The organism is Bacillus sp. FSL M7-1345, assembly GCF_038006985.1.
Classification (GTDB): domain Bacteria; phylum Bacillota; class Bacilli; order Bacillales; family Bacillaceae_G; genus Bacillus_A; species Bacillus_A cereus_U.
On sequence record NZ_JBBOWG010000001.1, the window covers coordinates 651,201 to 766,543 of the forward strand.

Genomic DNA, 115,343 nt, shown 5'->3' on the forward strand with positions numbered 1-115,343 from the left:
GCAATGCATCTTTGTGTTTAGCATCATTTGGACTTTAACTGCAGTTTTTGTTTTACGATTATATGAAGAGAAAGATGAGCCATTACCTTTTATATTTAAATTAATTGGCATTATCCCAACTTTTCCGTTATATTACGGATTATATCAATATGCATTTTAAAAAAAAGACAATGATGGGCTACCCCATCATTGTCTTTTTCACTTTGCTTCTTACATAAATCATGCCAGCAAATGTTAATAAGAATGCAGTTCCGATAACAAAGCTAGCGCTAGGTGATGCCCCGATTGCTCCGACTGTAAAGGAGCCAGCAACAACTCCTAACGAGAAGAATGCATAAAACAATCCGAATGCTTTCCCTCGGTTACCATCTGTTGTATTTTCAACAAGTAAAGCATTAATTGCTGGGAAGAGGATAGCGAATCCAATTCCATAAATCATCATAACGATAAAGAGCATGCCTTTTGTTGCAAATAATCCGAGTAAAGATAACGCTAGTGCCATTACTGCAATCCCGATTAGCATTAGTTTTGAACGATTAAATCGATCGTAAATGCGATTTGTTGGCAGTAAGAAGAAGAGGATAGCGGTAATTCCGAATACACTTAACATCATGCCTGTTGTAGATGCTTTAAGTGCTAACGCCTCAACTTTTACTGGTAACATATAAGTGACAATCCCTTGTGAAAACATGAGTGTGAAAGCACCAATATATGCTTGTAATAACGGTTCAGATCTCAATAGTTCAATCATATCTTCTTTGTTCATCATTTGTGTTCTTGATGTATCTTTCCTTGATACGTTATTTGGTAAGAAGAATAGAGATACGATTGTACCAAGGACCATTAAAATCGAAATGGTAATGAACACCCACTCTATACCAGCTGTTGCTTTCATAATGCCGCTGAAAGCAGGTCCTACGATTGCCGCTGTTCCAACAGCAGCACCAGATAGAGCCATTGCCTTACCTTGCCTTGCTGAATTTGTTTGTTTTGATAAAAACGTAAAGGCAGCAGGAATTAAAAATCCGTCACTAAAACCGTGCATAAAGCGCACAACTAATAGTTGTTCACCACTTTGAACAACGGTGTATAACAAGACTATGAAACTCGTAATTCCCATGCTTATATAAAGGATTTTTTTTGCACCAAATTTATCAACAGCGGCTCCAGCAATAATATTACCGATCATATTAGCGAATGAGTACATACCGACAACTAGCCCGATAACAAGAGGGGTTCCTCCAAGGCTTTGAGCGAAAGTACTCATAATAGGTAATTGTGAAAATGTATCTAAAAACGCTACGATAACAATAAAGTAAATAAAATATTTCAAGCGATATTCACCTCTCCTATGCTATTATGGCATAATGCTAATTTCAACCGCAATGAAATTGAATTAACAGATGTGGAAAAAAGTACAAAGTGACAAAATATTGAACGTTATTTGTTAAAAATTAGTGAAAATGAGATTGTTTTTTGAAATATATGGATAAAAGTATTATAATAGATTTGTAAACTTCACCAGGTTAAGTATATACATAGAGAGGGATGTATAAAATGAAAGCATTACTTTGGCATAATCAACATGATGTACGAGTAGAAGAAGTACCAGAACCAACTGTAAGACCAGGAGCAGTGAAAATTAAAGTTAAATGGTGTGGTATCTGCGGGACAGACCTGCATGAATATTTAGCAGGTCCTATTTTTATTCCAACAGAAGAACATCCATTAACACACGTAAAAGCACCGGTTATTTTAGGTCATGAGTTTAGTGGTGAGGTAGTAGAAATTGGTGAAGGAGTTACATCTCATAAAGTGGGAGACCGCATTGTTGTAGAACCAATTTATTCTTGTGGTAAATGTGAAGCTTGTAAACATGGACATTACAATGTTTGTGAACAACTTGTTTTCCACGGTCTTGGTGGAGACGGCGGTGGTTTCTCTGAATATACAGTAGTACCAGAAGATATGGTTCATCATATTCCAGATGAAATGACGTATGAACAAGGTGCGCTTGTAGAACCAGCAGCAGTAGCAGTTCATGCAGTACGTCAAAGTAAATTAAAAGAAGGGGAAGCTGTAGCAGTATTTGGTTGTGGTCCAATTGGACTTCTTGTTATCCAAGCAGCTAAAGCAGCAGGAGCAACTCCTGTTATCGCAGTGGAACTTTCTAAAGAACGTCAAGAGCTAGCTAAATTAGCAGGTGCTGATTACGTATTAAATCCAGTAACTCAAGATGTACTAGCAGAAATTCGTAACTTAACAAATGGTTTAGGTGTAAATGTTAGCTTTGAAGTAACAGGTGTTGAAGTTGTACTTCGTCAAGCAATTGAAAGTACAAGTTTTGAAGGCCAAACTGTAATTGTTAGTGTGTGGGAAAAAGATGCGACAATTACTCCGAACAACCTTGTATTAAAAGAAAAAGAAGTTATCGGTATTCTTGGATATCGTCATATATTCCCAGCTGTTATTAAATTAATTAGCTCTGGCCAAATTCAAGCAGAGAAATTAATTACGAAAAAAATTACAGTGGACCAAGTTGTTGAAGAAGGCTTTGAAGCACTTGTAAAAGATAAAAAACAAGTGAAAATTCTTGTTTCACCTAAATAATATACAATAGAAAAGGGCTACTTTTTTTCTATACTGAAAGGTGATAGACTTTCCTTTAACTAAAGGTATTTTTGTTTGGAAGGGGAAGTCCAATGCTTTCATTTATGTTGACATTGAAACGGATGTTAAGAGCCTGTTTACGAGCATGGAAAGATAAAGAGTTTCAAGTGTTATTCGTATTAACAATTTTGACATTAACATCGGGGACGATTTTTTATAGTACAGTTGAAGGATTACGTCCTCTTGACGCTTTATATTTTAGTGTGGTCACGTTGACGACTGTCGGTGATGGGAATTTTAGTCCGCAAACTGATTTTGGAAAGGTATTTACGATCTTATACATATTTATCGGGATTGGATTAGTGTTTGGATTTATTCATAAATTGGCAGTTAATGTGCAACTGCCAAGTATATTATCGAAAAGAAAAAAAGAGTAAAGCAGTTAATCGCTTTACTCTTTTTTTACATTAGTTTAGAAAATTATTTGCAGTAGCTTAACAATACTTTATTACAATGTAAGTGTATTCATTCATTACGTTCACTATGTATAAAGTTATAGTAATATGAACATTTGCATATTTTAATTTATTGATAGAAATTTTGTGAAAGGTGGGATATTCTAGTCATAGGTTAACCGGAAGACATCATAGGATCCTAAAAAAATATGAACAATAATTCAATTATAAAATGGAGGATTTCAGATGAAAAAGAAAGTTCTTGCTTTAGCAGCAGCTATTACGTTAGTAGCGCCATTACAAAGCGTTGCATTTGCTCATGAAAACGATGGAGGACAGAGAGTTGGAGTTATTCCGCGCTGGTCTGCTGAAGATAAGCATAAAGAAGGCGTAAACTCTCATTTATGGATTGTAAACCGTGCAATGGATATTATGTCTCGTAATACAACACTTGTAAAACAAGATCAAGTTGCACTATTAAATGAATGGCGTACGGAGTTAGAGAACGGTATTTATGCTGCTGACTATGAAAATCCTTATTATGATAATAGCACATTTGCTTCACACTTCTATGACCCTGACAATGGAAAAACTTATATTCCATTTGCAAAGCAGGCAAAGGAAACTGGAGCTAAATATTTCAAATTAGCAGGTGAGTCATACAAAAATAAAGATATGAAACAAGCATTCTTCTATTTGGGGTTATCTCTTCATTATTTAGGGGATGTAAATCAACCGATGCATGCAGCAAACTTTACAAATCTTTCGTATCCACAAGGGTTCCATTCTAAATATGAAAACTTTGTAGATACGATAAAAGATAATTATAAAGTAACGGATGGAAATGGATATTGGAACTGGAAAGGTACAAATCCAGAAGATTGGATTCATGGAGCGGCAGTAGTTGCGAAACAAGATTACTCTGGCATTGTAAATGATAATACGAAAGATTGGTTCGTGAAAGCAGCTGTATCACAAGAATATGCAGATAAATGGCGCGCTGAAGTTACACCAATGACAGGTACGCGATTAATGGATGCACAACGTGTTACTGCTGGATACATCCAGCTTTGGTTTGATACGTACGGAAATCGTTAAATATTTGAAAAAGGTCAAATCTCAGAATAGAGTATTTGGCCTTTTTATCACTACACAGTACATGGAGGTATGAAACGTGAAAGGTAAATTGCTAAAAGGTGTACTTAGCTTTGGTATTGGTTTAGGAGCTTTATATAGTGGATCTTCAGCTCAAGCAGAAATGTCTACAAATCAAAATGATACGTTAAAAGTAATGACCCATAATGTATATATGTTATCAACGAATTTATATCCAAACTGGGGACAAAATGAGCGTGCGGATTTAATTGGGGCAGCGGATTATATGAAAAATCAAGATGTTGTTATATTAAATGAAGTGTTTGATAATAGTGCTTCAAATCGCTTATTAGGAAATTTGAAGAAAGAATATCCAAATCAAACGGCAGTATTAGGTCGTAGTAGTGGAAGCGAGTGGGATAAGACGTTAGGCAACTATTCATCTTCGACTCCTGAAGATGGAGGTGTAGCGATTGTGAGTAAATGGCCAATTGTTGAAAAGATTCAATATGTATTCGAAAAAGGCTGTGGACCAGATAACTTATCAAATAAAGGATTTGTATACACAAAAGTTAAGAAAAATGATCGTTTTGTGCATGTAATTGGGACTCATTTACAAGCTGAAGATAGTATGTGTGGAAAAACTTCGCCGGCATCTGTACGTACAAAACAGCTACAAGAAATTCAAGAGTTTATTAAAAATAAAAATATACCAAATAACGATTATGTGTTAATTGGTGGTGATATGAATGTGAATAAAATAAATGCTGAGAACAATAGTGACTCAGAGTACGCATCCATGTTCAAAACATTGCACGCTTCTATTCCATCTTATACTGGACATACTGCAACTTGGGATGCGACGACAAACAGTATTGCGAAATATAACTTCCCCGATAGTCCTGCCGAGTATTTAGATTATATTATTACAAGTAAGGACCATGCTAATCCATCGTATATAGAGAATAAGGTGTTACAGTCGAAATCGCCACAATGGACTGTTACGTCATGGCTCAAAAAATATACATATAATGATTACTCGGATCATTATCCAGTAGAGGCGACTATTTCTATGAAGTAGAGTAGCCTAAAAAAAGTTTCTTCGTAAAGAAGAAACTTTTTTTATTTGAAAACAGGAAAATCATTCTTTCTTTCCAATATGTATAAGACATATATAGAAGAGGAGAGAAAAATGTGGATAGAGGAATTTTTAAGGAAGTCCCATTACCGTGTGCATTTTTAGATGAAGTGGCTTTAGAGAGGAATATTCAATCGATTATAGAGTTAAGTGGAGATAAGAAGATTCGTATAGCGAGTAAATCATTACGCTCTGTTCCAATTATGAAAAAGATTTTAGCTGCAAATAATCGCTTTCAAGGTATTATGTGTTTTTCTCCTAGAGAAGCTTTGTTTTTAATTGAACAAGGATTTAATGATCTACTGCTCGGATATCCTGCTTATGATGAAAGAGCTTTATATGAAATTAGTTTGCTAACAAAGCAAGGGCTCATTATAACTTGTATGGTGGATTGTGAAGACCATATTGTTTATTTAGAAAAAATTGCTGAGAAGTCTAAAGGGTGTTTTCGCGTTTGTTTGGATATTGATATGAGTAGCCGTTTTTTAAAATTTCATTTTGGTGTAAAAAGATCCCCGGTAAAAGATGTGCAGAGCGCTTTGAAAATAGTAGAAAAGGTGAAGGGCTCATCATATTTAATACTAGATGGTGTAATGGGATATGAAGCTCAAATTGCCGGGGTGGGGGATCATATACCGAATCAATGGATGAAAAGTAAAGTGGTTTCGTATTTAAAGAAGAAATCAGTGTTAGAGGTTAAAGAAAGAAGAGGACGTATCGTAAAAGAAATACAAAACCTTGGTAGTGAACTAAGATTTGTAAATGGGGGAGGAACGGGAAGTATAAAAACAACCGAGCAAGATAACTCAGTTACGGAGATTACTGTAGGATCCGCCTTTTACTCTCCTAAACTGTTTGATTATTATAAAGAAGTAAAATTTCAGCCAGCCGTTGGATTTACTTTACCAGTTGTACGTAAACCGGCTCCTTTTATTTATACTTGCCTAGGTGGCGGATATATTGCTTCAGGTGCAGTTGGTAAAGATAAAGAGCCTGAGGTTTGGCGACCGGGTGGTGCAAAACTATTAGCTTTAGAAGGTGCTGGTGAAGTGCAAACGCCAATTTTTTATAACGGTGAGGAACGAGTAGCGATAGGAGATTCTATCTTGTTTCGTCATAGTAAAGCTGGAGAGTTATGTGAGCGTTTTCCTGTTTTGTATCGCATTAAACAAGGGGAAATTGTTGGAGAGTATTCAACATATCGGGGGGATGGACAATGCTTTCTATAAAGGGACAAAAATGGAGAAATTGGACAGGGAATGTAGAAGGAACACCGCATTATACGATGTATCCAAAAAGTATACAAGATGTAGTAGAAGTTGCGGGGCTTGCACGAAAAAAAGGAAAGAAAATTCGTGTTGTCGGTTCAGGGCATTCTTTTACACCTCTCGTGCAAACGGAAGAAATTTTAGTTTCTTTAGATGAATTGAAGGGCATTATGAATATTGATGCAGATAAGATGACTGTTGAAGTGTGGGCGGGAACAAAGTTACATGATTTAGGGAAGTTACTTCAGGAAAAAGGTTATGCGCAAGAAAATTTAGGGGATATTGATTCACAATCTATTGCAGGAGCGATTAGTACGGGAACTCATGGGACGGGTGTTACATTTGGGAGTTTATCAACACAAGTTATAGAGATTACGGCAGTTTTATCAACAGGTGAGAGTATAGTTTGTTCAGAAACCGAAAACGCCGAATATTGGAAAGCATTTCAGTTGTCGCTTGGAATGCTAGGTATTATTGTAAAGATAAAATTGAAGGTTATCCCAGCGTATTCTCTCGTTTATGAAAGCGAAAAACAGTCATTAACTACTGTAATGAACAAACTAGAAGAATATAAGAAGAATCGTCATTTTGAATTTTTCGTTTTTCCTTATTCAGATGAAGTGCAAGTGAAATTTACAAACGAAACAACGAGTAAAGAAAGTGATTTGAAATGGCATAAACTAAAGGTGGAGTTACTTGAAAATAGGATGTTCTCTTTGTTATCTAAAGGGTGTAAATGGTTTCCTTCTATAAGTAAAGGAGTAAGCCGATTATCAGCTAAGGCTGTACCAAACACGAAAATAATTGGCGTAAGCTATGAAGTGTTCGCTACATCACGTACAGTTCCATTTTATGAAATGGAGTATAGTGTTCCTTCAAAGTATATGAGGACTGTTGTAGAAGAAATTTCAAATCTTATTGAAAAGAAAAAGTATAAGGTACACTTCCCTATTGAATGCCGTTATGTGAAAGGTGATGATATATGGCTCAGTCCAGCGTACGGAAGAGATTCAGCGTATATTGCTGTTCATATGTATAAAGGTATGAAGTATGCCGCTTATTTTGGTGAAGTGGAGAAAATTTTTCTAAAGTATGAAGGGCGCCCACATTGGGGGAAAATGCATACGTTAACGTACGAAAAATTACAAAATATATATCCAGAATTGCATTCGTTTCTAAAAATGAGGAAGTCACTAGATGAAACAGGAATGTTTTTAAGCCCTTATACAGAAAAGTTATTTACGAGTATGAAAAAAAGCTGACAAATTATTATTTGTCAGCTTTTTTAAGTGTAATTGCATTTCTTGTATGACTAATACGCTCGTAAAATAGTAATTTATCACTGCTAAATACATGTAATAAAACATGAATAATAAATAGCCCGTTAATTACGAATTGGAATAACAATATAACCAGTAATACTAAAGGCTCTGTATGATTTAAAATAGAGCTACTAGAAAGGATATAATTGATTCCACCTAAAATAAAGTAGAATATACCGTAACGAATGAATAATTCCTTCATTGTAATATGTTCGGATTTTCCTTTAACGTAAATACGAAGCAATGCTTTCCCAATTGTTTTTCCGTTCGTAAAGTATGGAATGATAATAAAGTAAATTAAGATTGAACATGCAATGAAAAGGAGTTCGTATACATTTGTATAAGATTGGATGTTAGAAATAAATAGTGAGTTCCCTTTGTTTTTAATGAAAGGTACAACGATAGATAAGAAAATCCAATCAATTTGCATAGCAATGAGACGACGAACGAATCCAACTGGTTTCGTTTCTAAATCAATATGACTATCTAACTCGCTCGCTTTCGGAAGGAAGTACGTAAATATTGGTGCGATAATAAAACCAATGATTCCTCCTAATGTATTTAAAAACAAATCGTCTATATCGAATAGGCGATAGGCACAATTATATATACCATATAATCCAGTCACCTGTGTTAGCTCGAAAAATAGTGAAAGACAAAAAGAAATACAAATAGTCTGTAAGAAACTACGTCGGAAATAATAACGTAAGTAAATACCGAATGGAACGGTTAATAGAACGTTAAAAGCAACTTGTAAAAATGCAGATTCTTTTAATAACAAGAAATAAGTAGTTGGTTTCGTTAAAATTGCCGATGTATGGTTACTAATCTCTTGTATGAAATAAAATGGTGAGAGTTGCATATGCTGTGTATTAGCGGGTTGTAGGCTACAAGTATCATACGTTTGTGGTAACGGCAAAATAACAAGAAAATAGGCATTTAATAAGTAAAGTAATAATGAGTATAAAATAAATGAGCGCCATTTATTTAAATAACCGTATTTTCGATAATTAAATATTAAAAAAGGAATTAATAGAAACATTGCTAAAATAGGAAATAAAATAAAAGCTGTTTTTACTGGAAATAAATATGCAGTCAAAATGAAGCTCCTTTCAATGAAATTTCGTTTATCATTATAGCGCTTAAAAGAATTTAAAACAAAGTTGAAATAGCTCGAAATAGAAAAAATTACAAATTTTAAATAGATTAAGTTATAATAAGTTTAATATAAAGATATTGTGATTATACAAGTTGAAAGAGGGTACATGATATGCAATATGAGCTTTTTTCGGTAAGCGGGGATCATATTACAACTTTTGAAAGCGCATGGCGTTTTCAGGAGGGAGAACAGATTTTTGTTCATGATGATAATACAAAACGAAATTTTATTATTATTCGCTTAACACATGATTTATTTCAAAAAAATACACATGTTATTCGCTTGTATTGTCAGGAAAAGAAAGTTTATGCATAAGGAAAAACCTCTTACTATACGGGGGCAGTAAGAGGTTTTTTATCCCGCTATTTGTGGGCAGTAAAACTCCCACCTCAAAATTCGGCCCGAGCAAAGAAGTTAGGTGGGAGATCAACTGCCCGTAAAAGCCCGATTGGTGAAGGCTAATAATCAGTGGGGGATGAACAAAACCCTCACTGATTAAAGTTTCACTTTATAAGAAAATGATAGTTAGCACACCTACGATAATACAGTAGAAAGAGAAATATTTTAAATTTCCTTTTGCCATAATGTTCATAAACCATTTTAATGAAATATATGTCATGACAAATGTTGCGATGAAAGCAACAATATAAGGTACAAGTAATGTATCTAAATTTGGATCGTTTGCAATGTCTGTAATACTTAACAATAAACCACCTAAGCTAACAGGAATGTATAGTAAGAAGGAGAAGCGAAGAGCTGTTTCTTGCTTCATACCAAGTAACATTGCTGCTACGATTGTAGCACCTGATCTGCTTATACCAGGAATTAGTGCGCAAGCTTGTGCTAGACCAATAATGATTGCATCTTTCATAGAAAGGTCGCCATCATTTTTACGCCCACGCAAGTTTCGAATAATCCAAAGACCGATAGCAGTAATAAGAAGGGAAATTCCAACCATTTTCACACCTTTTAAATAGTGGTCGATATAATCTTTAAATAAAACTCCAATAACACCTGCTGGAATGGTTGCAATAACAAGGTAAATAATAAAGAAGAAATCTGATTTTGCGTCTTCTGCTCTTGTAAATATATAAGATAGACCATTCTTCTTTAGACGAATTAAATCATTTCTATAAATAAGTAATACAGCTAATAATGAAGCTGAATTAACAAGTAGTTCGAAGCTAAACCCTTCTATTTTTAGTCCTAGCAAATGCTGTGCTAAAACGAGGTGACCGCTTGAAGAAATCGGAATTGGCTCTGTTAGCCCTTGGAACAGACCAAGAATTAAATATTTTAAAATGTAGTAAAATTGTTCCATAATAACCTCCTTGTTTATTAGTCGAAAGAAACAACTTTTCCATTATAGCAAAAGAGAGGATGAATATTGAGAAGAAATAAATATTCGAAATATAATAAAAATCCCTTATACCGGTATAAGGGATTTTTATTATTAATGAGAAGCTACTGTTTCTTGAAGACTTTTAGTTAATTGAACATCGACTTTTTCAGCATCATGAATGTGATTCATAATAGTAGTATTTAATTTTTGGAACATTTGCTGTGTATTTGCAAATTCTCGTAATATATCATCATTACAAGATTTTTGGTTTTCGATAGCTTTAATAACATTTGTAGCGCCACTTTGTAATGTTTGAATCATTATTAAAATATTTTCAATTCTAGCGTTAGTATCGGCGCTCATTTCTACACCTTCATCAACTAAATGTAAATTATCTTTTGTATTTTCGTACGCTTTTTCAATTTCCTCTTGGATTTTTTTCGTTAAATTGCCAATGTTTTTTGTACTCTCCGCTGTGCTTTCTGCTAGTTTTCTTACTTCATTGGCAACAACAGCGAATCCTTTTCCATGCTCTCCAGCACGTGCAGCTTCAATACTTGCATTTAACGCTAATAAATTTGTTTGCGCAGCAATGTTTTGAATTACTTCTACAATTTGCTCGATTTCTTTTGAGCGTTCACTTAAATGATTCATACTATTAGACGTGCGCTGAGATTGTTCACCTAATTTATTAATTACAATGAGTAAACGGTGAACAGATTCTTTTCCTTCATTAGAGCAATCGATAATTTCTTCAATAGACTGAATTAAGCTTTGTTCTTTTTGTAACATTTCACTATTTAATTCATTGGAATGTGTCGTACGTGTTGAAACATTTTCAAAACATGAGTTTAATTGTTGAATTAAATTTTGGAGTGTATGGTGCTGGTTATTTACAAGTTGATGCTCTTGAACAACGCTTTGTACACGGTCGTGGATAGAAGAAATAGTCTCTTGGTTTTCAATATCTTTTTGTTTTAATTCTGTTTCTAGCTCATGTATACGATTTTCTAATTGATCAATTTTATGTTGGAGTGCTTTCTTTTGAGTAAACATGTATTTATCTCAACCGCCTTTAGAAGTTATATTTTCTCTATATTTGGATTTTAGCATCTTTTATAATTTTTAAATATAGGAATTGTTAAATATTTAAGAATCTATTACATTTTATTCATAATTCCCTTTTTTTTGTCATGAAAAATAAACTGTATTTAATGGTTCTGTAAACAAACTGTAAAATAAATCATGTATAACTGTATAAGAAGGGAGTCGGATTATGAACTATTTTAAGCGAATCAGTAGTCTAGTAGTAGCAGGAATTATCGTTCTTTCTAGTACAGTCGCTGTAAAAGCAGAGTCAAACGACGAGAAACTTAACAACATGCAACAGCAATTGCAGCAAAACGATGCAGATATGCAGAAGAAAGAGCAAGAGAAGCAAGCTGTTAGTAAAGAAATTCAAGGTATCGAAAATGAACTACATAATTTAAATAATACAATTGCAAAAAATAAAGAGGATCAAGCTGCTATTCAACATAAAATCGATGAAACACATAAGCAGATTGAACAAAAAAAAGCAGATATTATCGTTTTAGAAGATAAAGTCCTTGCTCGTAAGGATATTATGAAAAAACGTATGGTTTCTGTTCAAAATAGCTCAAATACGAGTTTAGTAGTAGAAGTTGTTGTAGAATCAAAAAACTTTGCAGATTTCATACAACGTATGAACGCAGTTACTACTATTCTAGAAGCAGATAAAGAAATTTTACGTCTACAAGAACAAGATCTTCGTCAAATTGAAGAAGATAAAAAAGCAATTGACGAAAAAGAAGCATCTTTAGTAGTAGATAAGCAAAAATTAGCAAAAGCACAAGCAGATTTGCAAGATAACTTGAAAAAACGTCAAGATAACTTACAAACGGTTCAAGCTAAATATAATCAGATTGCAAGCCAACTTAATTTAGCAGCGGAAGAGAAAGCAAAAGTTGAAGCAAATATGAAAGCAGTACAAGAAACAATTGCTCGTGAACAAGAAGCAGCAAGAATTGCAGCAGAAGAGCGCGCAAAAGCTGAAGCAGCTGCAAAGGCTGAGCAAGAAGAGTTGGCAAAAGCGAAGGCAGCAGCAGCTAAGCAAAAAGAAGAACAGGCAGCTAAGCCGGCAGAGCCTGTAGCTAAAGATACAACACCAGCTAAGCCGGATCCAAAACCAGCTCAAGGTGGAAAAGAATTTTATGTAACAGCAACTGCTTATACAGCTGATCCATCTGAAAATGGCTATAAACCGGGTGAAATTGTAAAGTCTAAGTTAGGACATAATTTGACTGCAAATCCAAACATGAAACTAATTGCTGTAGATCCAGCTGTGATTCCATTAGGTTCTACTGTATATGTGGAAAATTACGGTACGGCGATTGCTGGAGATACTGGTAGTGCGATTAAAGGTCATATAATTGATTTATTAATGCCAGATTCAGCTACAGCTAATAATTGGGGCAGAAGAAGTGTTAAAGTTACAATTTTAAACTAAAACGTAATCCAACTTTACAATACGTAAAGTTGGATTTTTTTGTAAAAATAATGTTAAGTTAAGTGTACATTTTGTTAAGAGTAGCATACAATAATGGTAAGAGGTGGTAAAAATGACCATTTTAAACAGGGTGAAGGAATTAAGAGCTCGCTTTAATTTTTCGCAAAGTGTATTAGCAGAAAAGGTTGGGGTGACGAGACAAACGATCGCTGCAATTGAAAAAGGGGATTACGTTCCTTCATTGTTACTAGCGTTAACGATTTGTGATGTGTTCCAGTTAAAGATGGAAGATGTGTTTGTTTTAAATAAGGAGGGGGAAGAGAATGAATAGACTTGTTGCTTCATATATCATAAATGTATTTTATAGCGCACTAGCATGCTGGACATTTGTTGAACTTTATAATGTGGTCACAGAGCTCGCAGATATAATTAAAAACGAGAAATTCCCATTTGAAGTATGGTTTAATGGAGTACCATTCGTTTTATTATTTATTGGGGCTATTATAGTTACAATTTTTTATAGAATGCAAAAGAAAAAATACAAGAATTTATCTTTTTGGATTTATCCATTATTGTTTCCGTTAGAAGATGAACGTGAAAAAGCAATTACGGAGAAAGCTTGTCGAACAACTTTTGTTTCGTTATGGTATGTGTTACCTTGTGCAGTTGGATTTTTAACTCTTTCGCCTCTTATTAATGAATATCTTCCTGGATACCCGCTGTATATTCTATTTTCTATTTTCTTTATTCAAATGACAGTCTTCCACGTATCCCTATACAGAAATAAATTGGCTTAAAAAGAAACCTTCTTGCATATGCAAGAAGGTTTCTTTTTAAGCTTACACTTGTACATATAGCAATATTGTCTTATCATTTTATATAGAGTAAGATTTTGTAACGGAAAGGAATTGTATATGAATAAGCAAAGAATTTATAGTATAATAGCAATCCTTCTATTTGTTGTAGGTGGTGTATTAATCGGAAAGCCATTTTATGATGGATATAAGGCAGAGACGAAACAGACAGCGAATGTACAAGCTGTTCAAAAGATGGAATATGAAAAGCACGACACGGAATTTGTAGATGCTTCAAAAATTAATCAACCAGACTTGGCAGAAGTAGCGAGTGCATCGTTAGATAAAAAACAAGTAATCGGTCGTATTTCAATTCCGAGCATCTCATTAGAACTTCCTGTTTTAAAAGCGTCGACTGAAAAGAATTTATTATCAGGTGCGGCAACTGTAAGAGAAAATCAAGTAATGGGACAGGGGAATTATGCGCTTGCAGGGCATAATATGTCAAAAAAAGGTGTTTTATTTAGTGATGTATCAACTTTAAAGAAGAACGATAAAATTTATTTGTATGACAATGCAAATGAGTATGAGTATACTGTTACCGGTGTATCTGAAGTGACTCCTGATAAATGGGAAGTTGTAGAGGATCATGGGAAAGATGAGATAACACTTATTACATGTGTATCTGTTAAGGATAATTCTAAGCGTTTTGTTATTACGGGTGATCTAGTAGGAACAAAGGCGAAGAAATAAAGAAAAAAGAAGGTTCACTCTTTAAAGAGTGAACCTTCTTTTTTTATCTAACATTTAGAAATAAAAGAATATTTTAGTTGGTATTTAAGTATTTTTCTATTTTTATATAATAAAGTAATGAATCTAGATTTTGGGAGGAACAAAAGTGAAACAGCAAGTAAAAAGACTTCTTTTAACAACAAGCGTAGCGTTATTGGTAGCGCCAATTTCTGCTTATGCACATCCAGGACGTACAGATGCTAATGGTGGACATACGTGTCGTACAAATTGTGAAAAATGGGGATTGCAGTACGGGGAATATCATTATCACAATAAACCAGCTTCTAGTAGTGGTGCAACGAGTCCAGCTCCTAGCCAAAATAATAATGGTGCTGTAGAAGCTGAAAGACAAGCAGAAGTGCAGCGTAAAGCTGAGGCAGAAAAACAACGTGCTGCAGAAGCACAGCGTAAAGCAGAGGAAGAGAGACAGCGCGCTGCAGAAGAACAGCGCAAAGTAGAGGAAGAGAGACAGCGTGCTGCAGAAGAACAACGCAAAGCAGAAGAAGCACGTAAGGAAGAGGAAGCGCAGCGTAAAGCTGAGGCTGAAAAGGGACAAGCTGAAGGGCAAAAAAACGGTGAGACAGATTTTAAAGCAGGAAAAAACAATGCAGAAGGACATGTAGCTGGAAAGTCAGATGCATATAAACAAGCATTTACAACTACTTATGCTGTAGCATGGTCTTTAGAAGAACAGAAAAAAGCGCATTTTGAAAAAGGTAAAGAGCGAGGGTTAGCACAAGAAGCAATGGACGATAGTCAAATTACTCCTGAGTTTAAGGTGAACTTTGCAGAAGGTTTCCAAGTAGGTAATAAAGAGAGAACCGAAAAGATTGAAAAAGAACAAGCGGAACTTGGTGAAAAGGCTGGTAAAGAATTAGCTGAAAAGAAACCTGGAAATACTGAAAAGGATACATATGTGAAAGCATATGAAACCGCGTATGAAACAGGATATAAGTTTGCTCAAAAAATGGCGAAAAAAGCTGGATATACATATGCATTTGAAAATTATGATTTGAAAGTTCCTGCTAAGTATGAAAAACACGAATCATTAAAGAAATGGTTTACGGAAGGATTTAAATCAAATAAAAAGGCAGCAGAAATCCGAGAAGAAGGATATAAAAAAGGAGATAGCTGGCTTTCATTTTTCTATAAAAACTTCGTGCCAAGTGAATATAAAGAGCACAAAAATCTGTATGAACAAGCAATAGAAAAAGGTAAAAAAGCATAAAAAAAAGATGAGGAATTTTTCCTCATCTTTTTTAATCCATCCATTTCACTAATTTCTTAGAAATTAATAATAAAACACAACCTAAAATAATTGCTGCAGCTCCGATTACTGTAAATACTTCAGCATATCCAAGTGAAGTTGTGAAGCTTGCAAGCTGTCCGCCTATAATGTTGGCGATTCCTGAGCTTGCTAGCCATACTCCCATTAATAAAGAAGCAAGTTTTACTGGAGCAAGTGCGCTAACCATTGATAGTCCAACAGGTGATAAGAATAACTCACCTAACGTATGGAAAAGATACGTAAAGACGATAAATAGTAAGTTTGCTTTTTCTGTAATGTTATGTTCATCACTACCTGTTTTTAATGTAGCGATAACAAGAATGATATAACCGATACCGAGTAGGATCATACCAAGTCCCATTTTTGTTGGGATTTTTAAATCCCCATTTTTTCTAGTTGCAAGTTTTGCCCATAATGTTGAAATGACTGGAGCAAGTAAAATAATAAATAACGGATTGACCGATTGGAACCAAGATGTTGGAACTTCCCATCCGAACACAGAGCGGTCTACAAATTTGTTTGTATATAATGTTAACGAACTACCAGCTTGTTCAAATCCAGCCCAGAAGAAGACAACAAAGCATGTTAAAATGACGATAACTGTTGTACGTTGTTTTTCTTTTTTTGTTAACGGTGTATTTCCTACTGTTTGTTGTCCAGCAGCCGTTTGCAAATCGCGAGTTGGTTTTTTACCGATATCACCAAGGAAGCGATTTGATAGTGTTGTAAATAAAATTTGTCCAATGATCATTCCGATTGAAGCGGCTAAGAAACCGTAACGGAATCCGTAATGAACAACACCGTCCACTGTTGTTTTAAATAAATTTTCTGATAAAAATCCGCAAACGAGTGGAGCTAAAAATGAACCGACGTTAATACCCATATAGAATATTGTAAATGCACTATCACGTTTTGGATCGTGCTCTTCGTATAATTCTCCAACAAGTGTAGAGATATTCGGTTTGAAGAATCCATTACCGATAATAATAAGCGCTAATCCGAGGTATAGACCGGCTTGGTTTTGCAAGGCAAATAGTGTAAGGTTACCGATTGCCATTGTTATACCACCAATTGTGATGGCTTTTCGTTTACCTAGAAAACGGTCTGTTAAGTATCCACCGATCAATGGTGTGAAATAACAAGCACCAGTATAAAATCCGTAAATAGAGAGTGCCCAAGCGGGACTAAACCCAAGACCACCACTTACTAAAGCTGTTGTTAAATATAATGTTAATAATCCTCGTAATCCATAGTAACTAAACCTTTCCCACATTTCTGTAAAGAAGAGTAAGTATAAACCGGGAGGATGTTTCTTTTTTCTTTGTTGTTCTCTTTCTAGTTGCATCGTTGATTCCATGTGATTTTTCCTCCTGACACAAACAAAAAACAAAGTTAATAGTTTTGTATATTTAATATTTTACTTTATTAACTATTAAAAGTCAATAAAGGTTGATTTTTCAGAAGAAATTGGAAAAGGGAAGTAGATATAGAATGGGTGTTTCTTTTGTGGTAGACTATGGACTATGTTTTCTTTGTAAGGAAGCGGATTATCGCGTTTTTCCTACGTGTGGAATAGATCTCATGCGAGATGAAATTGAAGAAGGAGAAAGAAATGAAATTGTTACAGAAAAAAGAAATTTTGCTTATTAGTCTTATGTTATTCTCTATGTTCTTTGGAGCGGGAAATCTTATATTCCCACCTTTCCTTGGATACGAAGCGGAAGAGCATGTGTGGATTGCATTGCTAGGTTTTATTATGTCAGCAACAGGGCTTCCGATATTAGGTGTTATCGCTATTGCGAAAGCAGGGAGCTTTCAAACGTTAGCGGGCAGGGTTCATTCTTCATTTGCAATTATTTTTCCATGTATTGTGTACTTATTTATTGGACCAGGTCTTGGTATACCACGTGCAGGAAGTTTAGCTTTTGAAATGGGACCAGGTCAGTTGTTCCCAGAAGCGGGTAGCGTAGTTTTGTTATTGTACACGGCTATTTTCTTTAGCATTGTTTACTGGTTAAGTTTATCTCCGTCCAAATTAATGGGCTTGTTTGGAAAGGTGTTAACGCCTTTATTATTATGTATGATTGCCATTATATTTATAAAAAGTATGTTTACATCAGTAGGCGGTGTGAAAGAGCCTACAGGAAATTATGGACAAGCTCCTATGTTTCAAGGATTTTTAGATGGTTATTTAACGATGGATGCATTAGCGGCTTTAATCTTTGGGATTGTTATTGCAAATGCTCTGCGTGCAAAAGGTGTAGAGGATGATAAAGGTTTAGCGAAATATATGAGTATTGCTGGTATTGGAGCAGGGCTTTTATTATCTATTATTTATGTCATTCTTGGATATGTTGGTTCAATTAGTGGTTCATTGGGTACATTTGATAACGGTGCGAAAGTGTTAGCACAAGTTATGACGACATTATTTGGACAAGGTGGGTTAGTTTTATTAGGCCTTATTTTTACTGTCGCTTGTCTATGCGTTTCAATCGGACTTGTTACGTCGTGTAGTCAATTTTTCGCAAGTGTATTTCCGAAAGTATCTTATAAAGCTTGGGCATTTATATTAAGTTTTGTTAGTATGGTTTTAGCTAATTTAGGATTAACGCAAATTTTAAAAGTATCGGTACCGATTCTTGGATTTATTTATCCAGTTGCACTAACGCTTATTATTTTAGGGTTATTCCATAAGTATATTGGGAAGTATGTATACGTATATTCGGTAACGATTGGGCTCGTAGCGGCATTTAGTGCGATTGATGTTTTAAACAAAAGTGTACTGATGAATAAATGGACACCACTACTAAAAATTCTTCCGTTTTATACAGAAGGTGTAGGATGGATTGTTCCGGCATTTGTAGGTGTCTGCCTCGGTGTAATTGTTAGTATTGCTATAAATAAGAAGAAATAAGTAAGAGGTGTTTTCCTATTTGGGAAAACACCTTTCTTTTTTGGGAAAAATAGTATTGAAAATGAATAGACTAAGAGTATGATAAAGGTAATTGGTAATATATAGGTCAAGTGAAAAATCGATGATGAGGGGGGATTGTATGAAGGAGGATTTAAATAAGAAAATAGAAGCGCTCGAAACGGCAATTGAAACGATGCAAGAGACACTTTATGAATTGAAAGCGAAACAAAGAAAAATAGAAGTAGATAAAGTTCAACAAAATGTTAATAAGGAAAAGAAAGAATATATTGAAGCAGTAAGTAATGAAAAGTTACAAGAAGATGTTGTTAAGAAGAGGAAGTCCATGCAAGAGCCAGAGGTGAAACAAGTAGATATATCTGCATTTAAACCAGAACCATTTAATATTATAAAGTTTTGTCAAACATGGTTACCACGCATATTTGTCGGTATTATGCTACTTGGCGTTATTTGGTTATTTAAAGCAGGGGTAAATGCCGGATTGTTAACACCAGCGATACGGGTTCTGTTTGGCATCGTACTATCTGCCGGTTTGTATTATGTAGGAGATATACAAATTAAAAGAGAGCGGCAAGCGTTAGGGTTAGTATTAGCTGGAGGAAGTATTACGGGAATTGTTTTAACAACGTTTGCGGCACATTATTTATATGAATTTATTCCTGCAAGTATTGCGTTTATTTGCAACATTATATGGGTTATTTCAGGGATTTATTTAGCGAAAAGATATAGATCGGAATATCTCGCTATTTTCGTGGCGGTAGGAGCATTTTTTGTTCCTTTCTTGTTAAATAGTACGACTCCTAATACGTATATTTTCTTTAGTTATGAGACGATATTAACAATTAGTCTATTATGGTATGCATTGAGAAACCGTTATAAGTACTTGTATATGATTTCTTATGTTGTGGCGGCAATTGTCCTATTTGTCTTCTTTGCTGTTATGTCAATATTAGTAGAGAATGTGCAAGTACAGTTAACAGTTGTATACGGCGCAATTCATTTACTATTATTTTGGCATATGTTTTCGGAGAGAAGTTTTATACAAGAAGCAAGATTGGCGATATTTAGTGCGAATGCAGTTTTCTTTATTTTAGCCATTTCTCAAATTCCTGAATTTACAACGTGGGGATTAGTTATAAGTGCATTCGTGCATGTTGTTATGTTCGCACTTGAATATAGGAAGAATAAACATTCTGTATTTACAAATCTAATATTTGGCTTTGCAATGGGGTCATTTAGTTTAGCGATTTTATACGAGTACAGTTTGGTGAATGCAGCAATCGTATTATTGTTACAAGGTTTCCTTGGTATGGTTACTGCTATTAAAGTAAAGCAAAATATTAAATTGTATGTAAGTGTAACGATTTATGCCATTGGAATGGTGCAGACGATTTTTAGTCCGTTTGATGAGTTCATTTCGGCAGGATTTGTCGCTCATGTTATTTTGATAGGAACGTTCTATTATTGCATGAGACAAGCGAAAGAAGTGTTAGCGAGTTTTGGTAAATATGTTTATTCCATAGCGCTCTACTCGTTAATGGTCATTGTATTTATTACAATTACTAGGATCGGTGAAGTTCTTTCTACAGATGGAAGTATAATTAGCGTATCTGTATCGTTATTATGGATGGTATATGCGTTATTTGCAGTTTGGTTTGGCCGTTATAGACAGATGAACGAAATATTATATGCTGGCTTAGTCGTATTAGTAGTAACAGTAGGGAAGTTATTCCTTCTCGACCTACCAGAGGTGTCGATGATGATCAGGGCGGTGTTATTCTTAATCGTTGGTAGTATAGGTATCGTTATTTCAAGAATGTTTTTCTCAAAAGAAGAGAAGTGAAAAGAAGGCAATCCATATCCGGATTGCCTTTTTCATTATTTTTTATTAATCGTTACAGTTTCACTATATTTCGCTGTCGTATTTTGACGTAGACGAAGTGTTGCTTGTCCAGTTGTATTTGGATCAAGTTGTACATTCACAATTTTTTCAGCAGATCCTTGGTTATTTGTGATGAAAGAGAATGCACTGCTATATCCGAAAGAAGATGGCCAAGTGCCATTTGTATTTTGAACTTTTGCCACCTGTGTTCCGCCAGTTGTGAAGATACCTAAAGAATAATTATTGTACGTTGTATTTGGTAATAAGTTATTTACTTGAATCTTCATTTGGAACACTTCATTGTTTGGTAGAATGCTAGGGTGCGTAATTACGTAATCACTCGTTGTCACTGCACCGTTATAGCCGTATGAACCTGGTTTGAAAGTATTTGTATTGAACCACTGGTAACCTTGACTTGGTGCGCTCCAAGGTTCTGGTTGTGGTTCTGTTGATAAACTTGGTTGTTCAAATGTTTGTAGAGCTGTAGGTGCATCAAGCTGTAAACCACTCACTTGATCTAAGCTTGTAAATGTTTCTTGCTTCGCTAACCAATTCACGATGTTTTCTAATAGAACAGCATCGTTTTCTTCTTTATAACCATCATAAGTTTTCTTTGATTGACCTGAATCTTCACGAACATATTTTGGCGTAGCATCTTCAACAGGAGAAGAATCACCAATAAAGGCTGCTTTTCCAAGGCCAACTTTCGAAATGGCAGCATAAGGACCCTCTGCAACGCCACCACCGTTATAAACGCCGCTATCAACAGCGTTATTCCATTTTGATGGATTTTCTGGAAGATATACAAGGCCTTTCGCTAGTTTTGGATTTGTAATCGCAAGAGTAGAGCCGGCATGCATTGCTACAGATGAAACGCCAGTTGTAATTCCGAATGATTGTGCAGGTGAGACAATATTTTTAGCTGAAACATCACCAAGTGCATTGTAACGGAAGCGAATACCGAAATTATCGGATAGCCAATCAGAGCTTTCTACTCCTTGCATAGCTTGTGAAGTTGTTTCTTCATTAGACATTCCCTTTGCTGGATTATCCCATGCCCCGCGTCTATATCCATTGAACACTTCTGAGGAGTCCCAGCGGTTTTTATTACGATCTGCATTATAATGATCGGCAATGAAGAAAATACTGCCGCCATTTTTCACGTATTGTAACATTGCGTCTTGCTCAGATTTTTTATAAGGAATATTTGCTTCGGGAACGATAAATACATTGTAATTTTTTAAATCGTCGTATGTAATAGATGTTGATTTACGAAGTTCTTTTACATGATATCCGTTTTGGGCAATGCCGTTTCCGAAATCAGAAAAACCGCCATCAATAACCCAATCAGCTGTCCCGGCCGTTTGACCGTGTGTATTATCGAATAATACTTTCTTCCCATTGTTTTGATTTACAACTTTTGCAGCAATTTCAGGAGCTGGATCTACAGAGCTTTCGGCATAAGTAGATGGAACATAAGCGCTTCCTAAACTGATTGTAATTGCTGTTGCTAAAGAAAATTGAACCCATTTTTTATTCTTCATAGAAGAATCCCCCTAATAATAAATATATGTGCTTTAATAATGTAATTTATTTTTCTGTAAAAATAAAGATAGAAAATATTAAATAGTGTAAAGATAACGTTAATTAGATTGAGAAATATTTGCGCGAATAATGAAAAAATCTCTCCCTAGTAAAGTAGGAAGAGATCGTGGACTTAACTAATTTTTGAATTAGATGATTCATCAAGTTTATGGAACCCTTTCATGTAATACACGATAGCCAAGCCGATAAGCCAAATTGGACCGACGATTAATGCGATTCGTGTATCTTCTGAATAAGCCATTATACCTAGTACAAGTACAAGGAAGCCGAGTGAGAAATATGAACTTAATGGGTGTAAAGGCATTTTATATGTTAGTTTTTCCTTTTTATTAGATTGTAATCCTTTACGGAATTTAATTTGAGCGACTAATATTATACCCCAAGTCCAAATTGCGCCGAAAGTTGAAATACTAGTTAACCATGTAAACACTTTTGCAGGAACAAGATAGTTTAATATAACGCCAACGAGTAACACGATTGCTGTTGCGATAATTCCTTGACTCGGAATACCGTTTTTATTTAAACGACCGAATCTTTCGGGTGCTTTCTTTTGTTGTGCTAATGTAAATAGCATACGGCCTGTACTAAACAAACCACCGTTACAAGAAGAAAGAGCTGCTGTTAAAACAACAAAGTTAATAATGCCCGCTGCCTTTGCGATACCAATTTGCTGGAATGTTAGCACGAAGGGACTTCCTTTTTCGCCAAGTTCGTTCCAAGGGTAAATTGCCATCATAACGAATAGAGCTCCAACGTAGAATATTAAAATTCTCCAAAATACATTATCAATTGCTTTTGCGAGTGTCTTTTTCGGATTTTGAGCCTCACCAGCTGTAACTCCGATAAGTTCGACTCCTAAATAAGCGAATAATACCATTTGTAAGGAAAGTAATAATCCAGAGAAGCCATTTGGGAACCAGCCCCCATGTTCCCAAAGATTTGAAATACCAGTTGCAACGCCGCCATTTCCAAATCCGAATAGAATAATACCAAAGCCAATCACTATCATACAGATAATTGTGACAATTTTGATGAGAGCAAACCAAAACTCAAGTTCTCCAAATACTTTCACAGATAAGAAGTTGAAAGCACTCATTAATAAAAGAGCTAGTAATGCCCAAGTCCAGCGCGGGATATCAGGGAACCAGTACTGCATGTAAATGCCTGCTGCTGTAATTTCCGCCATACAAGTAACAACCCATAAAAACCAGTAATTCCAGCCTGTAATATACCCAGCTAGTGGGCTGATGTAATCATTTGCATATTTACTAAAAGAGCCAGCAACCGGTTGTTCAATTGCCATTTCTCCGAGTGCGCGCATAATGAAGAAAATAACGAGTCCGGCAATCATATAGCCTAGTAAAATAGATGGGCCAGCTAGTTTAATAGCGGAAGCTGATCCTAAAAATAGTCCAACGCCAATAGCTGAACCGAGAGACATTAAAGTAATATGCCTTTGTTTTAAGCCACGGTTTAAATTTTCAGATTTGTTTGTTTGCTGCATAAGAAGAATACCCCCTGTAGAGTGAACAATATTTGAATGAATCCACTAAATATTTAACTATTTCAAATTATAAAACATTTCTATCTGTTATGCTACAAAAATAATCATAATAAACTGTACTACATCTGTATTTGTCAGACTTAAACTTAAAATTCTAACTATTAGAGAATATATTGACTCTTCTTTTTATTGATTGTTAAGATTAAGTATTACATTTTCTCACATACTAATAAGAAAAGAATGTGTGATAATAATTCAGGTGTAGGAAGGGTACATAAGTATGTTTCAATTACAAAAGTATAACACTTCTGTGAAGCAAGAAATTTTAGCTGGCATCACAACTTTTTTTACATTTGCGTATATTCTTGTCATCAATCCGAAAATATTATCTGATGCAGGTGTACCATTTGATCAAGCATTTACAGCAACTATTATTGCGACAGTTGTTGGAACGCTATGTATGGCGTTTTTAGCTAACTATCCAATTGTTATTGCTCCAGCTATGGGAATGAATGCATATTTTGCTTATTCTGTTGTTCAACAGGCAGAGGGGATTACATATGTCATTGCGTTTTCGGCAGTATTTGTAACAGGTATTATTTTTCTTTTATTATCTTTCACCTCGTTTAGGCAAAAGCTAATTGTCGCAATTCCTGACAGTTTAAAACATGCAATTGCAGGTGGAATCGGATTATTTATTGCTTTTATTGGATTGCGACTTTCGGGTATTATCGTTGAACATCCATCTAACTTAGTTACAATCGGAGACTTTCATTCACCGGCTGTTATTTTAACAATAGTTGGTTTAGTGTTAGCGGCGGTATTAATGGTATTACGTGTTAGTGGTGCATTGTTTATTAGTATGATTGTGACAGGGATTATTGCTTTCTTTACAGGGCAATTAAAGTTTGAAAATAACATTGTCGCAATGCCACATTTACCAGAAGGAATTATTGTTTCAAACCCTATCAATGCATTTTCAGATGTAATTCAATACGGTTTATATGGGGTTATTTTTTCATTCTTACTTGTACTTTTATTTGATACAACAGGTGCGTTACTTGGTTTAATTAAACAAGCAGGTTTAAATACAGATAACACTGAAAAGCGCTTTGGTAAGGCGTTCATTGCAGATGCAATTGGCGGGACGACAGGTTCTATCTTTGGGACAAGCCCGACAGCAGCGACAATTGAATCGTCAGCTGGAATTGCGGCAGGTGGTAAAACTGGATTGACAGGTATTGTAGTAGTTTGTTTAACGATTATAACGGCATTCTTTAGCCCTGTTATTGCTTCTTTATCAAATGTAGCGGCTATTACAGCCCCATCACTAATTATAGTAGGGAGTTTAATGGCACAAAGCATTCGTGATATTAATTGGGATGAGTTTGAAGATGCATTACCAGCATTTTTAATTTTCGTTGGTATTCCGTTAACATCTAGTATTGCGAATGGAATTGCAATCGGATTTTTAGTGTATCCAATCTTAAAAATTGTGAAGGGGAAAGGAATGGAAGTACATCCGTTACTATACTTATTTACCATTTTATTTGGATGTCATTTATTCTTATAATATAGATATAGAAAGGGGCTTCTTATGAGAGGCCCCTTTTTTGTGTATAATAAAGTGAAACTATAATCAGTGGGGATTTTGTTCATCCCCATTGATTATCAGCCCTCACCAATCGGGCGTTTACGGGCAGCCCGACTCTCACCTAACTTCTTTGCTCCTGCCGACTTTTGAGGTGGGAGTTTTACTGCCCACAAATAGCGGGATAAGGTGAAAATTAAACCGAATTTGTAAAGTATAAATTACTTAATGACATATATATGTTACAATAAAGATAGAGGAGGAACATGAATGGCTGTAAGTAAAATAAAAGTCGCGCGTGTTCAGTTAGATTTAACACAGCAACAATTAGCAGAAAAAGTAGGCGTTACAAGGCAAACGATTAGTTTAATTGAGAAGGGGAAATACAATCCATCTTTAGATTTATGTTTGAAAATTTGTTATGCGGTAGATAAAACATTGAATGATTTGTTTTGGGAGGAAAAGGAGTGATAGGGTGAAAATCGTGAAAGATGAACGTTTAATGATCGAGGGGTTAAAGCATATTAGACTAGCTTTCATCTTACAAAATATTGTCATACTAAGTATCGTGTTTTACCGTTATGTTTTGCAAGGGGCAGGATATGAAAGTGTTTCGGATTTATTAATGGTATTTATGGGCGGGATAATAGTTATTAACTTTTTAAACTTAAAAAATTCGGTGGAAGTGTATGAGCATACAGGGGGAGTATCTCGTAGTTATTTCATGAAGCTATTATTCATTCCAGTAGGTATTGTTATTGGTATTTTAGCTATTTGTATCATTGTAACACCAGATATTTCGATAAAGGAAATTAGTATAACAGGACTTATTATGTTTGCTTGCTTTTTAATTCCTAGTTTGTTTATATACATATATATGAAAAAAATAAAAAGTGAAAATGAAATATAAGAAAAGCTTTCTGCAATATGCAGAAAGCTTTTCTTATATTTCATTATACATTACTTTATGTAGTCCTATTGGATCAATCTCGAAGATTTCACCATGCTCATGGAAACCTAATCGTTTGTAATAATCGGCTACGGTAATTCGGGCATTACACCATAGAATATTTGCTTCGCGTTCTTGGAGGACTTGTTCAGCTTTACGAATTAAGGAGCTGCCAGCATGCTGGTTTCGGAAATTAGGTAATGTTGCCATTCCTCGTAGACGATAGTGGGTACCAGCTTGTAAATCAGGATGTATTTCTTTAGAGAAGGAGGCGATGCTAACAAGTTCATCATGTAGAAATGCACCTAAATGAAAGGCGTCTGTTTCGTAATCTGAATCGTATTTACAATCTGCTAATGATTGATTGGGACGCAAAACCTTTTGGCGTAATAAGTATGTTTCAGATGCATCAATATGTTTCACTGTAATCATAATATCATCCTTTCTTATAAGCCTTTTTCTATAAGTTGTAAGAAGAAATATGCGGGTGCAACGAGAAGTCCTAGTATGCTAGCGGTTCCGAGAAGGAGTGAAAATAAGAGACAAAAGTACTTAATTCCATTTGATTTTTTCCATCCGTAGCTACAAATTTCAATGCTAATACCGATGAGAATAATGGCGACGAGTACTTCTGCTAATAATAAGAGAGCTAAAGTTGAAATAGACATAATGTTATTCATCCCCATAATACGTGATAGTAACATTTTACCATATGAAAATGAAAAAATGCCCCTCATTTATGTGAGGGGCATTTTCTACTCTAATATATTTTTCATTGTATCAATATGTTCTTTTGAACCCGTTACAAGTAAAGTATCGCCATACTGTAACTTCGTATCACCATGTGGTATTAACGCTTTATTACCACGGTAAATTTGAATGACAAGTACATCACCTAAAAACGGAAGGCGACGAAGTGCTAAGCCGTTATATTTATTACTTCGTAGTGCAACCTCACGCACCGTTTCATTTGCTGTTGTAATTAAGCGAACGAGACTTGGTTTATCAATAAGTGCACGTAATAAAATACGTGTAGAGTTAATAGTCGAGAATACAGCGATATGTTCTTGAGTCGCCTTTTCTTGTAGAAGGGGATCTTCTACACTTGCGATGACGTGTTCAACACCTAATTCTTTTGCGTGTTCTGCTAATAATAAGTTTTGTTCATCATCACTTGTCGCAACAACAACACGGTCTGCTTCGAAAGCTTTTTGTTCCATTAAAGATTGAATAGTAATCTCATCTAATTTTACAATAGGGAAGTCATGAGATTTCGCTTCCTCATCATTTATTTTATTATGACGTATCATATATAGTGTTACGTCATAATCTTCACGTTTTAAATCAAGTGATAGCGGAAGGGTAATTCTGCTTGCACCAATAATAGATACTTTCGGTTTTGGTGTTTCCACTTTTGGAAACATCTTGTTAAATAATATAGGTGCAAAAATACAAGTAATAACTGCGCTTAAAATAAGAGATGCTGATAAACTTGGGCTAATGATGCCTAGCTTTTCACCGATTTGTGCAGCCGCAATAACTAAAGAAAGTGTTGATGTTAACAAAATGGCACTTCCGAGTACGATATTGCGTGGGTACCATTTTCGTAAGACGAGTGATGGCAACAGTTTTGAAATAAAGAGTCCCACAATTAGAATTGGGATCATTAGCATACTAGAAGGCTCTTTAAAAATAGACCATACTTCTAGATTTACACCAACCATTACGAAGAAAATAGGGATGAAGAAACCATATCCGATGGAATCAAGCTTTTCAACCATATCTTCATTTGGTGATAATAAAGATACGAGTACACCTGCTAAAAAGGCTCCCAAAATATTTTCTGCCCCAACAGATTCAGATAATCCAACTAATATTAAGATGAGTGCAAAAACAGCTCGTGTATCAATTTGTACACTACCGGCTTTTAGGCTTTCTAGGTATGGAATATTTTTAAAACGTCTTGCGACAAAGTAAATTACAATACCAGCACCGAATAGAAGAAGTAGAAGCCACATACTTTGGCCACTTTCGGAATTTAATCCGACGAATACCGCGAGTAAAATCATTGTAACTAAGTCTGCAATAACAGCGACTAATAAAATGATTTGCCCGATTGCGGTTTTTCCTAAGTTATTTTCTTTTAATGTGGGCACAACGACACCTAAAGAAATAGTTGAAATAATTAAAGTCATGAACATTGCATTGTCTACGAATCCTAGCCATACGAATAGTAATGATAGGGCATAAGATAAAATGAAAATAAATAAGAAGATAATGCTTGCTGCTTGGAATGTGTTTGGTTCGTTTGTCGTATTCTTTTTCCCTTTTTGCTTAAAGATCGAAAAGTCAATTTCTAAACCACTTAAAAACATTAGGAAGATAAACCCTAGTGTTGATAAGACTTGAAGCCACATATCTGGCTCAATGATGTTAAATCCACTTTTACCTACAAAGATTCCTGCGATAATTTCTGCAACAACGACAGGAAGTGCTTTTAATTTAAAGCGCTGTAACAAAAGGGGAACGAAAAACGTGATTGCGACAACAACCATCAGTGATAGAACAGAAGAATGATGTTCCACTGCGTTCTCTCCCTTCAAATAAATATAGTACCTATTTAGCCATATAATAGGTAGAAAAGCAACGCATATGGATTCGATTTCATAAAGAAAGAGTTTTCTTAACATTTGTCATAATAAGTATATTTTCCGTGATTTTGTTGTTAATTCCGTAATGTGGATGTAATAGGGGAGAGAATAAAAAAAGACTGCTGAGGAATCCCAGCAGTCTTTTCATGCAAATTACATTGAGAAGAAAATCCATACAGTAAGACCAACTGTTGCAATTGCAACGAAGAAACTGTATATCATTGTAAGAATTTGAATGCTTCCTTCTCCTTCTTTTAAGTGCATGAACATAATTAATTGTAATAACGCTTGCGCAACTGCCATGATGATGATAGTTGTTAATATCGTTGAAAGTGGCAGGTTTGTGTAAAGTGCCACGTATAACGCTAGAAACGTTAGTGCAAGCGATAAAATAAATCCGAAAACGTGTGACCATGGGAATCCGCTATGCGCATTTGCTTGATTGTTATTTTGATCCATTTACGCCACCATCCCGTTCAAGTAAACTAGTGTGTAAATAAAGACCCAAACAAGATCAAGGAAATGCCAGTATAAGCTGATAATAAATACTTTACGAGCTGTAACTGGTGTTAAACCTCGTTTTAAAATTTGGATAATAACACAAGTTGCCCAAATGATACCACCTGTTACGTGGGCACCATGCGTTCCAAGAAGAACGAAGAATGCAGATAAGAAAGCACTTGTTTGAATAGTTGCGCCTTCACCAACGTACAAAATGAATTCTTCAATTTCAAAGAATAGGAAGCCTGCACCTAAAAGTAAAGTCAGGATAAACCAAGCTAACATTCCTTTTTGATTGTGTTTACGCATTTCGTGAATTGCGATACCACATGTAAAACTACTTGTTAAAAGTAACAGTGTTTGAATTAAAAGTGTTTTAACTTCAAACAATTGCGCTGGTGTTGGGCCATCAGCCGTACGACCAGCAAGGACTAGATAAGAGGCGAAAAGTGTTGCGAACAGCATAATTTCAGCCCCAAGAAAAATCCAGAATCCTAGGATATTCAATCTGCTTTGTTCAGATTGATATTCCAAAGGTAAGCTTTTATCTAAAGCCGCCATGTCATTTCACCTCTCATGCTATATGTTCTGTTTCTTTAATTTCTTCAATGCTTACGTAGTAGCCATCATCATAATCGAATGAACGATAGATTAAGCAACCTAAAATACCAATACCACCGATTGCTGCAATCCAGAACCAGCTAAATACTAATGCAAAACCTGCAAGACCGAAGAATGCAGACATAATAATAGGCACACCAGAATTACTTGGCATGTGAATTGGTTTTAATTCATCTGCTGTTGGTGTAATTGTTTCTCCGCGTTTTTTCATGAACCAGAAAGCATCAGCTTCTTTAATTTCAGGAAGTTTCGCGAAGTTGTAATGTTGTACAGGAGAGTGAGTTGCCCATTCAAGTGTACGGCCATCCCATGGATCTCCAGTTGTGTCACGTTCACCGTGACGTGCACTCCAAATTACGTTGTAACAAAGAATTACGAATCCGATACCCATCATTACTGCGCCGACAGATGCGATTTGGTTCAACCAACCCCATCCAAGGCTTTCAGAGTAAGTGTACATACGACGAGTCATACCATCTAAACCTAGGAAGTACATTGGGAAGAAACAGATGTTAAATCCGCTCATAAAGATCCAGAATGTCCATTTACCAAGGCGTTCATTTAGCATATGACCTGTCATTTTTGGATACCAGAATGTGAATCCAGCAAGCATAGCGAATACTGTACCTGCGATTAATACGTAGTGGAAATGAGCGACTAGGAAGTAGCTGTTATGGTATTGATAATCAGCTGCTGCCATTCCAAGCATAACCCCTGTAACTCCACCAACTACGAAGTTTGGAATAAATGCCAATGACCAAAGCATTGGAACTGTAAAACGAATACGTCCTTTATACAGCGTAAACAACCAGTTAAATATTTTAACACCGGTTGGAATCGAAATCGCCATTGTCGAAATCGAGAAGAACGAGTTAACCGCTGGACCTGCACCCATCGTGAAGAAGTGATGAAGCCATACGACGAAACTTAGTAAAGAAATTGCAACCATTGAGTATACCATCGCACTGTAACCGAATAGACGTTTACGTGAGAATGTACTAATGATTTCAGAGAAAATACCGAATGCCGGTAAAATAACGATATATACTTCAGGGTGACCCCATACCCAGAACAAGTTGGCCCAGAGCATTGGCATACCGCCGCTCGCCATCGTAAAGAAGTGAGCATCAAATAGACGGTCAAATGTCATTAATGCAAGAGCTACTGTTAATACTGGGAAAGCGAAAATAATGATTACACATGTAATTAAAATAGACCATGTAAACATTGGCATTTTCATTAATTTCATTCCAGGTGTACGCATTTTTAAAATAGTAACTAGGAAGTTAATACCTGTCATTAACGTACCAAGACCTGAAATCTGTAAGGCGATTGCGTAGAAGTTATTTCCTACACCAGGAGTAAACTCTGTACCCGCCATTGGGAAGTAAGAAGTCCACCCAGCGTCTGGAGAACCACCGATTACGAAAGCGATGTTGAATAACATTGCTCCAATAAAGAATAACCAGAAACTTAAAGCATTTAAGAACGGATATGCAACGTCACGAGCACCAATTTGTAATGGTACAACGACGTTCATTAATCCTAGAACGAAGGGCATCGCCATGAAAAGAATCATAACTGTACCATGTGTTGTAAAGATTCCGTTATAGTGTTCAGCGTTTAAATATGTTGTATCTGGGAATGTTAACTGGGCACGAATCATTAAACCGTCCATACCACCACGGAATAACATTATAACGGCAGAGATAATATACATGGTTCCTATTTTTTTATGGTCAACAGTTGTTAACCATTCATCCCAAAGCCATCTCCATTTTTTGTACTTTGTTAGTACGAAAAGAATCGCTAATGTCACAAGAACGATAGATGCGTCAGCTCCGTAAATAATCGGGTCACCTGTGACAAAAAATTCATCAAGCTTCACTGTGTTCACTCCAATCTGTTGGAATAATAGCTATTATTTTTTGTTTTTGTAGTAGTTGTAATCACAATATTCAAGTGATTTTGGATCTACATAACTTAAGTGATGACTAGAGAATGTCATACGACCAACTACACCAGGTTTAACAATATCGTTGTACTTATCTTCTGTTAGTTTAGGAGCAGTTTCTTGTACTTCTTTTACCCACTTGTCATACTTTTCTTTTGTTTTTGCTTCAACTTCGAACTCCATGTGAGTGAATCCTTCACCAGAGAAGTTCGAACTACGACCTAGGTAAGAACCTGGTTTGTCAGCTTGTAAATATAAGTCCATGATCATGCCATCCATTGTATACTTCATACCACCAAGTTCTGGTACCCAGAAAGCATTCATTGGACCTACAGAAGTCAGTTTAAATTGAATTGGTACACCAGCTGGGATGTTTAAATAGTTAACGGTTTCAATTTTTTCCTCCGGGTAACTAAATAACCATTTCCAGTTTGCAGATGTAACATAAATTTCAACTGGTTTAATATGTTTGGACTCTTGCGGAACCTCTTCCGAAGCATAAGTTGCTTTAACTGTTGGAATCGATAATGCGATAACGATAATAACAGGAATAATCGTCCAAATGATTTCTAATAATGTGTTACCGTGTTGATCAGGTGGCTCATAGTCCATATTCTCTGGTTTTTCACGATAACGAATCAAGATGACTGTAAACAAGATGAATACAATTGCGATAATTAATGACATAAGCAAGAATGACCAAACAATTAAATCATACTGTGCCTTTGCAACAGGTCCTTGCGGGTTTAATACTGCTAGTTTTTTATCACAGCCACCGAGGAACAGAACTAATGATAACGGAAGAAGCGAAGCCAACTTCCAAAATGCTTTCTTTAGTTGCACGATTGAAAATCTCCTTTCTCCTTGGATTGAAACTATGCCAATAAAACAATATAAACCTATTAATTTATAGTTGGCAATAGTTTTTATTATATTGTTAAAAAATAGACACAAATGCACGCTTTTTAAGGTGAATATCATTTGTAACTTGATAACATTGTAAACTATTTTCCAGATAAAAACGTTATTGTGAGAATTTTAAGATAAATAAAGTTATACCAACATATCCAATAAATAGAAAAAAATTATCTTATCATAAGAAAGATTACTGAATTTTTAGTATATTCAACCTGTTACCTAGGTTATATTTCTTTTTTGTTCAAATGTGACAACTTTCCGAATGTTTAATTTGGTATAAAATGTAGCAAATGATTATAAATGGAATCCCGCAAGACAGAGAAATTCTCTGATCTGGAATAAAGGCTAAACTAACAAATGTAAGGAAATTGAATGAGAAAGCTACGATTGGAACTATTGGATAAAGTGGTGTACGGTATTTTAAATCTGCTTGTTCTACTTGTTGATTCATATGCCCCTCCCCCCATATTTTTTTGTATGTGTTAATTAGATTTCATTCGGTACTTTTAATCATTAGCGGGGTGAAAAACATACTCGGTTTATTTTGTTGTGAAATGAGTATGTAAAGGAAAAACTAACTATGACTAAATACCTTAGAATGTTTATTAACATAGTGAAGGAAACGCGATTCTTTCACTATGTTAATAATTTTGTTGTTAGTAAAACGTTCTGAAAAAGCATATCATTTTTTCTTTTTATCGAAAAAATTAGAATTTTACGATGATATTTGTGAATAATAATTCACAGAATCTTTCTAGCAAACTAGTAAGAAGAAAGGTACAATGATAGAAGTTGCGCCTTTAAATAATTGATATAATGGAGTTTGGTTTATGATGAAAAAGTTAAAATATATTTTTATTTTCGGTATTATATTTGCTGTCGTGTTTTTTTTCGAGAAAGATAAAATTATGAGAAAGGCACAAGAATTACGGTTAGACCTTTTCTCTGAGATGAAAGAAAGTGCAATGATTACAGAGGTTCCGTTTATTAGACAGTTACCTGAATTACCTAGAGGTTGTGAAGTGACAAGTTTAGCTATGCTACTGCAACATAAAGGTGTACAAGTAGATAAGATGCAACTTGCTAGTGAGATTCATCGCGTCCCATTTGAACAAAATGGTTTGCATGGAAATCCTTATGAGGGATTCGTTGGAAATATTTATACGAAAGCTGAGCGAGGATACGGTGTATATAATCAACCAATTTTTAATTTAGCAGAAAAGTATGTTCCTGAAAAAGTAATTAATTTAACGGGCAGAGACGTGCAAGATCTATATAAAGTAATTAGTTCTGGTTCTCCGGTATGGGTAATTATTAATACAACGTTTAAACCATTAGCTGAAAGTAGTTTTGAAACATGGAATACGAGTTCAGGTGAAGTGAAAATTACATATTATGAGCATAGTGTTGTAGTAATTGGATATGATCAAAACTTTGTATACGTAAATGATCCTCTTGCAAACAATCCACGAAAAGCTGTTCCTCGTGCTGAATTTGAAAAGGCGTGGGAGCAAATGGGGAAACAAGCGATTACTATTTTATAAAATGAAAAGTCATCTTGAGATGGCTTTTTATTTTTGAATATTTATTATAGAAAATTCTGAAGATTCTTTTAAAAGTTAACAGTTCACGCTATAATAACATTTAACTTGGTGAAGAAGGGGAGAAGAGAAATGGATGTCGCAAAGGAACTTGTTTTATCAAAGGATCAGTTGATTGAGTGGAGAAGGCATTTTCATAAGTATCCAGAGTTATCTTTTCAAGAGGAGAAAACATCTCAATTTGTATTCGACATACTTCGGGAAATCCCGTATTTAGAAGTCTCAAGGCCTACTAAATATAGTGTAATGGCAAGGTTAATTGGTAAGCAGCCTGGTAAAACTATCGCGGTTCGTGCTGATATGGATGCTCTTCCTATTCATGAAGAAAATAAGTTTGATTTTATTTCTACATATCCAGGTGTGATGCATGCGTGTGGTCACGATGGTCACATGGCAATATTGCTTGGTGTAGTACATAAGTTGGTAGAGAGAAGAGAGAAAGTTAAAGGAGAGATTCGCTTTTTATTTCAACATGCAGAAGAAAACTTTCCGGGCGGTGCAGAGGAAATGGTCGCAGCAGGAGTGATGGCAGGTGTGGATTACATTATTGGTGCTCATCTTTGGGCGTCATTAGAGGTTGGAAAAGTAGGTGTAATTTATGGTCCTGCGATGGCGGCGCCGGACGTTTTTAAAATTACGATAGAGGGAAAAGGTGGGCATGCTGGAATTCCGCATGAAACAGTTGATAGTATCGCCATTGGTGCACAAGTTGTTTCGCAAATTCAGCAAATTGTATCTCGCCTCACGAATCCGTTAGATTCTCTCGTAGTATCTGTTACACAATTTCATTCTGGGACAACTCATAATGTTATCCCGGAACAAGCGGAGATTGAAGGGACAGTGAGAAGTTTAAGGCATGAATTAAGAGAAGAAACAAAGAAGAAGCTTGAAAGGATTGTAAAACATATTACAGAATCCTACGGTGCTAAGTATACATTTTCTTATGAGTATGGATATCGACCAGTTGTGAACGATTATGAAGTTACAGAGCTTATTGAACATACGGCATTACAGCTGTATGGAAGAGAAAAGGTTGTTCGTTTACAACCAACGATGGCAGGAGAAGATTTTTCAGCATTTTTACAAAAGGCACCAGGGACATTCTTTTTTATTGGGGCAGGCAATGAAGAGAAGGGAATTATATATCCGCATCACCATCCTCGTTTTACAATTGACGAAGACGCATTACCAATTGGAGTGGAAGTCTTTGTATCATCCATTATGAATTTTATAAGTAAAGGAGAATGAGATGAAGAAAATACACGTGCTAGTACTTATTCCAGTTTTTTGTTTAGTGATTGGACCAGTATTTGCAAATTCGGTCACTCCTTACGTGCTTGGGATGCCATTTCTATTATTTTGGGTACTATTATCAGTGCTCATTACGTCTCTTTGTATGGGTCTTGTGTACGTATTCGACCCTGCTAATAAGGGGGATGTAAAATGATAGCATTACTTATCATTATTTTCTTCTTATTTCTAGCACTATTTTTAGGGATTCGAGCACAACGTGGGAAAGATATGAATTTAGAGCAATGGTCAGTTGGAGGAAGAGGGTTTGGAACTATTTTCGTTTTTCTCCTTATGGCAGGCGAAATTTATACGACATTCACATTTTTAGGAGGAAGTGGCTGGGCGTATAGTAAAGGAGCTCCTACTTTTTATATTTTAGGGTATGGTGCATTAGCTTATATTTTATCGTATTTCTTATTGCCTCCAATTTGGAAATATGCAAAAGAGCATAACCTCGTTTCGCAGTCCGATTTTTTTGCGAAGAAATATAGAAGTAAGACGCTTGGGATAATTGTTTCAATTATTGGTGTTATTTCTATCATCCCATATCTCGTTTTACAGCTAAAGGGGTTAGGGATCATCGTTTCGGAAGCTTCCTATGGAAGAGTGTCACCTGTTATTGCGGTATGGATTGGCGCTATTGTTATAACTATATATGTAATGGTTTCAGGTATACATGGTTCGGCTTGGACAGCTGCTTTGAAGGATATTATGATACTATTCATCGTTATGTTTTTAGGTATATATTTACCGTATCATTATTATGGAGGATTTCAGCCGATGTTCGAAGCTGTAGAAGCTGCGAAACCAGGGTTTTTATCTTTACCTGAAGAAGGAATGAGTATTTCTTGGTTTGTTTCTACTATTATATTAACGGCCCTCGGTTTCTACATGTGGCCTCATACATTTGCCTCTGCTTTCTCTGCAAAAAATGAAAAAGTATTTCGTAAAAATGCGGCAATCATGCCACTGTATTCTTTAGTTTTGCTTTTCGTATTCTTTGCAGGGTTTGCTGCTATATTACAAGTTCCAGGATTAAAGGGAGCGGATGTAGACCTTTCGTTATTCCGTCTTGCTCTTCAAACTTTTAATCCTTGGTTTATTGGGATTATTGGTAGTGCGGGGGTATTAACGGCGTTAGTTCCAGGTTCCATGCTTGTTATGGCCGCTTCCACACTATTGGCAAAAAATATTTATCGAACAATGGTGCCATCTGCTTCAGATAGACAAGTTGCTAAAGCTGCAAAATTATTTGTGCCTGTAGTAACGCTCGTAGCAGTATTGTTTACATTTAAAGGAGGAGAAACGATAGGTGCTCTTCTTTTAATGGGATACAGTATAGTTACGCAACTTTTCCCTGCACTTGTATGTAGTTTGTTTCCACGGCAGATTATTACGAAGCAAGGAGCGATTGCAGGAATGGGGATTGGGTTGTTAATTGTCGCATATATTACCTTATCTGGTTCAACTATAGCTACGATGTTTCCGAGTTTTCCGCAATATATAAAAGATTTAAATGTAGGTATAGTCGCATTGTTAATGAATATGATTGTGATGTTTATCGTTAGTGGATTCACGAAAAGTGTATCTATAAAGAAAGACAATATAATAGTAGAAAAGTAACCCGCGTGTTAGAGCTATCTTCGAAAAGAGATAGCTCTTTTTTGTATATATTTTCTTCTATTAGCGGAATCTAACTAAAAACTTGTTGAAAAGGAAGTTAGGTGGGGAAATTGTTAGAGCTAAAAGGTAACTTGTTTGAAGTTATGAAGGAAATTAGAGATGAGTTAGGTTCACCTAATGATTTAACAATTAGAGAAGTTGCTCTTGCTGGTAGCATTACACGTTGTGCGGTTGTTTTTTTATGTGGATTGACAGATAAGGATAATGTTTATAAATACGTAGTTCGTACACTTCAATATGAAGAAATACCAAATGAAGCAGCTGTGGTTCAGACATTGTTGGATCGTTTTATTTCTATTGCAGAAGTCGGTATGAAGACAACTTTTCCAGACATTATAAATGCGGTTTTAGCAGGAGATACAGTCATATTAATTGATAATATTCAAACGGCTATTGTTGTTAACAGTAGGGCTTGGGAGAAAAGAAGTCTAGAACCGCCAGTGACAGAAGATTTAATACGTGGACCGAGAGTTGGATTAAATGAAGATATTAATGTGAATAAAATGTTAATTCGCCGTGGTTTACGTGATCCGAAGTTACGGTTTCAATCTTATATTATGGGGAAGCGATCGCAGAAAGAAGTAACCCTAGTATATATAGAAGATATTATTAACCCTTACATCGTAAAAGAGCTAGATCGGCGTCTTCAATCAATAGTGACAGATGTCATTTTTGAGACAGGAACGATTGAGCAATTAATTCAAGATAATAATTTGTCTCCATTTCCGCAGTTTTTAAATACAGAAAGACCAGATAATATAGTGGCTGCATTGGCGAAAGGAAAAGCGGCCATTTTAGTAGATGGGTCACCATTTGCTCTTATAGCTCCACTAGTGTTTGTTGATATTTTTCAATCTGTAGAAGATCATTATGAGCGTTGGATAATTGGAACGTTATTAAGAATTTTACGTATGGGATCAGGTATCGCTGCTGTTTTATTACCTGCCATGTACGTAGCGCTTGTATCGTATCATCAAGGGCTCATCCCATCTAAACTAGCTTATTCTATTGCGGGAGCGAGAGAAGGGGTGCCATTTCCTGCTTATATTGAAACCCTAATGATGGCATTAACGATGGAATTAATACGAGAAGCCGGGATTAGGCTTCCGAAACCGATGGGGCAAACAATTGGTATCGTAGGTGGTCTTGTAATTGGAGAAGCGGCAGTAAATGCGGGGATTGTAAATCCGTTTTTAGTAATTATTATTGCGGTTACCGCAATTGCTACATTTTCACTTCCTGTATATAGCATTACGATTACATTTCGAATTTTACTTTTCGTCTTCGTGTTAGCTGCAACTGCTTTTGGGTTGTACGGAATCATTTTAGCTCTTATTGCACTTGCGGTTCATATTACAAATTTAAAGAGTGTTGGGGTTCCGTATACAACACCTATTGCTCCTGCTTTTTATAAAGATTGGGAAGAAGAATTGGTTCGCCTACCAAAATCAATGTTAAAAGAGAGACCGGAATATTTACAAACAAAAGATTCTACAATACGTCCAAAGGAGCGAAAATAATTGAAACCATTTGAGTATGGCGATGAAGAGATTGGATCTCGGGAAATTGGCTTTGCGGTATCGTCAACCATTATTGGTATAGGGGCATTGTCTATGCCGAGAGATATTGCCGATCAAACTTTATTTTCGGACGGTTGGATTATTTTACTTTTGGGTGGATTGATATGTGCGGTTTTAGGTTGGTTTGTAACGAGGGTAGCTATTTTATTCCCAAAACAAAACTTTGTTCAATATACAAGTGCGCATTTGACGAAACCTGTTGCGTACACAATTAGTAGTATTTTAGTATTAACGTTTGCAGCTTTGACAGCATATGAATCGCGAATGATTGCGGTTATTTCACAAACATATTTATTTAGTGATACACCAATACAGCTATTGTCTTTCTTCTTCTTATTAGTTGTTATTTATGGAGTAGCAGGATCGAGAGCGGCTTTATTAAGGTTAAATGTTCTATTCTTACCAATTGTTTTAATTGCGATAGTGCTTCTTTCTTTATTGAATGTGAACTTAATGGAAATAGATAATTTACTACCGGCTTTTCAAACGAATGTCAGTCAGTATGCTGTAGGAGTTAAGAATTCTATTTTTACATTCATCGGATTTGAGGTAGCTCTGTTTTATGCTGTGTTGTTGAACGATAAGACAGCGAAAAAAGCGCCAATGGCAGTTGCAAAAGCGGTGATAGTAAACGTGTTGTCATACATTTTAATTTATGTAACTTGTATTAGTGTTTTTACGTATATGACAACACGTGGATTGACATATCCAACAATTGAATTAGGGAAAGAAATTGAAATTGGTGGAGGGTTTTTAGAAAGATTTGATGCGATTTTTTTTACTACTTGGATTATTACTATTTATAACACTACAGCAATGTATTATGACGTCGCATCTTTATTATTTTGTGCTATGTTTCCGAAAGTGAAGAAACATATTTTCATTTTTGTAAGTGCCCCGATTATTTTTATGGTGAATATGATACCTAGTAATTCGAAAGAATTGTCAAATTACGGGACTTATTTAGCTTGGATAGATATGGGGTTTGTCGTGCTAGCGCCTTTGTTAGTTTTTATTGTATATAAAATAAAAAGAAGGAATGGTAGAAATGAAACACCTTCTTAAAATTATAATGGTTATGGTTTTAGCTGGATCTATAAGTGGGTGCTCTGAGTTAGAAGAAATAGAAGAAAGAGGATTTGTAGTAGGTGCAGCTTACGATATTGTAAAGGAAAAGAAAGCAAATCCAATTATGAAAGGGACGTATCAGATGGTACTTCCCAGTAAGTTAGCGCAGCAAGGTGGACAAGGTGATGGAGATGGCGAAAATTATATTAATGTTAGTGCGAAAGCAGATAGTGTGTTTGAACAAATAAGAATTATTGCTAAAAAGATTAGTCGTACATTATTTTTTCCGCATATACAAGTAATTATTTTCTCTGAAGAATTACTATCGAAACCGTATATTTTACAAAATACGTTGGATGTATATATTCGTGATCATGAGATGAGAAGAAATATTCGTTTGTTTGTTTCTAAGAAAAATGCAGAAGCTATTTTAAAACAAAGTGCAAAACCTGAAAATTTACCAGCGCAATACATTGATATGTTAGCTGAGCATCCTCCGAAAAATGCTCAAATGATCGAGGCTGCAAGAATTGGTGAGGTACAGCAAAAAATGATTGCTAACCAAAGTTTCGTATTACCTATTCTCGAACTAACAAAACAAGGGGTACAAATGAATGGGGCAGCGCTGTTTCGTGGGAAGGATAATAAGTGTGTAGGCAGTTTAAGTGGAGAACAAACATTAGGAATGAATTATATAATAGGTAAAAAAATTGGAGGTTTTTTTACTATCCGCAAAAAAGACCAGCTTATTACATATGAAATTCATAAGATGCACCGAAAGATTAAAGTATCTACGGAAAATGCTACAAAACCAAAGTTTAATATTCACTTATCTCTGGAAGGTACATTGGCTGAGTTGCACTTTAGTGATCATAAAAAGGTTTTGAATGAAAAGCGTTTAGAGAAGGATATTTCAGAGGAAATGGAGAAACGCATCCAAAAATCGATTAAGCTTGTTCAAAAAAAATATAAGGTAGATGTATTAGCATTAGGGGAAGTATATAAGCGACATAATTATAAAGAGTGGAAAAAGATAAGTAAGAATTGGGATCAAGGCGAAAATTACTTTAGTAATGCTGAAATTACTGTTCATGTTCATCCAACAATTGCACATTCAGGTTCAGCTTTACCGAAGAGAGTGAAATAAGGTGGTGGAAGTTGTTTACTGGATTGGGAATTAGTTGCACGATATTAATGGCGGTTCTTCCAGGGACTATATATTTTATTCATAAAAAACTTACAACGTATGGTGCCCAGCCGTGGAAAAAGGATGCGCAAAAAAAGAAACCTGAATAAGTTTCAGGTTTCTTTTTTTGCACAAAGCATATGTTGAAGGGGGATACCTTCTATGTATACTTTGCTTATACAAGCCCTAACCAATGTACCAATTGTGTAGAGAGGAATGTAACAACAATTGCAATAACAGTAGGGATTGCGAACGATAAGAATGTCCATTTTGCACTTTTTGTTTCTTTATATATGTTAACTAGTGTTGTTCCACACGGGAAATGAAGGAGTGAGAACAACATTGTGTTTAACGCTGTCAACCAAGTCCAACCATTTTCTAAGAATAGATTTTTAATTTGATTAAAATCATCTATTTCAGTTAAAGCACCAGTTGATAAGTAAGACATTAATAAAATCGGGATGACAATTTCATTAGCTGGTAGCCCAAGAATGAATGCAGCTAGAATAAAACCGTCAAGTCCTAGTAATTTAGCAAATGGATCTAGGAAGTTTACGAAATGCATAAGTAAGCTTGTGTCACCGACGAAAATATTAGCAAGTATCCAAGTTAATACAGCGGCAGGTGCAGCTACAATTACAGCTCGTTTTAAAACATATATTGATTTATCAAGCGTTGAACGTACAATTGTATTCCAAATTTTTGGTTTACGGTATGGTGGTAACTCTAACGTATAGTGAGTTGGAACGCCTTTTAGAGCAGTTTTTGATAAAACCCAAGAAACAGTTAAAGTTACAATAACGCCAATTACAACCATTCCAACGACAACGCCGGCAGTAACAAGTGTTTGCATGCTGCCTGTATATCCAGCAGCCATAAATAATGAAGCCATTAAGATTAATGTAGGCCAGCGTCCATTACATGGGACGAAGTTGTTTGTTAAAATGGCAAGCATACGCTCACGTGGTGATTCGATAATACGTGTTGACATAATAGCGGCAGCGTTACATCCGAACCCCATTGCCATAGTTAAAGATTGTTTCCCATGCGCGCCAGAGCGTTTAAATAAACGATCCATGTTAAACGCAACGCGTGGTAGATATCCATAGTTTTCTAATAGGGCAAACATAGGGAAGAAGATTGCCATAGGTGGTAACATAACGCTAATAACGGCTCCGGTACCACGGAATAAACCAAGTATTAAAACACCATGTAGCCATTCGGGTGCATGCATTGCTTGGAACCAAGATGTTAAATATCCTTCGACCCAGCCAAAAAATTCAGCAATCATCTCGGATGGCACGTTAGCACCGGCGATTGTAAGATAAAAAATAATAGATAAAATACCGAGCATAATTGGAAATCCCCAAATAGGAGAAGTGAAAATCTTATCTAATCTTTCTGAACGATATAATTTGTCAGTATTCGTATATTGGACAGCTTCTTTACATATACTTGCGGAGGTTCGATAAATATCTCCGACAATGTCATCTCGTATGTCCTCTTTTGAAAGTGTTTGTGCATGTTGAACAATATAGTCCAGCGGAAGAGCTTTACTGGCTGAGTGAGATTCCATTTATTATGACCTCCCTTACAAGTGGTTCGTTATGATGTTTTTGAAGTGCAGTTAAGAAATTTTTATCTCCATCTAAAATACGTAGCGCAATCCAACGTGCTGGATACGTATTGCCGAACACTTTATAAATTTGTGGTTCTAATTCTTGAATCATATTTTCGATTTTTTCATTATAAGTAATTTTAATTGGTGTTGGAATGATTTTTTTATTTGCTACTTTAGCAACGACGCTTAGTAAATGTCCGATACCAACTCGGTTTCGGGCTGAAATTTTAACTACCGGTACACCGAGTGATTTTGCTAATTTCTTTTCGTCAATAATGATTCCTTTTTTCTCCGCTTCATCAATTAAGTTAATACAAATGACCACATCGTTTGTCATTTCCATCACTTGGAGTGCTAAATTTAAATTTCTTTCCATTGCAGTTGCGTCTATAACAACTACAGTTACTTCTGGTTTTTCAAATATAATATAATCTCGTGCGACTTCTTCATCTGCCGAATTTGAATACAGTGAGTAAGTTCCAGGTAAATCTATTATTGTATATATATTTCCGCCATGCTTATATTCCCCTTCAGCCTTTAAAACAGTTTTCCCCGTCCAGTTTCCAGTATGTTGTTTTAAGCCTGTTAAAGTATTAAATAATGTACTTTTCCCGGTATTCGGGTTACCAGCTAACGCAATGCGATGGTTAATCATCTGAAATCATCTCCTATTAATACCCCGAAAATAAGGGAGCTTTCTTCACTACGCAGTGCAATAGTTGTGTTGCTTACTTGATAAGCGACTGGGTCTCCAAGTGGGCTGCGTTGTAATACTTTAATTGTCGCTCCAGGAAAAAAGCCTAAATCTAATAAACGTCGTTTCATAGTTCCTTCTAATTGTATCTTCTCAATTTGTACAAATTCCCCTGTTCTGAATTCGGAAAGGGGTTTAGTATTAGCCGATACCATAAAAGTTACCTCATCTCTATATTTTTAGTTTTAGTTTAAAAAGTTTCCTTAGGTAAACTTTTTGATACTAATATAGTAGACTACATTTAATGATGCTGTCAATTAGTACTTTAAAAATATTCAAATATTTTTAGAATTGTTCCAATTTATTGAGTTGTACCGAAAAATATTACTGAAATTCTTCTTAATGTAAATAAAGTAAGCGTGTAAACTTTTAAAAATATAGTGGATTTGTAAATATAGCTTTAACTTAAAGGGCAAAATAAAGAAAAATATTTACATTGGATTTACATTGTTAAGAATAAATTTACAATACTGCGTGTTTAGTGTGGGTTTTGTTGGCTTTTTTAACTCTAAATGTTGGGATGTCTAGCTTTTATGGGATGTTATCTCTATTTACTTAAACTTAAAAATTGCTTAACACTCACATAATATTGTTGTCCTACAATGAATTTGTGTTCGAAAGAAGATGAATTCGAAAAGTGATAATCCAAATGGGGGTACAAGACATGATTATGAAAAAGGGTATTAAATTTTCTTTAGCGGCTTTAGTTGTTGCAGGTGCATTAGTTGGATGTGGAAAAGCAGAAAGTACGGATAATAAGGAAGCTGCTAAAGGTAGGGATGCAAAACAAGAATTATCAGGTACGATTGCAGCGGCTGGCTCTACAGCTCTTCAACCTCTTGCGGAGGAAGCTGGAAAGAAATTCATGGAGAAAAATTCAAAGGTTTCTATTCAAGTTCAAGGTGGCGGTAGTGGAACTGGGATTAACCAAGTAGCATCTGGTGCAGTACAAATTGGTAATTCGGATGTTCCGGCTTCAGATAAAATAAAAGATGCTGAAAAAGCGAAAGAATTAGTAGATAACAAGGTAGCGGGTATCGCATTCGCGCTTGTCGTAAATAAAGATGTAAAAGTTGATAACTTAACAGCAAAACAAGTACAAGATATCTTCACTGGAAAAGTGACGAACTGGAAAGAGTTAGGCGGAAAAGATGAGAAAATCAATGTAATTAATCGTCCAGCTTCATCTGGTACACGTGCTACATTTGAAAAAACAGTTATGAAAGAAGCTAAAATTAATGATGGAACTGGTACAACACAAGATTCTAACGGTGCAGTAGAGCAAGCAATTAACTCTACTCCAGGTTCAATCAGCTATTTAGCAATGTCTTACATGGTTGGCGATAAAAAAGGTGCATTGCAAACTGTGAAAATTGATGGTGCTGAACCGAAAGTTGAAAACATCTCTGCTGGTAAATATCCATTCTGGTCTTACGAGTACATGGTAACTAAAGGTGAGGCAAAAGAAGCGACAAAAGCTTACATTGACTATGTAAAAGGTAAAGATTTCGAAAAACAAGTAGAAGATATGGGTTACATCCCAATGTCTAAATTAAATAAGTAATAAAATTTTATGGGGCTGGCTGCAAGGCCAGTCCTGTTCATTTCAATCTATGAAGTGGGGTCTGTCCTGTGATGAAGGGGAAAAAACAAATTAATTACGTAAAGAGTGAATATATAGGTAGATCACTTGTTACGTTTTGCGGTATCTTTATTGTTTTAATTACATTAGCTATTATTGCATTTATTTGCGGCAAAGGAATTCAATCTTTCACGCAAAGTGGTATCTCATTTTCTGAGGTGTTAACTTCGACAAAATGGAATCCAAATGCTGATCAAGGTACGTATGGTGCTGTAATCTTTATTGTCGGTTCGACGCTTGTGTCGCTAGGTGCTGTTGTCATTAGTGCACCAATTGCTATAGCTCTTGCTATATTCATGAATTTAATTTCGCCGAAGTTTGGGAATAAAGTATTAAAGCCTGTTTTAGAATTATTAGTTGGTATTCCATCAGTTGTATACGGATTATTAGGGGTTACGATCTTGGTTCCTCTATTACGTGATTCGTTTGGTGGAGTGGGCTTTAGTTTAATTGCGGGTATTATTGTCCTGAGTATTATGATTTTACCTACTATTGCTAGTATTGCCTCTGATGCAATACGCTCTGTTCCGTTTGATTACTTGGAAGCTTCTTACGGTCTAGGATCGACGAAATGGCAAGCGATTAGCCGAGTTATTGTTCCTGCTGCAAAACAAGGGATTTTAACAGGTATAGTTTTAGGGTTAGCGCGTGCTTTTGGTGAAGCGTTAGCGGTTCAAATGGTAATCGGGAACACGATTAAATTACCGGAAGGAATATATAGTCCGACAGCAACGTTAACTGGTATTCTGACAATGGATATGACGAATACATTGAACGGAACAGCTTGGAACAATGCGCTATGGACGTTAGCAATGATTTTACTTGTTATTTCATTCCTGTTTATTTTAGTAATTCGAGCGATTGGTCAAAGAGGTGAGCGATAATAATGAATGCAAGAACGGTAAATAAAGTTTGGACAGGTATCTTTTATGCGGTTGCAGCTTTAGTTGTAGCTTTGCTGGCTTTTTTAATGTACGAAATTCTGCAAAAGGGATGGGGATTTTGGGATCCTAGTTTCTTATTCGGAGAACCAAGCAATACAAGAGCTGGTGGGGGAATTGGTCCACAGTTATTCAATTCTTTCTACATGCTTGTTATAACACTTATTATATCTATTCCTCTTGGATTAGGGGCTGGAATATATTTAGCGGAGTATGCAAAACAAGGTCGTTTTTTAAGTTTTGTTCGTTTATGTATTGAAACAATGGCGTCTTTACCTTCTATTGTTGTTGGACTATTTGGCTTATTAGTATTTGTTACAATGACAGGCTGGGGATATACAGTAATGGGTGGAGCTCTTGCTTTAACTATTTTGAATTTACCTGGTTTAACACGTGTTTGTGAAAATGCGATTTCTGAAGTTCCTCATAATGTAAAAGAGGCGAGTCTTGGACTAGGTGCAACGAAATGGCAAACAATTGCCCGTATCATTATTCCGTCGTCGTTACCACAAATCATTACAGGTATTATTTTAGCGGCAGGCCGTATATTCGGTGAAGCTGCGGCGTTAATTTATACAGCGGGTTTAACATCACCTATTTTAAATTCAGCAGCGGACTTCTCGAGCCCCTCGCATCCTTTAAATCCATTTAGACCAGCTGAAACGTTAGCTGTTCACATTTGGAAATTAAACTCTGAAGGGATTATCCCAGATGCGAAGTTAATTGCAACAAAATCTGCAGCTGTATTAATTATTATGGTATTACTCTTTAATATCATTTCTCGTTTCGTAGCATCTGTATTACACAAGCGTTTTACAGGAACGAAAAGAAAAAGTAAAACGACAAAGAAGGTAAAAGCGGCATAAATTGAAGGTAAGAACTCTCTGTTTATAAACAGGGAGTTTTTTTACGGCCATTTTGATGTTAGCAGGAAAAGAAGGAGAGTTGGTGAATAGGCAACTTGATATACGGATGTTGGGATGAAAGTGTTCTTTCTGCAAATGTCGGGATTTCCTGGATCAGGTAAATCGACACTTTCTAAGTATAGCGCTAAGTTAACAGGTGCAGTTATTGTAGGTCATGACCTCGTGAAATCAGCATTATTAAAATCATTAACGGCAAAAGGAAGTGAATCAACAGTTGTTGTGGGGAGTCTCCTATTATATTGAGTGGGAACTGATAGGTTTTTTGTTAGAACAAGAACATAGTGTTATATTAGATAGTCCATGTCTCTATGATGGGATGGTTGAAAAGGGAATAGGTTTATATCGGAAGTATGGTGCTACATATAAATATATTGAATGTTATCTTAATAATATAGAAGAAATTAATCGTAGGTTACAAACACGTGAATATAAGATAAGTCAGTAGAATCAGAAGTAGCGTTTGAAAAAAGTGGCTAGATGGCAGTAAGAGACCCTCGAATGATGAATATCTTCTTGTAGATTCTGGTAAGCTACTAGAGCAATATGCCCCGAAAATAATGAGTTATATCGGTAGATAAATAAAAAGGCGTTATCTTCATTCGAGAAGATAACGCCTTTTAGTTTAAATATCAGGTGTTTCTGTAGAAGTACTTATTTTTCTGCGGGAGCGTCTTTTTCGCCCGATTTTATCTAATAGTTCATACATAACGGGAACGACTACTAATGTAAGAACGGTTGAGACTGCCAAACCACCGATTACAACGACGGCCAGACTTTTGGATACCATACTTCCTGCTTGAGATTGACCGAATAGGAGTGGTAGCATAGCGACGATTGTTGTTATAGCTGTCATAATAATTGGGCGTAATCTAGTAGATCCTGCTTCTAGTAAGGCTTCTCTTGTTTCCATACCGTTTTCCCGATTTTGTTGTACTCTTTCTATTAATACAATAGCATTTGTAACGACAATCCCGATTAACATTAATGCGCCGATTAATGAATTTACGTCAACAGGTGTTCTTGAAATGATTAATCCTAAAATACCGCCGACAGCAGCTAATGGTAAAGAGAATAAAATCGCGAAAGGAGCACGTGCTTGCCCGAAGGTGATAACCATAATTAAATATACAATCCCAATTGCAATCCCCATAATTTTGAATAAATCTGTGAAGTTCTCTTGCATAGACTCGGTAGCACCTGCGATATTTACTTTTGCTCCGTTAGGTAAATCTAAGTCGGTTATAGCCTTATTTACTTCTGCGCTTACTTTACTTAAATCTTCACTTGAAGCTTCTGCAGTAATTTGTATCGTTTCTTTCCCATCTTTATGGAAGATTTCTGTTTGAAGTTGCTTTTCTGAAATAGTTGCAATGTCTTTTAAAGGAATAGGTCCGTTAATAGGTGAGAGTATGTTTGTGTTTAAAATATCTTCTTGTTTGTTAATGGATGCCTTTTTATGTTCTATCATAATAGTTGTTTTTTCATTATTGATTGAAATTTCCCCGATAGGAGATTTCTTCATAAGGAATGATACTTGTTGTGCTACTAATTCTGGTGTTAAACCGAGTTGTTCCGCCTTTGTTTGATCGATATGAATTTGCCATTCTGTTTTAGAGTCTTCTATATTTGTTTTTACTTTAGAGAGAGCGTCCATACTTTTTAGTTTTGTTTCGACGATGTTAGCGGCCTTTTTTAAATTTGTCTCGTTAGTAGCGGTTACGTTAAATTGTAAGTTGTTTCCGCCTCCGGAGTCAGAGTAACTAGTTTTTATATAATCAAGTTCAGCTGGTTCAAAAGCATTATGCTCTTTTTTTAATTCTTTAATATATTGGTCGATATCAGATCCCTTTTTAAAGACTACAAATATAGTTGCAAGATTGTTTTTAGTTGTCTGTCCCCATTGTGCATCTTCTGCGCTAGATCCCATTCGCAAAATAACATCTGTTACATCAGAATTAGAGAGTAGTTTCTTTTCGAAATCAAAGGCTTTTTGTTTTTTAGCTTCAGAATCATAATCGGTTGGAAATGTCATGTTAATGGATAGCATTGTATCGTCCTCAGACTTTATGTTCGCTTTCGGTAGTAATATGTAGGCTGCAATGGATCCTGCAAACAATAAAAAAGAAGTGAGTAGAATGATAAACTTATGAGAAAGAGCCCACTTTAATGTAGCGACATATCGCGGTGAAGAATGAGAATTGCGACGTTTTGTTTTTTTGAGTAGTAAAAAAGCCATAAGTGGAACAACTGTTAACGCAACGATTAAAGAAGAAAGGATAGAATATACAACTGCTAATACCATAGGTAACATTAGTTTTCCGATTACTCCCGATACGAGACCGATAGGTAAAAAAACGGCGACTGTTGTTAAAGTAGAAGAGGTAATTGCGACTGCGACTTCTTTCGTTGCTTCAAGAATAATATTTTTAGAGAAGGTTTCTTTTTGTAAACGACGGAAAATGTTCTCGATGACAACGATACTATCATCGACGAGACGTCCCACAGCAACGGCTAAGCCACCAAGAGTTAGAATGTTAAGTGTGATGTTGGATTGATGGAGTAAAAATAGTGTTAATAAAATAGATAGCGGAATACTAACGACAGCAATGAGTGTTGTTCGGAAGCTGCGTAAAAAGATTAAGATAATGAGAGTTGCAGCAATTGCCCCAAGGATTACTTCTTTGCCCATACTAGTAACAGCATTTTCAACTTGCTCATGAGTTGAAGCTAGAAGTTTAATAGAAAACTGATCTTTATATTGCTTGCTTATATCTTTAATCTTTTTATCAATCTCTTTTCCAATTGCAACCGCGTTTTTACTCGGCTCTTTCATGATGACTAATCCTGTTCCTTCTTCTCCGTTTATGTGCGAGATTGTATCATGATGTTGTTTTAGTTCAATTTGAGCGACATCTTGTAACTTTACTTGAGGTGTAACGGTAATATTTTTAATGTCATTTACATTTTTTATATCTCCGATGACCCGAAGGTTGTATTCTTCCTTATTAACGGTAATTGCTCCGGCCGGAGTGGAAGTTTCTTTTCCTTGTAAAACTTTTAATACTTGCTCTGATGTTACGTTTTTATCTTTTAGTTGGTTAGGGTCAAGTACGATGGATAATTCGGAAGTTGATTTTCCGAAAAACATAACATTGGCAACACCATCAATACTTTCGAGTTGTGGTACGATTTCTTTCTCGATTTGTTTTTCGTCAGCTTTTGAAAATCCGTTCTGCTTTTGGATGGTAATTTGAGCGAGTGGAATCATAGAAGTATTTAATTGGCTAACTACAGGCTTAGTTACATCTTTAGGTAATTTAATTGTATTAATTGTTTTTTCGACTTCGCGTGCCGCGTCTTTCATATTTGCCTTTGATGTATATGCAATGTCGATGCGTGATAATCCCTCGTTTGTGGAAGAAGTGATGCCATCGATATGTTCTAAACTACGAAATTGTTTTTCAAGGGGATCAGTTACGTCCTTGGTCATCGTTTCAGCATCGAGCCCTTGAGATAATGTCGTGACAGTTATTGCGGGGTTATCGATGCTTGGTAAAAATTCCATAGGTAATTTAGAGCCGGAATAAACGCCAAGTATGGAAATGAGAAAAACCATGATAATAATAGCGGCTCGGTTTTTTAATGAAAATTTTGTTAACCTATCCATAAGATAATTCCTCCATTAGTTTATTTATAGTTTTGTGGGCACTTTCTTACTATATAACAAAAATTGGATATCTTTCATTAATTAAATGTAAAAAAATTCTAACAATAATCTTAAGTTAATATTTCGAGGGGAAGTTCGTTATTTGTGGAAGTAAAGTTCCTGATTGGCGAGAAAAAGCATTAATTAAAGTTTTGCTTTAGTATAGTGGTCTCGTTTTTTGTTACTCTACATTTAAATGGTTATTTGTCCTTCTTAAGTAGAACTGTGGTAATTGTAAAATTTAAAAAGGAGAGGACTAAAGGTTAGGAACTTATTGTGAAATACCGCCTGGTTGATGATAGTGTATAGTAACTTGTATACAATCAAAATGAATGTTTTCAGTAGAAAGGATAATGGTTCTTTCTATAGAAGAAAGTAGGATAGATAACTTTTTGTATTTTTTTTATAAAAAATACTTGTTATTTAAAAACCATGATGGTATATTAATAAACGTCGCTGATGCGGAAACGCAGAAAACGACAAAAAAGAAATTAAAAAACATAGTTGACATCGAAAAATGAAGATGTTAATATGATGAAGTCGCTTCTGAAGAGGCGGACAAGTTCTTTGAAAACTGAACGAAACAAACAACGTAAACGTCAATTTTTATTTTTAGATGCTAGACAAACTAACTTTATTGGAGAGTTTGATCCTGGCTCAGGATGAACGCTGGCGGCGTGCCTAATACATGCAAGTCGAGCGAATGGATTAAGAGCTTGCTCTTATGAAGTTAGCGGCGGACGGGTGAGTAACACGTGGGTAACCTACCCATAAGACTGGGATAACTCCGGGAAACCGGGGCTAATACCGGATAATATTTTGAACTGCATAGTTCGAAATTGAAAGGCGGCTTCGGCTGTCACTTATGGATGGACCCGCGTCGCATTAGCTAGTTGGTGAGGTAACGGCTCACCAAGGCAACGATGCGTAGCCGACCTGAGAGGGTGATCGGCCACACTGGGACTGAGACACGGCCCAGACTCCTACGGGAGGCAGCAGTAGGGAATCTTCCGCAATGGACGAAAGTCTGACGGAGCAACGCCGCGTGAGTGATGAAGGCTTTCGGGTCGTAAAACTCTGTTGTTAGGGAAGAACAAGTGCTAGTTGAATAAGCTGGCACCTTGACGGTACCTAACCAGAAAGCCACGGCTAACTACGTGCCAGCAGCCGCGGTAATACGTAGGTGGCAAGCGTTATCCGGAATTATTGGGCGTAAAGCGCGCGCAGGTGGTTTCTTAAGTCTGATGTGAAAGCCCACGGCTCAACCGTGGAGGGTCATTGGAAACTGGGAGACTTGAGTGCAGAAGAGGAAAGTGGAATTCCATGTGTAGCGGTGAAATGCGTAGAGATATGGAGGAACACCAGTGGCGAAGGCGACTTTCTGGTCTGTAACTGACACTGAGGCGCGAAAGCGTGGGGAGCAAACAGGATTAGATACCCTGGTAGTCCACGCCGTAAACGATGAGTGCTAAGTGTTAGAGGGTTTCCGCCCTTTAGTGCTGAAGTTAACGCATTAAGCACTCCGCCTGGGGAGTACGGCCGCAAGGCTGAAACTCAAAGGAATTGACGGGGGCCCGCACAAGCGGTGGAGCATGTGGTTTAATTCGAAGCAACGCGAAGAACCTTACCAGGTCTTGACATCCTCTGAAAACTCTAGAGATAGAGCTTCTCCTTCGGGAGCAGAGTGACAGGTGGTGCATGGTTGTCGTCAGCTCGTGTCGTGAGATGTTGGGTTAAGTCCCGCAACGAGCGCAACCCTTGATCTTAGTTGCCATCATTAAGTTGGGCACTCTAAGGTGACTGCCGGTGACAAACCGGAGGAAGGTGGGGATGACGTCAAATCATCATGCCCCTTATGACCTGGGCTACACACGTGCTACAATGGACGGTACAAAGAGCTGCAAGACCGCGAGGTGGAGCTAATCTCATAAAACCGTTCTCAGTTCGGATTGTAGGCTGCAACTCGCCTACATGAAGCTGGAATCGCTAGTAATCGCGGATCAGCATGCCGCGGTGAATACGTTCCCGGGCCTTGTACACACCGCCCGTCACACCACGAGAGTTTGTAACACCCGAAGTCGGTGGGGTAACCTTTATGGAGCCAGCCGCCTAAGGTGGGACAGATGATTGGGGTGAAGTCGTAACAAGGTAGCCGTATCGGAAGGTGCGGCTGGATCACCTCCTTTCTATGGAGAATTGATGAACGCAGTTCATCAATAAACGTTGACTTGTTTTGTTTCGTTCAGTTTTGAGAGAACTATCTCTCAAGTTTAAATGTATGTTCTTTGAAAACTAGATAACAGTGTAGCTCATATTTTTTTAATTTTATTTTGGTTAAGTTAGAAAGGGCGCACGGTGGATGCCTTGACACTAGGAGTCGATGAAGGACGGGACTAACGCCGATATGCTTCGGGGAGCTGTAAGTAAGCTTTGATCCGAAGATTTCCGAATGGGGAAACCCACTATACGTAATGGTATGGTATCCTTACCTGAATACATAGGGTATGGAAGACAGACCCAGGGAACTGAAACATCTAAGTACCTGGAGGAAGAGAAAGCAAATGCGATTTCCTGAGTAGCGGCGAGCGAAACGGAATCTAGCCCAAACCAAGAGGCTTGCCTCTTGGGGTTGTAGGACATTCTATACGGAGTTACAAAGGAACGAGGTAGACGAAGCGACCTGGAAAGGTCCGTCACAGAGGGTAACAACCCCGTAGTCGAAACTTCGTTCTCTCTTGAATGTATCCTGAGTACGGCGGAACACGTGAAATTCCGTCGGAATCTGGGAGGACCATCTCCCAAGGCTAAATACTCCCTAGTGATCGATAGTGAACCAGTACCGTGAGGGAAAGGTGAAAAGCACCCCGGAAGGGGAGTGAAAGAGATCCTGAAACCGTGTGCCTACAAATAGTCAGAGCCCGTTAATGGGTGATGGCGTGCCTTTTGTAGAATGAACCGGCGAGTTACGATCCCGTGCAAGGTTAAGCTGAAGAGGCGGAGCCGCAGCGAAAGCGAGTCTGAATAGGGCGTTTAGTACGTGGTCGTAGACCCGAAACCAGGTGATCTACCCATGTCCAGGGTGAAGTTCAGGTAACACTGAATGGAGGCCCGAACCCACGCACGTTGAAAAGTGCGGGGATGAGGTGTGGGTAGCGGAGAAATTCCAATCGAACCTGGAGATAGCTGGTTCTCCCCGAAATAGCTTTAGGGCTAGCCTTAAGTGTAAGAGTCTTGGAGGTAGAGCACTGATTGAACTAGGGGTCCTCATCGGATTACCGAATTCAGTCAAACTCCGAATGCCAATGACTTATCCTTAGGAGTCAGACTGCGAGTGATAAGATCCGTAGTCAAGAGGGAAACAGCCCAGATCGCCAGCTAAGGTCCCAAAGTGTGTATTAAGTGGAAAAGGATGTGGAGTTGCTTAGACAACTAGGATGTTGGCTCAGAAGCAGCCACCATTTAAAGAGTGCGTAATAGCTCACTAGTCGAGTGACTCTGCGCCGAAAATGTACCGGGGCTAAATACACCACCGAAGCTGCGAATTGATACCAATGGTATCAGTGGTAGGGGAGCGTTCTAAGTGCAGTGAAGTCAGACCGGAAGGACTGGTGGAGCGCTTAGAAGTGAGAATGCCGGTATGAGTAGCGAAAGACGGGTGAGAATCCCGTCCACCGAATGCCTAAGGTTTCCTGAGGAAGGCTCGTCCGCTCAGGGTTAGTCAGGACCTAAGCCGAGGCCGACAGGCGTAGGCGATGGACAACAGGTTGATATTCCTGTACCACCTCTTTATCGTTTGAGCAATGGAGGGACGCAGAAGGATAGAAGAAGCGTGCGATTGGTTGTGCACGTCCAAGCAGTTAGGCTGATAAGTAGGCAAATCCGCTTATCGTGAAGGCTGAGCTGTGATGGGGAAGCTCCTTATGGAGCGAAGTCTTTGATTCCCCGCTGCCAAGAAAAGCTTCTAGCGAGATAAAAGGTGCCTGTACCGCAAACCGACACAGGTAGGCGAGGAGAGAATCCTAAGGTGTGCGAGAGAACTCTGGTTAAGGAACTCGGCAAAATGACCCCGTAACTTCGGGAGAAGGGGTGCTTTCTTAACGGAAAGCCGCAGTGAATAGGCCCAAGCGACTGTTTAGCAAAAACACAGGTCTCTGCGAAGCCGTAAGGCGAAGTATAGGGGCTGACACCTGCCCGGTGCTGGAAGGTTAAGGAGAGGGGTTAGCGTAAGCGAAGCTCTGAACTGAAGCCCCAGTAAACGGCGGCCGTAACTATAACGGTCCTAAGGTAGCGAAATTCCTTGTCGGGTAAGTTCCGACCCGCACGAAAGGTGTAACGATTTGGGCACTGTCTCAACCAGAGACTCGGTGAAATTATAGTACCTGTGAAGATGCAGGTTACCCGCGACAGGACGGAAAGACCCCGTGGAGCTTTACTGTAGCCTGATATTGAATTTTGGTACAGTTTGTACAGGATAGGCGGGAGCCATTGAAACCGGAGCGCTAGCTTCGGTGGAGGCGCTGGTGGGATACCGCCCTGACTGTATTGAAATTCTAACCTACGGGTCTTATCGACCCGGGAGACAGTGTCAGGTGGGCAGTTTGACTGGGGCGGTCGCCTCCTAAAGTGTAACGGAGGCGCCCAAAGGTTCCCTCAGAATGGTTGGAAATCATTCGTAGAGTGCAAAGGCATAAGGGAGCTTGACTGCGAGACCTACAAGTCGAGCAGGGACGAAAGTCGGGCTTAGTGATCCGGTGGTTCCGCATGGAAGGGCCATCGCTCAACGGATAAAAGCTACCCCGGGGATAACAGGCTTATCTCCCCCAAGAGTCCACATCGACGGGGAGGTTTGGCACCTCGATGTCGGCTCATCGCATCCTGGGGCTGTAGTCGGTCCCAAGGGTTGGGCTGTTCGCCCATTAAAGCGGTACGCGAGCTGGGTTCAGAACGTCGTGAGACAGTTCGGTCCCTATCCGTCGTGGGCGCAGGAAATTTGAGAGGAGCTGTCCTTAGTACGAGAGGACCGGGATGGACGCACCGCTGGTGTACCAGTTGTTCTGCCAAGGGCATAGCTGGGTAGCTATGTGCGGAAGGGATAAGTGCTGAAAGCATCTAAGCATGAAGCCCCCCTCAAGATGAGATTTCCCATAGCGTAAGCTAGTAAGATCCCTGAAAGATGATCAGGTTGATAGGTTCGAGGTGGAAGCATGGTGACATGTGGAGCTGACGAATACTAATAGATCGAGGACTTAACCATATAATATGAAGCTAATGTTATCTAGTTTTGAAGGAATATGCCTTCAATAGTTTGGTGATGATGGCAGAGAGGTCACACCCGTTCCCATACCGAACACGGAAGTTAAGCTCTCTAGCGCCGATGGTAGTTGGGACCTTGTCCCTGTGAGAGTAGGACGTCGCCAAGCAAAAACGAGAGAATATAAAAAACTTATTGACTTTTTAAGTGAATCAAGTATAATAATGTTTGTCTCAAATAAATATAGTCTGGTAATGATGGCAGAGAGGTCACACCCGTTCCCATACCGAACACGGAAGTTAAGCTCTCTAGCGCCGATGGTAGTTGGGACCTTGTCCCTGTGAGAGTAGGACGTTGCCAGGCAAAATGGAGGATTAGCTCAGCTGGGAGAGCACCTGCCTTACAAGCAGGGGGTCGGCGGTTCGATCCCGTCATCCTCCACCATATATGTCGGAGGGGTAGCGAAGTGGCTAAACGCGGCGGACTGTAAATCCGCTCCTTTGGGTTCGGCAGTTCGAATCTGCCCCCCTCCACCATTTCTTAATTATTGGGCTATAGCCAAGCGGTAAGGCAACGGACTTTGACTCCGTCATGCGCTGGTTCGAATCCAGCTAGCCCAGCCATTAAGAGCCATTAGCTCAGTTGGTAGAGCATCTGACTTTTAATCAGAGGGTCGAAGGTTCGAATCCTTCATGGCTCACCATTTTCTTAAAAAAATATGCGGGTGTGGCGGAATTGGCAGACGCACCAGACTTAGGATCTGGCGCCTTTGGCGTGGGGGTTCGACTCCCTTCACCCGCACTTTTAATAAAATATCTCATACATGTCTTGCGGAAGTAGTTCAGTGGTAGAATACAACCTTGCCAAGGTTGGGGTCGCGGGTTCGAATCCCGTCTTCCGCTCCAATTTTCAATATGACATGCCGGGGTGGCGGAACAGGCAGACGCACAGGACTTAAAATCCTGCGGTGGGTGACCACCGTGCGGGTTCGACCCCCGCCCTCGGCACCATATGCGCCCGTAGCTCAATTGGATAGAGCGTTTGACTACGGATCAAGAGGTTAGGGGTTCGACTCCTCTCGGGCGCGCTTTTATTAACGGGAAGTGGCTCAGCTTGGTAGAGCACCTGGTTTGGGACCAGGGGGTCGCAGGTTCAAATCCTGTCTTCCCGATTTTCCCAAAAACATGGGGCCTTAGCTCAGCTGGGAGAGCGCCTGCCTTGCACGCAGGAGGTCAGCGGTTCGATCCCGCTAGGCTCCACTTTATTTTTTATATGTCGGAGGTATACCCAAGTTCGGCTGAAGGGATCGGTCTTGAAAACCGACAGGCGGCGAGAGTCGCGCGGGGGTTCGAATCCCTCTACCTCCTCCATTTTTTTAAAAAAGTGGTTTAGTTACATATAAAAATGAATAAGATATTAATTTTTTTCCTTCATGGAGGTATACCCAAGTTCGGCTGAAGGGATCGGTCTTGAAAACCGACAGGCGGCGAGAGTCGCGCGGGGGTTCGAATCCCTCTACCTCCTCCATTTATTTTTAAAACATAATATCGTCGCGGGGTGGAGCAGTACGGTAGCTCGTCGGGCTCATAACCCGAAGGTCGCAGGTTCAAATCCTGTCCCCGCAACCAATGGTCCCGTGGTGTAGTGGTTAACATGCCTGCCTGTCACGCAGGAGATCGCCGGTTCGACCCCGGTCGGGACCGCCATTTTATGTTGGCTCGGTAGCTCAGTCGGTAGAGCAGAGGACTGAAAATCCTCGTGTCGGCGGTTCGATTCCGTCCCGAGCCACCATTTTTTTATTTTTTTATTTTTTTATTTTTTTATTTTTTTTATTTATGCCGGCTTAGCTCAATTGGTAGAGCAACTGACTTGTAATCAGTAGGTTGGGGGTTCAAGTCCTCTAGCCGGCATCATTTAGGGGCATAGTTTAAAGGTAGAACTGAGGTCTCCAAAACCTCCAGTGTGGGTTCAATTCCTACTGCCCCTGTAAATTATATGGGCCTATAGCTCAGCTGGTTAGAGCGCACGCCTGATAAGCGTGAGGTCGATGGTTCGAGTCCATTTAGGCCCACCATATATTCCGCAGTAGCTCAGTGGTAGAGCTATCGGCTGTTAACCGATCGGTCGTAGGTTCGAGTCCTACCTGCGGAGCCATGGCCCGTTGGTCAAGTGGTTAAGACACCGCCCTTTCACGGCGGTAACACGGGTTCGAATCCCGTACGGGTCATAAAAAAAGAGTCAGCATATTGCTGACTCTTTTTTATTATGTATAAGCCTCTTTTTATCACCTTGTTTTCCTGAAATAAATAAAGGGATTTAGGAAAAGCTATGGTATGTATTAAAAGGAGGAGATGAAAAATGACACAAGTTAGAGAACTTATGAGTACTCATATCGTACATTGTACACCATTAGATAATGTATATGAGGCGGCTGTAAAAATGAAGGAAGAATCGGTTGGATTGATTCCTGTTATTGAAAATAAACAAGTTGTTGGGCTTGTTACTGATCGAGACTTAGTTGTTCGTGGGATTGCTGAAAAACATCCTGGATCTAATCAAATTACAAATGTAATGACAACAAACATTGTTTCAGTTTCTCCAGATGATTCCATTGAAAAAGCTACAGAGTTAATGGCACAATATCAAATTAGACGATTACCGGTAGTTGAGAGCGGTCAACTTGTTGGGATGCTAGCACTAGGTGATTTAGCTATAAGACAATCAGCAGATGATCAAGCAGGGTTTGCTTTAAGTGAAATCTCGGAGCATACGGAATAAATTATGTATAAAGATCAGATACATTATTCTAGTATATATGGATTAAACTAATATGTTAGCGTGATGTATCTGAGACATTATATAATAAGTATAGAGTCAATATTTTTGACAGTTTTTTTAAATTTGTCATTCCTAATTTTTAATAAGAGAAAAAATGATATACTGAGAGATATAAGTATTATGAGAGATTTTGAATATAACAATATTTATCATTAATGATGTAATAATGAATTAATATTTCCTACATAGATAAAAAGGGAAGGGGAATTATATGAGGGCTGTACAGGGCGATCCAAATTGGAATTTGGTTACAGATACATATATAGAACCAAATAATTTCGCTGAGTTATTTTCTTTGCTTGTACCTTGTCATCCAAAAGGTGAAGGGAAAGAGCGAACTATATTAGTATGGAAAGAAAAAGAATTTTATAAAGAAGAAAATTTAGCGGCATTTATCGTATATGGCATGAATAAAGTAAAGAATTTACCGCAGTTTCATAAAGATGAAATTCCAACTCTAGTACGTATTCTTCGTTTATGTCAAGAGATTGGTTGGTATGAAGAGGCAAATGCTTTTATGATAGCCCAAGGACTAGATGAATTTGTCCAAACTTCATTGGAGTATGAAACATGGGATCTTTTGACGAAAGCAGTTGCTTTAAACTATTTAATTATTAAATATCGTATTGGTGAATTAACAGCTGAGGATGTAGAAATTTGGGATCGAGTTAAATTTAATGAGAAATGTATAACAAATTGTAAACATCTATTATCTCATAAAGAAGTATTGGAATTTACATTCTTTTATATGTGTAAGCGAGCGAAAACACTATCAAAAGAGCAATTAAATAGTGATATGATGAGTCTAGCAATGTATTGTAATACTTTTGTGTATGATTTATATACACATGACTTATTACGAAAGTATCGTAAGTGTACAGACTTCCTATCATATTATGGACCTAGTCAGGCAGTTTTAGCTTGTCAAAGAGCTGTACTTTCTCAAATTTCCGATCGATTAGACCCTTTAAAGACAACTCATGTAGATGATTATTTATATGTGATGAAAGAAATGATGGAGCATATGACGATAGGGGTAATGGATCGGTATGGTCATTTTATTGGAAAGTTACTATCATATGTACCATTTTTCGAAATGATCCAAGTTCCACAGCATGCATATTATTGTGAAGAATTACTGTATATTTGTAAGGGAATTGAATACAAAGAAGAAATACTACGCAATTATATATTTATACAATTACATGATTGTTTACCATCATTCTTTAAACTATTTCTTAAAAATAAGCGTTATGCAACGATTCATGATATTCTTTTCTATTGGTGCGACGATGAACAAAGAATGAGCTTAGAGAAAAAATATAATCTTAGTTTTATTTATGAAAAATATGCTTGTGGATAAACCATATTTTACATATTAAAAATTAATATAAATTAAAAAGGATCTCAAGTTTATGTGAGATCCTTTTTTGTTAGTAAAGCAAGGAGAAAGTAACTAAGATAAGAAATAACATTCCATAAAGGAGAAGTTGTGCAGTATAACTTCTTTGTATACCAAAAAAAGTATTCATTTTTTCATATAAGTTCAATATATATTTCATTGGATTATCTTTGAAAGATGGGTACACAGTGTCTCCTCTTTCTAAGCTTCTTGTTCATGTTTTTGGTTATTAGGAACATGAACGTATCTAGCTATGAATAATAAAACACCTATAAAGAATACAGGAAGTACGGTGGATAAATAAAAACCATTATTAATTATATTTGTTATAAGAGCACTCAAAAGAAAAATTGCATTATAAATATGGGCAATTTTTTGTTTTAGCCGCATTTGTAATGCTTCCATAATGATTTCTAAAGCAACAAAAGCAATAATAATAGATAAGAATACAGTGTTCGTATTATAAATGATTAAACAACAGATTAAACCTAAAAAGGCCAGGTATTCAATAAAGAGAGGTATATTGCGTGGCATATAATTTACCTAACTAAATATGGCAGTGGGTTTACTGCATTTGTTTTTTCAAAATTCCATTCCCCATTATGTAATTCAAAATGGAGATGTTGCCCATATGAATGACCTGTGTTTCCCATATGACCTACTAATTGTCCAGTTTGTACTTGATCACCAGCTTGTACAGTGCGATCCTTCATATGAGCATAAACTGTTGTATATAATTTCCCATTTATTTGATGGGCGATGAACACGACATTGCCGTAGCTAGCCGAATAATAAGATTTCACAACCTTACCCGCAGCAGCAGCTTGAATAGAGACATTTCCTTGTGCTGCTATATCTATACCATAATGCATTTGCTCCCAGCGCATATCAAAAGTGGAGCTGATTTTCCCTTGAGTAGGGAATTTGAAAACTGCTGGAATTGATGCAGGTTGAGCTGTTTTAGCTTGTGCTTGACTTTGATTTTGCACTACATAGTGTTTCGCTACATATCCGTATCCTGTGCCAAAACGAATTTTATACCAAGTACCTACCGTTTCTACTACTTGTACTTGTGTACCATTTTGTAATGAGCCAAGTAGAGTGCTACTTGTACTAGCATTGCTACGTACATTTAATTTTGGTGTTGCAACAGTATAAGAAGGAGAACCTTGTACAGTTACACCTTTTACTAGAGGTGTGGATCCATTAGATACAAATGTTTTTTGTACGTATCCAATTTGACCGTTATGTAATATTTTGTACCAATCCCCTTGTTCACCTTGAATGGTAATGAATTGACCATTTGGTAATATATCTAGAATAGAAGACTCTGTATTAGGTTCAGAACGAACGTTTAATGCGTTTGCATTTACGATATATTGATTTTTTGATTGAACATTTTTTTTGAATAGAATTGCATCCTTTTTCATATAGCCTGTTTTGTTGTTAACAGATACTTTATACCAATCTTGAGTTGTCTCAAGAATAGTAACAGGGCTATTAAATCGAATGTTATCAATTATTGCACTGTCTGCATGGTTATTTTGATGTAGTGCAACGTTGTCAATTTTTACATATCCAGTTTTTACTGTAGATGGTTGCTTAGCAGCCGCTGTTTGTATATCGGATTCTCCCATAGAAGGAAGTAAAGAAGCAATTGCGATAGTAGTTGCTGTTAAAGCTGTAGCTTTCATATTCATGTAATAAAGACCTCCTCTAGTTGTATAGTTGTAATTTTATTATAGTATAAAGATATAATATATTGGTCGTATTCACATAAATGTAATATGAAATCAATAAAAATAATGTTAGAAGAGAGATTCGTATATAAATATTGTATATATCATTTGTGGGGTCGCATTTATATTTGTTTAACACGTTAAGATTTAATTCGCAATTAAGAAAATTAAAACAGTTGATGATGTCTTATGGCGGTGTTATACTGACAGTGATAATTTTATAGTTTGCTAGGAGGGCTGGTGTTGCCAGCTGAGAGTAGGGCCGTAAGCCTTTGATCCTTTTTATTACCTGATCTAGATTATGCTAGCGTAGGGAAGCAATTCGGACACTAACAATGAGTCCCCGTTTCTTTGCGTATAGAAACGGGGCTTTTTTATTTGAAAATTTCATATTAACACCACTAGGGGTGCTTTTCGTGCTGAGAGAGGAATAATCCTTAACCCTTACAACACCTGATCTAGATAATACTAGCGAAGGGAAGTGGAACAACGAATAAATTATAATTTTATTTGCTGTAACCACTTCTTATATACAGAAGTGGTTTTTTTATTGAGATAAATAGATATATAGGAAGGGGAATTATTAATGAAATTTTGTGAAAGATTATTTGATACGGTGCAGCCTGTTTGGGAGAAAAGTCATAATCATCCGTTTGTAGTAGGTATGGGGGATGGTACGTTGGAAAAAGACAAATTCCAGTACTATATTATTCAAGATTATTTATATTTGTTAGATTATGCAAAGCTATATGCAATTGGGGTTGTAAAGGCAACGAATCCGCAAGTGATGGCAAAATTTGCAGAGCAAATTGATGGGATTTTAAATGGTGAAATGACGATTCATAAACAATATGCAAAAAGACTTGGCATTTCTGCACAAGAGATGGAATCTGCGAAACCATCTGCTAAAAATTTAGCCTATACAAATTACATGATGTCTGTATCTCAAAATGGCACACTTGCAGAATTAATATCAGCTTTACTTCCATGTATGTGGAGCTATTGGGAGATTGGAAAGCGTTTAAATGATATTCCTGGAGCAAGAGATCATGAGTTCTTTGGAGAGTGGATTCAAGGATATAGTTCTGAAGAATACGGTAACCTTTGTATTTGGTTAATAGATTTATTAAATGAAATGGCAGTTGGAAAGTCAGAGAAAGAGCTAGATCGATTAGAGGAGATTTTCTTATATTCCAGCCGATTTGAATATTTATTCTGGGATATGGCTTATCGTAAGGAGATGTGGGGTTTTGAGGAGCAAGAACATACTACAGTTTCATAATGTTTCCTTTCATTATGATGAGAAACCAATCATCGATGAATTAAATGCTTCTATACAAGATAAAGAGTTTGTAAGTATTATCGGACCGAGTGGGTGCGGGAAAAGTACTTTGTTTCGCCTTATTACAGGCTTAGAAGAGGCAAGTACTGGACAGATAGAGCTGACAGAAACAAAGAGTCATTCTGTAGGGTATATGCCCCAAAAAGATATGCTCTTGCCGTGGAGGACGATTATTGAGAATGCGGCTTTACCGCTAGAGTGCCAAGGTGTGGAGAAGAAAGAAGCACAAGTAAAAGCGAAAGAACTGTTACATAAATTTGGTTTACAAGGGTACGAGAAAAAATATCCGAAAGATTTATCTGGTGGTATGAGGCAACGCGTATCTTTTATCCGAACTTTATTAACAGGCGGGGAGATATTATTGTTAGATGAACCTTTTAGTGCATTGGACGCTTTAACGAAGGCATCTTTGCAAGAATGGTTGTTTGAACAATGGAAAGAGTGGGAAAAAACAATTTTATTTATCACTCATGATGTTGAAGAAGCATTGTTTCTTTCTAATCGAATTTTGGTTGTAGAAAATCAACCGATAGCAACTTTAACTGAGCGAATTGTGCCGCTTGATCGTAACCGAACAAGAAAAGATTTATATAAGCCTGAAGTGTTAGCGCTTAAAGAAGAGATCCTTAGTATGTTACAAAGGCAGGTACTCGTATGATGAATCGCTTGAAGGAGTTATTACCTGCCCTCATATTAAGTGGGATTTTACTTACTCTATGGGAAGTAGGCGCAAGAATTGTAGATGAGATGTACATTTTGCCATCACCTTCTGCAATTGTAATGAAGATATGGGCGCTGAAAGATATATTATTTACCGTTCATTTACCTGCAACGTTGTACGTCGTTTTAATAGGCGTTGTTATTTCTATCGTACTGGGCGTAGGGCTAGCAATGTTAATGAATGCGAGTACGTGGATGGAAAGAGCATTTTATCCATTATTAGTAGCTTCTCAAACAATCCCGATTACAGCACTTGCGCCACTATTTGTTTTATGGTTTGGATATACCATTTGGAGTAAGGTTGTTGTCACTGTCTTAATTACGTTTTTCCCAATTGCGGTAAATACGTATGATGGACTGCGTAGTACGAAGAAAGAATGGGAGGAGCTCTTAGTTACGTATGGTGCAACAAAAAAAGATATTTTTCTAAAGCTAAAGTTGCCATCTGCTCTTCCTTACTTTTTCTCAGCGTTAAAAATTGCAGTTCCGCTTAGTGTTATCGGGGCAGCAATTGGAGAATGGCTCGGTGCACAAGCTGGGCTTGGATATTTCAGTAAAAGAATGATGACGCAGTTAGACGGAGCTGGTGTATTTGCACCAATTGTATTGTTATCATTATTAGCTATTTTTTTCGTCATACTTATTTCTATATTAGAAAAGAAATTCATTAGTTGGAGGAAATATTCATGAAATTATTAAAACGCATCTTTGTGTTTACATTATTAGTTGCAATGATTGCAGGGTGCTCGAGTAATTCAGCATCAGATAAGAGTAAAAAAGAGAAAGAAATAACGGTCATGCTTGATTGGTATCCAAATGCGGTGCATAGCTTTATTTATGCAGCCATTGAAAAAGGCTACTTTAAAGAAGAAGGAGTAAAGGTAAATATTAAATTCCCTTCTAATCCGACTGATCCATTAACGTTAGCTGCAGCAGGAAAAGTGACAGTTGGCTTGTATTATCAGCCAGATGTTGTTATGGCTAGAGCAAATGAACAAATTCCAGTGAAATCAATTGGAGCTGTCGTGCGTTCACCGTTAAATCATGTCGTATCGCTGAAATCAGCAGGCATTCAATCACCGAAAGATTTAGAAGGAAAAACAGTTGGATATTCTGGAACACCTTTAAGTGAGATGTATTTAAAAACGATGGTAAAAGAAGCTGGTGGTAATCCAGATACAGTGAAAGTAGTTGATGTAGGCTTTGATTTAGTGCCAGCGTTAATTACGAGAAAAGTAGATGCTGTAACAGGAGCATACATTAACCATGAAGTACCTGTTATGCGTCATGAGGGTCATGAGCCGGCGTACTTTAATCCAGCTGATTACGGTGTACCGAATTATCATGAACTTGTATTTGTAACAGGTGATAAAACTTTGAAAAAGGATCAAGAAGCATTACAGGCCTTTTTACGTGGTGCGAAAAAAGGATATGATTTCATGAAGAAAAATCCGGATGAAGCATTAAATATTTTATTAAATCACCAAGAAAAAGAAAACTTCCCGCTTGTGCCAGAAGTTGAAAAAGAAAGTATGAAAATTTTATTAGAGAAGATGGAAAAGAAAGATGAGCCATTCTTATCAGATTCAAAAGAGTCTTGGGAGAAACAAAATAAATGGCTGAAAGACAAAGGAATGACGAAAGAAAGTGTTCCAGCTGATGAGTTATTCGAAAATATTTTAAAGTAGGCGAATGAATATGAAAAATGAGCTCCACGTAATCTCAAATGGCCATATGCCGTTCGAAGAGTTAGTGAATGTAGCGATGCAAATTGAGAGTGAGATTGATTATTTGCATATTCGTGAGCGTGAGAAAAGTACGAAGGAATTATATGAAGGGGTGGAAAGCCTTTTAAAAAAAGGCTTTCCGGCATCTAAACTTGTTATAAATGACCGAATTGATATTGCTGTTTTATTAAATGTCCCGCGTGTACAGCTAGGGTATCGAAGTACAGATGTAAGGTCAGTGAAAGAAAAGTTTTCGTATTTGCATGTTGGTTATTCCGTACATTCTTTAGAAGAAGCGATAGAGGCTTTTAAGAATGGGGCTGATTCGCTCGTTTATGGTCATGTATTCCCAACAGAGTGCAAAAAAGGTGTGCCGGCGAGAGGGTTAGAGGAAATTTCGGACATTGCAAAGAGCTTATCGATACCGATTATAGCTATTGGAGGAATTACTCCTGAAAATACAATGGATGTTCTTGCAAGTGAAGTAAGTGGAATTGCTGTTATGTCTGGAATTGTAAGTAGTAGTAACCCGTATAGCAGAGCAAAATCTTATAAGGAATCAATAAGAAAGTGGGCGGAAAAACATGTGTAAGAAGTATGATGTAGCGATTATTGGCGGAGGTGTAATTGGTAGCTCAGTTGCACACTTTCTAGCAGAAAGAGGGCATAAAGTAGCGATTATAGAGAAACAAAGAATCGCATCTGAAGCTTCGAAAGCAGCTGCTGGTTTGCTCGGTGTGCAGGCAGAATGGGATGAATATGATCCGCTGTTTGAGCTTGCTAGAGAAAGCCGTGCTATATTTCCACAACTTGCAGAAGTTTTACGTGAAAAGACAGGCATCGATATTGGGTATGAGGAAAAAGGCATTTATCGCATTGCCCAAAATGAAGATGAGAAGGAAAGAATTCTTCATATTATGGATTGGCAACAGAAAACAGGTGAAGATTCCTATTTTCTAACGGGGGACCATTTACGGGAAAAAGAGCCGTTTCTATCCGAGTCAATTATAGGAGCGGTATATTATCCGAAAGATGGTCACGTTATTGCACCAGAGCTTACGAAAGCATTCGCGCATTCCGCGGCATTTTCTGGAGCTGACATATATGAACAAACAGAAGTGTTTGATATTCGTATTGAGAATAATAAAGTGACTGGGATTGTTACGAGTGAAGGTGTAATCACATGCGAAAAAGTCGTTATCGCTGGAGGGTCATGGAGTACGAAATTACTACATTATTTCCATAGTGATTGGGGTACATATCCTGTTAAGGGAGAGGTTGTTGCAGTAAGAAGCAGGAAATCTCTCTTGAAAGTTCCTATTTTCCAAGAGCGGTTTTATATTACGCCGAAGCGCGGTGGCCGTTATGTGATTGGGGCAACGATGAAGCCTCATACGTTCAATAAATCTGTACAACCAGAAAGTATTACTTCCATATTAGAGCGTGCTTATACGATATTGCCTGCTTTAAAAGAAGCAGAGTGGGAAAGTACATGGGCAGGATTAAGGCCACAATCGAATCATGAAGCTCCTTATATGGGAGAGCATGAAGAAATAAAAGGTTTATATGCTTGTACTGGACATTATCGAAACGGTATTTTATTAAGTCCTGTTTCGGGTCAGTATATGGCTGATTTAATAGAAGGAAAGCAGGAGAATCATCTGCTAGATTCATTGCTTTCTAAATCGGTTTAGAAAGGGGATGGAAGTTTGAATTTAAAAATTAATGGTAATCAAATTGAAGTACCAGTGAGTGTGGAAACAGTAGCTGAGCTACTTACACATTTAGAATTAGATAACAGAATTGTTGTAGTAGAGCGTAATAAAGATATTTTACAAAAAGATGATCATAAAGATACATCAGTTTTTGATGGAGACCAAATTGAGATTGTAACTTTCGTAGGGGGCGGTTGATTATGTTAAACATTGGACCATTTTCATTTCATTCTAGACTTTTATTAGGAACAGGGAAATTCTCTGATTTTGATGTACAGCAAAAAGCAATTGACGTTTCTGAGGCTGAAATTTTAACGTTCGCAGTACGTCGCATGGATATATTTGATGCGAAGCAACCTAATTTATTAGAGAAACTTGATGTGAAAAAATATACGTTATTACCAAATACAGCAGGAGCAAAAAATGCTGAAGAAGCTGTTCGAATTGCGAAATTAGCAAAAGCTTCTGGACTTTGTGACATGATAAAAGTAGAAGTTATTGGTGATGATAGAACGTTATTACCTGATCCGGTAGAAACGTTAAAAGCATCTGAAATGTTACTTGAAGAAGGATTTATCGTTCTACCGTACACATCTGATGATGTTGTATTAGCGCGTAAATTACAAGAACTTGGCGTGCATGCCATTATGCCAGGTGCATCACCGATTGGTTCAGGACTTGGTATTGTAAATCCATTAAATTTAAGTTTCATTATTGAACAAGCGACAGTACCAGTTATCGTGGATGCTGGTATTGGTAGCCCAGCTGATGCGGCATTTGCGATGGAATTAGGAGCAGATGGTGTGTTATTAAATACGGCTGTGTCGGGGGCAAAAGATCCTATTAAAATGGCATACGCAATGAAATTAGGTATTGAGGCAGGGCGGATAGGCTTTGAAGCAGGCCGTATTGCACGTAAACGTTGTGCAACGGCAAGTAGTCCTTTAGAAGGAATGAGCGTAGTTGAATAATCGATATTCTCGCCAAGAACTATTTTCTCCAATTGGGGGAGAAGGACAACAAAAGATAAGAGAAAAGCATGTACTTATTATCGGTGCAGGTGCATTAGGTAGTGCAAATGCAGAGATGTTTGTAAGAGCTGGCGTTGGTAAGGTGACAATTGTTGACCGCGATTATGTGGATTGGAGTAATTTACAAAGACAGCAATTGTATGCAGAGAGTGATGTAGAGAATAACCTTCCGAAGGCTGTGGCGGCAAAAAAACGTCTAGAAGAGATTAATAGTGAAGTAAGAGTAGAAGCTCTCGTTCAAGATGTAACGGCTGAAGAGTTAGAAGAACTCGTTACAAATGTTGATGTAATTATCGATGCGACTGATAATTTCGAAACGCGTTTCATTGTGAATGATATATCGCAAAAATATTCTATTCCATGGGTTTACGGGGCATGTGTAGGAAGTTACGGTCTTTCTTATACTATTATTCCAGGCAAAACGCCATGTTTATCTTGTTTATTACAATCGATTCCGCTTGGCGGAGCGACATGTGATACAGCGGGGATTATATCACCTGCTGTATCTCTTGTCGTTTCTCATCAAGTAACGGAAACACTTAAACTGTTAGTAGAAGATTATGACTCGCTTCGAGAGGGGCTTGTATCATTTGATGTATGGAAAAATGAATATTCATGTATGAATGTGCAAAAGCTCCGTAAGCATAATTGTCCTTCGTGCGGGGAGAATGCACTATATCCGTATTTAAATAAAGAAAACACTTCAAAGACCGCGGTGTTATGCGGGAGAAATACAGTTCAAATTAGACCACCTCATAAAGAGGAAATGGATTTTGAACAATATAAAAAATTGCTGAATGATCGCGTGAATGATTTGAATGTAAATCCATATTTACTATCATTTTCTGTTGAAGAAAAGAGATTAGTTGCGTTCAAAGATGGTCGTGTACTTGTGCATGGAACGAAAGATATAAGTGAAGCGAAAACAATTTATCATCGCTATTTTGGATAGAAGAGGATGAGTGGGATGAAAGTGAATAAAGCTTTAACAATTGCAGGATCTGATAGCGGAGGCGGCGCTGGAATTCAAGCAGATTTAAAAACATTCCAAGAGCTTGGTGTGTATGGAATGACGGCTATTACAGCAATTACTGCTCAAAATACGCTTGGCGTTCAAGGGGTATATCCTGTTTCTTTAGAAGGAATTACGGAACAGTTGAATTCAATTGGTACAGATTTAACACCAGATGCTGTGAAACTAGGGATGCTATTTAGTAGTGAAATTATTCAAATCGTTGCAGAACATATTAAGAAATTTGGCTGGAATAATATTGTACTAGATCCTGTTATGATTGCAAAAGGCGGAGCATCATTATTACAACAAGAAGCAGTACAAGCATTAAAGGAATATTTATTACCAGTAGCAACTGTTGTAACACCGAATGTTCCGGAAGCAGAAGTGTTAACTGGGATGGAGATTCAAAATATAGAAGATAGTAAAGAAGCTGCGAAAGTATTGCACGAATTAGGTGCTAAATATGTGCTTATGAAGGGCGGACATGCAGAATATCAAGGTAATGAAGTAATTGATTTACTCTTTGATGGAGAAGAGTTTATTGAATTTAGAAGTGAACGAATTCCTTCGAAGCAAACGCATGGAAGCGGATGTACATTCGCGTCTGCAGTTACAGCAGGACTTGCTAAAGGGTATTCAATTGAAGAGGCAGTTCAAGAGGCAAAACGATTTATTAGTATAGCGATTGAAGAGCCGTTGAATATTGGAAGTGGTCATGGGCCGACGAATCATTTTGCGTACAAATTGAATAAAGCATAAGCATAAAGAATGGAAAAGCCAGTTTTACAACTGGCTTTTTTCTGTTTACTTTTTCCAAACACAGGAGTAATATATCAGCCAGAATACATTTTTGTAATATGCTGAGTCCAAATTTATGGAGCGGAGGAACCAATTTGTGCGTTGTCACTAGGGGTGAATCTTTCAATTTTGAAAGTAGGGCTACTCTCAAAGTCCGAATCCGACAGCTAACTTCGTAAGCGTCTTGAGAGAGGGCGGTGCCATGATGGATATATCACTTCGTCGGTCTGATTAGTATAGGAGAATATCAATCTATGTTTGAGTTCTTTTATGCTAAGGAGGATGAGGTACATGGAATTAACGCTTATTTGTGTTGGAGAAGAAAATAAGATAAAGAGTTTAAGAGAGCTAGTAGCATTTCAGCATGAGTTAATTATTTTTACAGCAAATGAAGAGATAGCAGCTGAAGTTAGGAATTGTGGATTTGATTCGACTTATAGCTGTAATAAGGAGCAGGATTTTACTAGTATTTGCGAGCGGATTAAGAAAGTAATTTTATTAGGAGATGAGCTTCCGATAGTTAGCTTTTTCACAGAACGCATTCGTTTCTCTTTTCAAGCGCCTATTACTGTTGTTACAAAGAATAAACGCTATCCAGCCAGGCTCTATGAAACAATTGGAGCTAAATTTGTAGTGTTTACGAACTGTGATAATATTTCTTTTTTATTTTTTGAATAGAGCGGGGGAAACGAAGATGAAGGTATTGTTACTAGGAGATATAGCGAATCGTTGGGTGGCATCGGTAGAGCGAGTTCAAGAATTGGTGGCGCTCGATCCTATTTTTCCAAGGCCATATATAATATTGCCATCGAAAGATGCCTTATATTTAAAAACAGATATTATCGAATATGAGCAGCTACATGCAGAACTGTCGCAAGTTTATATTCGGGGAAGAAATTTACGTGCATTTTTACGAGGAGAATAAAGGTTGAATGAAAAAAGAGCGAATACTGAGTGCAACAAGCTATGCACTTCATGTAATTCGCTCTTTTTATTTCATATTTAAAGGATCATTTTTATGAAAAAGAAAGAAAAGACAAGAAAACAGATGAAAGAATATTAATAACACGTAATGTAAACGCTTAAACGACGGAATATTTTCTTTTTTTTAGTAATTTGCCTCTTTACAAGTTAAATATAGAGGAGTATATTTACTCTCATAAATCATTTATGAAATTTCCAAAAAAACCTAAAATCGCTGAGTTCCAGAAATGGAGCGGGGGAACCAATTTTGTGCATCGTCACTTGGGGTGAATCTTTCAATTTTGAAAGTAGGGCTACTCTTTAGGCTCGAATCCGACAGCTAACCTCGTAAGCGTTTAGAGAGGAGGTTTACTTTGTGTTGTTCGTTTCGAACACTAAGTGGAGCTTAGTGTTCTTTTTTTGATAACTATATGGTAAATTTTAACAAAAAGCGAGGGGTAGTTATGTTAGATGTTGTAATGATCGGGATTTTTGTTGGGTTAGTCGCATCGATGGCAAGTCTTGCAAGTTGGTCAGATAAAGTTGTGAAAGAAGGGAAGCAATCATGATGATTGCCTTATCGGTTATTGTTGCAGCGATTACGGTGTACTTAGTGTACGCATTATTAAATCCAGAAAAGTTTTAATTAGGGGGAATCATTCATTATGATTTGGGTTGCAGTCGTTATTACAATGCTCTTGTTTATTTTAGTAGCAAAGCCAACGGGGATTTATTTAGAGAAAGCCTTTCAAGGTAGCAAAACGCTAGATAAAGTATTCGGGCCTTTTGAAAAACTTATTTTTAAAATTACGGGTGTAAAAGCATACAATCAAACGTGGAAACAGTACGCATTATCATTAGTTTTACTCAATGGATTCATGATTGTTGTCGTATATTTCATTTTCAGATTACAAGGTGTGCTGCCGCTAAATCCAGCACATATTGAAGGAATGGAGCCTACGCTCGCTTTTAATACAGCGATTAGTTTTATGGCTGATACAAACTTACAGCATTATAGCGGTGAAAATGGTTTATCTTATTTATCACAATTAATCGGGATTACATTTTTAATGTTTGCGGCACCAGCAACGACGTTAGCACTTGTTATGGCTTTTATTAGAGGACTCGCTGGAAAAGAACTCGGTAACTTTTTCGTTGATTTTACGAGAGCATTAACGAGAGTTTTTCTTCCTATCGCATTTATTGCAGCGCTAGTCTTTGTCGCACTTGGTGTACCACAAACGTTAGACGGGGCAGTTACAGCACAAACAATTGATGGTGCGAAGCAAAGTATTTTGCGTGGTCCAGTTGCATCATTCGTTTCCATTAAGGAACTTGGAAATAACGGCGGTGGATTTTTCGGGGCAAATTCTACACATCCTTTCGAAAATCCAGGACAAATGAGTAATATTTTACAAATGATGCTTATGATGTTATTGCCAACAGCACTACCATTTACGTACGGACGAATGGTAGGAAATAAAAAACAAGGACGTATCCTTTTCGTTTCACTATTTATGGTGTTTTTACTAGGGTTTATAACGATTACTACAGCGGAATTAAATGGGAATCCAGCGTTAAATGGAATGGGTATTGAACATGTACAAGGAAGTACAGAAGGAAAAGAAGTACGATTTGGAACAGTATTTTCTTCACTATACGCAACAGTAACGACAGCTGCTGAAACAGGAGCAGTTAATACGATGCATGATACATTAACACCAATTGGTGGTTTAGTACCACTCGTAAATATGATGTTAAATACAGTATACGGTGGTGTTGGAGCAGGCTTTGTTAACATTATTATGTATGCAATTATTGCAGTCTTCATATCTGGGTTAATGGTTGGACGGACACCAGAGTTTTTAGGTAAGAAAATTGAAGGGAAGGAAATGAAATTAATTGCGGTAACGATTTTATTTCATCCATTGCTTATTTTAGGATTTTCAGCATTAGCTCTTTCAACAAGTTTAGGAACGGATGCAATTTCTCATTCAGGTTTCCACGGTTTAACGCAAGTTGTATATGAGTATACATCGTCAGCTGCGAATAACGGATCTGGATTTGAAGGATTAGCAGATAATACACCGTTTTGGAATATTACGACTGGTTTAGTTATGTTTTTAGGACGCTATTTCAGTTTAATTACGATGCTAGCTGTGGCAGCTTCGTTGAAAGAGAAGACGGTCGTACCAGAAACAGTCGGAACGTTCCGTACAGATAATGGTTTATTTGGAGGGATTTTTATCGGAACGATTGTAATTGTTGGTGCGTTAACATTTTTCCCGATGTTAGTACTCGGCCCAATTGCAGAATTTCTTACATTGAAGTAATGGAGGGTAAATGATGAGACCGGTAGTAGTAAAAGAAAAACAAGTAAATCAGTCACAAATACATGCTGTAGAAGATGAGGTTAGACAAGCGAAAACGTTGGATCGTGATATCGTGACGCATGCGATGAAACAATCCTTTGCGAAATTGAATCCGAAAGTAATGATAAAGAATCCGATTATGTTCATTGTGGAAATTGGCTTTATAATTACGTTCATTTTATCCTTTCTTCCAAGTAGTTCTAATAGTGTACCAGGATGGTTTAATATAACAGTTTCTCTCATTCTATTATTTACAGTTTTATTTGCTAACTTTGCAGAAGCGTTAGCTGAAGGTCGTGGTAAAGCACAAGCAGATTCTTTAAAACAATCGAAGAAAGATGTGTTTGCAAATGTTGTAAAAGAAAATGGAGATATTGTTCAAGTTTCAGCAACTGATCTGAGAAAAGGTGACGTTGTTATTGTAAAACAAGGAGAAATGATTCCGAATGATGGTGAAGTAATTAAAGGATTAGCGTCTGTAGATGAATCTGCAATTACAGGGGAATCAGCTCCTGTAATAAAAGAGGCGGGCGGTGATTTTTGTTCCGTAACAGGCGGAACGATGGTCGTAAGTGATGAGATTACAATTATAATTACGAGCAATCCTGGTGAATCATTTATTGATAAAATGATTTCTTTAGTAGAAGGAGCTGCTCGCCAAAAAACGCCGAATGAGATTGCTTTAAATACAGTATTAACGAGTTTAACTCTTATTTTCTTAATCGTTGTTGTGACGTTGCCGATTTTCACAAATTATCTAGGGTTTCAAATTGATACTGCTGTACTTGTAGCGTTGTTAGTTTGTTTAATTCCAACGACAATTGGTGGGTTATTATCAGCGATTGGTATTGCCGGGATGGACCGCGTGACAAAGTTTAATGTGCTAGCAATGTCAGGGAAAGCAGTAGAAGCTGCGGGTGATATTAATACAATTATTTTAGATAAAACGGGCACGATTACTTTCGGGAACCGAATGGCTCATACACTACTCCCTGTAGGAAATGAAACGATTGAACAAGTAGGAAAATGGGCCGCGATTAGCTCAGTTTTAGACGAAACGCCAGAAGGTCGATCAGTTATAGAATATGTACAAACGAAATCTATATCATATAATAGAGAACTTGCAGAACAAGGTGAATTTGTTCCGTTTAAAGCAGAAACGAGAATGAGTGGTGTTGATTTACAGGACGGAACGAAAGTGAGAAAAGGTGCTGTAGGTAGCGTGATTGAATGGGTTCAATCACAAGGCGGAACGATTCCGAAAGATGTGAATCAAAAAGCAGATTTAATTTCAAAAGAGGGCGGGACACCGCTTGTAGTTGCAGTAGATGATCGTATTTACGGTTTGATTTATTTAAAGGATACAGTAAAACCTGGTATGCGTGAACGTTTTGAACAATTGCGCCAAATGGGAATTAAAACGGTTATGTGTACAGGTGATAATCCATTAACAGCAGCAACAATTGCGAAAGAAGCAGGGGTAGATGAATTCATTGCTGAGTGTAAACCAGAAGATAAAATTGCGGTTATTAAAGCAGAGCAAGATAAAGGGAAACTTGTAGCAATGACAGGTGATGGTACAAATGATGCCCCGGCGTTAGCGCAAGCTGATGTTGGATTGGCGATGAATAGTGGTACCACAGCTGCGAAAGAAGCGGCCAATATGATCGATTTAGATTCGAACCCAACGAAAATTATTGAGGTTGTAGGAATCGGTAAGCAATTGTTAATGACACGTGGTGCGTTAACGACGTTTAGTATTGCGAATGATATTGCAAAATATTTTGCAATCATTCCAGCAATGTTTACACTTGCAATTCCGCAAATGGAAGCATTAAACATTATGAAATTAACATCACCGCTTTCAGCAATCTTATCAGCATTAATATTTAATGCGGTTATTATTCCGTTACTCATTCCGCTAGCGATGAAAGGTATTGCATATAAGCCGATGAGTTCGAATGCGCTGCTTAGCCGAAACTTACTCATTTACGGGCTTGGCGGGGTTATCGTTCCGTTCATTGGAATTAAAGTAATTGATATGATCGTCGGCTTGTTCATATAAGGAAGAGGGGAAAAAGATGGCGAAGAAACAAAGTATACTATCACCAATTATTCGTATTACTTTTACATTTTTAGTTTTGTGTGGCCTCGTATACCCGCTTATTGTAACTGGTATTGCGCAAGCGGTAATGAAGGATAATGCGGATGGAAGTCTTATATATAATGATAAGGATGAAATAGTTGGTTCAAAATTAATCGGTCAAAATTTCACAGATCCACGTTATTTTCATGGACGCGTCTCTAGTATAGAATATAAAGCAGAGGCATCTGGTTCAAATAACTATGCACCGTCTAATCCAGATTTAGAGAAACGAGTAGAGAAAAGTATTGAAGACTGGAAGAAACAAAATCCAACCGTTCCAGTTACAGAAGTACCGATAGATTTAGTGACGAATTCAGGTTCAGGGCTTGATCCTGACATTAGTCCAAAGGCGGCTTCTGTACAGGTAGATCGTATATCGAAATTAACGAATATTCCGAAAGAAAAGCTAGATCAATTGATTAAGGATCAAACGGAAGGCGCTGCACTCGGCTTGTTTGGAGAAGATCGCGTGAATGTCTTAAAGTTAAATTTAGAATTACAGAAACTAATGAAATAAAAACAACGCTACCTCAATCTAAAGGATTGAGGTAGCGTTGTTTCAAAAGAAAGGGTGTGAGTATTTTGTATGCGGATGATTATAAACCGACGTTTCAAAGGCGGACGCCAGAAGAGTATCTAGAATATATTCGTCAGCAAAATCGCGGGAAGTTAAAGCTATACGTAGGGGCTGCACCAGGGGTAGGGAAAAGTTATAAGATGCTCTATGATGCTAGAGAAATGAAAAAGGATGGTATTGATATTGTAATTGGTTTAATTGAAACACATGGGAGGGAAGAGACAGAAGAAGCGATTGCTGATTTAGAAAAAGTCCCTTTAAAAGAAATAGATTATAAAGGAAAGGGATTTTATGAGCTTGATGTGGAAGGAATTATAAAGCGTGCACCGCAAGTAGTTGTAGTGGATGAACTCGCGCATAGTAATATACCAGGTTCCAAACATAAAAAACGTTATATGGATGTACAAGAATTGCTAGAGGCTGGTATATCAGTGTTATCAGCGTTTAATATTCAACATTTAGAAAGTGTTCATGATATTGTAGCTCAAATTACGAATGTAAAAGTAAGAGAGCGTATTCCAGATTTTATTTTGCAAAAAGCAAATGAAATTCAGCTTGTTGATGCAACACCTGAGGTATTAAGGAAGAGATTAATAGATGGAAAGATATATAAGGAAGAAAAAATTCAACAAAGCTTACAAAATTTCTTTACGCTTAATAATTTAGGAGCACTCAGAGAATTATCGCTTCGCGAAGTCGCAGATGATATGGATGAGAAAATTAGTCAAACCGTTATAGAACCGATTGGTGTAAAGGAAAAAATTCTCGTTTGTGTGCAATATAGTTCGACAGCGGAGAAATTAATACGGCGAGGTTGGCGCATGGCTGATCGGTTAAACGCTGAATTGTATGTCTTAAATGTAGAAAGGGAAAATATAGATTCCCTTTCAGCAGGGAAAAAGCAAACAATTGAAGAGTGGAAATCGCTAACGAATCAATTTGAGGCGAGCTTTGTATTAGAAGAAGCGAAAGGAAAAAAGCCAGCTGACGTTATTATTGAAGTTGCGAAAAGACTACAGGTGACACAAGTTTTACTTGGGCAATCGGCGAGAACACGGTGGGAAGAAATACGAAAAGGTTCTATTGTAAATGAAATTATGAGACAAACGAAGTATATTGATATTCATATCGTTGCTGATCAAAGAGCTTAAAATAGAGACTGGATTGTTGAGGGGTCTCTATTTTTCTTTTTTCAAGCCTTTTGAATATAATTTCTGAAAGAACTCATATATAATAGAAAAAGATACTTAACATAGTGAATAATTAAAGAGTCAATATATATAGAGGAGAGAGTAACATGCTTGAAAATACGGGGTTAGTATTAGAAGGAGGCGGTATGCGTGGTGTATATACTGGTGGGATACTAGAATACTTTATGGAACAAGATTTATATTTTCCATATGTAGTCGGTGTATCAGCTGGTGCTTGTCATGCAGCGTCGTATCTTTCCAGACAAAGAAATAGAAACAAAACGGTCAATATTGATTATGTATCACATCCGAAGTATTTATCGTATAAAAACTTATGGAGAAAACGTCAGTTATTTGATATGGAATTCATTTTTCATGAAATTCCAGAAAAGCATGTGCCGTTTGATTTTGAAACATACTTTAATAGTCCCGAACGCTTTCTTGTAGGAACAACGGATTGTGAAACAGGACAGTCTGTTTATTTTGAAAAAGAGGGAACGAATGATGATGCGCTAAATTTATTACAAGCATCTAGTTCATTACCTTTCATTGCACCAGTAGTAAATTACCGAGGTAAGCAGTTGTTAGATGGCGGGATTTCTGATCCGATTCCAGTTCGTAAAGCACAGGAAGATGGATTTGAAAAATCAGTCGTTATTTTGACGAGAAATCATGGTTACGCAAAGAAAAAATCAAAATTTGGCTGGGTTGCAGCGAAGGCTTATAAAAAGTATCCAAACCTTGTTAATACGATGCTAACTCGTTATGAAGTGTATAATGAAACACTTCACTACATTGAAAAAGAAGAGCAAGCGGGTAATTTATTTGTTATTCGCCCGGAAGTGCCGCTTCAAGTAGATCGTATGGAAAAAGATTCGGCAAAACTACAAAGTTTATATGAGCAAGGCTATGAAGATGCGAAGAGACAGTTTGCAGATTTACAGTCGTTTTTGCAAAAATAATAATTAGGCTGTGGAGAAGGAGTTCTCTGCAGCCTTTTTTGTATTGCTACTTATACGTTACTTTTTAAAAATGTATTAATGTTTAAGTGTTTAAAGAGTTTGTAAAACATATGGGTTTATTATTGAGAAAAATTGGCTTGAAGGGTATTATGACGATGTAGCGCTACTAAACTATTTAATTTATGAGGTGATTGTTAATGAAAGGAAAGGTTTTTTCAATTACGACTTTAGTATTATTAGCAACATCAATCTCAACAAGTGCATTCTATCCAACTTTAAGTGGTCACAAAAGCGGTAATCTACTATCTTACAGAGCTCAAACGACTACGAATCAAAATGCATCTCGCTGTTCAGTAGCAATTTCTTTTATTAATTCAAATGGAAATAATTCATATATTGAAAGCGCTTCGGATAAATTAGGATCCCATGAATCTGGAAGAGCATTAAATGCTACTGTGAGTAATGGTGCATATAACGCCTTTGGTGCAAAAGGACTATACTCTGAGCATTATGCTAATGAGGATAATGACTATCAAGAAGAGATTCGCAAAGGTAATTTTGATAGTAATGGAAACTTACGATTACAAAGGTACCTTTAATAGTAATAGGAACTTACGATTACAGTAATAAAAAATATTAAATAGTTGTCTTTATAAATATTTGGATAAGGAGAAGGGGATGTTCATCGTCTCCTTCTTATCTAAAAGGAGCAGAGACATGTATTTAGCTTTTAAAAATATAAAAAGCAACAAACTATTTTCAGTAATTCTTCTTATGGCATTTTTTATTTCTTTTCTTTCTATATCAGTTGCCGCGCTTTTAACAGAGTCTAAACGAAATTTTATATCTGCTTTTCAAATCGGTTTCCCAGAAAAAAATCAAATTTTAACTGTTCCGATAGCGAATGCAACTGAATTGGAAGCGATAATTCCTTTCATACAAGATACTTTTGTGAAAAGTGATATTTACGTAGCGCATTTAAAAGCATTAAATAGTTCAGGGGCAACAAAGATCATAGCTGTGAACTTAAAAGATGAGTATTATTGGACGCCATATATTTCTGAAGGGCAATATTTTCATCGTGAAAATGTAAATGATATGGTTGTTGGTGATCAAACGAATGTAGAGGAATTATATGAATTTGATGATACATATAAAAAAATAGGAACTATATCGAGAAAAGACAGTGACGTCGGCGTAGCAGGCATATACGTTCCACTTCAAAACTTACCTACTATATCTAAAAAAGGTATTATCACGAGTAAACAATTACAATTAACAGTTGTTAACCCTACATCATCTATCCATAACGAAATAAAAACTTTTATGAATAAGAGCAAAGAAGTAATTTCGGGTGAGGTTCAAATACTGAATGAAAGAGATCTTCAGGAACTAAATGTAACATATATAGATCCAGCAAATAAGTATTATTATAAATTCATTCTTGTTGCAATTGCTTCTGGCATTTCTGCGGTTTTATTTTGGATTTATAAAAAAGAAAGAGAGATTGCATTAAAAAAAGCAGTAGGTGCTTCTAATATGTCTATTTACTGCGAACTATATATTCAAATTTTGTTTATTTCTCTAGCAGCGATGTTGTTGGTTTTTCTTACGTTAGAAATATTTTCTGGAACAATTCATACGTATTTTCAGACATACTTATTAAAACCATTAACACTATATGTATTGATATGTAATGTTGTTTTTATAATTTTTCTTACAATGTTTGTTACTATAATTCCAATCAAGCACATTATAAATATATATCCCGGAAAACATTTAAGAACGTAGGAGGTCGTCATGTTTTTTATATTTGATTCTATACGGTCTGTGAAAAAACGGTTGTTACCAAGTTTGATTATAGTAATTTCTTTAATTATTGCATTTTCTTCAGCAATAGAATTTATTAGTAATCTTTCGGGATATCGAAAAATGATGACAGTAGCAAATAATTTATCGACTCATAAAAATTTCTATGAACTTTATGCGACGCAAGATATAATGTTGTTTAGCGAAGAAAAAGCGAAAAGTGATTATCAACATTTCATTCAAGCGTTATCTAATACGATATCAATAACAAATACAACAAATTATTTGTTCCGTAACTATTCACTTAGCTTAAAAAAAGAAAATGGAACGATAAAGACTCTTATTATTGATAAAGATATTAATAAATACTTTCATATACGACTTTCACAAGGAAGATATTTTGAGGAATCGGAATTTCATAAATCAGTATTTGATATTAGACCTGTTATATTAGGTGCTAATTATAAAGAAAAGGTATCTATTGGTGATGTCATACCATCTGGAAAAATGAAGCTAAAAGTAATCGGTTTTTTAGAAAAAAATTCACCATTTACATATCCTCGAAGCGGTGAAATATCGGATAATCGTATTACATTATTAGATGACATGGCTATTTTACCAATTGGAACAGAAGAAATAGAATTTTATAGTGTAGAACTTTTATACAATGGGCTGATTATAGAAACAAATGGAAAAGTGGATATAAATGAATTTCAAAAGAAAGTATTAAAGGTAACAGAAGGCAAGGGGTATTCGTATTATATTACAAATCCGAATAAATTGTTAGAAAATGAAAAGCAAGGCATTGATAATATGTCATACCCCTTATTATTAAGCGGTACAGTTTTATTTTTTTCATTTATATCTATTTTATTAACATCAATGGCAGCGCTTTATATGGAGCGTAAAAATATTTCTATTAAATCAGCATTAGGAGCAAGTACTTTTCAACTATGTCTTACGTTTGTTATTGAGTATATGTTGTTATTCATTTTATCTATATGTATAGGAATTATGTATTTTCAATGGGAGAATAGCGGAGTAATTGAAATTCAGAAAGGGCTAGAAAATAGTACAGTATCTTTCTTTGGAACGTTACAAGTCTCTATAGAATCATTGATTGTTATAGGTGCTCTATCAATTGTAATGATCCTCATTATATATGCAATCATTTACTTCAATGTACTAAAAATAAAAAATACATATATGAAAGAGGTGTTATAGATGATTCAGCTCGCAAATGTGGCTAAGGGATACGGAAAGAGTAATTTTAGTGCTTTAAAAGATATTAATCTTACAATAGAAAAAGGCGAAATGATAGCTATTATGGGGCCATCTGGTTCGGGGAAATCAACCTTACTTAACATTATTGGCTTAATTGATAGCCCCTCTACTGGAAAGTATTTTTTAGATGGCATGGATACGAGTACATTAAAGTCAAACTATCATAAGTATAGAAATAAGGAAGTTGGATTTGTGTTTCAGAACTTTTCGCTACTAGATGATTATACAGTTATTGAAAATGTAATGCTTCCACTTATATATAGAAGAATTTCTCATAAGAAACGTATACAAATATCAAAAGAAATGCTGGAAATGGTAGGGCTTGAGAGGCATATTAACAAATATCCTTACGAGTTATCAGGTGGAGAACAGCACAGAACAGCAATAGCAAGGGCTTTAGCACAAGATACAAAAATTATACTTGCTGATGAACCGACTGGTGCTCTCGATCAAGAAAACGGGGAAAAAATTATGAGCATTTTAAAAGAAATTAATAAACAAGGAAAAACGGTACTAGTTGTAACACACGATCAAAAGGTGGCTGAATATTGCCAGAGGACGATACGTTTACTTGATGGCAATATTCAATAAACGTTATGGTGTAATGTGGATAAAAGTATGTGATGATACATATGGAAAATGTATATAAAGGGCTTAGACATACTGGATTTACTGCAATGCTTATTTTTGGCGGTGCATTTCTGCTGCGCTGGTTGATTTATGATGAAATGCTACTAAATCAGCTTATTGGGTTTAGTGTAGGAATGATGATGGTTATTTCATCAGTTTTCATTCAAAAGTATAGTAAAGAATTACAGGTAGCTGAGAGGTATTAGAAATTGTGAGCTCCCTTTATATTTGGAGGGGGTTTTTATAGTTAAGTAGTTTGGCTGAAGAGGAGGCGTTTGTATGATTTTCTTATTTGCCGTATATTTTGTTTTCATTATGACATTAGTAATTACATTTCTTCTTTCTAAAAAATCATATAAGAAGCCTTTTATTAAATACATACCAACGTTAATACTGTTTGCTTTAGCTTTTATGTCTTTCGTTATGTTTTTAGTAAATAACGGAATGGGAGAGCTGATGATAGCAGTCTTCTTAGGACTTGTAGCAGTAGCAAACTTGCTCTTACTGCTTGCGCTAAAAGTGGTTCGTGTGATTGTTGCAAAAGAAAAGTAGAGCATCGGAATTCGATGCTCTACTTTTTTATTTATGAAAAAAATCCCTCTTTATGAGGGATTTTAATGTGGTAAGAAAACTAATTGATAAGCGAACAAGATCCCGAATAAATACACAAGCGGGTGAACAGCACGGAATTGTCCTTTTGCCACTTTCATAAGTGGGTATGAAATAAATCCAAGTGCGATACCTGTTGAGATACTTGATGTAAGTGGCATGCTTAAGATTACTAAAAATGCTGGGAATGCTTCATCGAACGTATCCCAATCGATATATCGAACTGAACCCATCATAAGACTACCAACGATAATTAATGATGGTGCTGTAATAGCTGAAACGCCAGAAACAGCGCTCACTAACGGTCCGAAGAATGCTGCTAATGCAAATAGAACAGCTACTGTAACAGTTGTTAAACCAGTACGACCACCAGCTGCGACACCAGCAGATGATTCAATGTAAGCTGTTGATGGTGTTGTTCCGAACATAGCTCCAATTGTTGCTGAGAATGAGTCAGATAGAAGAGCTCGTCCTGCTTTTGGAAGCTTTCCGTCTTTCATAAATCCACCTTGTTGTGCTACACCAAGTAATGTTCCGGTTGTATCAAATAGTGTAACAAGGAAGAATGAGAACACAACGCCGTATAATCCGTAGTTAATTACATCAGATACAGCAGTAATTGGATTTGAAACGATAATTCCTTCTGGTAATCCAGGCATTGATGTAACGCCGTTTGAGAATGTTAATTGACCTGTGAAGTAAGCGATAATACCAGTTAATAACATTCCGATAAATAGTGCCCCGTTTATATTTAAAGACATAAGGATAATTGTAATTCCAAGGCCAGCTAATGCTAGTAGAACTGGAGGAGAGTGAAGATCGCCAAGCCCAACTAAGTTTGCATCATTTTTTGTAACAATTCCTGTTAAACGCAAACCGATAAAAGCAATAAAAAGACCGATACCAGCAGTCAGTGCATGTTTTAAGTTTTCAGGAATTACTTCCATTAATTTCGTACGGAAAGATGTGAATGATAACAAAATCAAAATCATACCTGCTACGAATACAGCAGAGAATGCAATCGCGAAAGTCATGCCTTCATGAGCTTTTACAACAGAATAAGAGAAGTAAGCATTTAATCCCATACCCGGTGCAATTGCGATTGGTAAGTTTGTAAAGATTGCCATAAATAATGTTCCGACAACAGCTGCAATGATTGTCGCTGTAAATGCTTGTTCAAATGGAACGCCTGCATCCCCAAGGATGACAGGGTTTACGACAATGATATATGCCATTGTTAAAAAGGTAATAATACCTGCCATAATTTCAGTTTTAATAGAAGTTTTATGTTTTGAAAGGTTAAACATATAAACATCCTTTCTTTTTACGAATAATTTTCACAACAGTTATATATAATATTCGCTTTTTAACTATTTTGCAATAGTTTTGCATAAAAACTTTAGAACAATTCATATTTTATGTCTTAAATTCGAATATTAACCGTGAAAATGAGCATGAATTGCGGTTTTTTATGTGTAAGTAGTTTTTAATATTGTGCACATTATAAGGGAAAAGGAGTTGAAGGAAGTTATGCCACAGCAAAAAAAATTTTTAACGATGCCAGCGCAACATCAAAATAAACAGCCTGGTATTGAATCATTAATGAATCCTCGTCCAAAGTTTGAAGATCCTAATTATAAAGGAAGCGAAAAGTTAAAAGGAAAGAATGTATTAATTACAGGGGGAGATAGTGGGATTGGGAGAGCTGTGTCCATCGCTTTTGCAAAAGAGGGAGCAAATATTGCGATTGCTTATTTAGATGAGGACGAAGATGCAAGTGAGACGAAACAACTTGTTGAAAAAGAAGGCGTGAATTGTGTATTACTGCCGGGGGATTTGAGTAGTGAACAACATTGTAAAGATATTGTGGAAGAGACCGCCCGGCAACTGGGGAGTTTAAATGTTCTTGTGAATAACGTCGCACAGCAATATCCGCAGCAAGGGCTAGAGTATATTACAGCGGAACAGTTAGAAAAAACGTTCCGTATTAATATTTTTTCTTATTTTCATGTTACAAAAGCAGCGCTCTCTCATTTAAAGCAAGGGGATGTAATTATAAACACGGCATCTATCGTTGCGTATGAAGGAAATGAAACGTTGATTGATTATTCTGCAACGAAAGGAGCGATTGTCGCTTTTACAAGATCGCTATCTCAGTCGTTAGTACAAAAGGGAATTCGTGTAAATGGTGTTGCACCAGGCCCAATTTGGACACCACTTATTCCATCCAGTTTTGATGAGAAAAAAGTATCACAGTTTGGGAGTAATGTTCCTATGAAAAGGCCTGGTCATCCGTATGAATTAGCGCCTGCATATGTATATTTAGCGTCTAGTGATTCGGCATATGTAACGGGACAGATGATGCATGTAAATGGTGGAGTAATTGTGAATGGATAGTTTTCATTTATAAGAGCAAAGTAAAGTTAATTGCATTTATCCCGCATTAACGGGCAGTAAAATTCCACCTCAAAATTCAGGTGGAGCACAGAAGTTAGGTGGGAGATAACAGCCCGCAAATAGCGGGAGTGGTGAAGGCTAATACTTAGTGGGGGATGGACAAAACCCCCCACCGAGTAAAGTTTCACTTTATTATGATGTTAGTGCTAGGGAGGATTTAAATGAAGAAAGTATGGTTTATCGTAATCCTATTTTTCTGCCTGCCAGCTAGCGTTTTTGCTAATACAGATCATTTAATATTAGTTAACCTTACGACGAATCAGCTGTCTTTTTTTGAAGAGGGAAACTATACTAGAACATTTCCGATAACGACAGGAAGAGATAGCACCCCGACGCCTGAAGGGAATTTTTGTATTATAACTAAATATAAAAATAAAGAATACCATCGTAAAAAAATACCTGGGGGTGCACCGAATAATCCTCTCGGTACGAGATGGCTAGGTCTGGATAAAAAGGAATATGCCATTCACGGGACAAATCGTGAAGGAACGATTGGAAGCCGGGAATCGAATGGTTGTATTCGCATGCACGATCGGGACATACAATGGTTATACGACCGGGTACAATTACAGACAAAAGTAATTATTTCTCGTTTTCATACGAGTCCCGAATATGAAGCTTATAAGCTTGGTTATCGTGTTGTGAGTTGGAATGGTCGTAAAGTAGAAGAAGAACAAATTGGAATGCTTACGTTAGTAGATCGTGTAAATATATATTGGCAAGAACCAAATGGACAATTGACGAAAGTAAAAACGGTATTGCCAAATGAAAAATACGCAGTGTATTCCAAACGAAAAGATGGAACCTATTATATAGGAAACAATTTGTATATTGTAGAGGAAACGGGAGAAAAAATTCGTTATGAGCAATTACCTTATTCGATTTTAAGTAACATATATAAAAGGAAATATAATGTTCCATAATAGCTACCGTGTATAGGCGGTAGCTTATTTGTGATGAAGTTTAGTTGGTTTTAATGATTTCATACCAATCGTGTGCCTACAAATAGTGAGATGAAAAAATTGAAACAGCAACTATTATGTTTTGCTGAATATAATACAGTACAGACTGGGGGGCGGTCACATTATGAAAAGTGAATTTGCATTTAAAATTTTCTTAATCACGACTTGTTTATTTATCGTGTATGTATATGCTTTACTCGTCTTCTCCTTTTATGTTCCATATGTTGATTTAATATTGTTCGTCGGATTTATTTGGGCATTTGTTAAAGCGAGGGAAGGGGAGAAGAGTGTATATCGACGCATTACTTTATGCGGGACGGTCCTTCTCGTTATTTTGTACTTCTTTATGATGCATGATTTTTGGAGGGGAATGTAAAAAAGCATACGACTAATCGTATGCTTTTACGTTTAATATTTCGGTTTAAATGTATGACAACAAGTCTCTACACTCGTTGTTACAGAGCTTTCTAGCGTCTCGTTTGTTAAAGCAGCGCTTGTATACGAACTGTTTTCAATTTGACCTGCTTCTTGTGCATCAGGTTGAACAACGATTGCACTTGCTTGACAAAGGTTATCTTGTCCCCAAAATGAGCAATTGGAAACAGAGCATTTCACTTCTGGCATAAAATCCCCTCCTTATACATTAGTGTGGGATTTTACACGCATTTCATGTATAGAAGGAGTTTCCTTTTCTTATTATTTTTTCGTTTGCTCAAGCCACTCTTTTAATTTGTCTTCCGGTTGTTCGCCGCTAATACGGCTCACTTCTTTACCATCTTTAAAATGAATGATTGTTGGAGTACCTTTAATTTTATATTCATCCCAAGGAGCATCTAATTTTTCAATATCCATAACTTTCATATCAACATTCAAGTCTTTAGCCATCGGTACTACGATAGGAGATAATTTTTGGCAATGAACGCAAGATGTTTGATAAAAGTATACTGTTTCTTCTTTTTTCTCTTTTAAATTCTTTTGGAGATCTGAAAGAGAAATTTTGTTTGTGTAGTAGTCAGGACCATCTGATTGACTAGTAGCATTATCAATTTTTTGGCTTGTTGAAGCATTTTTTTCTTCCATTTGTGTTACAGCGAAAATTGCTGCAAACAAGGCGATAATAATACCACCAAATATAAGCATTTTTTTCATTCTTTCATCTCCTTATTTGTTTTTAATTACAATAAAGCTGCAAATAGCGATTGTGATAAAGCCAATAAGAGCTAAAAACGGGATTGTCACAAAGCCGAACCAGTTTATGTATTCTCCCGTACAAGGTACGCGTCCGCAAGCTGCTCCTGCAGCTGATAGTGCTGAAAGTTTTTGAATTGCATAATGATATAAAGAAATACAAGCACCAATACTTGCAATTGGTAAGGAATAACTTGCAATGCGATAATCTTTTTTTACTACAGCAATGCCGAGCCATAAAACGAATGGATACATAAAGATACGTTGATACCAGCAAAGGACACAAGGCTCAAATTTCATGATTTCGGAAAAGTATAGGCTACCTAGCGTAGCAATAAAAGAAGCTCCCCATGCAGTAAATAAAGCATACTCTTGCTTTTTTTCTCGTCCCATATTTTATACCTCACTTATAATAGTTACATACTAAATTATAGTATGAAGTAGTACAGAAAAGAAAGAGAAAATATGTTTATCAATAAAAGTTTTGTAAAAGGAAACTTTTATTGATATAAAAATGTTCAAAAAAGCGCCATTCTCTAAGAGAGAATAGCGCTATATTTTACATTTGAATTTGCTCTACTACTTCTTCTACATGTGACTTCTGGGATGCATGGTCAATATATTGAAATAGGAGTTGCAATTGTTTGTCAACTTCTGGTAATTCTTTACTGTATTGATAAGCGTGTAAAAAGTGTTCAATACGCTTAGAAAATAGTTGGTCATTCGTTTGAACCATTAAAACGAGTAGTTTATCCCAATTACAGCAATACGTGTAATAGAGAGCTTTGTCATAGTCGTTATATGTTTGCACTGTGTACCCTCCTTACTGAGGAGTTATATATAGTGTGTGACAAGCGAGGAGAAATACACTTGAAAGAATTTGTTAAGAAAAAAAGTGAATGAAAAGAAAAAAACGAGGAGTCTCCTCGTTTTTTAAGCTTTTGGCATTGGCGTAGGTGTTGGTTTCCCATATCCTTCTTTGTATTTATTATCAATATAATTACGAATTTCAAGCGTTGATTTTCCTTTTTGTTTCATCGAAGCAGATTCAACTGCGATTTCTAAGCAATTTACACAAGTTGTTGCATGGGAATCCCAAACAACTTCACCATTCTTTTTGATTTCACGAATAAAGCAATTTTTATTATTTTTATGTCCTACACTTTCACCACAACCGCAGTAACAAGGAATCCAATCCAGTAGTTCAGCATTTTGTCCAGCGACAGTGTAGATGTCTTTCATTTGTGGATCGAGCTTGTCTAGGAAGGTTGGAAGTGTGTCGACCCCTTTTGTCTTTTCTTGAATGTCAGCTTGCTGAGTATGTGATGCATGGTCATGCTCTTCTTTTGATTCAGAAGATTTTTTTTCATTTGTACCAGTACTCCCGCATCCAGTAAGAATTAAGCTCAGTACTACAAGTAAAGAAAATACATATTTCTTCATAGGCTTGTCCCCTTTACAAATGTATTAATCAAATTGTATCAAATATCATGGTGTGTCGGGTGAAGATTTTTTTGACTGATTTTTGAAGCGCCATCGTAGTGAATGGAATAGAAATAAGATTGGAATATAAGCGTATACAATATATAAGCCGGCCTGAGAAAGTACGGTATTTAATGTATTGATGCTTTCCCTGTTTGTGAAAAACAAAGATGAAATAAATATAGTCGCGATAAACAATGGCAATGTAATGTTAAATGGTATGTGAAAAGAGTATTTACTAATACGACAAGCGGACCAAATCGTTAAACAAAGATTAGGTAAAATAATAAGAAACCATAAGAAAATAATAATGTATTCAAATCGCTGAATGAATGGGACTTTAATAATTTTTAGCATTGTTAAAGTAGGCCAAATTGTATGATGCAGTTGGCCCTGACTATAGTACATAAGGGAAACGATTGCTAGTACTACATATAAAATAGTTGTGAAAGCAATCCCGCCATGTGCCCATTTATGTAGTGATTTTCCCTTTTTAATAAGTGGGTAAAAGATAAGGATTGCTTCAAATCCAAGAAACTCTAATGCAGATGCTTTCGCTGAATATAGAATGTCTGCAGGTGAATGGGTGAAAATAGGTAAAATATTACGGACATGTGCGTATTTCATAGGGAAAACTAAGAAGAATAGTACGAAAATCGGTATTATGACGCCCCAAAAACACATTCCTGTTACAGAGCGGAAGCCGCCTTTTATTACGTAATACGTCACGAGTAAAAATAATAATGTTAATTTCCATGGCTTAATTGTAGGAAAAACCCAAACTTGAATGACTTCAATATATGTACGAAGCACAGTAAGGCAAAATAAGAGAAGATATGTGGCAAAGCACATAGAGAAAAAGGTTCCAATCCATTTTCCGAAACATGTCGTATGAATGGTCATCAAATCATTGTCTTTTTCTAACATTTTTAACATACAAAACAGTACGATATGAGTTAAGACACCCGCAACAATAAGGGAAATCCAAGCATCATAACCAGCATATTGTGCAATAACTCGTTGGTATCCTAACACGCCTACTCCAATTTGAAGAGAGTGTAATAAAAGAAATGTGAAATAAGGGGAAACAGTCATTGTTTTATTTTGCTCAGCCATTGTAACACCTCACTATTCTCCGATACCAGATTGTACGATATTAACTTGCACATTAACCGCAACGTCTACGCTAGGGTACATTTCTTGAATTTGTTTCATACTCCATTTTCTCGAGTGACTACGAATTTCTTCACGTATACCTACTGGATCAATATCTTTTTCTTGGAATTGTTTTATTAATTCGTTTAAATGTTTTTCAATTGTTTTTTCTACATGTTTTTTTACGTAAGTTATATTCTCCTTTTTAGATAAATCAAGCCAATCAGGAGTGTTTTTTATGAGTCCATTTAGTTTTAAGTGGATGTGAACTTTTGGAAGACTACCGTTTTGAGAAACGTCACAGACACTTTTTCCAGATAAGTTTTGAGTAGCGATTAATCCTTTATGTTTACCTTGACGTATCGGAACTTCGTAACGTCCATTTTTAGTTGGATTAATGAGTAATTTTAATAAAAAAGAGCCTTTTTTATCTGTATACATAGCCACTTTATCTTTTTTTAAAAAAGCGATGCCTTTAATAGAAGCTGATTTGTCTTCGTCAACTTCAATATAGGGAAGAAAGGGATCGCCTCCTGATGAGTAAAAGTTATACAAAAAAATATTTAAAGCGGTCCGAGGAATTGTTTCAGTTTCTATATTTTGCTCAAGTAAATCAGCAAGATAGAGCGATCCATTTGTTTTAACATGCTTGAGAAGTTCTTCTGTTGATCCGTCTACAAGTGCTAGCTGTACGTCTCGGCCAATGTTAGGGTCACGTTGTAAGTTGTTAATAACATCCCCAATTCCACGTTCACCAAATGCTTTTCCAAATAAGACAACACGCATTTGACCTACAGCGATCGTATGTGGCGATTTGGCGTTTAGCTGTGAAGAGATTGTTTCAAGTGTACTTGCAGTAGTTGACTGAGTTTCTGGTTTAGATTGTACGCCCTTTGTATAATCTGGATAGAGAATTGTCCCGCGAAATTTTTTATCTTTCGTTATATCAAATCCACCTACATGAATAATTCGCTGTGTGTCTACTATATTTGGTTGTGTACAGCCTGATTGGAAAATTAAAATGATAATGGAAAAGCATAATAAAATATTTTTCATTTCTCCTCACCATCATGTTTTTCTTTCGCTTTGTTTGGATCATAGCGCCATTTCTTTTTTGGTCTTAGAACAGAAGCACGCTGTGCAGTTTGGCTAAATGGTAAGCGTAGAAAGCCTTCCGCTGTCCCTAAACCGCGAAATGGATATAAAGGTAATAAATAAGGCGATCCAAGTGATTTTAAACGAATTAAATGAGCTAATATGAATACGAATCCTACAATGAGACCTAAGCCCCCAAATGCACCAGCTAAAAGAATAAGCGGAAATCGTAGTATCCGGATAGTAGAAGACATTTTTACAGTTGGTGTTGTAAAAGAAGCAAGTGCTGATAAAGCGACCGCAATTAATAAAATTGTACTTGTTAAAGCAGCTTGAACAGATGCTTGGCCAATTACAATCCCACCAACGATACCGATTGTTTGTCCAACTTTTGTCGGTAATCGTGCTCCAGCTTCACGGAGCAATTCGATTGTGATTTCTAAAAAAAGTGCTTCTAAAATGGGCGGAAAGGGTACATTAGCTCTTGAAAAAATAATCGGACCTAGTAAATCCGCAGGAATCATTTGATAGTGATACGTTAATACAGCTGTATAAATAGCTGATGAAAATAGCGAGAATGCTGCTCCGAAAAAGCGAACCATTCGAAGAAATGAGCCTGCTATCCATGGTAAATAATAATCTTCTGGAGAGACGAAGAAATCGAGTAATGTCGCTGGTCCAGCTAATGCATATGGTGAACCGTCTGTTAAAATGACAACTCCTCCATTCAATAATGCATAAACGGAGCGATCTAAACGCTCTGTAGGGAGTAAAACAGGGAAGGGAGAGTTACTGTTATCACTAATAAACTGTTCAATCATAGTCGCATCGAAAGGAACATCAAAGTCAATGTCTTGTAGGCGCTGCATTGCAGTATTAACGTGCTGTTCATTCGTAATGCCTTCGATGTAAGCAACTACGACTTTTGTTTTTGATATAGAGCCAACTACAACTTGTTTGAAAACTAATTGCTCCGTTACAATATTCCGGCGAAGTAAGTGTATATTTGTATCAATATTTTCAACAAATCCAACTTTTGGACCGATGACACTATATTCATTTTCTGTATCGTTATATAATCGTGTACCTAAAACTGAACTTTCAGCACGAATAAGTGCATATTCTGCGATTTGAGAATCATTTTTTAGCTGAACAAGTACATACCCACTTAATAATTTTTCACGAATATCATCAATAGAAGGGGCGGTGATAATCTCCTCGAGTGTGACGATATTTGCTATATCGCTTATATTTTCAATGTGATCTAATTCTCTTTTTATAGGTGTTAAAATGAATCGATTAATGAGGAGTGATTCGGCTGTAGATTTATAATAAAACAAACATAACGTCCCATCTTCTACGATGTTATAAGAAACGAAATCACTAGACCCTTTCATAGTTTGGATAAATTCTGGAATGGAACAGATTGTTTTTGTATTCTTTTTAGACGAAAGAAACATTTTCTCACCCCTTACCTACATCATTTACTCGTGTTAGTTTTTGGGAAAGACGGGAATTTATACTTGAAAATTGAAAGTTCATAAAGTGAAACTTTAATCAGTGGGGGTTTTGTTCATCCCCCACTGATTATTAGCCCTCACCAATCGGGCGTTTACGGGCAGTTGATCTCCCACCTAACTTCTTTGCTCCAGCCGAATTTTGAGGTGGGAGTTTTACTACCCACAAATAGCGGGATAAAGAAAAGGAAGAGTATTGAATATCTCTTCCTTTTTGGCAGGCTAATTTGTTTTCTTTTCTTTAATAGACTTCACTAATTTAATCATTTCTGCCCGTATATCTTCTTTTTTAACATTTAATTTTTCCGCAATTTGTTTAATATCCATCCCATCTTTTTTCATTTTCAGTACATCATCGAGAGAAGTATTACTTTTTTGAGCGATGATTGTTAATACCGTGAGCTGACGTAAGCTGATATTATACTCTTTCATTTTTTGTTTTAGTCCATCTGGTGTGGACTTTTGCATATTTGCTAATTCTTGCAGTAGTGCTTTTTTCGTTTCTTTATTCATATGATGCTTTTTCAATTTACTTGGATCTACACCGAAATGCTGTGCTGTTTTCTCCCAAGATTTATTTTGCTTATAGTAAGCTAAAACGTCTTTAATTTCCTTTTTACTGATTCTTGCAATGTGGGCAGCTTTCCAAATTTCATGTTTGTTATAGCCGAGTTTTTCGAGAGACTGCATTTCTTCCTCTGAGATTGGTTTATGATGATGCATTGTTACTTCTTTTGGCGAGGCAGCGGAAGCAGGGAAAACAGACACCCCGCATAATAATGCTGCCATAGTCATACTTACTGCGATTTTCTTATACATGTAAACTCCTCCTAGATGGATAATGTGGAAAACTTACACATATCATTTCCATAAAATGTGAAAAACTTGTGAACAAGTTAAGTTTTTTTATTCACAGTATAAAAAGGAGTTTTTATAAGTTTTCCAACATAAAACATTGATTAATAGTGAAAAACTAGGTTATAATCGAAATTGAAAATCAATATCAATAACAAACTTATACATATAGATAAAAATAAGGGAGAGAAAAATATGACTACATATACTTCCATCGCAAATGTGATTAAAGAAAGACGTTCTGTTCGTACATTTACAGATAAAGCAGTAGACAAAGAGCTATTAATTGAACTATTAAACGACGCAACATGGGCACCGAATCATAAAAATCGTGAACCATGGAATTGTAAATTATACATTGGAGAAGGCCGTCAGAAATTAGTAGACGCAGTATTAAACTCTTTCACAGAAGAAGAAAGAGTGAAACGCGGCAAAATTTTATCTGACCGTTTCTTAAACACACCTGCACAAATCGTTGTATATATGAATGAAGATCCGCGTCAAATTCCACGTGACGAAGATTACGCTGCAACATGTGCATTTATGCAAAACTTCCAATTACTTGCTTGGGAGCGCGGCTTAGGATGTGTTTGGAAATCAGGTGGATTAAACTATAATCCACTATTTATAGAAGGAATCGGTTTAACAAGAGGTCAACGCATCATTGGAATTCTTCACATCGGCTATTTCGATAAAGCACCAGAAGGAAAAGCTCGTACGCCGATTACGGAGAAGATGGAGATTATTGAGGGTTAATTTGGAAGGCATTCTCGTTTTTTACGAGGGTGTCTTTTTATTATGTAATCAATCCTCATGAAAGCTTGTTCCCCATCATACACTTTCTTAAGGGAAAGTGTAAGGAGGGAAAATAATGAGAGCAAGTGAAGATAAAGCATTGCAATATGCGATTGCGGAAATTACGGAAATTGCGACTGGATTTGGGCTTGATTTTTATCCGATGCGTTATGAAGTATGTCCAGCGGAAATTATTTATACATTTGGTGCATATGGGATGCCGACGAGGTTTTCACATTGGAGTTTTGGAAAGCAATTTTTCAGAATGAAATTACAATACGATTTAGGACTTAGTAAAATTTATGAACTCGTTATTAACTCTGATCCATGTTACGCCTTTTTATTAGATACGAATTCTTTAATTCAAAATAAACTAATCGTGGCGCACGTTTTAGCGCACTGTGACTTCTTCAAAAATAATATTCGTTTTTCGAATACGAAGCGAGACATGGTAGAAAGTATGGCTGCAACAGCGGATCGTGTGAAAGCATATGAGCATAAGTACGGAAAAGCAGAGGTAGAAACGTTCTTGGATGCAGTACTTGCCATTCAAGAACATATAGATCCATCACTTATGCGCCCGAAACTTGCATGGAGTATTGAAGATTTAGAAGAGGATGTTGAAAAGAAAAAGATATCACAGTACGATGATTTATGGAATTTAGATGATCGAAACAAAAAGAGGGAAAGACCTAATATGCATAAAAAGAAGAAAATCCCTCCGCAACCAGAAAAAGATTTACTCCTCTTTATTGAAGAATACAGCCGTGAGCTAGAAGATTGGCAGCGCGACATATTAACGATGATGCGCGAGGAAATGTTATATTTCTGGCCACAGCTTGAAACGAAGATCATGAATGAAGGCTGGGCTTCCTACTGGCATCAACGCATACTTCGTGAAATGGACTTAACATCTGGTGAAGCAATTGAATTTGCGAAATTAAATGCAGGTGTCGTACAGCCATCAAAAACAAGTATTAATCCATACTACCTCGGTATTAAAATGTTTGAAGATATTGAAGAACGCTATAACAATCCGACAGAAGAAATGAAAAGGCGCGGTGTGAAGCCAGGCTCTGGTCGTGAGAAAATGTTTGAAGTACGAGAAATTGAATGGGACGTATCATTCCTAAGAAACTACTTAAATAAAGAACTCGTAATGAGAGAAGATATGTACTTATTCCAGCGCCAAGGTAAAGAATATAAAGTAATTGATAAAGAGTGGGAACAAGTACGAGATCAACTCGTAAATATGCGTACAAATGGAGGTTTCCCGTACTTAGTAGTGGAAGATGGAGATTACTTAAAGAATGGGGAATTGTACATTAAACATAGTTACGAAGGAATTGAGCTCGATTTAAAATACTTAGAAAAGGTATTACCGTATCTTCATCAGTTATGGGGAAGAACGGTGCATATGGAGTCGATTGTGGAGAGTAAGGGCGTTGTGTTTTCTTATGATGGGAAGATGGTGCATCGGAAGTATGTGTGAAGAAAAGAACGGACATAGAATTCTATGCCCGTTCTTTTTAATTTGGAACAGAATTAAATATGCTATTCTTGAAGAAAGGGAGTTATATATAGAAATGGAGCAATTCAAATGAGCAAAATAGGGGTATGCAAGGTGGATATTACGCCTCCTGTAGGTATTGATTTTGTCGGATATTATAGAGAGACAGGAATAAATAATATTGAAGAGCGTATTTATGGGACAATCTTTGTATTTGAAAAAGATGAAATGAAGACTGTGTTTATAAGTATTGATAATATTGGGATGATAGTAGACGATACGAATATTATTCGTGAACGAGTAGCTAGTGAGCTTCATGTGCCAGTTGAGCGAATAACAGTTGTTTATACACATACACACTCTGGTCCGGAAACAGTTGGTGATCATCCTTTAATAAAGTCGTATAAAACGATTTTACTAAATAATGCAGTGCAGGGTGTTATTACTGCGAATAATAATATGCGGTTATGTGAAGTTGGCTGGGGCGTTACGACAGGTGATATTGGGGTAAACCGAAGAGAGAGAACATGTGATGGAAGAGCAAAGATGGGAACAAATATAGAGGGTGTTGTAGATAACCGAATTGGCATGTTAGCAATAAGAGATGCTGAAACGAAGGAGCTATCTGGGATTGTAGTATTTTGTACTGCGCATCCGAATGTTTTAAAAGGTGATAGTGATGTATTATCAGCGGATTATCCTGGAATGACGAGAGAGATTCTGGAGAAAATAGTAAATTGTCCAGTTGTTATTGTTCAAGGTGCTGCTGGAAATGTGAATGCGAAATATCGCGGTTCAAGGGAAGCATTAAAACAAATGGCTTACACACTTAGTGGACATGTATTAACGATGTTGCCAATAGTTACATACAGCCCAATTGTAAATTTAAGAACGATTTCGAGTACGATGCAAATGAGATTGAAGGATCTGCCCGAAATTGATGAGATACGAAGAATGGCTCGCTCAGCTGAGAGGCAGTGGGGTGTGAATACGGATGAATGGCTTACTATCGTTTTAGAGAAATATAAGCAAGGTATTCGGCAGTTAAGTGTTGATTTAGAAGTTCAACTGTTTCAAATTAATGATGGTATATTCTCTGGAATACCGATGGAACCTTTTTCAGAAACTGCTTTAGAAATGAAAGAGAGTCTTCAAAATGAACTAGCTTTCTTTGGTGGCTATACGAATGGATATATTGGTTACTTACCGACAAAAGAGGAGTATGCATATGGTGGATATGAAGTGGAATTAAACCCTGTCGTGTATGGGCCGGTTACAAATTTGTTGATGCCGCCAGCGGAGAATACGCCAGAGTTGATCGTGCAGAGAGTTATGGAATTATATAATGCATAAAATATGATATCTCATATATTTAAAACAAAATTTAAAGGAATCAATGATTTTAATAAAACTGTAGAAAACGAATCCATTTTGAAAAAGACTAATCAAAATGGATTCGTTTTTTATATGGATTTTGGTTACTTTGACAGACTTTTTGTTTACCAAACAGGTCGTATACTTGATGAAAACCTACCTGTATTTTCTTTAGTAACGAATGTTGTTAAATCGGCTTTAAGCATTTGCATTCGTTCTGCACCTATGTTTGCAATCCATCGTTGTTCTATTTCAGCTACTATTTCTTCTTTTGCTTTCATTACTGCTAAACCACGCTCGGTTAAAACAATAATTTTACCTCTTTTATCAGTAGGATGCGTTTGGCGCGTGACATAACCACTGTTCTCAAGAGAATCTACCATTTTACTTATGGCTTGTTTTGAGACCCCTAAATATTCAGCTAGTTCTATACCGGTTGCTCCATTAGGAAGGATGCGTTTGAACATAAAACCATGCGCTGGCCTAATATCTTCAAATCCCAATTCACTTAATTTGTCATGTAGTTCAGTAATTAATGTGCTGAAGGATAATGATAAAAGTGAAGTGAGATCTAATTCGTTAAATGTTTGATGCTCCATGTATATAACCTCCTTACTTATAGTCAATTTAATTGACTATAAGTAAAATCCATTGTACTATACAGGATATAGTCAATCAAATTGACTATATGTTAGTGATAGAACAAATAATGATTTATCTAAATAAAATCAATGAATTATGGAGGTTTCACATGGTTAATATCGTTAAAATTAGAGGGAGTGTATTTGCACCGTATGCTTCGCTGAAACCTATTCAGGATCCTGCAACAGGAAGAGTGTTTGAATATGCTGGGGATGCACGGGAGTTTACACCATGCGCTGTGAACACAAAGCGTTCAAGATTAGAACAAGAAGTGAATATTGATTTTTATAAAAGAGAGATTTTCACATATGCAGATGCTTGTATCGTCACTGTGAAGATTACAAATCCAGATGACTCAATTGAGTATCAAAAAGGAGAAACAAGTACAGAAAACATTGCATGTACAAATATTGTATGGAGTGAAGATGAAGTTTCATTTGAAATGAGAGCAAGTGCAAGTAATCCGTTAAACGCGGCAGCACCTGCAGCAGATTATTTTTTGACTATACGGGTTAATGAAAGTGGCGCTGTGCACGTTGAAGGTGTACATGATGGTTTCCCTTGCTATGAATTTTATAAACAAATAGACTTTGGTTCATTTGAATTAATATATACACATGATTTCAGAGAAACGGATGATACCCCAGCAGCACTAGCTGGAGAAATGGAATATAGCTTTAAAACGACAATCTAGATATAAATATAGCGCTATTTTTCAGAAGGAAGTAGCAAACGTAAAAGCGAAAGCTATTGATTATGGGAGCGAAATTGTGGTCTGTTTTATTCAATAGTATGCAGTATTTAAAATAATATTATAGAGGTGTTTCTTATGACTAATATCGTTAAAATTAGAGCCAACGTATTTATTCCAATGTCTTGGACAGAACCGCGGAAGGATGCACAAACAGGAAAAGTAATCCAATTCGAAGGTGATTCACGTGAATTTACACCACATGCGGTAAATACTATGCGCTCTAGAGTTGAGCAAGAGGTAGTAGTAGATTTTTATAAAGAAGAAGTGTTTTCATATGCGAACACGGGGATTACGACAGAGAAGGTTACAAATCCAGATGGTTCGGTGAATAAAAGAACAGGAAAAGCGAGTACTGAAAATATTGTGTGTTCCGATATTATGTGGAATTCTGAGGGTGTGCAATTCAAAATGAGTGCAAGTGCTAGTAATCCGTTAAATGTGTATGCCCCTCCTGTGGACTATTTATTAACTGTATGTGTGAAAAAGAATGGCAGTATCGATATTCAAGGAGAACATGATGGATTCCCTTGTTTCGAATTTTATAAGCAAGTAGATTTCGGTTTATTTGAACAAATTTATACACATGATTTTAGAGAAACTGGTGATACAGCTGAAGCATTAGGCGGAGAAATGGATTATAGTTTTGCAAAGAGATTATAGGAAGTATGACAATGGAACGAGGGGTTACTTCATTCGTAAATGAAATGAATTTTTTGTAGTAGATATATTGTATTAGTCATATTATCCCCATGTTTGAAGCTCGTATAGTTACAAATATGGGATAAAAAGAAATGTGAGGAATGTATATGACAGTGAAAATTAGAGTTTATTCTGATTTTATTTGTCCATTTTGTTTTTTAGCTACTGCCCCTTTAGATGGGGTGCAAAGGAAAAAGATGTAGAAATAGAATGGATGCCACTTGAATTACGCCCTATCCCGCATCTTAAAGTTAAACCATGGAAATTGCCTTATGTGGTAGAAGCTTGGAGCTCGTTCATTCATCCTACTGCTAAAAAATTAGGAATAGAAATGAAATTACCTCGTTTATCGCGTCCGTATACTCATTTGCGATATTTACGTACCATGAAACAACTAATTACACTATCTACAACTGAAATTCTCTTTGATTTCGAATGCCTTACAAACAAAATATTAGCACAAATGTTCGTGTGACGGTATAATTATAAGTATCTTAAAATTAAAGGAGGTCTTGCCTTATGAGTCAAAGAATTTCCTACTATGATGTTGCACCTGATGGCATGAAAATTATGATGGATATGGAGAAGTACACTAAGAAGTCTACAATTAATCGAATTACTAGAGAACTTATAAAGATTAGAGTCTCTCAAATTAACGGTTGTGCTTTCTGCATAGATATGCATACATCCGATGCTCGTAAGATGGGTGAAACCGAACAACGAATTTATTGTTTGAATGCTTGGAATGAATGTGATTTTTATACACCTGAAGAGAAAGTTGCTCTTGAACTATCTGAGCATATTACTCTAATTCCTACTAAAAGAGTTCCTGAAGACCTATATAAGCGAGTACGTGAACACTATGACGAGAAACAATATGTTGACCTTGTTTTGGTAATCAATCAAATCAACAGTTGGAATAGAATTTCTATTGCAATGGGAAATACAGCAACTAAAAAATAATTGCTCTCAACGAACGGAAAATAAGAATAAAATTAAAGATGTTTAAAAAATCACAATACGGTCGTTTCATTTTTCTTTATTATGCAGTTATCATAAACTGTGACATAACCAAATTTATAAAAGTTATTGTTTCATCCTTTATAACTTTTATAATAATATTATCTTGAAACACGAAGGGACTGAACTATGCGCAGATATCAATATCTTGACCCCAAAATAAAAACATAATGGAGGTAAAAATATTGATTACAGAACTACAAACCGAAAGATTAGTTTTAAGAAAAATGAAAGCATCAGACTCAGCTAGCATGTTTACAATTTGGTCTGATCCAGAAGTTACAAAATTTATGAATATCAATAGTTTTACTGATGAAAGCCAAGCGGTAGATATGATTGAAATGCTTGATAAGCTATCTCGGGAAAACAGAGCTATTCGTTATTCGATAATTGAATTAGAATCAAATGAAATTATCGGTTCTTGTGGTTATAATTCATTTGATTTCAAAAACGCCAAAGCAGAAATTGGTTACGATATTAGTAAAGCTTTTTGGGGTAAGGGATATGCGCCAGAAGCCATTCTCTCTTTAATGGATTATGCGTTTAGTACTTTAGAATTCAATAGAATAGAAGCAAAAGTTGAATCTGAAAACATTAATTCAATAAAAGTCTTACAAAAGTTAAACTTTACATTCGAAGGGACAATGAGAAAGTGTGAAAAATCTAATGAAAAGTTTATTGATCTAAGTATTTATTCAAAATTAATAACAGATTAACTTATATTGCTTAGCCTATATTCCTTAAAATGTAGGCTATTCTTATATCTTCTATTTCAAAGTTTAAATAATTTAATAAGTCGAACAGTATTTGTTTACACTTCATTATAAGCTATACACTACCGTATTTTTAAACAACTTTGTTATTGAAATGGAACAGTTTAACAACGTAGCAATGCGGATTCACGCCCTCAAAATTAAACAACTTTATTATTATTAGTCAGTAAAGGCTGTCGATTAAGAGTTAGAAAAGGGTAAAGAGAATAAATTAGATGGACTACAATGCAGTGCATTTTTACTATACCCTAGAAGGTTTGACAAAAAAACAAACCGCTTTACAATATACCCTTCAGGGTATATGATATTATACAAAGTTATAAAGTAATGTATAATATAGTTATAATTACGGAGGTGGTCTACAGTGGAATATAATCAAGATATGAAAAATAGATTGAAACGTATTGAAGGTCAAGTTCGTGGTGTGCTTCGCATGATGGAAGAGGGAAAAGATTGCCGAGATGTTATTACACAGTTAACTGCATCCCGTTCTGCGCTAGATCGTACAATTGGACTCGTTGTGGGAACAAATTTAGAGCAATGTTTGCGCGAGCAGTTTGAAACAGGTAATGGCTCAAATGAAGAGTTAATTAAAGAAGCTGTTCAATTACTTGTAAAAAGCCGATAATCTGTCAAACGTATGTGTTGACAGATTTTTAAAAACATTTTAATATACCCATATAGGTATAAGTGTATAAGTTATGGAGGAATCGACAATGAGTATAAAAGTTGATACGAGTTTAGACTGTAAAGGATTGGCTTGTCCGATGCCAATTGTGAAGACGAAAAAGGCGATGGAAGGGTTGGCAGCAGGGAAAGTTATTGAAATAGAGGCGACGGATAAAGGTTCTACGCTAGATATTCAAAGTTGGTCAAGTAAAGTAGGGCATCAATATATTGGAACGAAACAAGAGGGAGATATATTAAAGCATTATGTACGAAAAGCACACGAACATGAAGTGAATGAAGTTGTGAAATATCCTCATACAATTACGAATGGGAAATTGCAAGATATATTATTAAGTGGTGAAGATTGCACTGTATTAGATGTTCGTGAAGCGGCGGAATTCGCCTTTGGTCATATTCCATCCGCAATTTCGGTGCCGTTAGGCGAATTAGAGAGTGCAGCGTTAGATCAGACGAAGCAAATTTATGTTGTTTGCCGAACTGGTAATCGTAGTGATATAGCTTGTCAAACGTTGAAAGAAAAAGGTTTTTCAAATGTGAAAAATGTCATTCCAGGTATGTTAGAGTGGCAAGGGAATATGGAAAAATAAAATTTTTTAAATGAAAATATACCTATGGGGGTAATTGTATGGTCGCTAAGATGTTACAAGCAAAAGATGTTGCAGAGAAAGTTTTATTCGGAGAGTTATTTATTTTAGATGTTCGGAATGAAGCGGATTATGAAGAATGGAAAATTGAAGGGAAACAAATTTCTTCATTGAATAAACCGTATTTTGATTTATTAGATGGTGTAGAACATATTGTAGATGAATTACCGAGGGAGAAAGAGATTTTAGTTGTATGTGCGAAAGAGGGTTCTTCTCAGTTTGTTGCAGAGCAATTGTTAGATGAGGGTTTCAATAATATTTATTATTTAGCTGGCGGTATGAAAGCTTGGAGTGAGTATGTGAAGCCGGTAAAGGTAGGGGATGTACAGGGCGGGGGAAGTATATATCAATTTAATCGTCTTGGAAAAGGATGCTTGTCTTATATGGTAGTTTCAAACGGTGAAGCAGCAGTCATTGATGCGGTGAGAACGATTAAAGCATACGAAGAGTTTGCAAAAGAGAACGGAGCTACTATTACGAATGTAATGGATACACATTTACATGCAGATCATATTTCAGGTGGACGTAAATTAGCTGAAAAAGTAGGCGGTACGTATTGGTTACCTCCAAAAGATGCGGAGGAAGTTGTTTTCTCTTACGAACCGCTAGTAGAAGGCACTGTTATTACGGTGGGGGGTACCATAATTAACATTGATGCACTATACTCACCAGGGCATACGATTGGGAGTACATCATTTATTATCGATGAGACGTATTTATTATCAGGAGATATTTTATTTGTAGATTCAATTGGCCGTCCCGATCTTGCTGGGAAGGCGGAAGATTGGGTGAGTGATTTACGAAATACGTTATACAAACGTTATAAGGAACTGTCTCAAGAGTTAATCGTTTTACCAGCTCATTATTCAAAAGTAAGTGAAATGGATGAACGAGGCATTGTGAGTGCGAATTTACAAGATCTATTTAAGGAGAATATAGGATTAAATATTGTCGATGAGATAGAGTTTCGTAAAACTGTGACAGAGAATTTACCACCTCAGCCGAATGCTTATCAAGAAATTCGTCAAACGAATATGGGAAAAATTCATCCGAATGTGGAAGAAGAGCGTGAAATGGAGATTGGTCCAAATCGCTGTGCAGTGCATGATTCATTATAAAAATAACAAACTGGAGGTATAGATGATGAATATAAAACAAGTATTAGATGCGAAAGGTTTAGCATGTCCGATGCCGATTGTAAGAACGAAGAGAGCGATGGATACTTTACAATCTGGAGAAGTGTTAGAAGTACATGTAACGGATAAAGGGTCAGTTAAGGATATTCCAGCATGGTCAAAAACAGGTGGTCATGAAATAGTAAAGCATAATATAGAAGACGATGTGCTGAAGTTTTGGATTAAGAAGGCGTAGTGAAGAACTAGTTTTGTAAATGCGGAGAGGGTGGTTATATGAATACAATATTAAGTACGCTTTTCATTGTACTTGCTGCATGGTTTGTTATTTCACGTGTTTTACCGGTGAAAGGTGTTCAAAATATAAATGGAAAAGAATTAAAGAGTATAGTGGGAAAACAGGGAAAACACTTTATCGATGTTCGTACAGTAGGTGAATATAGAGGAAATCATATGAAGGGATTTCAGAATATCCCGCTAAATGAGTTAGCTAGTAAAGTAAATCAGTTAGATAAAAATAAGGAAGTAATTGTTATTTGTCAGAGCGGGATGAGAAGTAAGCAAGCAGCAAAAGTATTAAAGAAATTAGGATTTCAGCGCGTTATAAATGTTTCAGGCGGTATGAACGCTTTGTAAGGGGAAAATAGTATCGGGTGTAGCTAGATAATTGGAGCCTTTTTACAATTTTTAAAATACCCCTATAGGTAATTAAGAGGAGGACACCATGGAACAACAGAAGAAAACGACGATTGTTTTATTTAGTGGAGATTATGATAAAGCGATGGCAGCTTATATTATTGCAAATGGTGCAGCGGCGTACGATCATGAGGTGACTATTTTTCATACTTTCTGGGGTTTAAATGCCCTTAGGAAAGATGAGCATGTGAAAGTAAAGAAAACGTTTATAGAGAAAGTGTTTGGAAAAATGATGCCGCGCGGCGCTGATAAGATGGGATTATCAAAAATGAATTTTGCTGGTATGGGACCAAAGATGATTAAAGGTATTATGAAGAAGCATAATGCGATGCCTTTGCCTGATTTAATTGATATGGCGAAAGAACAGGGAGTTAAGCTTGTAGCTTGTCAAATGACAGTAGATTTATTAGGGTTAAAAGAGGAAGAGATTATGGAAGGGGTAGAGTTTGCAGGAGTAGGTGTATATTTAGCAGATGCTTCGGATGGGAATGTGAATTTATTTATTTAAATCACCTTCTTTTTAGAAGGCGGGGGATACAATATGAGTTTAACAGTGCTACTTTTTATTATTGGGTTTATAGGATCGTTTATTTCAGGAATGGTTGGGATTGGCGGTGCAATTATTAATTATCCGATGATCTTATACATTCCAGTATTGCTAGGATTTGCTGGATATACATCACATGAAGTGAGTGGTATTACAGCGATTCAAGTATTCTTTGCAACTTTTGCAGGCGCGTGGGCGTATAGGAAAAGTAACGATATGGATAAAACGTTAGTTGTTTATATGGGAGCTAGTATATTAATAGGAAGCTTTGTAGGTAGCTTTAGTGCGAATTTATTAAATGAGCATGCTGTAAATGTTGTTTACACATTACTAGCTACTATTGCGGCTATTATGATGTTTATACCAAGGCGAAGCAATCGTAAGGGGACAGAAGGAATTACGTACAATAAGTGGATCGCTAGTTTGCTAGCGTTTATTGTAGGAAGTGTTTCCGGCATTATTGGGGCTGGTGGTGCGTTTCTTTTAGTCCCGATTATGCTAGTTGTTTTAAAACTACCGATACGTACAACAATAGCAACATCTATCGCTATTACTTTTATTTCCTCGATAGGAATTACTACTGGGAAAGTGATTACTGGACAAATAGTTGTTATTCCGGCTCTTATCGTTGCGATAGCAAGTTTATTTGCCGCTCCTCTTGGAGTGAGAGTAGGGAAGAGAGTGAATCAAAAAGTTTTGCAGTATGTATTGTCTACTTTAATTGTAGGAACTGCGATAAAGATGTGGGTTGATATGATATCGAAATAAAAAGATGGTGCTCTTGTAGCACCATCTTTTTATTTACGCCCAAATAACTTTCATTAAGTTCTTATATTCATCGTTTGCCAGTTTATATAGCATTCTCGTATGTTCAAAGACAAGTGCGGGATTAAAGTTTGGTTCTGAGAATGCAAGAGATGTTGAAATATCAATTGCATTTTGTTTGTTTAGCGTGAATTTTGCAAATCGATAAGATGTGTTTAATTCATTGATGACATGTAAAATGTCATTTTTTGATGTTGAATCAGGTACAAGAGCAACATTGAAGCAGTATATATCCACAGCAGGATGTTCGCTTTGGAAAGCAGCGATAAGTTGAATCTTTGCGCCAGCTTCTGTTTCTAACCCTACTGAAAAATGTACCGAACCATCATTTTCATCTATATTTTCTTCCATGTATATATCGTTTGATTTTAAGTACTCTTTAAAATCTGAAATGTTATGTTTTACTGCAGCTTTCATATGTGTGAGCCCCCTGATAATTGGAATAGATTACTATTATTTATTATAATTTAAAAATATTAAAAAAGATAGTTGGAAAGTTCTGATTTTTTATTTTAAAAGCATTAAAAAGAAGCAGTGCTCTACCTCCATAGAGCACTGCTTCACTTTATTCATTGTCATTAGACGATGTTTCTGTATCTTCACTGTTATTCTTATTTTGAGTTTCATCGTTACTTGATTCGCGTTCACTCGTATTTTCAGACTTAGATTCTTTTGTTTTCTCTGAGCTTGTTTTTTTCGAATCTGAATCTGATTTTGTATAGGCAGGTAATCCAAGGTGACTACGAAGTTCGTTTGTAACATTAGCTAATTCTTTTTTATCTGGATTGTAGTAGTAAGTTCGGCCACCACCAGCTGACTTACTACATGTATCATCACCTTTTGCCATGTAACAGTCTTCACCTTGAATTTGTAATTTCTCAATTGAAGAATCTGCTCCATATTTATAGAATGAAAGCATATCATCGAATGTTAAGTTCGTAACGAATTGGCCATTAATGTCATCAATGATGTTACCAACTTTTGTTACTGATCCAACGCTCGTTAGTTTCTTTAAAATGGCTTCAATAACGAGTTGCTGACGTTGACCACGCATCGCATCACTATCGATGTGCCTTGTTCTAGCAAGAGCAAGAGCTTCTTCGCCATTTAACTTTTGAACACCTTTTTGCAGATGAATTGCCTCAGCAGTATCATTGCTATCTTGCTCAGTAAATTCAACTGGTACATCAACTTCAATTCCGCCCAAATCATCGACGATTTTTATAAATGATTTAAAGTTAAATTTTACAAAGTAATCGACAGGAACATTCGTTAATTTTTCAACTGCATCAATACTTGCTTGTGGTCCGCCATCTTTTCCATTTTTGGTAGAACCGAATGCATGAGCGTGTGTAATTTTATCTTTTTTCTTTTCTACTGGAATATAAGTATATGTGTCTCGTGGAATACTTAATAGTTTTACAGTTTTGCTATCTTTATTAAACGTTGCAAGTAATAGTGCATCCGTTCTTATAGCTTCACCATATTCTTTCCCACGGACATCGCTTTCATCAACACCCATTATTAAGACAGAGACGTTATTTGTAATAGGTTTTACAGCTTTATCACGTAAATCAGATTTATCACCGCGCGCTAAATCGTGAGCGGCATTTCGAATAGCAGAAGATGCTTTATTTACTAAAAACCAAGTATAACCGCCACCTACTATTAAAAAGAATAAAATAGCGCTTATAATAATTTTTGTTTTTTTCTTACTTTTTTTCGGCTTATTTCGTGTACTTTCTTGCAAAGATGGGTTTTGCTCCATTGATTGTACTCCTTCATTTGGATTGAAATACGACACTCATATCCACTTATTATAATGAAATTTAGCGAAAAAAAACATTACAAATCATTTACATTTCGTAAAAATTCAATTTATTTATAAAAAGTCAGATTTTCTATATTTTATTTTTAAGATGTAGAACAAGTATAATGTGTTTTAGTAGAAATGAAAATATGTATTGTGAGAAAGTGATAGAGAAGTAAGATTTGTTGAAATATAGCCAAGAAGAATCGGTTAGCTTTAAAAGCATTTCTTATATAATAAAGAAGGATTTTACGGATGAAGGAGAGAGCGTAATGAATCATACACCATTCCGAGCAATTGTCGTGAAAGAAAAGGAAAATAATCAATTTGAAAGAAAGCTTGTTGAGAGAGAAATTAATAGTTTACCTGAAGGAGACGTATTAATACGTGTTCATTATTCTTCATTAAATTATAAAGATGCCCTTTCAGCTACTGGTAATAAAGGTGTAACGAGAGCATATCCTCATACACCAGGTATCGATGCAGCGGGAGAGGTAGTTAGTAGTGAAAATAACGCCTTTCAGGAAGGCGATCAAGTTATTGTAACTGGATATGATTTAGGTATGAATACTTCTGGTGGTTTCGGGGAATATATTCGCGTGCCATCATCTTGGGTCGTTCCTTTACCAAAAGAAATGTCTTTGAAGGAAAGTATGATGTACGGAACAGCAGGTTTTACAGCTGCCTTATCGGTATATAAGCTCATTAGAGCGGGAATTACACCTAGTACGGGAGATGTTTTAGTAACGGGTGCTACGGGCGGAGTAGGCAGTGTAGCAGTTAGTATTTTAGGAAAGCTAGGATATAGCGTAGTAGGGGCAACAGGGAAAATGGAAGAGAAAGAGATACTGCTACGTTTAGGTGCAAAAAAGATGATTCGCCGCGCGGAGTTGAGTGATGAATCAGGAAGACCGATGCTTAAAGGAATATATGCTGGGGTTGTCGATACTGTAGGCGGGAACATGTTAGAAAGTTCTTTAAAGGTAGTTAAGTATGGAGGCTGTGTAACAACGTGTGGTAACGTAGCAGGGCATGAATTAAATACAACTGTATACCCATTCATATTACGAGGGATTAGCCTTTTAGGAATAGATTCAGTTCAATGTCCAGTAGATGTGAGAAGAGAAGTGTGGGCATTGTTAGCAGATGAGTGGAAAAATTCAGAGCTATTATCTTATACAGAAGAATGTACATTAAAAGAATTAGATGAGAAGTTTACACTTATACTGCAAGGAAAGTTAAAAGGGAGAACGGTTGTAAAGATGAAATGAAAAAAAGAGACGCTCATTTGAGCGTCTCTTTTCCTATTATAATGATTGTTTTAAATTTACTTTTCCTTGTTCACCTAAAACGCCATCAGCAATATTTACAGCGTGATCACCGATACGCTCTAAGTTACTTACCATATCAACGAAAATGATGCTTGCATCACCTGAACAGCTACGTTCGTTCAGACGTAACACATGACGTTTACGAAGAACACGTTCCATTTGGTCAATTTTACGTTCTTTTGCAATAACCGTTTGGGCTAGTTCAGTGTCGAAGTTTGTTAAAGCATTGATTGCATCTTGTAATGTCGAAATTGTTAATTCAAGCATTTCATTTAATTCAGTTAGTGCTTCATCTGATAGTGAAACGCGGTTTGAAATTTGGAAATCTACAAGTTCTACTAAGTTTTCTACATGATCACCAACACGTTCAATATCTCCAACAACACCTGCTAGAACTGAATGCTTTTCAGAGTCTGTATGTGAAAGTGGTTTTTCTGATAGTAAAACTAAATACTCGGTAATTTTTTTATCTAAATTGTTAATAGCTGCTTCTAATTGCGTAGCCATATCAGCGTGTTTCTTTTCTTGTGTATTTAAAAATTGGTTTGCTTCTTTTAATCCTTGTAAAGAAAACTCAGCCATGCGAACAATTTCTTTTTGCGCTTCTGTTAGTGCGATAGCAGGAGATTGTTCAATAAAGATTGGATTTAAATGTTGCGGTTTGAAATCAATAGCAGAATCTTCGCCGCGAATAAGTTTTGTTACAATCCATGCTAATACAGCGATGAATGGGAATTGAATAAGTGCATTTGTTACGTTAAATGTTCCGTGGGCAAATGCGATTGTCATTTCTGGATTTAAGTTTAATGATGTTTGGAAATATTGAATTAAACTTGTAAATGGTACTAATAAAATCGTAAAGATAATTGTACCGACGATATTAAAGATAACGTGAACTAATGCTGCACGTCTTGCTGCAATAGAAGTACCAATTGCTGCTAATACAGCTGTAATTGTTGTACCGATGTTATCACCGAATAATACAGGAAGGGAAGCTTGTAAATCGATTGCACCCTGGCCGAATAGCTCTTGCAAAATACCGATTGTCGCACTTGAACTTTGTACGATTAAAGTGAAGACTGTACCAACAACGATTCCTAAGATTGGGTTATCACTCATGCTAACCATTAATTCTTGGAATGATTCTAAAGAACGAAGAGGTTTCATACCTGCGCTCATCAATTCTAAACCAAAGAATAACATACCAAATCCGAATACGACTTGACCTAAAGACTGTACTTTTTTATTTTTAAAGAAGAATAATAAGATTGCTCCAACTGCCATAATTGGAAGAGCGTATTCTCCGATTTTAATTCCGATAATAAATGCAGTAACTGTCGTTCCGATGTTCGCACCCATAATAACACCGATTGCTTGTCTTAATGTCATAAATCCGGCACTTACAAGTCCGACTGTTAAAGCGGTTGTTCCTGAACTTGATTGAATTAATACTGTAACTAACATACCTGCTAGTACACCCATAAGAGGGTTTGTTGTAAAACGATCTAGAATATCGCGAAGACGATCTCCGGCTGCTTGTTGCAGTCCATCGCCCATGTATTTAATCCCGAATAAGAAAATACCTAATCCACCAATGAACTGGAAGATCATATCTTGAATATTGTATTCCACGCATTCCACTCCTTAAATTTCATGTACGATGTAATTATTAACTAAACCTTGAGGCACTGTAAACGGTTTGTCTATAAATTTTACACTAAATTTACAAAGTACTAAAAAGTTTACAATTCTTTAAAGAAACTCCTGGATTTAATTGGTTTTCATGCATGGTATTGGACTATTTCGTAAAGAAGTCACATTTATCACACTATTTATTGATAGTAAAAATAGGAGAGATAAACTATCCAAATTGGGTGTGCTAAGTAAAGTTTCACTTTATTTATAATGGTTCTTTGCATATTTTCCGATCAAAGTTAGAAAAATATGTAGGGGAAATGGGGAGGTTGAAATGAGTGTACTGATGAAAGTGAAAAAATGATTGAAGTATATTAATCTACTTCTTTGGAGTGCTTGCAACATTAAAAAAGAGCAATTCGCATATGAATTTGCCCTGGTTTTTTATGTTAAAAAAGTTTGAGTACTTCGTATTGTAAAAACTGTGTGCAGTGTGCTTGTTTATCCTGCTATTTGTGGGAGATAAAGCTACCCACTGATTAAAGTTTCACTTTATTAGGAGTTGTCGTTATGTTTCAAGTTTATGACGACATTTCCCTTTTTGTGTCCTTTTTCAACATATATGTGAGCTTCAACAATTTCCTCAAAAGTGTATTGCCTATCAATGACCACTTTTATTTTACCATTCTCAACAAGTTCTTTAAGGAAATTTAATGCTTCGGAAGTTTCAGGTGCGTTTTGACTTAATATGAGTTTCATGCGACTTGTCAATTTAGTCCAGAGCATTTGAGCACTTGGTAACGGTTCAACGATATTTATATAGGTACCATCTTCCTTTAACATTTTAATACAATCTGAAAAGGTACTCTTATTTACGGCTTCAAAGATAACATCATAAGCTCCGTCTATAGTAGAAAAATCGCTTGCGGTGTAATCAATTACTTCGTCAGCTCCTAGGGACTTTACTAATTCTAAATTTGAGCTACTGCACACCCCTGTAACTTTTGCGCCGAAATACTTGGAAATTTGCACTGCATAACTTCCGACACTTCCAGAAGCTCCGTAAATAAGAATGTTTTGACCGCTTCGAACGTTAGCTTTCCTAAGGAAAAACAAGGCTGTACGTGCTCCAATTGGGATGGCTGCGGCTTCTTCATAGGATATATTGGAGGGCTTCATGCACACTGCTCCATCTTCAGGTATACAAATGTACTCAGCATAAGAACCGAAATTTGCTTGGGTAGCAGCAAAAACTTGATCTCCTGCTTTAAAACGCGTAACGTCTTTTCCTACTGATTCAACTTCACCAGCCAATTCCATTCCAAGTATTTGTTTTTTCGGTTGTTTAAAGCCAAGTGCAATTCGAGCGGGTAGCCAAACCGAAGAGGGAACTGTAAAACTTCTTGAACGAATATCTCCTGCTGTTACGGTTGTCGCATTAATTTTTATTAGTATTTCATTGTCTTTAGGTGTAGGTTTTTCAACTTCTTTCAATTGAAGTACGTCGGGGGGACCATATTTTGTATACAATATTGCTTTCATTAATGTTTCCTCCAATTCGTTCTATATATTAATATCATACGAACAACATGAATAAATAGAACAGCGGTTCACCTTTCAATACAATGCAAAAAGCAGTGCGATTTTTTTGGAATCCACTGCTTTTTTGCATTTGTGTATATATAATTTTTTTAGTGTAAGTACTTTGAAATGGAGCGAGTTAACATTACCCAACGGCTTTTTCGTTTATTTTATCTTTCTGTTTTTGTTTCCGTAAGCTTGTAATGTAAATGAACAGGAAAGCAATAAGTAATAGAGAGGAATAACGATATACAGTTGCATAGTTGGTAAAGTGTGCAATGAATCCAAAAATAATCGCTCCAGCACCAATTCCAAGATCAAATGCTGAGAAGAATGTTGCTGTTGCCACTCCTCTCCGGTGCGGTGCTACTCGGTCAATCATCCATGCTTGTAGTGCTGGTTGAATTGCTCCGAAACCACTTCCGTAGCACGCTGCGGCAATAATTAAGCTCGGAATTGTAGTTGTATATGACAGCAAAATAATACCTGTAAACGTAATAATAACTCCTGGAATGATGACGAATGTATGGCCTTTCGCATCATATAATCTTCCGGAAAACGGGCGGGTTACAGCGATTGCAAGTGCATTAAATAAAAAGAAGAGACTGATATCAGCAATCCCGACTTCTGTAGCAAATAATGTGATAAAGCTCCCAATTCCCCCGTACATTAATGTAATACATAATATTAATAATGAAGGAAGTAAAGCTTTACGCTCAATAAACCCATCGAGAAAGGTACCAGATGTTTGCTGTGGTGGTTGCGGCGATTTTTTGATTTGAAGTAGTTTCGTTAATACTAATGAAACTATTGTGCATGAAAGTGCACATAAAAAAAGAATCGTGAAGTTATATGTTTGCATAAGCCAAAGTCCGATAAGCGGACCGAGCGCCATGGCGATAGTTCCAGAAAGACCGAAATACCCCATGCCTTCACCGCGGCGAGCTTGCGGAATTAAATCTGAAACGACAGTTCCATATGTAGTCGTTGTAATACCAAAACCAGCTCCGTGTAAAATTCGAACGGCAAGCAATAGGAAAACGGTTGAAGCGAAAAGGTAACTGCCCATAGCGAGTAAACAAATAGCGGTACCGATCATTAAAATGATTTTTTTGTTGAATTTCTGCAAGGCATTTCCAGTTAGCGGCCTAATAAAAAGTGCTGCAACGGTAAACATACCGACAACAAATCCGATATTTGAACTTGTGCCCCCAATTTCTTTCACATAAACAGGTAAAGTTGGAATTAACATTTGAAATCCTAAAAACATACATAAGTTTGCTAGAATTAGCGCAATAAACTCTTTTGTCCATAACGGTTCTCGTTTTACGAGTACTGCCTCTCCCATATATTCATCCCCTATATAAAAGTTTTCCCGCATTAACGGGCAGTAAAACTCCCACCTTAAAATCCGGCTGGAGCAAAGAAGTTAGGTGGGAGATCAACTGCCCGTAAACGCCCGATTGGTTCAACTAATAATCAGTGGGGGATGAACAAAACCCCCACTGATTAAAGTTTCACTTTATCTCTGTTCTTTCGAGTATATGTATTGGTCAATGTAACAGTCAAGGAAGGTGCCTTGAAAACGTATAACAATTTTCGAGGCGAAAAAACTGACAAATTTGTGGAAAGACTACACAACTTTGAAAAAAAGATGTAAAGTATAGATGTATAGACTAGTAGTTGTTATGAATGATAGAAATTGTTTTTTCTTTAAAGAAAGCGGATTCAAATGGTGGTGGACGAGAAGGGGATACATACTTTTTCACTACATATATTTGAAAAGGTTTACAATATGATGAAGAAAGAGGCGTGTACATATGAGACGATTAGGTATTTCTATTTATCCAGAACATTCGACAGTAGAGGAAGATAAAGAGTATGTAACATTAGCAAGTAAATACGGATTTACACGTGTATTCACATGTTTATTATCTGTAGATGGCGAAAAAGAGACGATTATAGAAGAGTTTAAGGAAACGATCTCTCATGCGAATGCGTTAGGGTTTCAAGTATTAGTTGATATTAGTCCAGCTGTTTTTGAACAACTAGGTATTTCGTATAATGATTTATCGTTCTTCCATGAACTAGGTGCTTATGGTATTCGTTTAGATGTCGGTTTCTCAGGTTTAGAAGAATCAATTATGACGTACAATCCATACGGCTTAAAAATTGAAATTAATATGAGTAACGGTACGAAGTATGTAGATAACATTATGAGTCATAGACCAAATCGTGAAAATTTAATTGGCTGTCATAATTTCTATCCACACCGTTATTCAGGATTATCATACGATCATTTCATTAAATGCTCGAAACAATTTAAAGATTACGGTATGAGAACCGCTGCTTTTATTTCATCATTCGATGCAACATATGGACCTTGGCCAGTAACAGAAGGGTTATGTACGTTAGAGCAGCATCGTGAATTACCGATGACAACACAAGCGAAGCATTTATTTGCGACAGAATTAATTGATGATGTTATTATTGCGAACGCCTATGCTTCAGAGGAAGAATTACAAGCACTAGGTGCATTAAATAAAGAGAAACAAACATTTGATATAGGACTATATGATACAACAACAGAATTAGAAAGAATTATTGTATTAGACGAACCGCATTTTTATCGCGGAGATGTATCTGAATATATGATTCGTTCTACACAGAGTCGTGTGAAATATAAAAAAGAAGAGTTCAAACCGCATAATACGCGCGAAATTAAGCGCGGTGATCTTTTAATTGATAATGAACAGTATGGTCAATATAAAGGTGAATTGCAAATTGCTTTAAAAGATATGGTGAATACAGGAAAAACAAATGTAGTTGGCCGAGTGGTAGAGGAAGAAATTTTCTTATTAGATTATTTACAAGCTTGGGATAAATTTGGATTTACATTAAAGAAATAGAGAAAATGAAAAAGGAAAAAACTACTGACTTCAGCAGCTTTTTCCTTTTTATATATATAGAGCGAGAGGAAGAGCTATGACAAAAGTGCATCAGCGATTAATTTCCATTTTAGAGGAGTTTTTAGAAGAGAAATCGATGTTAAATCGAGCTTTTTTAGCGAGCCGTTTACATGTATCAACGAAGACGATTCAAAAGGATATAAAATTATTAAATGATATATTGGAAGAACACGGAGCGAAAATTG

General features: G+C 36.5%; 110 protein-coding genes, 20 tRNA genes, 4 rRNA genes, 5 pseudogenes and 4 riboswitches (2 of these 143 cut by a window edge). Of the genes and pseudogenes, 102 read left to right on the forward strand and 37 right to left on the reverse strand.

Going from position 1 to position 115,343, the window contains the following annotated elements; all coding sequences use genetic code 11:
* Positions 1–160, forward strand: the 3' portion of a protein-coding gene (locus tag MHB76_RS03285) for a hypothetical protein (RefSeq protein WP_078173821.1). 86 nt of this gene lie to the left of the window's left edge; only the last 160 of its 246 coding nucleotides appear in the window; its start codon lies off the left edge, out of view; its stop codon occupies positions 158–160.
* 18 nt (positions 161–178) lie between these two features.
* Here MHB76_RS03285 and MHB76_RS03290 read toward each other — a convergent pair whose 3' ends face one another.
* Entirely contained in the window at positions 179–1,333 is a 1,155-nt protein-coding gene (locus MHB76_RS03290; RefSeq protein ID WP_002114139.1) for an MFS transporter, read from the reverse strand.
* A 224-nt stretch (positions 1,334–1,557) separates the two neighbouring features.
* Here MHB76_RS03290 and bdhA point away from each other — a divergent pair, with 224 nt between their 5' ends.
* The 6 genes from bdhA to MHB76_RS03320 all read left to right on the forward strand — a co-directional run bounded on the left by bdhA (position 1,558) and on the right by MHB76_RS03320 (position 7,828).
* Positions 1,558–2,610 (forward strand): (R,R)-butanediol dehydrogenase, encoded by a 1,053-nt coding sequence (bdhA, locus tag MHB76_RS03295; protein ID WP_078173820.1) that lies wholly within the window; start codon positions 1,558–1,560, stop codon positions 2,608–2,610.
* Positions 2,611–2,702: 92 nt separating this feature from the next.
* A complete protein-coding gene (locus tag MHB76_RS03300; RefSeq protein WP_002114144.1) occupies positions 2,703–3,047 on the forward strand; it encodes a potassium channel family protein in 345 nt (114 codons plus the stop codon).
* Positions 3,048–3,311: 264 nt separating this feature from the next.
* Positions 3,312–4,163 (forward strand): phospholipase CerA, encoded by an 852-nt coding sequence (gene cerA, locus MHB76_RS03305; RefSeq protein ID WP_002114146.1) that lies wholly within the window; start codon positions 3,312–3,314, stop codon positions 4,161–4,163.
* 76 nt (positions 4,164–4,239) lie between these two features.
* Entirely contained in the window at positions 4,240–5,241 is a 1,002-nt protein-coding gene (gene sph / locus MHB76_RS03310) for a sphingomyelinase C (protein WP_002114147.1), read from the forward strand.
* A 113-nt stretch (positions 5,242–5,354) separates the two neighbouring features.
* Entirely contained in the window at positions 5,355–6,527 is a 1,173-nt protein-coding gene (locus MHB76_RS03315; protein ID WP_078173819.1) for an amino acid deaminase/aldolase, read from the forward strand.
* Entirely contained in the window at positions 6,515–7,828 is a 1,314-nt protein-coding gene (locus MHB76_RS03320) for a D-arabinono-1,4-lactone oxidase (RefSeq protein WP_078173818.1), read from the forward strand. Before MHB76_RS03315 ends, MHB76_RS03320 begins: the two co-directional genes overlap by 13 nt.
* A gap of 7 nt (positions 7,829–7,835) precedes the next feature.
* Here MHB76_RS03320 and MHB76_RS03325 read toward each other — a convergent pair whose 3' ends face one another.
* Positions 7,836–8,987 carry a VanZ family protein gene (locus MHB76_RS03325; protein WP_078173817.1) on the reverse strand — a complete coding sequence of 384 codons (1,152 nt, stop codon included), beginning with the start codon at positions 8,985–8,987 and terminating at the stop codon, positions 7,836–7,838.
* A 171-nt stretch (positions 8,988–9,158) separates the two neighbouring features.
* On the opposite strand from MHB76_RS03325, the gene MHB76_RS03330 reads away from it, so the two are divergent.
* Positions 9,159–9,362, forward strand: a complete 204-nt coding sequence (locus tag MHB76_RS03330; protein WP_078173816.1) for a hypothetical protein — start codon at positions 9,159–9,161, stop codon at positions 9,360–9,362.
* Between the two features lie 193 nt (positions 9,363–9,555).
* Here the strand turns inward: MHB76_RS03330 and MHB76_RS03335 are convergent, their stop codons facing one another.
* Positions 9,556–10,368 (reverse strand): undecaprenyl-diphosphate phosphatase, encoded by an 813-nt coding sequence (locus tag MHB76_RS03335; RefSeq protein WP_340985674.1) that lies wholly within the window; start codon positions 10,366–10,368, stop codon positions 9,556–9,558.
* Positions 10,369–10,500: 132 nt separating this feature from the next.
* Positions 10,501–11,019, reverse strand: a pseudogene (locus MHB76_RS26255) (methyl-accepting chemotaxis protein); the annotation flags it as partial.
* A 646-nt stretch (positions 11,020–11,665) separates the two neighbouring features.
* Between MHB76_RS26255 and MHB76_RS03345 the strand changes: the two are divergent.
* The 5 genes from MHB76_RS03345 (at position 11,666) to MHB76_RS03365 (ending at position 15,730) form a co-directional block, all read left to right on the forward strand.
* Positions 11,666–12,916 (forward strand): 3D domain-containing protein, encoded by a 1,251-nt coding sequence (locus tag MHB76_RS03345; protein WP_078173814.1) that lies wholly within the window; start codon positions 11,666–11,668, stop codon positions 12,914–12,916.
* Between the two features lie 112 nt (positions 12,917–13,028).
* Entirely contained in the window at positions 13,029–13,247 is a 219-nt protein-coding gene (locus MHB76_RS03350; RefSeq protein WP_000154012.1) for a helix-turn-helix transcriptional regulator, read from the forward strand.
* Complete coding sequence (locus tag MHB76_RS03355; RefSeq protein ID WP_078173813.1) at positions 13,240–13,713, forward strand: DUF2178 domain-containing protein; 474 nt, start codon at positions 13,240–13,242, stop codon at positions 13,711–13,713. The genes MHB76_RS03350 and MHB76_RS03355 overlap by 8 nt, the downstream gene beginning before the upstream one ends.
* Positions 13,714–13,830: 117 nt before the next feature.
* Positions 13,831–14,463 (forward strand): class A sortase, encoded by a 633-nt coding sequence (locus tag MHB76_RS03360; RefSeq protein WP_002159273.1) that lies wholly within the window; start codon positions 13,831–13,833, stop codon positions 14,461–14,463.
* 145 nt (positions 14,464–14,608) lie between these two features.
* Positions 14,609–15,730 carry a YHYH domain-containing protein gene (locus MHB76_RS03365; RefSeq protein ID WP_078173812.1) on the forward strand — a complete coding sequence of 374 codons (1,122 nt, stop codon included), beginning with the start codon at positions 14,609–14,611 and terminating at the stop codon, positions 15,728–15,730.
* Between the two features lie 31 nt (positions 15,731–15,761).
* On the opposite strand, the gene MHB76_RS03370 is transcribed toward MHB76_RS03365, so the two are convergent.
* Positions 15,762–17,147: a peptide MFS transporter gene (locus tag MHB76_RS03370; RefSeq protein WP_078173811.1), complete on the reverse strand. Its 1,386-nt coding sequence runs from the start codon at positions 17,145–17,147 to the stop codon at positions 15,762–15,764.
* Positions 17,148–17,402: 255 nt separating this feature from the next.
* Here MHB76_RS03370 and brnQ1 point away from each other — a divergent pair, with 255 nt between their 5' ends.
* Together brnQ1 and MHB76_RS03380 are read left to right on the forward strand one after the other, a co-directional pair.
* On the forward strand, positions 17,403–18,704 hold the full coding sequence (gene brnQ1, locus MHB76_RS03375; protein ID WP_254866009.1) for a branched-chain amino acid transport system II carrier protein BrnQ1: 1,302 nt from the start codon (positions 17,403–17,405) through the stop codon (positions 18,702–18,704).
* Between the two features lie 139 nt (positions 18,705–18,843).
* Positions 18,844–20,565: a DUF2339 domain-containing protein gene (locus tag MHB76_RS03380; protein ID WP_078173809.1), complete on the forward strand. Its 1,722-nt coding sequence runs from the start codon at positions 18,844–18,846 to the stop codon at positions 20,563–20,565.
* 35 nt (positions 20,566–20,600) lie between these two features.
* Here the strand turns inward: MHB76_RS03380 and MHB76_RS03385 are convergent, their stop codons facing one another.
* Both MHB76_RS03385 and MHB76_RS03390 read right to left on the reverse strand, forming a co-directional pair.
* Entirely contained in the window at positions 20,601–22,148 is a 1,548-nt protein-coding gene (locus MHB76_RS03385) for a DNA-binding protein (protein WP_078173808.1), read from the reverse strand.
* A 173-nt stretch (positions 22,149–22,321) separates the two neighbouring features.
* Positions 22,322–23,713, reverse strand: a complete 1,392-nt coding sequence (locus tag MHB76_RS03390) for an amino acid permease (RefSeq protein ID WP_078173807.1) — start codon at positions 23,711–23,713, stop codon at positions 22,322–22,324.
* A 280-nt stretch (positions 23,714–23,993) separates the two neighbouring features.
* On the opposite strand from MHB76_RS03390, the gene MHB76_RS03395 reads away from it, so the two are divergent.
* From MHB76_RS03395 to MHB76_RS03405, 3 genes are all read left to right on the forward strand, one after another.
* Complete coding sequence (locus MHB76_RS03395; RefSeq protein WP_078173806.1) at positions 23,994–25,286, forward strand: NCS2 family permease; 1,293 nt, start codon at positions 23,994–23,996, stop codon at positions 25,284–25,286.
* Positions 25,287–25,574: 288 nt separating this feature from the next.
* Positions 25,575–25,775 carry a helix-turn-helix transcriptional regulator gene (locus MHB76_RS03400; RefSeq protein ID WP_000301182.1) on the forward strand — a complete coding sequence of 67 codons (201 nt, stop codon included), beginning with the start codon at positions 25,575–25,577 and terminating at the stop codon, positions 25,773–25,775.
* Positions 25,776–25,779: 4 nt separating this feature from the next.
* Complete coding sequence (locus tag MHB76_RS03405) at positions 25,780–26,214, forward strand: hypothetical protein (protein ID WP_078173805.1); 435 nt, start codon at positions 25,780–25,782, stop codon at positions 26,212–26,214.
* Positions 26,215–26,247: 33 nt separating this feature from the next.
* Here MHB76_RS03405 and MHB76_RS03410 read toward each other — a convergent pair whose 3' ends face one another.
* The 8 genes and pseudogenes from MHB76_RS03410 to MHB76_RS03445 all read right to left on the reverse strand — a co-directional run.
* Entirely contained in the window at positions 26,248–26,685 is a 438-nt protein-coding gene (locus tag MHB76_RS03410) for a GNAT family N-acetyltransferase (protein ID WP_078173804.1), read from the reverse strand.
* Positions 26,686–26,699: 14 nt separating this feature from the next.
* The gene (locus MHB76_RS03415; protein ID WP_002114192.1) at positions 26,700–26,990 is read right to left on the reverse strand and encodes a DUF4022 family protein; all 291 of its coding nucleotides are present in this window, start codon (positions 26,988–26,990) and stop codon (positions 26,700–26,702) included.
* 18 nt (positions 26,991–27,008) lie between these two features.
* Positions 27,009–28,838, reverse strand: a complete 1,830-nt coding sequence (locus tag MHB76_RS03420) for a monovalent cation:proton antiporter family protein (RefSeq protein WP_078173803.1) — start codon at positions 28,836–28,838, stop codon at positions 27,009–27,011.
* A gap of 219 nt (positions 28,839–29,057) precedes the next feature.
* A complete protein-coding gene (gene qoxD, locus MHB76_RS03425; RefSeq protein WP_002159260.1) occupies positions 29,058–29,363 on the reverse strand; it encodes a cytochrome aa3 quinol oxidase subunit IV in 306 nt (101 codons plus the stop codon).
* A complete protein-coding gene (qoxC, locus tag MHB76_RS03430; protein WP_002029841.1) occupies positions 29,364–29,966 on the reverse strand; it encodes a cytochrome aa3 quinol oxidase subunit III in 603 nt (200 codons plus the stop codon).
* A gap of 13 nt (positions 29,967–29,979) precedes the next feature.
* On the reverse strand, positions 29,980–31,914 hold the full coding sequence (gene qoxB, locus MHB76_RS03435) for a cytochrome aa3 quinol oxidase subunit I (RefSeq protein WP_002159259.1): 1,935 nt from the start codon (positions 31,912–31,914) through the stop codon (positions 29,980–29,982).
* Between the two features lie 33 nt (positions 31,915–31,947).
* Positions 31,948–32,823, reverse strand: a complete 876-nt coding sequence (locus MHB76_RS03440) for a cytochrome aa3 quinol oxidase subunit II (protein ID WP_002159258.1) — start codon at positions 32,821–32,823, stop codon at positions 31,948–31,950.
* A 294-nt stretch (positions 32,824–33,117) separates the two neighbouring features.
* A pseudogene (locus MHB76_RS03445) lies at positions 33,118–33,325 on the reverse strand (amino acid permease); the annotation flags it as partial.
* Between the two features lie 406 nt (positions 33,326–33,731).
* Here MHB76_RS03445 and MHB76_RS03450 point away from each other — a divergent pair.
* The 8 genes from MHB76_RS03450 to MHB76_RS03485 all read left to right on the forward strand — a co-directional run bounded on the left by MHB76_RS03450 (position 33,732) and on the right by MHB76_RS03485 (position 41,419).
* Positions 33,732–34,442 (forward strand): C39 family peptidase, encoded by a 711-nt coding sequence (locus MHB76_RS03450; RefSeq protein WP_033710649.1) that lies wholly within the window; start codon positions 33,732–33,734, stop codon positions 34,440–34,442.
* Positions 34,443–34,571: 129 nt separating this feature from the next.
* Complete coding sequence (locus MHB76_RS03455; protein WP_078173802.1) at positions 34,572–35,747, forward strand: amidohydrolase; 1,176 nt, start codon at positions 34,572–34,574, stop codon at positions 35,745–35,747.
* Position 35,748: 1 nt separating this feature from the next.
* On the forward strand, positions 35,749–35,946 hold the full coding sequence (locus MHB76_RS03460; RefSeq protein ID WP_002114225.1) for a DUF3311 domain-containing protein: 198 nt from the start codon (positions 35,749–35,751) through the stop codon (positions 35,944–35,946).
* Positions 35,943–37,415, forward strand: coding sequence for a sodium:solute symporter family protein (locus MHB76_RS03465; protein WP_078173801.1), 1,473 nt, complete (start codon positions 35,943–35,945; stop codon positions 37,413–37,415). Before MHB76_RS03460 ends, MHB76_RS03465 begins: the two co-directional genes overlap by 4 nt.
* Before the next feature lie 101 nt (positions 37,416–37,516).
* The gene (gene gerLA, locus MHB76_RS03470) at positions 37,517–38,995 is read left to right on the forward strand and encodes a spore germination protein GerLA (protein ID WP_078173800.1); all 1,479 of its coding nucleotides are present in this window, start codon (positions 37,517–37,519) and stop codon (positions 38,993–38,995) included.
* A complete protein-coding gene (gene gerLB / locus MHB76_RS03475) occupies positions 38,996–40,120 on the forward strand; it encodes a spore germination protein GerLB (RefSeq protein ID WP_002159253.1) in 1,125 nt (374 codons plus the stop codon). It begins immediately after the preceding gene.
* The gene (gene gerLC, locus MHB76_RS03480) at positions 40,104–41,270 is read left to right on the forward strand and encodes a spore germination protein GerLC (protein WP_078173799.1); all 1,167 of its coding nucleotides are present in this window, start codon (positions 40,104–40,106) and stop codon (positions 41,268–41,270) included. Before gerLB ends, gerLC begins: the two co-directional genes overlap by 17 nt.
* An 11-nt stretch (positions 41,271–41,281) precedes the next feature.
* Positions 41,282–41,419, forward strand: a complete 138-nt coding sequence (locus MHB76_RS03485; RefSeq protein ID WP_087945977.1) for a hypothetical protein — start codon at positions 41,282–41,284, stop codon at positions 41,417–41,419.
* Between the two features lie 65 nt (positions 41,420–41,484).
* Here MHB76_RS03485 and MHB76_RS03490 read toward each other — a convergent pair whose 3' ends face one another.
* The 3 genes from MHB76_RS03490 to MHB76_RS03500 are packed head-to-tail and all read right to left on the reverse strand — an operon-like array spanning position 41,485 to position 43,839.
* Positions 41,485–42,885 carry a nucleoside recognition domain-containing protein gene (locus MHB76_RS03490; RefSeq protein ID WP_002159252.1) on the reverse strand — a complete coding sequence of 467 codons (1,401 nt, stop codon included), beginning with the start codon at positions 42,883–42,885 and terminating at the stop codon, positions 41,485–41,487.
* Positions 42,863–43,585, reverse strand: coding sequence for a FeoB small GTPase domain-containing protein (locus tag MHB76_RS03495; RefSeq protein WP_078173798.1), 723 nt, complete (start codon positions 43,583–43,585; stop codon positions 42,863–42,865). The genes MHB76_RS03490 and MHB76_RS03495 overlap by 23 nt, the downstream gene beginning before the upstream one ends.
* A complete protein-coding gene (locus MHB76_RS03500; RefSeq protein WP_002090873.1) occupies positions 43,582–43,839 on the reverse strand; it encodes a FeoA family protein in 258 nt (85 codons plus the stop codon). Before MHB76_RS03500 ends, MHB76_RS03495 begins: the two co-directional genes overlap by 4 nt.
* A gap of 509 nt (positions 43,840–44,348) precedes the next feature.
* Between MHB76_RS03500 and MHB76_RS03505 the strand changes: the two genes are divergently transcribed.
* From MHB76_RS03505 to MHB76_RS03520, 4 genes and pseudogenes are all read left to right on the forward strand, one after another.
* Positions 44,349–45,248 carry a phosphate ABC transporter substrate-binding protein PstS family protein gene (locus MHB76_RS03505; protein WP_078173797.1) on the forward strand — a complete coding sequence of 300 codons (900 nt, stop codon included), beginning with the start codon at positions 44,349–44,351 and terminating at the stop codon, positions 45,246–45,248.
* A gap of 71 nt (positions 45,249–45,319) precedes the next feature.
* Complete coding sequence (gene pstC, locus MHB76_RS03510) at positions 45,320–46,210, forward strand: phosphate ABC transporter permease subunit PstC (protein ID WP_002159250.1); 891 nt, start codon at positions 45,320–45,322, stop codon at positions 46,208–46,210.
* A gap of 2 nt (positions 46,211–46,212) precedes the next feature.
* Positions 46,213–47,133: a phosphate ABC transporter permease PstA gene (gene pstA / locus MHB76_RS03515; RefSeq protein WP_016103572.1), complete on the forward strand. Its 921-nt coding sequence runs from the start codon at positions 46,213–46,215 to the stop codon at positions 47,131–47,133.
* Positions 47,134–47,253: 120 nt separating this feature from the next.
* Positions 47,254–47,771 (forward strand): annotated as a pseudogene (locus MHB76_RS03520) (AAA family ATPase).
* A 44-nt stretch (positions 47,772–47,815) separates the two neighbouring features.
* Here the strand turns inward: MHB76_RS03520 and MHB76_RS03525 are convergent.
* Positions 47,816–50,860: an efflux RND transporter permease subunit gene (locus MHB76_RS03525; RefSeq protein ID WP_078173796.1), complete on the reverse strand. Its 3,045-nt coding sequence runs from the start codon at positions 50,858–50,860 to the stop codon at positions 47,816–47,818.
* A 673-nt stretch (positions 50,861–51,533) separates the two neighbouring features.
* On the opposite strand from MHB76_RS03525, the gene MHB76_RS03530 reads away from it, so the two are divergent.
* The 26 genes from MHB76_RS03530 to MHB76_RS03655 all read left to right on the forward strand — a co-directional run bounded on the left by MHB76_RS03530 (position 51,534) and on the right by MHB76_RS03655 (position 60,351).
* Positions 51,534–53,085 (forward strand): 16S ribosomal RNA (locus MHB76_RS03530).
* A gap of 146 nt (positions 53,086–53,231) precedes the next feature.
* Positions 53,232–56,153 (forward strand): 23S ribosomal RNA (locus tag MHB76_RS03535).
* A gap of 50 nt (positions 56,154–56,203) precedes the next feature.
* A 5S ribosomal RNA gene (gene rrf, locus MHB76_RS03540) occupies positions 56,204–56,319 on the forward strand.
* A gap of 78 nt (positions 56,320–56,397) precedes the next feature.
* A 5S ribosomal RNA gene (rrf, locus tag MHB76_RS03545) occupies positions 56,398–56,513 on the forward strand.
* The 16S, 23S and 5S rRNA genes sit together here with 20 tRNA genes alongside, the layout of an rRNA operon.
* A 5-nt stretch (positions 56,514–56,518) precedes the next feature.
* Positions 56,519–56,594, forward strand: a tRNA-Val gene (locus MHB76_RS03550).
* Between the two features lie 8 nt (positions 56,595–56,602).
* Positions 56,603–56,686: transfer RNA gene (locus MHB76_RS03555), tRNA-Tyr, on the forward strand.
* 12 nt (positions 56,687–56,698) lie between these two features.
* Positions 56,699–56,773 (forward strand) — tRNA-Gln (locus tag MHB76_RS03560).
* A gap of 4 nt (positions 56,774–56,777) precedes the next feature.
* Positions 56,778–56,853, forward strand: a tRNA-Lys gene (locus tag MHB76_RS03565).
* Between the two features lie 17 nt (positions 56,854–56,870).
* Positions 56,871–56,951 (forward strand) — tRNA-Leu (locus MHB76_RS03570).
* 29 nt (positions 56,952–56,980) lie between these two features.
* Positions 56,981–57,055 (forward strand) — tRNA-Gly (locus MHB76_RS03575).
* Between the two features lie 16 nt (positions 57,056–57,071).
* A tRNA-Leu gene (locus MHB76_RS03580) sits at positions 57,072–57,160 on the forward strand.
* 3 nt (positions 57,161–57,163) lie between these two features.
* Positions 57,164–57,237, forward strand: a tRNA-Arg gene (locus tag MHB76_RS03585).
* Positions 57,238–57,247: 10 nt separating this feature from the next.
* A tRNA-Pro gene (locus MHB76_RS03590) sits at positions 57,248–57,321 on the forward strand.
* A gap of 15 nt (positions 57,322–57,336) precedes the next feature.
* Positions 57,337–57,409, forward strand: a tRNA-Ala gene (locus MHB76_RS03595).
* An 18-nt stretch (positions 57,410–57,427) separates the two neighbouring features.
* A tRNA-Ser gene (locus MHB76_RS03600) sits at positions 57,428–57,520 on the forward strand.
* Between the two features lie 64 nt (positions 57,521–57,584).
* Positions 57,585–57,677 (forward strand) — tRNA-Ser (locus MHB76_RS03605).
* Between the two features lie 24 nt (positions 57,678–57,701).
* A tRNA-Met gene (locus MHB76_RS03610) sits at positions 57,702–57,778 on the forward strand.
* Positions 57,779–57,780: 2 nt separating this feature from the next.
* Positions 57,781–57,856 (forward strand) — tRNA-Asp (locus MHB76_RS03615).
* 9 nt (positions 57,857–57,865) lie between these two features.
* A tRNA-Phe gene (locus MHB76_RS03620) sits at positions 57,866–57,941 on the forward strand.
* A gap of 46 nt (positions 57,942–57,987) precedes the next feature.
* Positions 57,988–58,060, forward strand: a tRNA-Thr gene (locus MHB76_RS03625).
* Between the two features lie 6 nt (positions 58,061–58,066).
* A tRNA-Trp gene (locus MHB76_RS03630) sits at positions 58,067–58,137 on the forward strand.
* A gap of 10 nt (positions 58,138–58,147) precedes the next feature.
* Positions 58,148–58,224, forward strand: a tRNA-Ile gene (locus MHB76_RS03635).
* Between the two features lie 5 nt (positions 58,225–58,229).
* A tRNA-Asn gene (locus MHB76_RS03640) sits at positions 58,230–58,304 on the forward strand.
* A gap of 1 nt (position 58,305) precedes the next feature.
* Positions 58,306–58,377: transfer RNA gene (locus tag MHB76_RS03645), tRNA-Glu, on the forward strand.
* A gap of 131 nt (positions 58,378–58,508) precedes the next feature.
* Positions 58,509–58,928, forward strand: a complete 420-nt coding sequence (locus MHB76_RS03650) for a CBS domain-containing protein (RefSeq protein WP_016103753.1) — start codon at positions 58,509–58,511, stop codon at positions 58,926–58,928.
* A gap of 271 nt (positions 58,929–59,199) precedes the next feature.
* Positions 59,200–60,351 (forward strand): DUF3965 domain-containing protein, encoded by a 1,152-nt coding sequence (locus MHB76_RS03655; RefSeq protein ID WP_002159244.1) that lies wholly within the window; start codon positions 59,200–59,202, stop codon positions 60,349–60,351.
* A gap of 240 nt (positions 60,352–60,591) precedes the next feature.
* Here the strand turns inward: MHB76_RS03655 and MHB76_RS03660 are convergent, their stop codons facing one another.
* Together MHB76_RS03660 and MHB76_RS03665 are read right to left on the reverse strand one after the other, a co-directional pair.
* Entirely contained in the window at positions 60,592–60,924 is a 333-nt protein-coding gene (locus MHB76_RS03660; protein WP_002159243.1) for a hypothetical protein, read from the reverse strand.
* A gap of 5 nt (positions 60,925–60,929) precedes the next feature.
* The gene (locus MHB76_RS03665) at positions 60,930–62,090 is read right to left on the reverse strand and encodes an SH3 domain-containing protein (protein WP_078174080.1); all 1,161 of its coding nucleotides are present in this window, start codon (positions 62,088–62,090) and stop codon (positions 60,930–60,932) included.
* A gap of 259 nt (positions 62,091–62,349) precedes the next feature.
* Positions 62,350–62,462: riboswitch (TPP riboswitch) on the forward strand.
* A 60-nt stretch (positions 62,463–62,522) separates the two neighbouring features.
* Positions 62,523–62,626: riboswitch (TPP riboswitch) on the forward strand.
* Between the two features lie 89 nt (positions 62,627–62,715).
* Between MHB76_RS03665 and tenA the strand changes: the two genes are divergently transcribed.
* The 25 genes from tenA to MHB76_RS03790 all read left to right on the forward strand — a co-directional run bounded on the left by tenA (position 62,716) and on the right by MHB76_RS03790 (position 82,962).
* A complete protein-coding gene (gene tenA / locus MHB76_RS03670; RefSeq protein ID WP_002159241.1) occupies positions 62,716–63,411 on the forward strand; it encodes a thiaminase II in 696 nt (231 codons plus the stop codon).
* Entirely contained in the window at positions 63,380–64,129 is a 750-nt protein-coding gene (locus MHB76_RS03675) for an ABC transporter ATP-binding protein (RefSeq protein WP_078174079.1), read from the forward strand. The genes tenA and MHB76_RS03675 overlap by 32 nt, the downstream gene beginning before the upstream one ends.
* The gene (locus MHB76_RS03680; protein WP_002159239.1) at positions 64,129–64,881 is read left to right on the forward strand and encodes an ABC transporter permease; all 753 of its coding nucleotides are present in this window, start codon (positions 64,129–64,131) and stop codon (positions 64,879–64,881) included. The genes MHB76_RS03675 and MHB76_RS03680 overlap by 1 nt, the downstream gene beginning before the upstream one ends.
* Positions 64,878–65,879: an ABC transporter substrate-binding protein gene (locus MHB76_RS03685; protein WP_340985693.1), complete on the forward strand. Its 1,002-nt coding sequence runs from the start codon at positions 64,878–64,880 to the stop codon at positions 65,877–65,879. Before MHB76_RS03680 ends, MHB76_RS03685 begins: the two co-directional genes overlap by 4 nt.
* A 10-nt stretch (positions 65,880–65,889) precedes the next feature.
* Positions 65,890–66,510, forward strand: coding sequence for a thiazole tautomerase TenI (tenI, locus tag MHB76_RS03690; protein ID WP_002203391.1), 621 nt, complete (start codon positions 65,890–65,892; stop codon positions 66,508–66,510).
* The gene (gene thiO, locus MHB76_RS03695; protein ID WP_078174077.1) at positions 66,503–67,612 is read left to right on the forward strand and encodes a glycine oxidase ThiO; all 1,110 of its coding nucleotides are present in this window, start codon (positions 66,503–66,505) and stop codon (positions 67,610–67,612) included. Before tenI ends, thiO begins: the two co-directional genes overlap by 8 nt.
* Before the next feature lie 15 nt (positions 67,613–67,627).
* Positions 67,628–67,831: a sulfur carrier protein ThiS gene (thiS, locus tag MHB76_RS03700; RefSeq protein ID WP_002201725.1), complete on the forward strand. Its 204-nt coding sequence runs from the start codon at positions 67,628–67,630 to the stop codon at positions 67,829–67,831.
* A gap of 2 nt (positions 67,832–67,833) precedes the next feature.
* Positions 67,834–68,604 (forward strand): thiazole synthase, encoded by a 771-nt coding sequence (gene thiG / locus MHB76_RS03705; protein ID WP_002201724.1) that lies wholly within the window; start codon positions 67,834–67,836, stop codon positions 68,602–68,604.
* On the forward strand, positions 68,597–69,616 hold the full coding sequence (locus MHB76_RS03710) for a thiazole biosynthesis adenylyltransferase ThiF (protein WP_078174075.1): 1,020 nt from the start codon (positions 68,597–68,599) through the stop codon (positions 69,614–69,616). The genes thiG and MHB76_RS03710 overlap by 8 nt, the downstream gene beginning before the upstream one ends.
* A 6-nt stretch (positions 69,617–69,622) precedes the next feature.
* On the forward strand, positions 69,623–70,438 hold the full coding sequence (thiD, locus tag MHB76_RS03715; protein ID WP_078174074.1) for a bifunctional hydroxymethylpyrimidine kinase/phosphomethylpyrimidine kinase: 816 nt from the start codon (positions 69,623–69,625) through the stop codon (positions 70,436–70,438).
* Positions 70,439–70,527: 89 nt separating this feature from the next.
* Positions 70,528–70,675: riboswitch (cyclic di-AMP (ydaO/yuaA leader) on the forward strand.
* A gap of 93 nt (positions 70,676–70,768) precedes the next feature.
* Entirely contained in the window at positions 70,769–71,155 is a 387-nt protein-coding gene (locus tag MHB76_RS03720; protein ID WP_002159231.1) for a hypothetical protein, read from the forward strand.
* Positions 71,156–71,171: 16 nt separating this feature from the next.
* Positions 71,172–71,402, forward strand: a complete 231-nt coding sequence (locus MHB76_RS03725) for a hypothetical protein (protein ID WP_016103762.1) — start codon at positions 71,172–71,174, stop codon at positions 71,400–71,402.
* 261 nt (positions 71,403–71,663) lie between these two features.
* Positions 71,664–71,809, forward strand: a riboswitch (cyclic di-AMP (ydaO/yuaA leader).
* Positions 71,810–71,904: 95 nt separating this feature from the next.
* Entirely contained in the window at positions 71,905–72,009 is a 105-nt protein-coding gene (locus MHB76_RS03730) for a SipW-dependent-type signal peptide-containing protein (protein WP_000887888.1), read from the forward strand.
* On the forward strand, positions 72,006–72,086 hold the full coding sequence (kdpF, locus tag MHB76_RS03735; RefSeq protein ID WP_000972378.1) for a K(+)-transporting ATPase subunit F: 81 nt from the start codon (positions 72,006–72,008) through the stop codon (positions 72,084–72,086). The genes MHB76_RS03730 and kdpF overlap by 4 nt, the downstream gene beginning before the upstream one ends.
* Positions 72,087–72,105: 19 nt before the next feature.
* Complete coding sequence (gene kdpA, locus MHB76_RS03740; protein ID WP_002159229.1) at positions 72,106–73,773, forward strand: potassium-transporting ATPase subunit KdpA; 1,668 nt, start codon at positions 72,106–72,108, stop codon at positions 73,771–73,773.
* A 13-nt stretch (positions 73,774–73,786) separates the two neighbouring features.
* Positions 73,787–75,877: a potassium-transporting ATPase subunit KdpB gene (gene kdpB / locus MHB76_RS03745; protein ID WP_078174073.1), complete on the forward strand. Its 2,091-nt coding sequence runs from the start codon at positions 73,787–73,789 to the stop codon at positions 75,875–75,877.
* Between the two features lie 16 nt (positions 75,878–75,893).
* On the forward strand, positions 75,894–76,475 hold the full coding sequence (gene kdpC, locus MHB76_RS03750) for a K(+)-transporting ATPase subunit C (RefSeq protein WP_016103765.1): 582 nt from the start codon (positions 75,894–75,896) through the stop codon (positions 76,473–76,475).
* 56 nt (positions 76,476–76,531) lie between these two features.
* Entirely contained in the window at positions 76,532–77,686 is a 1,155-nt protein-coding gene (gene kdpDN, locus MHB76_RS03755) for a KdpD-like non-kinase potassium sensor (RefSeq protein ID WP_087947277.1), read from the forward strand.
* A 146-nt stretch (positions 77,687–77,832) separates the two neighbouring features.
* The gene (locus tag MHB76_RS03760; protein ID WP_078174072.1) at positions 77,833–78,687 is read left to right on the forward strand and encodes a patatin-like phospholipase family protein; all 855 of its coding nucleotides are present in this window, start codon (positions 77,833–77,835) and stop codon (positions 78,685–78,687) included.
* A 197-nt stretch (positions 78,688–78,884) separates the two neighbouring features.
* Positions 78,885–79,286, forward strand: coding sequence for a hypothetical protein (locus MHB76_RS03765; RefSeq protein ID WP_002159224.1), 402 nt, complete (start codon positions 78,885–78,887; stop codon positions 79,284–79,286).
* Between the two features lie 118 nt (positions 79,287–79,404).
* A complete protein-coding gene (locus tag MHB76_RS03770) occupies positions 79,405–80,478 on the forward strand; it encodes an ABC transporter permease (RefSeq protein WP_078174071.1) in 1,074 nt (357 codons plus the stop codon).
* Between the two features lie 9 nt (positions 80,479–80,487).
* Positions 80,488–81,720 carry an ABC transporter permease gene (locus tag MHB76_RS03775; RefSeq protein WP_340985703.1) on the forward strand — a complete coding sequence of 411 codons (1,233 nt, stop codon included), beginning with the start codon at positions 80,488–80,490 and terminating at the stop codon, positions 81,718–81,720.
* Positions 81,721–82,371: an ABC transporter ATP-binding protein gene (locus MHB76_RS03780; RefSeq protein WP_078174070.1), complete on the forward strand. Its 651-nt coding sequence runs from the start codon at positions 81,721–81,723 to the stop codon at positions 82,369–82,371.
* Between the two features lie 32 nt (positions 82,372–82,403).
* Positions 82,404–82,616, forward strand: a complete 213-nt coding sequence (locus tag MHB76_RS03785; RefSeq protein ID WP_002159220.1) for a hypothetical protein — start codon at positions 82,404–82,406, stop codon at positions 82,614–82,616.
* A 73-nt stretch (positions 82,617–82,689) separates the two neighbouring features.
* A complete protein-coding gene (locus MHB76_RS03790; protein ID WP_002159219.1) occupies positions 82,690–82,962 on the forward strand; it encodes a hypothetical protein in 273 nt (90 codons plus the stop codon).
* A 62-nt stretch (positions 82,963–83,024) separates the two neighbouring features.
* Here the strand turns inward: MHB76_RS03790 and MHB76_RS03795 are convergent, their stop codons facing one another.
* Entirely contained in the window at positions 83,025–84,326 is a 1,302-nt protein-coding gene (locus MHB76_RS03795; RefSeq protein ID WP_078174069.1) for an NCS2 family permease, read from the reverse strand.
* Between the two features lie 223 nt (positions 84,327–84,549).
* Here MHB76_RS03795 and MHB76_RS03800 point away from each other — a divergent pair, with 223 nt between their 5' ends.
* From MHB76_RS03800 to MHB76_RS03810, 3 genes are all read left to right on the forward strand, one after another.
* A complete protein-coding gene (locus tag MHB76_RS03800) occupies positions 84,550–85,416 on the forward strand; it encodes an SDR family oxidoreductase (RefSeq protein WP_199710277.1) in 867 nt (288 codons plus the stop codon).
* 221 nt (positions 85,417–85,637) lie between these two features.
* A complete protein-coding gene (locus MHB76_RS03805) occupies positions 85,638–86,399 on the forward strand; it encodes a L,D-transpeptidase (protein WP_002159216.1) in 762 nt (253 codons plus the stop codon).
* Positions 86,400–86,562: 163 nt separating this feature from the next.
* A complete protein-coding gene (locus MHB76_RS03810) occupies positions 86,563–86,814 on the forward strand; it encodes a hypothetical protein (protein ID WP_078174067.1) in 252 nt (83 codons plus the stop codon).
* Positions 86,815–86,846: 32 nt separating this feature from the next.
* On the opposite strand, the gene MHB76_RS03815 is transcribed toward MHB76_RS03810, so the two are convergent.
* From MHB76_RS03815 to MHB76_RS03855, 9 genes are all read right to left on the reverse strand, one after another.
* On the reverse strand, positions 86,847–87,062 hold the full coding sequence (locus tag MHB76_RS03815; RefSeq protein WP_078174066.1) for a DUF1540 domain-containing protein: 216 nt from the start codon (positions 87,060–87,062) through the stop codon (positions 86,847–86,849).
* Positions 87,063–87,134: 72 nt separating this feature from the next.
* A complete protein-coding gene (locus tag MHB76_RS03820; protein ID WP_002201704.1) occupies positions 87,135–87,587 on the reverse strand; it encodes a thioredoxin family protein in 453 nt (150 codons plus the stop codon).
* 12 nt (positions 87,588–87,599) lie between these two features.
* Positions 87,600–88,019: a disulfide formation protein C gene (locus MHB76_RS03825; RefSeq protein ID WP_002159213.1), complete on the reverse strand. Its 420-nt coding sequence runs from the start codon at positions 88,017–88,019 to the stop codon at positions 87,600–87,602.
* Between the two features lie 166 nt (positions 88,020–88,185).
* The gene (locus MHB76_RS03830) at positions 88,186–88,437 is read right to left on the reverse strand and encodes a YhdB family protein (RefSeq protein WP_002150460.1); all 252 of its coding nucleotides are present in this window, start codon (positions 88,435–88,437) and stop codon (positions 88,186–88,188) included.
* A gap of 122 nt (positions 88,438–88,559) precedes the next feature.
* Positions 88,560–89,069 carry a PCYCGC motif-containing (lipo)protein gene (locus MHB76_RS03835; RefSeq protein WP_002203372.1) on the reverse strand — a complete coding sequence of 170 codons (510 nt, stop codon included), beginning with the start codon at positions 89,067–89,069 and terminating at the stop codon, positions 88,560–88,562.
* A 45-nt stretch (positions 89,070–89,114) separates the two neighbouring features.
* A complete protein-coding gene (locus tag MHB76_RS03840; protein ID WP_078174065.1) occupies positions 89,115–90,224 on the reverse strand; it encodes a GerAB/ArcD/ProY family transporter in 1,110 nt (369 codons plus the stop codon).
* 12 nt (positions 90,225–90,236) lie between these two features.
* Positions 90,237–91,319: a spore germination protein GerYC gene (gene gerYC / locus MHB76_RS03845; protein ID WP_078174064.1), complete on the reverse strand. Its 1,083-nt coding sequence runs from the start codon at positions 91,317–91,319 to the stop codon at positions 90,237–90,239.
* The gene (locus MHB76_RS03850) at positions 91,316–92,818 is read right to left on the reverse strand and encodes a spore germination protein (RefSeq protein WP_078174063.1); all 1,503 of its coding nucleotides are present in this window, start codon (positions 92,816–92,818) and stop codon (positions 91,316–91,318) included. Before MHB76_RS03850 ends, gerYC begins: the two co-directional genes overlap by 4 nt.
* 279 nt (positions 92,819–93,097) lie before the next feature.
* Positions 93,098–93,694 carry a hypothetical protein gene (locus MHB76_RS03855; protein ID WP_078174062.1) on the reverse strand — a complete coding sequence of 199 codons (597 nt, stop codon included), beginning with the start codon at positions 93,692–93,694 and terminating at the stop codon, positions 93,098–93,100.
* A 231-nt stretch (positions 93,695–93,925) separates the two neighbouring features.
* Between MHB76_RS03855 and MHB76_RS03860 the strand changes: the two genes are divergently transcribed.
* The 3 genes from MHB76_RS03860 (at position 93,926) to MHB76_RS03870 (ending at position 97,388) form a co-directional block, all read left to right on the forward strand.
* Complete coding sequence (locus tag MHB76_RS03860; RefSeq protein ID WP_078174061.1) at positions 93,926–94,486, forward strand: nitroreductase family protein; 561 nt, start codon at positions 93,926–93,928, stop codon at positions 94,484–94,486.
* Positions 94,487–94,601: 115 nt separating this feature from the next.
* On the forward strand, positions 94,602–96,017 hold the full coding sequence (gene spoVR, locus MHB76_RS03865; RefSeq protein ID WP_078174060.1) for a stage V sporulation protein SpoVR: 1,416 nt from the start codon (positions 94,602–94,604) through the stop codon (positions 96,015–96,017).
* Between the two features lie 108 nt (positions 96,018–96,125).
* On the forward strand, positions 96,126–97,388 hold the full coding sequence (locus MHB76_RS03870; RefSeq protein WP_078174059.1) for a neutral/alkaline non-lysosomal ceramidase N-terminal domain-containing protein: 1,263 nt from the start codon (positions 96,126–96,128) through the stop codon (positions 97,386–97,388).
* Between the two features lie 146 nt (positions 97,389–97,534).
* On the opposite strand, the gene MHB76_RS03875 is transcribed toward MHB76_RS03870, so the two are convergent.
* Complete coding sequence (locus MHB76_RS03875) at positions 97,535–98,008, reverse strand: MarR family winged helix-turn-helix transcriptional regulator (RefSeq protein WP_078174058.1); 474 nt, start codon at positions 98,006–98,008, stop codon at positions 97,535–97,537.
* Positions 98,009–98,160: 152 nt separating this feature from the next.
* On the opposite strand from MHB76_RS03875, the gene MHB76_RS03880 reads away from it, so the two are divergent.
* The 12 genes and pseudogenes from MHB76_RS03880 to MHB76_RS03935 all read left to right on the forward strand — a co-directional run bounded on the left by MHB76_RS03880 (position 98,161) and on the right by MHB76_RS03935 (position 105,775).
* The gene (locus tag MHB76_RS03880; protein ID WP_199709856.1) at positions 98,161–98,745 is read left to right on the forward strand and encodes a DUF3238 domain-containing protein; all 585 of its coding nucleotides are present in this window, start codon (positions 98,161–98,163) and stop codon (positions 98,743–98,745) included.
* Between the two features lie 135 nt (positions 98,746–98,880).
* Positions 98,881–99,465 (forward strand): DUF3238 domain-containing protein, encoded by a 585-nt coding sequence (locus tag MHB76_RS03885; RefSeq protein ID WP_078174057.1) that lies wholly within the window; start codon positions 98,881–98,883, stop codon positions 99,463–99,465.
* Between the two features lie 146 nt (positions 99,466–99,611).
* A pseudogene (locus MHB76_RS03890) lies at positions 99,612–99,880 on the forward strand (DsbA family oxidoreductase); the annotation flags it as partial.
* A 143-nt stretch (positions 99,881–100,023) separates the two neighbouring features.
* A complete protein-coding gene (locus MHB76_RS03895) occupies positions 100,024–100,467 on the forward strand; it encodes a carboxymuconolactone decarboxylase family protein (protein WP_002010721.1) in 444 nt (147 codons plus the stop codon).
* 242 nt (positions 100,468–100,709) lie between these two features.
* Positions 100,710–101,240, forward strand: a complete 531-nt coding sequence (locus MHB76_RS03900; protein WP_002159200.1) for a GNAT family N-acetyltransferase — start codon at positions 100,710–100,712, stop codon at positions 101,238–101,240.
* A 421-nt stretch (positions 101,241–101,661) separates the two neighbouring features.
* Positions 101,662–101,925: a metal-sensitive transcriptional regulator gene (locus MHB76_RS03905; RefSeq protein ID WP_000456201.1), complete on the forward strand. Its 264-nt coding sequence runs from the start codon at positions 101,662–101,664 to the stop codon at positions 101,923–101,925.
* A gap of 88 nt (positions 101,926–102,013) precedes the next feature.
* Positions 102,014–102,574, forward strand: a complete 561-nt coding sequence (locus tag MHB76_RS03910) for a sulfurtransferase TusA family protein (protein ID WP_078174056.1) — start codon at positions 102,014–102,016, stop codon at positions 102,572–102,574.
* A 38-nt stretch (positions 102,575–102,612) separates the two neighbouring features.
* Positions 102,613–103,749, forward strand: coding sequence for an MBL fold metallo-hydrolase (locus tag MHB76_RS03915; protein WP_340985718.1), 1,137 nt, complete (start codon positions 102,613–102,615; stop codon positions 103,747–103,749).
* 22 nt (positions 103,750–103,771) lie between these two features.
* Positions 103,772–104,002: a sulfurtransferase TusA family protein gene (locus MHB76_RS03920; RefSeq protein ID WP_002150428.1), complete on the forward strand. Its 231-nt coding sequence runs from the start codon at positions 103,772–103,774 to the stop codon at positions 104,000–104,002.
* A gap of 38 nt (positions 104,003–104,040) precedes the next feature.
* Positions 104,041–104,400, forward strand: a complete 360-nt coding sequence (locus MHB76_RS03925) for a rhodanese-like domain-containing protein (protein WP_078174054.1) — start codon at positions 104,041–104,043, stop codon at positions 104,398–104,400.
* Positions 104,401–104,488: 88 nt separating this feature from the next.
* Positions 104,489–104,968 (forward strand): DsrE/DsrF/DrsH-like family protein, encoded by a 480-nt coding sequence (locus tag MHB76_RS03930; protein ID WP_078174053.1) that lies wholly within the window; start codon positions 104,489–104,491, stop codon positions 104,966–104,968.
* Positions 104,969–105,001: 33 nt separating this feature from the next.
* Entirely contained in the window at positions 105,002–105,775 is a 774-nt protein-coding gene (locus MHB76_RS03935) for a sulfite exporter TauE/SafE family protein (RefSeq protein ID WP_078174052.1), read from the forward strand.
* Positions 105,776–105,808: 33 nt separating this feature from the next.
* Here the strand turns inward: MHB76_RS03935 and MHB76_RS03940 are convergent, their stop codons facing one another.
* On the reverse strand, positions 105,809–106,249 hold the full coding sequence (locus MHB76_RS03940; protein ID WP_002010734.1) for a hypothetical protein: 441 nt from the start codon (positions 106,247–106,249) through the stop codon (positions 105,809–105,811).
* Positions 106,250–106,397: 148 nt separating this feature from the next.
* The gene (locus MHB76_RS03945; RefSeq protein ID WP_340985720.1) at positions 106,398–107,600 is read right to left on the reverse strand and encodes an LCP family protein; all 1,203 of its coding nucleotides are present in this window, start codon (positions 107,598–107,600) and stop codon (positions 106,398–106,400) included.
* 314 nt (positions 107,601–107,914) lie between these two features.
* Between MHB76_RS03945 and MHB76_RS03950 the strand changes: the two genes are divergently transcribed.
* Positions 107,915–108,913 carry a YhdH/YhfP family quinone oxidoreductase gene (locus MHB76_RS03950; protein WP_078174051.1) on the forward strand — a complete coding sequence of 333 codons (999 nt, stop codon included), beginning with the start codon at positions 107,915–107,917 and terminating at the stop codon, positions 108,911–108,913.
* A 36-nt stretch (positions 108,914–108,949) separates the two neighbouring features.
* Here MHB76_RS03950 and MHB76_RS03955 read toward each other — a convergent pair whose 3' ends face one another.
* From MHB76_RS03955 to MHB76_RS03965, 3 genes are all read right to left on the reverse strand, one after another.
* Complete coding sequence (locus tag MHB76_RS03955; RefSeq protein ID WP_002159186.1) at positions 108,950–110,605, reverse strand: Na/Pi cotransporter family protein; 1,656 nt, start codon at positions 110,603–110,605, stop codon at positions 108,950–108,952.
* A gap of 558 nt (positions 110,606–111,163) precedes the next feature.
* On the reverse strand, positions 111,164–112,150 hold the full coding sequence (locus MHB76_RS03960) for an NAD(P)-dependent alcohol dehydrogenase (RefSeq protein ID WP_078174050.1): 987 nt from the start codon (positions 112,148–112,150) through the stop codon (positions 111,164–111,166).
* Positions 112,151–112,334: 184 nt separating this feature from the next.
* Entirely contained in the window at positions 112,335–113,537 is a 1,203-nt protein-coding gene (locus MHB76_RS03965) for an MFS transporter (protein ID WP_078174049.1), read from the reverse strand.
* Between the two features lie 472 nt (positions 113,538–114,009).
* Between MHB76_RS03965 and MHB76_RS03970 the strand changes: the two genes are divergently transcribed.
* Both MHB76_RS03970 and MHB76_RS03975 read left to right on the forward strand, forming a co-directional pair.
* The gene (locus MHB76_RS03970) at positions 114,010–115,098 is read left to right on the forward strand and encodes a DUF871 domain-containing protein (RefSeq protein ID WP_078174047.1); all 1,089 of its coding nucleotides are present in this window, start codon (positions 114,010–114,012) and stop codon (positions 115,096–115,098) included.
* Positions 115,099–115,174: 76 nt separating this feature from the next.
* Positions 115,175–115,343 (forward strand): annotated as a pseudogene (locus MHB76_RS03975) (BglG family transcription antiterminator); it runs 1,774 nt beyond the window's last position.

Bases quoted from the DNA above. Each gene is read 5' to 3' on its own strand.
- bdhA (WP_078173820.1), top strand. From the start codon at position 1,558: ATGAAAGCATTACTTTGGCATAATCAACATGATGTACGAGTAGAAGAA.
- MHB76_RS03300 (WP_002114144.1), top strand. From the start codon at position 2,703: ATGCTTTCATTTATGTTGACATTGAAACGGATGTTAAGAGCCTGTTTA.
- cerA (WP_002114146.1), top strand. From the start codon at position 3,312: ATGAAAAAGAAAGTTCTTGCTTTAGCAGCAGCTATTACGTTAGTAGCG.
- MHB76_RS03320 (WP_078173818.1), top strand. From the start codon at position 6,515: ATGCTTTCTATAAAGGGACAAAAATGGAGAAATTGGACAGGGAATGTA.
- MHB76_RS03330 (WP_078173816.1), top strand. From the start codon at position 9,159: ATGCAATATGAGCTTTTTTCGGTAAGCGGGGATCATATTACAACTTTT.
- MHB76_RS03335 (WP_340985674.1), bottom strand. From the start codon at position 10,368: ATGGAACAATTTTACTACATTTTAAAATATTTAATTCTTGGTCTGTTC.
- MHB76_RS03345 (WP_078173814.1), top strand. From the start codon at position 11,666: ATGAACTATTTTAAGCGAATCAGTAGTCTAGTAGTAGCAGGAATTATC.
- MHB76_RS03350 (WP_000154012.1), top strand. From the start codon at position 13,029: ATGACCATTTTAAACAGGGTGAAGGAATTAAGAGCTCGCTTTAATTTT.
- MHB76_RS03355 (WP_078173813.1), top strand. From the start codon at position 13,240: ATGAATAGACTTGTTGCTTCATATATCATAAATGTATTTTATAGCGCA.
- MHB76_RS03360 (WP_002159273.1), top strand. From the start codon at position 13,831: ATGAATAAGCAAAGAATTTATAGTATAATAGCAATCCTTCTATTTGTT.
- MHB76_RS03370 (WP_078173811.1), bottom strand. From the start codon at position 17,147: ATGGAATCAACGATGCAACTAGAAAGAGAACAACAAAGAAAAAAGAAA.
- brnQ1 (WP_254866009.1), top strand. From the start codon at position 17,403: ATGAAATTGTTACAGAAAAAAGAAATTTTGCTTATTAGTCTTATGTTA.
- MHB76_RS03380 (WP_078173809.1), top strand. From the start codon at position 18,844: ATGAAGGAGGATTTAAATAAGAAAATAGAAGCGCTCGAAACGGCAATT.
- MHB76_RS03385 (WP_078173808.1), bottom strand. From the start codon at position 22,148: ATGAAGAATAAAAAATGGGTTCAATTTTCTTTAGCAACAGCAATTACA.
- MHB76_RS03390 (WP_078173807.1), bottom strand. From the start codon at position 23,713: ATGCAGCAAACAAACAAATCTGAAAATTTAAACCGTGGCTTAAAACAA.
- MHB76_RS03395 (WP_078173806.1), top strand. From the start codon at position 23,994: ATGTTTCAATTACAAAAGTATAACACTTCTGTGAAGCAAGAAATTTTA.
- MHB76_RS03400 (WP_000301182.1), top strand. From the start codon at position 25,575: ATGGCTGTAAGTAAAATAAAAGTCGCGCGTGTTCAGTTAGATTTAACA.
- MHB76_RS03410 (WP_078173804.1), bottom strand. From the start codon at position 26,685: ATGATTACAGTGAAACATATTGATGCATCTGAAACATACTTATTACGC.
- MHB76_RS03415 (WP_002114192.1), bottom strand. From the start codon at position 26,990: ATGAGGGGCATTTTTTCATTTTCATATGGTAAAATGTTACTATCACGT.
- qoxD (WP_002159260.1), bottom strand. From the start codon at position 29,363: ATGGATCAAAATAACAATCAAGCAAATGCGCATAGCGGATTCCCATGG.
- qoxC (WP_002029841.1), bottom strand. From the start codon at position 29,966: ATGGCGGCTTTAGATAAAAGCTTACCTTTGGAATATCAATCTGAACAA.
- MHB76_RS03450 (WP_033710649.1), top strand. From the start codon at position 33,732: ATGAAAAAGTTAAAATATATTTTTATTTTCGGTATTATATTTGCTGTC.
- MHB76_RS03455 (WP_078173802.1), top strand. From the start codon at position 34,572: ATGGATGTCGCAAAGGAACTTGTTTTATCAAAGGATCAGTTGATTGAG.
- MHB76_RS03460 (WP_002114225.1), top strand. From the start codon at position 35,749: ATGAAGAAAATACACGTGCTAGTACTTATTCCAGTTTTTTGTTTAGTG.
- MHB76_RS03465 (WP_078173801.1), top strand. From the start codon at position 35,943: ATGATAGCATTACTTATCATTATTTTCTTCTTATTTCTAGCACTATTT.
- gerLC (WP_078173799.1), top strand. From the start codon at position 40,104: ATGAAACACCTTCTTAAAATTATAATGGTTATGGTTTTAGCTGGATCT.
- MHB76_RS03490 (WP_002159252.1), bottom strand. From the start codon at position 42,885: ATGGAATCTCACTCAGCCAGTAAAGCTCTTCCGCTGGACTATATTGTT.
- MHB76_RS03495 (WP_078173798.1), bottom strand. From the start codon at position 43,585: ATGATTAACCATCGCATTGCGTTAGCTGGTAACCCGAATACCGGGAAA.
- MHB76_RS03500 (WP_002090873.1), bottom strand. From the start codon at position 43,839: ATGGTATCGGCTAATACTAAACCCCTTTCCGAATTCAGAACAGGGGAA.
- MHB76_RS03505 (WP_078173797.1), top strand. From the start codon at position 44,349: ATGATTATGAAAAAGGGTATTAAATTTTCTTTAGCGGCTTTAGTTGTT.
- pstC (WP_002159250.1), top strand. From the start codon at position 45,320: ATGAAGGGGAAAAAACAAATTAATTACGTAAAGAGTGAATATATAGGT.
- pstA (WP_016103572.1), top strand. From the start codon at position 46,213: ATGAATGCAAGAACGGTAAATAAAGTTTGGACAGGTATCTTTTATGCG.
- MHB76_RS03525 (WP_078173796.1), bottom strand. From the start codon at position 50,860: ATGGATAGGTTAACAAAATTTTCATTAAAAAACCGAGCCGCTATTATT.
- MHB76_RS03650 (WP_016103753.1), top strand. From the start codon at position 58,509: ATGACACAAGTTAGAGAACTTATGAGTACTCATATCGTACATTGTACA.
- MHB76_RS03655 (WP_002159244.1), top strand. From the start codon at position 59,200: ATGAGGGCTGTACAGGGCGATCCAAATTGGAATTTGGTTACAGATACA.
- MHB76_RS03660 (WP_002159243.1), bottom strand. From the start codon at position 60,924: ATGCCACGCAATATACCTCTCTTTATTGAATACCTGGCCTTTTTAGGT.
- MHB76_RS03665 (WP_078174080.1), bottom strand. From the start codon at position 62,090: ATGAATATGAAAGCTACAGCTTTAACAGCAACTACTATCGCAATTGCT.
- tenA (WP_002159241.1), top strand. From the start codon at position 62,716: ATGAAATTTTGTGAAAGATTATTTGATACGGTGCAGCCTGTTTGGGAG.
- MHB76_RS03680 (WP_002159239.1), top strand. From the start codon at position 64,129: ATGAATCGCTTGAAGGAGTTATTACCTGCCCTCATATTAAGTGGGATT.
- MHB76_RS03685 (WP_340985693.1), top strand. From the start codon at position 64,878: ATGAAATTATTAAAACGCATCTTTGTGTTTACATTATTAGTTGCAATG.
- tenI (WP_002203391.1), top strand. From the start codon at position 65,890: ATGAAAAATGAGCTCCACGTAATCTCAAATGGCCATATGCCGTTCGAA.
- thiO (WP_078174077.1), top strand. From the start codon at position 66,503: ATGTGTAAGAAGTATGATGTAGCGATTATTGGCGGAGGTGTAATTGGT.
- thiG (WP_002201724.1), top strand. From the start codon at position 67,834: ATGTTAAACATTGGACCATTTTCATTTCATTCTAGACTTTTATTAGGA.
- thiD (WP_078174074.1), top strand. From the start codon at position 69,623: ATGAGTGGGATGAAAGTGAATAAAGCTTTAACAATTGCAGGATCTGAT.
- MHB76_RS03720 (WP_002159231.1), top strand. From the start codon at position 70,769: ATGGAATTAACGCTTATTTGTGTTGGAGAAGAAAATAAGATAAAGAGT.
- MHB76_RS03725 (WP_016103762.1), top strand. From the start codon at position 71,172: ATGAAGGTATTGTTACTAGGAGATATAGCGAATCGTTGGGTGGCATCG.
- MHB76_RS03730 (WP_000887888.1), top strand. From the start codon at position 71,905: ATGTTAGATGTTGTAATGATCGGGATTTTTGTTGGGTTAGTCGCATCG.
- kdpF (WP_000972378.1), top strand. From the start codon at position 72,006: ATGATGATTGCCTTATCGGTTATTGTTGCAGCGATTACGGTGTACTTA.
- kdpA (WP_002159229.1), top strand. From the start codon at position 72,106: ATGATTTGGGTTGCAGTCGTTATTACAATGCTCTTGTTTATTTTAGTA.
- kdpB (WP_078174073.1), top strand. From the start codon at position 73,787: ATGAGACCGGTAGTAGTAAAAGAAAAACAAGTAAATCAGTCACAAATA.
- kdpC (WP_016103765.1), top strand. From the start codon at position 75,894: ATGGCGAAGAAACAAAGTATACTATCACCAATTATTCGTATTACTTTT.
- MHB76_RS03760 (WP_078174072.1), top strand. From the start codon at position 77,833: ATGCTTGAAAATACGGGGTTAGTATTAGAAGGAGGCGGTATGCGTGGT.
- MHB76_RS03765 (WP_002159224.1), top strand. From the start codon at position 78,885: ATGAAAGGAAAGGTTTTTTCAATTACGACTTTAGTATTATTAGCAACA.
- MHB76_RS03770 (WP_078174071.1), top strand. From the start codon at position 79,405: ATGTATTTAGCTTTTAAAAATATAAAAAGCAACAAACTATTTTCAGTA.
- MHB76_RS03775 (WP_340985703.1), top strand. From the start codon at position 80,488: ATGTTTTTTATATTTGATTCTATACGGTCTGTGAAAAAACGGTTGTTA.
- MHB76_RS03780 (WP_078174070.1), top strand. From the start codon at position 81,721: ATGATTCAGCTCGCAAATGTGGCTAAGGGATACGGAAAGAGTAATTTT.
- MHB76_RS03785 (WP_002159220.1), top strand. From the start codon at position 82,404: ATGATACATATGGAAAATGTATATAAAGGGCTTAGACATACTGGATTT.
- MHB76_RS03790 (WP_002159219.1), top strand. From the start codon at position 82,690: ATGATTTTCTTATTTGCCGTATATTTTGTTTTCATTATGACATTAGTA.
- MHB76_RS03795 (WP_078174069.1), bottom strand. From the start codon at position 84,326: ATGTTTAACCTTTCAAAACATAAAACTTCTATTAAAACTGAAATTATG.
- MHB76_RS03800 (WP_199710277.1), top strand. From the start codon at position 84,550: ATGCCACAGCAAAAAAAATTTTTAACGATGCCAGCGCAACATCAAAAT.
- MHB76_RS03805 (WP_002159216.1), top strand. From the start codon at position 85,638: ATGAAGAAAGTATGGTTTATCGTAATCCTATTTTTCTGCCTGCCAGCT.
- MHB76_RS03810 (WP_078174067.1), top strand. From the start codon at position 86,563: ATGAAAAGTGAATTTGCATTTAAAATTTTCTTAATCACGACTTGTTTA.
- MHB76_RS03815 (WP_078174066.1), bottom strand. From the start codon at position 87,062: ATGCCAGAAGTGAAATGCTCTGTTTCCAATTGCTCATTTTGGGGACAA.
- MHB76_RS03820 (WP_002201704.1), bottom strand. From the start codon at position 87,587: ATGAAAAAAATGCTTATATTTGGTGGTATTATTATCGCCTTGTTTGCA.
- MHB76_RS03825 (WP_002159213.1), bottom strand. From the start codon at position 88,019: ATGGGACGAGAAAAAAAGCAAGAGTATGCTTTATTTACTGCATGGGGA.
- MHB76_RS03835 (WP_002203372.1), bottom strand. From the start codon at position 89,069: ATGAAGAAATATGTATTTTCTTTACTTGTAGTACTGAGCTTAATTCTT.
- MHB76_RS03840 (WP_078174065.1), bottom strand. From the start codon at position 90,224: ATGGCTGAGCAAAATAAAACAATGACTGTTTCCCCTTATTTCACATTT.
- gerYC (WP_078174064.1), bottom strand. From the start codon at position 91,319: ATGAAAAATATTTTATTATGCTTTTCCATTATCATTTTAATTTTCCAA.
- MHB76_RS03850 (WP_078174063.1), bottom strand. From the start codon at position 92,818: ATGTTTCTTTCGTCTAAAAAGAATACAAAAACAATCTGTTCCATTCCA.
- MHB76_RS03855 (WP_078174062.1), bottom strand. From the start codon at position 93,694: ATGTATAAGAAAATCGCAGTAAGTATGACTATGGCAGCATTATTATGC.
- MHB76_RS03860 (WP_078174061.1), top strand. From the start codon at position 93,926: ATGACTACATATACTTCCATCGCAAATGTGATTAAAGAAAGACGTTCT.
- spoVR (WP_078174060.1), top strand. From the start codon at position 94,602: ATGAGAGCAAGTGAAGATAAAGCATTGCAATATGCGATTGCGGAAATT.
- MHB76_RS03870 (WP_078174059.1), top strand. From the start codon at position 96,126: ATGAGCAAAATAGGGGTATGCAAGGTGGATATTACGCCTCCTGTAGGT.
- MHB76_RS03875 (WP_078174058.1), bottom strand. From the start codon at position 98,008: ATGGAGCATCAAACATTTAACGAATTAGATCTCACTTCACTTTTATCA.
- MHB76_RS03880 (WP_199709856.1), top strand. From the start codon at position 98,161: ATGGTTAATATCGTTAAAATTAGAGGGAGTGTATTTGCACCGTATGCT.
- MHB76_RS03885 (WP_078174057.1), top strand. From the start codon at position 98,881: ATGACTAATATCGTTAAAATTAGAGCCAACGTATTTATTCCAATGTCT.
- MHB76_RS03895 (WP_002010721.1), top strand. From the start codon at position 100,024: ATGAGTCAAAGAATTTCCTACTATGATGTTGCACCTGATGGCATGAAA.
- MHB76_RS03910 (WP_078174056.1), top strand. From the start codon at position 102,014: ATGAGTATAAAAGTTGATACGAGTTTAGACTGTAAAGGATTGGCTTGT.
- MHB76_RS03915 (WP_340985718.1), top strand. From the start codon at position 102,613: ATGGTCGCTAAGATGTTACAAGCAAAAGATGTTGCAGAGAAAGTTTTA.
- MHB76_RS03920 (WP_002150428.1), top strand. From the start codon at position 103,772: ATGATGAATATAAAACAAGTATTAGATGCGAAAGGTTTAGCATGTCCG.
- MHB76_RS03925 (WP_078174054.1), top strand. From the start codon at position 104,041: ATGAATACAATATTAAGTACGCTTTTCATTGTACTTGCTGCATGGTTT.
- MHB76_RS03930 (WP_078174053.1), top strand. From the start codon at position 104,489: ATGGAACAACAGAAGAAAACGACGATTGTTTTATTTAGTGGAGATTAT.
- MHB76_RS03935 (WP_078174052.1), top strand. From the start codon at position 105,002: ATGAGTTTAACAGTGCTACTTTTTATTATTGGGTTTATAGGATCGTTT.
- MHB76_RS03940 (WP_002010734.1), bottom strand. From the start codon at position 106,249: ATGAAAGCTGCAGTAAAACATAACATTTCAGATTTTAAAGAGTACTTA.
- MHB76_RS03945 (WP_340985720.1), bottom strand. From the start codon at position 107,600: ATGGAGCAAAACCCATCTTTGCAAGAAAGTACACGAAATAAGCCGAAA.
- MHB76_RS03950 (WP_078174051.1), top strand. From the start codon at position 107,915: ATGAATCATACACCATTCCGAGCAATTGTCGTGAAAGAAAAGGAAAAT.
- MHB76_RS03960 (WP_078174050.1), bottom strand. From the start codon at position 112,150: ATGAAAGCAATATTGTATACAAAATATGGTCCCCCCGACGTACTTCAA.
- MHB76_RS03965 (WP_078174049.1), bottom strand. From the start codon at position 113,537: ATGGGAGAGGCAGTACTCGTAAAACGAGAACCGTTATGGACAAAAGAG.
- MHB76_RS03970 (WP_078174047.1), top strand. From the start codon at position 114,010: ATGAGACGATTAGGTATTTCTATTTATCCAGAACATTCGACAGTAGAG.